This is a genomic window from Streptomyces sp. NPDC091377, assembly GCF_044757045.1.
Classification (GTDB): domain Bacteria; phylum Actinomycetota; class Actinomycetes; order Streptomycetales; family Streptomycetaceae; genus Streptomyces.
The window spans coordinates 169,770-280,185 of sequence record NZ_JBIVUE010000012.1; the positions used below are offsets into that span (position 1 = coordinate 169,770).

Here is a 110,416-nt window from a genome sequence, read left to right on the forward strand (position 1 = left end):
AGATGCCCCGCGTACTGGCGGATGGACACCGCCCGCCGGGACTCCGCGATGAACTTCTGTGACCAGTCGGGAAACGCCTCCCGGTACACGTACGGCCACAAGTCCACCAGCAGGTCATCGGCGTCCAAGGCCACGTCCAGAGCACGCGCCAACTCCAGGGTGGGCTTGGCCCCGGACGCGCGCTCGATCTGGGTGATGCGCGTGCCGACTACATGGACGAGGGAGCCGAGTTGGGCCTGAGTCAGCCCGGCCGCCGTGCGGAGCCTGCGCACCCGCACGCCGAACAGGGCGGCCATCGAGACGGTGGGGTCGATTTCGTTGGCCAAAGGGTCACGTCCGTTCTTTACGGGCGAAAGGGTAAGGCGGTGACACCTGTTGAGGGTAGGGCGATCCGACGAGTCTTGAGCACGGAACGTGACGATGCGGATGCGTCACGGGACGTATCGACTCGAAGGAAACGGACGGACAAGCCGTGCTGACAGATGCGACGCCCCAGGGAGACGAGCGGCCGACCGCGGAAGCCGAGAAGCCCGCGGAGGCGGAGTGCGCACCGCAGACGCTGGCGGCACGGTTCGTCGCGTCACCGCGGGGCGCGCGGCGGGCGCGACGGCTGGCGGTCACGTGGTTGGAGGAGCGGAGCTACCCGCCGTCGTCGGAGGTGTCCTGCGCGGTCGCGCTGGTCGTCGGCGAACTGGCGGCCAACGCCGTGCAGCACGGCAGGGTGCCTGGCCGTGAGTTCGCCCTGCGCCTCACCCTGGACACGGCCGGGGGCTCGGTGCGGGTGGAGGTCGCGGACGCGGCCTCGGCGAAACGACTGCCGACGGCGGCGCCGACGTCGTACCCCGAAGGCGAGTCCGGCCGGGGACTGCTCCTGGTGGACGCCCTGGCCGCCCACTGGGGCTCGACCCCTCGCCACCCCCTGGGCAAGACGGTCTGGGCGGAGCTGAGCCTCACCGCCGGGGAGGGCACGAGGTGACGAAGCGGGGGCGACGGCTTTGACCAAGCCCCTACTCGCGAAGGACCGGGATGAGTGGGGCACCGTGAGGATCCCCGGCACGTCAGGCCGGTGATTTCCGCACCGCCTCGGCCAGGGCTGTGGCTCGCGTGTCGTCGGGACCTCCGATGATGTGGTTCATGACATAGCCGAAGCTGATGCCGCGCTCCGGATCGGTGAAGCCGAGTGAGCCTCCGCGGCCCGTGTGACCGAAGGCGGCCGGGCCGGTCATGGGGATGGCCTCCGTGGGCAGCATGTATCCGGAACTGAACCGGCTCGGCACCACCATGACCTGGTCCTGCCCGCTGGCCTGCTCCTCCGTCGCCGAGGCCAGCGTCTCCGGGGTGAGCAGGCGTACCCCGTCCACCTCGCCGATCAGCGCGGCGTACATCCGAGCCAGTGCGTGCGCGGTGCCGACGCCGTTGGATGAGGGGAGTTCCGCAGCCTGGACCTCGGGGGAGCCGAAGTCGATGTCCGCCGGGTCGGTGACCGCGAAGGCTCTGTTGCTGAGTGAGTTCGGGTCCCGCCAGGCCGCGACGAGGTTGCGCAGGTTCTCGGGGATCGCATCCTTGGGCACGGCGGTGAGGTCCACGTCTGGCTTCCGATAGACCATGCGGCTGACCCGGTCGCGTTCGCCGGGCGGCAACCCGATGAAGAAGTCCAGCCCTAGCGGAGCGGCGATCTCCTCGGCGAAGAAGCGGCCCGGGGAGCGCCCCGACACTCGGCGGATCACCTCGCGACCAGCCAGCCCCAGGTCCGGCCGTGGTACCCGTGTGCCGTTCCCGGAGTCCACTGAGGGCGCTGAGCAGCCAGGGCCGCCGCCATCGGGTGCCATGCCAGGGCTTCCGCCAGCGGAACCGACTGATCGAGGGCAACCAGGCCGGCCTGGTGCGACAGCAGCCGGCGCACCGGGATCTCCGACTTGCCGTTCGTGGCGAACTCCGGCCAGTACTCGGCCACCGGGGCGTCCAGGTCCAACTCCCCCCGCTGGGCCAGCAGATGCGCCGCCGTGGCGGTCGCCTCCTTGGTCGCCGAGTAGACGAGCTGAAGTGTGTCCCGTTCCCACGGGCGCCCTGTGTCCGGATCGGCGACGCCGGCCCACAGGTCCACCACCGCTCGGCCGTCCTGGTAGACGCAGACCGCCGCGCCGATCTCCTCGCGTTCGGCGAAGTTCGCCGCGAACGCTTCCCGCACCGGTTCGAACCCCGCCGCGACCTCACCGTTGATCACCGTCATATCGCCCATCCTGGCATTCCCGGATCCTCGTTCCGAGGGGTGAGCCTGAACCGAGGCTGTGACGATCAGGCCGCCACGGGCACCGCTTGAAGACGCTCGCGGAACTCCCGGACAGCCGGGACGGCCGTATGGGGTTCGAGTTGGGAGGAGAACTCCTTCAACCGGTCCAGTGCCCTCACGGAACTGACCTTGTCCTGGTGAAGGAGGAACTGTGCGCGGTGCTCACCCCCGAGTTGTCCTCGGGCTACACCGGTCTCGTCACGAACGCCGCCTCCTGACCGGGGCGATGGATCTCGGGGTCACTTCGATCGACACGAGCACCAATTACCTCGGCTTCCACTCGCACTCGGTCCTGGCGCGGATGGCCGACGACCTTCTGCCCAGGCTCACGGTGTCCACGAAGGTGGGCTACTTCCCTGGACGGGAACGGACGGAGCATTGTCTGGACCCCGTTCGGCTGTACAAGGCCGTGGAACACGTTGCCCTGGATCTTGGACGGGAGCCTGACCTGGTATTTATGCACAACCTGGAACACTCCCTCGGTGACGCCGTTGACCACGGTCGGGACACGCTGGCACAGGCGTGCGCCGCGCTGGACGACGCCACATCGAAGGGACTGTGCGGCGCCTGGGGAGTTGCTTCCTGGAACCTCGACCGCGGTCGGGCGTGGGGCATGAGCCCCTTCGGCGGTAGCACGGGGGACCCGCTATGGGATCGAATCGACCCTGGGGTCTGCCTTCGGGGCGGTGAGGGATTCTCCCGTGTCCAGGCGGCCTTTCGGGCCTCGTACTGCCTTTCCGATGTCGGGACCCTGGCCGTGGGCACAGACGATCCGGCCCATCTGGGTGAACTGCTCGACGCCCTGGCCGCCGAGCCCGATGAGCGGACGATCCACGAGTACCGCACCCTCCTGCGCCCGACCCCGGGCGCTCCGTTGTCCGGATCAGCGGAGAACCGTGGGCGCCGCCGCCGGGGGATTGTGGGCGACCTGCCAGTTGCGGATCTTCTCGTCAAGCTGGGCCGCCGCGCGGACGCCCCGGCTCTCGAAGGCGGCGAGCTGGTGGCGGATGCCGGCAACCCGCTTGAAGGCCCGGTCGGAGTAGACGCCGTCGAAGTGCCCCATCGCGCGGTCCCAGGTACCGCACGCCTGTTCCAGGTGGCCCTGTGCGGCCTGCTGGGTCCCCTGATCGGCGAGGGACAGGCCGACGACTCGGTTCAGGCCGGGGGCGCAGGCGCCGTAGACCTGGGCGGCCCTGCCGTAGTGCTGCTCGGCGTTGCGGTGGTCTCGGAGAACCTGGAGGGTCTTCCCGGCGTGGCTGCCGACTTGGGCTGTGGCGGTGCTGTTGAGGACCATCCAGTAAGGAGGCGGCTGGTCTTCCGCGCGCGCCGCGAGGTCCTGGGCCCGGCGGATCTCGGCGGCGGCCTCGGCGCCGCGCCCGGCGTGGCCGAGTGCGCGGGCGCGGCAGATGACGAATGTCGAGAGAATGCCGGGTTCGGCCTTGCCGGTGGCCAGGGAGAGAGCGGTATCGGCCAGGTCAAGGGTGTGCTCGGGCCGCTTGATGTCCATGCCCTTGTGCGCCATGAGGCGGAGAATCCAGGCGGCGTGCAGTGGGTTGTCCACCTCGCGGGCGATGGCGAGCGACTGGAGATGGTAGCGCTGGGCGAGCCCGTGCTCATCGGCGTCGTACGCCTTCCACCCTGCGAGGAACGCCAGGGCTGCGGCGGCAGTCAGGGCCTCGCCGCGCACCTCCTCGGAGGCGAAACGGCCGCGGGTGATTTCGGCAACGTCGGATCGTAGGTACTGGACGACGGCGGTTCGGCCGTGCTGGCCGCCTTGGCGCTCGTCGATCGCGGCAAAGGCCGTGATCATCTGCTGGACGGTCCTGATGTCGGCTTGGCCGACGTGGCGTCCTGAGGAGCCTGCGGTGCGCCGCTGGAACTCGGCGGCTTGCGCGGTGCCGAGTGGTAGGGCGGCGGCGGCAACGCTGTAGGCGGCAGTCGTGAGAATCTGGCGGCGATTGATGTCGGCCTCCCCGAGTCGCCGTAGGATGTCAACTGGATCGGGCCCGACGCCCAACCCAAGCCGGGCGTCGGGCCCGTTTTCCTGTTTGGGAAGCTCCCAGCCGAAGTTGGCTGCTGTGAGGTCCCGTCCGAGGCGTCGGGAGAGGGCTTCGGCGACGTAGCCGGCAGTCGCGGGTGCGGGCGGTCGGCCATTGATCCAGTGCGCGACGGCGGACGGGTTGGTCCGCAGGATTTCCCCATTCTCAGCCGCGACGAGCCTTACGTCGGCGGCGAACTGAGCGTAAGTCAGCCGGGTCTCTTCGAGAGCCTGACGGAACCCCTCATTGCGCGGGCGTGTGCGAGTCACTGTGCGTGCACCCTCCTAAGCAGGGCGTTAAAACCGGTAAACGCATCGTCGCTGGACCGATGCTGTCTTTCCACCGTAGCGCCGTGTTGGGTGACGTAACGCACACTGAACATGCCGCTTGGGGGCATCGGGATGATGAACGACGGGTCGGAGGCGTATCCGCCTCCTGGCAGGGTCGCAACGAGTGCTGAGCGTCGGGCCGCCGGCGGGGAATGGCTGCTCGCCGCAGCCCCCGCCATACCGCAGGCGAAGACCGAGTGGCAGGACTCCGGCGCCGCGTGGCTGCGGCCGGGACGGCTGTTTGCCGCGGTCGCCGTGAACACTGGCCTCGTTCACACGGTCCTCGGCGTCCCGGGCCCGGAAAAAGCCGTGAAGTACCTCGGCGAGACCCTCGACGGACCGGTCTTCTACCGGGAGCAGGTGGTCCGGTACGAGTCGGGGTACACCGCGCTGCTGCCGTCGAGCGTCGCGCAGAACTGGCGGGTGCCGTCCACAGTGGTACACCCGTCACGGGCCCTGCTGCTCGTGCCCGCGCCGGACCGATGCGAGCCGGTCGACGGCGAGCCGTGGTGGGCGGTGCCGCTGGACGGCCCCGGCCAGCTGTGTACCCCGAGGCTTCTCGCCTTACTGGTTGCAGCCGGGTGGTCCCGGTTGACCTCGATGGGGGGCGAGCCAGATGCCTGACCGTCAGAATCCCCTGAAACTGGGCCGGACAAGGTTGCCCGGCATCCCCTGTCCCCGTGACACCAGCGCTGTTCCCCAGCCCGGGGAGGTCAGCCCGGACATCCAGGCGGCTTCGATCGGCAGGCCGGCGTACAGCCGAAACCTGCCGAGAATCCCGGAGTCCGCGAGCAAGGCTCGTTCCATGGTCACCACAGCGGTCCTCACTTGGGGACTGAAAGAACTCGTGGATCCGGCCCGCCTGGTCGTCACCGAACTGGTGGCGAACGCGGCGAATCACGCCCGGATGGACACGATCCTCGTGACGGCGACGCTGCGGGCACCGGACGCGGTGCGGATCTCGGTGGTCGACCGCTCACGGACAATGCCGCAGCGGCGGAACGCGGCCGACGACGATGAGCAGGGCCGCGGCCTCGAACTCATCGACGCGCTGAGCGGCGGCCTATGGGGTGTCGACGCATTGTTGTGGGGCAAGCGGGTGTGGGCCGATTTGGAAGCCCCCCGGGGGCATCGTGAGTGACGGCACCCGCCAGGGCTTGTATGTCATCACGGTGCTTGCCCTTCTTACCGCCATCAGCCCCGGAGTCATCCGGTGACTACCGTGAGCCGAAGGCCCTGGATCATCAGCTACTGCTGGCGCTGCGAGACGGAGGGCGTGCCGGTCATGTGGCTTGGCCCCGTCCAGACCGCACGGAACGGGAGCGGCCCATTCCATGCCTGCGAGCTATGCATCCAGCGCCTGGAGGCGCTGGTTCTCCTCCACCACCATCAAGCCGACCGTACGGCTTCTTGACCAAGCTCCCGCCCCGGCCGGGCTGCTGTCGCGCAGTACGCCCGGGGCGGGCCACCATCCCGACTACCTGTGAGGCTCTGATGCCCGCACGCCCGATCCATACGGGAGAGAAAGCCGCGTCCTGCTACTTCCGGACGACGGTGGACAGCACCCAGCGCAAGGCGCTCATCCAGATTTGCGAGCCGTGCAATGAGACCTGCAAGCACTGCTTCGTCTCGGCGACGAGGCGCGGGGGGTACATGAGGCTGGACGCTGTCCGCGAGCGGCTGATCCCTCAGCTCGCCGCGGCCCGGGTCGGTCGCGTGACGCTCACGGGCGGGGAACCCTTCATGCACGCGGACCTCATCCAGATCGTCTCGGAGTTCCGGGCGGCCGGAATGGACGTCGGCGTGTGCACCAACGCCACGATGGCCACGCCCCACCAGATCCAGCGGCTGGCCGAGCTGGGGGCCCACATGAACGTGTCGTTGGACGGGTTCTCGGCGGACTCCCATGGGGTGTTCCGGGGGCGTCGCGAGGGGTTCCAGGAGACCATCGACAACGTTGCGGAGTTCGCCAAGGCGGGCATCCTGCAAGGGCTCCTGTGCACTCCGAACAACCTCGCCGAGGACGAGGAGTACGCGCAGCTCTGCCAGTTCGCCAAGGAGCAGGGGGCGAAGTACGTGCTGATGAACCCGCTCGGGCAGATGGGACGAGGGGCGTCCCGGGCGTCACAGAAGCTCCGCCGTTCGGACGACCACATGCGGCACATCCGAGACTTGGCGATTCCGTTCGCCGACGACGACCTGGACGTCACCCTCATCCGCTTCCCGAACGAGGACAAGCCGCTCGCGGGCTGCGAGGCCGGCGTCATCTTCTACGTCTTCACCGACGGCGGCGTGGCGGTCTGCCCCTACTTGGTCTTCGCGGCCCGGACGCGGGTCTCACAGCACCCGGACACGGATTTCCTGGTCGGGAACGTCTGGCTGCACGACGACTTAGCGGACCGGCTGGACGCGTACGGCCGGTTCTCGGACCGGTGGGACCTCGGCGCGAACCCGACGTGCGGCGCCTGCTCGATGTCCGCTGACTGCGGGAAGGGCTGCCCGGCCGCCGTGGTGGAGTCCGGTCAGCGGATCGGCGCGGTTGATACCGAGCAGTGCCCGGTCGTACCCCGCCAGTCCCGGATGCTCCCACTGGTGGGCACCTCATGACCAGGGGACTGTTCGTCACGATCGACGGCCCGGGAGGCGTAGGGAAGTCGACGGTCACCGCCGCCGTCGCCGAGTTGCTCCGCGACGCCGGCGTCCCGGTCTACCGGACCAGGGAGCCGAGCGACACACCGTTGGGTCAGATGGCTCGGCAGGGAACCGAGTTCTACCGGGGTATGTCGATGGCCTGCCTGATTGCCGCAGACCGGTACTCACACCTGGACGAGGAGATCCGACCAGCTCTTGCTCGGGGGGAGACGGTGGTCTGTGACCGGTACCTCGCCTCCTCCCTCGTCCTCCAGGTCCTCGACGGGGTCGACCGCGACGTGGTGTGGGAGCTGAACCGCTATACCGACATGCCGGACCTTGCGGTCATCGTCAACGCGCGCCCGGAGGTGGTCGAGGAGCGGCTGACCAGCCGGGGAGCGCACAGCCGGTACGAGCGCGAACCGGGCAGCAGCCAGCGGGAATGCGCTGCCTTCCACGAGGCCGCTAAGTTCCTCATGTCCGTCGGCGTCCGGGTGCTTCAGCTCGACGCGAGCGCTGACGGGCCGGACGAGATCGCCCGCGCGATCGTGACGGCGATCAGCGACTCGTGGATGAGGGGCAGTTCATGACCAGCCAGGGCACGGTCGACGTGCTGACGTTTAACCTCAACAACCCGGGTCTGGAGCGGGCCGAGCGGCAGCTCGCCTACCTCGCGGCGCGGCCGGAGCCGGTACTCGTCCTCACCGAGACGGCGGACAGCGCCGGATGCGCGCTGCTGGAGGGCCGGTTCGGGGAGGCCGGGTACTCAGTGACGTTCCCGAAGCCGGAACGCGGTGAGCGCGGCGTGATGATCGTGAGCCGTCTGGCGACGCGGCCGGGACCGGCCGCGGTCGGCTACCTGCCGCACCGGGCGGTCTCCGTCACGGTGGACACCGCGAAGGGTCCGCTCGACGTGATCGGCCTCTACGTGCCGTCGCGCGATGCGACGGAGGTGAAGAAGGAGCGGAAGCGGCGGTTCCTGGAGGAGTGCCGGTACGCACTGCCGTCCGGCCTCGCGTCGTCGCGGATCGTCCTGGGCGACTTCAACGTGCTAGAGCCCGGCCACAAGCCCAAGTACAAGTTCTTCCAGCGGTTCGAGTACGACTTCTACGACTGGTTCGCGAAGGCCGGCTACGTGGACGCTTTCCGCTCCCTACACCCTGAAGCGCTCGAATACTCGTGGGTAGGGAGGACCGGCGATGGATACCGCTACGACCACGCGCACGTCTCCGCCTCGCTGGCCGCGCTGATGCGCGGCTGCTTGTACGTGCACGGCCCCAGGACGATGTCCGACCGGCTGACCGACCACTCGGCCCTGGCGGTACAGCTTGCCGTCGCTCCGACCGGGCTGCTGCCGGTCACTGACCCGACCGGCGCCGATGACTCTGCACCGGCGCTGTTCTGACCACCCGTACGACAAGTAGGAGAAGCGATGGACACGACCACCTGGGATCAGATCTGCCGTATCCGGGAGTGGCTGGACGACGAGACGCCTCAGACCGGTGATGAGGACCGGAGGTTGCTGCGGATTCTGAAGATCAGCGAGGAGGTCGGCGAGGTGGCCGAGGCACTCCACGGGGCGCTGGCCGCGAACCCGCGCAAGGGCGCCTCGCACACCTGGGACGACGTCCGGAAGGAGCTGTGCGACGTCGCGGTGACCACGCTCGTCGCGCTGGCGACCCTGACCGAGAAGCCGGATGCGGAGTTCGAGGGTCGGCTGAAGCAGCTCGTCGACCGCATCTCGCCGGCCTCCGGCCCGGACCGGGAAGCGGTCGAGACCGGGGTGTAGCCGCCTCCGTCCGCCCCAGGGGCGCCGCTACGGCACAGGGCGCCACCTGGGGATACGTCTGACGTACTTCTCCCGAATCTGGGTGTGAACTGGGTGTGATCTTGAAGAAGTGAGAGGTATCCGAGAGGTGTCTCACGGGTTAGCCCCCTGGTGATCCAGCGGGCAACAAGCCTCACAGGACACGGCCCAAGCCGAGGGCGCTCGGAGCTAAGAAGCAGGTCAGGCCCCTGATTCCTAAATGGAATCAGGGGCCTGACTACTGTCTTCGAAGTCGGGGTGGCGGGATTTGAACCCACGACCTCTTCGTCCCGAATGAGGTTCGGTCAAGATCGACACCGGGTGGTTTGGTGTTTTGCCTGGTCAGGGTGGTGGGGTGGGGCGGTCTCGGGTGGTGTGGAAGAGGCTCGGGGAGCGGGTCGGCTCCCAGATGGCTCCCAGAGCCCGTCACGGAGGCGTCGGCGTCCCTACGCCCGGCGGGACAGGTCGGCCACCAGGAGGTCGAGGGTCGCCTCCTCATGGAGCGCGACGCCGAGGGCGGTCATGGCAGGGGTGAGATCCGCGTCCCAGTCCGCGTCGACCGGTCGGCCGTCGAGCGCCAGTTGAGGGATGCCCTCGGCCTGACTGCGAGCGGCCAGATGCTCGTAATCCGCGGTTCCCATGCGCCACGGCCGGGCTTCGTAACGGCGGATGACCCGGTTGGCCAGAGCGATCCCCGGCCAGTCGAAGTCGCCGTGGTACGCGAAGCGGCAACCCGTGGCGGCGAGGGCGTCGAGAAGCGTGAAGACCACGGTGGCGGCGCTGCCGGACGTGCACACGAGGGGCTGGACGCAGGCCGCGTCCGCCGCGGCTTCCACCACGCGCGGATTCTCACAGATGTGGATCAGCGTTCCGCCGGGCAGTTGCAGCCGAAGGTCACGCAGGTCGCGCGGTGTGACGTGAACCTCGGCGTGATGGTCGGCCCGCTCCCGTAGGGCGCGCTCCCGCCAGCCCTCGCCGTCGGGCCGCAGCCCGTACGTCAGGACCGTGCTGGAAACCTCGTCCGGCGTGACGGACACCAGCCGCCACAGCGCGCGTCGACCGGCCGCGTCGTCGGGGAACTCGGTGCCATGGGCGAGGGCGACCCCGCGTTGGACGAGGCGTGCGAGCCAGGTGCCGTCGTCCAGGCCGTGCGCGGAGCCGGTCGCCATGGCGGCGAGTTCTCCTCGGCCGAGTGTGCCGTTGCGTTCAGGTCCTTCGGGTCCGAGGAGAGCGGTGAGGACTTGGACGGCCTGCTGGAGTGTCCATATCGCCGCTTCGGGCGTCACTCCTCTCGGAACACCGGCACGGCGCAGCAGGTCGTACCACTGCCGGGGCCATTCCTGGTCGGCGAGTGGGGAGGCGTCCAGTGACGAGGCGAGGGATGACCACACCTGTTCCCGCCGTGTCGTTACGTCCGCGCGGGCGGCACGGCGGTCGGTGAGTGGCGGGCCGAGTTCCTCCAGGGTCTGTCTGAGGCCGAGTCCGGCGGCCGAAGCGCGTAGCCGTGCGTCGAGCGTGTCAAGCCGTACGGTCACGGCGGCACCTGTGAGGGGTTTGCCCAGCAGGAGAGACAGGTCGTTGCGTTCCTGGGCGTTCATTGCGGTCAGCCGGAGCGAACCCGTGGCCTGTACGCCGTTGCTCTCCAGGCGTTTACGTGCCCCCTGCCAGAGCCGGGTGAGTCCAGGTCCGTTCAGCCAGTCGCGCGTCGCGGCGGGCAGCCCGCTCATACGGACACCAGACGCCGGTGCCGACCGTTCCAGGTGTAGTGCAGGGTGGCCACCCCGCGCACATGGGGATCACGGAGGCACTCGTAGATGTGCAGGGACGGAACCTCGGGCCAGTTGCCCATGAGCCGCTCGCTGGTGAGGACGAAGTCGAGATCGAGGTCGACGAGGATACGGCCCAGCCGGCCGTGGGTGGGTTCGTCGACCTTGGCGAAGGCGTCGTCCAGGAGGATCAGGCGTGGCGCGTGCGGTGCCGACTCGGCGAGGCTGGTGAAGTGGGCGGCTGCCGCGGCGAAGAGCACGAGGTAGGAGAGGACCCGTTGTTCGCCCTGGCTGAGACCGGTCCGTCCGGTCAGTTTCCGACGGCGGCCCGGAGCCGCGTCCTCGACCACGAAGGTGTGGAAGCGGAACCAGTCACGGTAGTCCAGCGCGGTCCGCAGATGGGCGGCGTAACCGGCTGACGGGTCGGCGAGTCGGGCGTCCTCGATCCGGCGTTGCAGGACTTCGCGGAGCTGCTCGGTCTGGTCGCGCGTTCTGAGACTCGACGGACTGCGCAGCAACTCGACGGCCGCGCGCACATCCGCGTCCACGTCCTCGTCCAGCTTCCACAGCAGCTCGACGCCGAGGCCGTGGGAGGTGCGTACGGTCTTCAGGGTGTCGTTGAGAGCCGCGACCAGGTTCGCCGCGGTGATGACCTGCGCCGAGAGGTGGTCGCCGAGCTCACCGGTCAGGAACCGCTGGAACACTTCGCGTTCGCGCTCGGTGAGCCGTCCCCGGGCCTCCGCCGCCTGGACCGCAATCCGCTCGCCCACGGCCGCGACGTCATGGGATCCGTGGTCGTCGACCAGGCGGCACACCTTGATCCCGGCGTGCTCCTCCAGCTGCGCGTCGAACCCGCCGGCCAATTGGTCGCGCAGATCGGTGTGGCGGTTGAGCAGGGTGCTGTCCGACACCTCGCCCTTGGGGCGGCCGAGGGCCTGTTCCACGGCTTCGGCGAGGCCCCGCAGCGCGCGCAGACGGCTGCGGACGTCCGCGCCGGGATCGTCGGACATGTACTCGGGCAGCGAAGACCGGTCAAGCCCGGCACCGAGCACCACCTCCGGTCGGCCGAGAGCACCGCGAAGAGCGCTGCCGGTGTCGATGACCGCCGTCTCCTGGTCCGCCAGGCCCCCGCGCAGGCGCTTCTCGTCCTCTTCCGCGCGCACGCGCAGGTCGTGGAAATCGTCGCGGGCCCGTTGCACCGCGGGGAGCGCTTGGACGGCGTTCGAGATGCGCTGCTTGGCCTCCTGCTCACGGGAGAGGATCTCCTCCTCGGACGACCCGATGGCCTCCTCGCGGGTGCGCAGGTCCTGCTCAGCGGTGCGCAGTCCGGCGAGGTGGAGCCGGTAGTCCTCGTCCGCGGCCAGGCGATCTTCTCGGGCGCGTCCGTGCCGGTCGGCGTCGGCCTGGTTCGTACCGAGCCGCTCCGCCGTGCCGCTGACGGCCCTGCGCAGATGTCCGACACCGCTGAGCAGGCCGGCCAGTGCGGTGCGCACACGGTCCAGGGCGGCGGGGTCGCCGGGCAGGTCGTGGGCGGTGGCGGTGGCCTCTGCCTCGGTCCGCGCCGATACCGCGAGAGCGCGTGCCTCCTCGGCCAGCCGCGCCGCCCGGGTCGCCTTGGCGGTCAGGTCGCGCAGCGTCCGCTCGGCTGATTCAGTCCTGCTCCAGGCGTCCGCGAGACTCCGTGCCCCGGGGAAGTCCCGTTCCGCGAGCGTGAGAGCCCGACGCATGGCATCGGCTACGGCGAGCCTTTCGCGGACATCGGCCAGCTGCTGTCCCGTATGCGCGATCCGCTCCTCCAACTCGGCGAGAATGCGTCGCCGAGTCTCGGCGCGTACGGCGGCCCCCACATACTCGGTGTTGCCCTTGTTATGACGACCGCTGATCACGCCCAGACGCCAACTACCGTCGTAGAAGACCGCGTTGTGCGCGGAGGTCTCCTGTGCCGATGTGAGTGCGATGGTCGCCAGGAGACCCCCCACCTGCTCGGAGGTGACGCCGCAACCCGGTTCAGGGGCTGGGCGCAGGGCCGAGGCGAGAGTCGGCCCGTCGGGCAGCGTGGGACCCGGCTGGAGAAGGGTGTCCCGGGTGCGCGGATCGAGAAGGACGCCGTCCGCACTCACCCACGCGTCCAGGATTCCGCTCGCCTCCAGCGCCCCTTCCAGACCGGCTCGGTCGGCCGGAGCCACGCCGTCCACGAAGTCCACGAGCCGATAGAAAGGGGCTCCACTGCCCGGCGTCCTCGCGGCGGCACGATGGTGCGGGGCCGGTGGCTCGGGGTCGGAGCGTTGCTCCCAGTCCCGCTTCTGCTCCGCCAGGTGGCCGAGTTCCTCGCCGAGCCGGTTCACGCCGAGTGCCAGGGCGTCCCGGCGTCCGGTGAGTTCCTCGCCGTACGGCTCCAACGCGGCCTGCGCTGTCCGCCACGCCTGGCTGTCGATGTCGGGCGGCAGTGTGCGGTCCGCGAACGGCGCGTCGGTAGAGGTCTCGTGGCCGACGGTGGCGTGGACGGCGTCGAGTGACGGGCAGTCGATACCCAGCGCAGTCCGCGTGCGCGCCGCCCAGTCGGCGACTTGGCGGGTGTAGGCGCCGCTCTCCTCGGCGACCTTCTGACGGCTGCCCTCCAGATGGCCGACGGCGTCTTCCGCCTCGCCCTCCAGCCGTTCCCGCTCGCCATCGGCCTGAGCCGCCGCGGCCCGGGCCTCGTCCGCCCGTGAGATGAGGCGGGTCACCTCCTGAACCATCCGGGCCCGGTTTCTCGCGACCGCCTCAGCGTCCTCCAGCTGGTTCTGCCAGGACCGCAGCCCCTCCTGCGCCGTGACGGTGTCCACACGGGCCACCGATCGGTGCCGTACGGTGTGCATCTTCCCGTCCGGAGTCGTCAGTTCGGTCTCGGCGGCCTGGGCCAGAACCGTGCGCGGCAGGGCTACCGCCTCGCCGAGATGGCCGGTGGGAAGCCCCGCGTTCTCCGCCTGCTTCAGCAGCTCCCGGTGTTCGGTTCCCAGCTCGGCCAGCCGGCTTCCGAGGTGTTCGACACCTTCGGCCAGCCGCTCCGCCGAGCCCTCCTCCGCGTCGTGTGCGTTCCGCAGGGTGGTGAACACGGCCGCGGCGGCGGTGTGCAGCGCCTCCACCGTGCCGCGGCGTTCCGACAGTTCGCGCAGGCTGCGGTAGGCGTGACTGGCGTGCAGGGCGGCCAGATCGGTCCGGGCGGCCTGTTCCTCCTCACGCAGGGTCTCCAGCCGGCCCTCCGACTCCTCCTCCTGCGTCCTCAGGTCGCTCGTCCGCTGTGCGGCGTCTCCGGCCGCCCGGCGCCGCTGTGCGAGGACGCCCAGCTCGTGGCCCACTCTCTGGGCGGAGGTGCGCAGGACCCCGGCCAGATAGCTGCGGTAACTGGTGAGGAACGTGCGCAAGGCCGCGTCGGTGCGTTCCAGGCGGCCGAGTTCGTCCCGTACGGCGTCGAGGTCATGGAGGTTGCGCGCCACCTTCTCGACCACGTCCTCGTCGAGCCCCGGCAGGGTCTCGCTCAGCAGGGAGACCAGACCCCCGTGTTCGATCCGGTCGCCGACCGTCGGGCGCCGCAACCGGTGGAGGAGCTGGGTGAGGTTGCGGTAGCGCGTCGCGTCGGTGATGCCGAACAGTTCCCGGGCCACGCGTGAGCGGTGCTGGACCGCACGGTCGGTCGTGTTGTCGGAGCCGACGATCTCCTTGAGCCGGTCGACCGGCAGCGGCTTGCCGGCCTCGACCAGGTGCAGGTCCTCACCGATTCGCAGCGGGGTGACGAAGAACGTCGGCAGCGCCTTCTGCGTCGACTTCGAGGCACGGATGGCGGCACCGAGCGTCAGGTGGCGCTGACCGTCGTCGTCGGCCATGCCCCGGAACTCCACCCACAGGTAGCCGAGACGGTTGGTTTGCTCGAACCCGTCCAGCATCAGCCAGGCGAGCGTCGTGCGGCCGGTGCCGGTCGCGTCCAGGGCCCGGGAGTCGCCGTCCAGAAGATACGGGAGCAGCATCTCCAGGGCCTTCGACTTGCCCGCGCCGTTCTTGCCGCGCAGCAGTAGCCGTCCGTCGCCGAAGGAGAACTCCTGCTCGTCGTACTGCCAGACGTTCTGGATGCCCGCCCGGTGCAGCCGGAAGCGGGTGCCGCTGGTCGTTGCGGGGCCGGCGGTTGTCGCAGCGCCGGAACGCGGCAGCGGAACGAGGCCACGCGCGTCGGTGGTCATAGCGGCAACTCCTCTTGAACGTCGGTGCCTTGGCCGGCTGCGGTGGCCGGGCGCACCGAGACTCGGGTGGCGTAGCGAGCCGCTGCGGCCAGCAGCACCCAGCCGTCGCCGCCGGGCCGTGCGCCATGGACATCGGTCACCGTGCGTCCTTCCGGCGCCTCTTCGACGTACCCCTCCGGCAGCCCTTCGCCCTCGGCGCGCAGCGGGCCCGTGCGGGCCATCAGCCGCATGCGGACCAGCAGGTCCAGTACGGCCTCTCGCAGGGTGGGAAGGTCCTCCAGGTAGCCGCGTTGCCAGTTGCTGCGCTGCCCGTACTCGGCGATCAGCCCGGCCAGCACCTCATCCACCAGGCCGTCCGGGACGGCCACCCCGATCACGAGCGTGCCGCCGGTCGCCGGGTGCCCCGGTTCCTGCGGCCGAAGCCGTTCCACGAGCCGTTCCGCCAGCAGCAGCGCGGCCTGTGCGACGGTCCCGGTGCCCGGCAGGTGCAGATCCGTGAGCTCTTCCTCGGGGTCCACCAGCGCCACGCCCTCGGCACGGATCTCCATCTCCAGGCCCAGGAGTTCGGAGAAAGCCTGGGCTTCCCGGCGCTGCCGGGTGCGCAGCCAGTCCCGCTCGGCGTCGGTCAGCTCGTCGAGGTGGACGACGGGTGTCTCCACGAGCATCCGGCGCACGTAGGTGCGTGGTCCGCCGAAGCCCGGGTCCGCTGCCCGCCGGACCAGGTCGGCGCCGTCCCGTGCCTGGGAGAGCGGGCCGGCGGCGACCACGCGTGCCAGCTCCCGGTCTATCGTGATCAGGGCTTCCCCGCCCGCCTCCTGCGCAAGCGCGGCCACATGGCCCTCGGTCTCGATGAGCACGCCCCAGTCGATGAGCTGGCGCAGAGCCGCGACCAGGGTCCGCTTCCCGGCCGCCCGGCCCGTTTCCTCCAGCTCGATCCCGGCGTCGGCTGCGGCAGCCCTGATATCGGCGACCAGGTGTGACAGCAGCATCTGCTCGGGCGCGGTCACCAGCACGGACAGGGCCAGCGCGAGGCAGGCGTACGTGTGTGGGGTGAACGGGGTTCCGGTGGAGCGCTCCAGCCGATGACCCGAACCAGCCCCCAGCCCCGCCTTGAACAGCCGGGCGTACGAGCTGTCGACCAGCAGGCGGTAGCCGAGCACCTGCTGGAACCGTTTGCCCAGCCAGTCGGCGTGCCTGCGGATCAGCGGGAAGACGTCGGCGTGGGGGCCGTCCGACGCGATCAGCGGGTGGGCGAGCAGCAAACGGGCTGCGGTGCGGCGCTCGGCTGCCAGGGCTACGTCGTGAGTCGAGGGGAGGGTCATGACACGCTCGCCTCCGCTTCGCCGTCGCCCGTGGCGGAGGTGCGACCGATGTCCAGCTCCAGGTCGTCCAGCAGCAGGTCGCCGTCGGCCGAGTACAGCACCGTTCGCGTGCCCGCCATCCGGCGCACGGTGAGGCGGATACGCAGTTCGGCGTCTTCACCGCTGGCCGAGTCGAGGTCGAACCCTGCCGTCCTCTCCCCGTCCGTGCCGACGGGTCTGCTGAGCTGTGCGTTTCCGAGAGCTGTGGCCAGCAGCTCCAGGAGCAGGCCGAGCGCCGCTGACGTGAGGCGTACCTCGGCGAACCGGCCGGACGCGCTGCGCAGTTCGTCGGCCGCCGCTGCTCTGGCCGCTGCCCGCTGACGGGCTGCCTCCCTCAGCAGCTGCTTCTGCGCGGAGTGGTCCTCCACCGCTGAGGCCCGGCCCCGCTGGGCTCGGCTGCCTCTTTCACGCAGAGCCACCGGCACCTCGACCACCGGACCGGTCCACCAGCTCGTGTAGGCGGGCACCACCTCGTCGGTGGCCGGAGGTATGCCCAGATGGCGGGCGCCGTACAGCCCGAAGGCGGCGACGGCGATGTCGTGTGCGTCCCGCGGCGCCGCTTCGTCGAACCAGCGGGCCAGCCGCAGCAGATCCTTGCGCCGGGACATCTCCCCGGTGGCCGACCGCAGCATCCGCTTGGCGTTGGCGAGCAGCGACTGCAACGCGCGCAGGGTGGCGTCGCGTAGCTGGTCGACCTGGCTGCCCTGGCCGTCGGTGTTGCTGAACCAGCCGCGCAGGCCCTCCCAGTCCGCGAGTTCGCGGCCCCGACTGCGCTGGATCCGGACCTCCGGGCGGCTTTCGCCCTGCGCCTGCGCCTGCGCCGAGAGCCCGGTGAGCCCCTGGGCGTGGGAGTCCAGCCGGTCCAGCAGAGCCGGGATGTGTGGCCACAGGGTGTCCAACGCCGCCGAGATCCGGGGCGCGCGGAACGCCACATCCTCCGTGATCGCCTCGACGTAGTCCAGGAGCAGCTCCTTGAAGCCCTGGTACTCGGCGCTGTCCAGGTCGTAGCGGGACAGCACCTGACCCAGGTAGGCGTAGAAGTCGCGTATGGAGTCCGCGAACTCGCTGAACTGCACGAACAGCGTGCTGATCCGCTCCAGTCCGTCCTGCGGCTCGACGCCGCCCGGCGCGGTCACGAGGTCGGCCAGCTCCCGTAGCCCGCGCTCGACCAGTGCCAGCAGTTCGTTGCTCACCTCGCGGGCGGCGTCGGCTTCGGCCAGGACCCCGTCGGCGTCCCGCTGGATACGTTCGCCCAGTTTCGACAGCTGGTAGCGCGAGCGGGAACGCTGGTACTCGCTGATGCTGGACGCGTTCACCGTGTGGCTGCTGCGGAGCAGGTTTCCCCACTGGACCAGCTGTTCCAGTCGGACCGTGAGGGTGTCGGCGTCGAGCCCCGCAGCGGAACCACCGCTCTGACGCAGTTTCGCCATGAGGTCCGGGACGGCGAGATCCGCCAACAGCGTTCCGCAGAAGACCCGCATGATCGCGATGTGCTCCAGCCGCTCGGGCGCGCTGAGGTACGTGTACGCGTTCAGCCGCCGCCGCGCCTCCTCGTCGGCGTCCTGACCTGCACCGGATGCTGATGCCCCCATGCCCGTGAGGTTACGCGGAGCATACGGGCGCCGCCGGTGGGTGGCCGAAAATGCCACGGACGTGTGCCGGCCTGTGTGGCCAGCTCCCCAGCTCATCCGTCACGGGCAGTCCGCAACCGCGGCAGGGCTCACCAGCCACGTACTCCGCCCGGCTGAGGCGTGTACCTTCTCGCTCCCACTGCTCATCCCGCTCGCGGCGCCGATGGTCATCCGCTTCGGCGTCGAGGGCTGAGCGCAGAGCACGCTTGACGGCTCGTTGCCGCTTCTGCTCCTCCGTGAGCTGGCCGAGGGCATATGACGCAAGGGTCAATCTTGCCAGCCCGTCTCCTGCCCTGAACGGGGACTTGCGTGATGCCTGTAACTCAGCGTTACAGCTGGTCGCGCTTCTAGGTGTAGGCGTCACGGGAAGTGATACCCCTGGCTGTTTTGGCACCCGCCTGGTCCGTGGGGTCCTGGCCGAGTCCCGCCCTACCTGGGGATCGTCCGGTCTGATGCCATGGACGAAGTGCAGGTTGGGGCACCATCGTTGGGGGCGATGTGGGGACATCCACGCGATGGAAGGGACCGAACGGCGATCGGTGGAGCTCCGCCGGGAGGCGGCTGGCACGCTGGCGGGAGGACTCGCGCAATGCGGATCAGCGGCTGGAGGAGATCGCGGCGGACCACCTGAGCGCCCTGCATGAGACGCTCCGTGCCGATCGATCGGCTTTCGGGCTGTACGACACGGCCTGCGCGGCCGGCGAACGGCTTGCCGGGGCCTTGGGGGCGCTGGCCGCCGAAGGCGCGGAGTCGGAGGACGCGCTCGTCGCACGCCTCGTCTCGGAAGTCGGTGGGGACGGCGGCACACTCGCCGACGCCGCGGTGCGCAGGGGAATCGCCGCGGCGGTCCGTGATGTCCGGAGCCGGCATCCCGAACTGGACGACGCCCTGAGCGGAGGTAGCGCCGTCGGCGGCGGCTTCACCTGGGACATCCTGTGCGACCTCTACCAGGTGTTCTTCGCCGACATGGTGGGGGAGTTCCTCAAGTCCGTTGTCGCCGAGCACGTCAAGCTGACGGTCCCGGTGCTCATCGCGGCTGATCCGGAAGGCAGGATCGCCGACTGGGTCGCGGAGAAGGTGGTGGACCTGGTGCCGAATCCCTGCGAGGAGTCTGCCGAAGCGACGGATCTCACACAGGCTGTGGATACCGCGCAGTCGGTGGTGGGCGCTGTGCAGGATCCGTCAGCCCCACTGCCCAAGATCGCCGAGTTGCTGGTACCGCGGGCGGTCGGAAAGGTGCTTGGCCTGATCACGGAGGAGACCACCGGAGAAGAGGGGACCGCGGCGTGACCGATTCCGACCACCTCCTGTGGTGGCGCGGCTCCCGGCGCGACCGACCTGATGGCGACCGCTGGACGGAGATCGGCGTGGAAGCCTTCCAGGAGAAGGAGCGCCGCATCACCGGCCGGCACCGTCTGCCCGGTCCCGTCCCCGACTGGGCCGAGGATCTGCTCCGCGTCGCCAGGGCTGCGTTCATCGCCGACAAGTACGTACGCCGGACCGGAGTACGGGACCGGTGGACCCGCCGCATCAACCTCGCCGTGCCCGTCACGGAACACGAGCGGTGGACAGACGTGGTGGTCCGTACCCACCTCACCGCACTCCTCCAGATCCTCACCGGGGACCTCTGGAAGGTGGAATTCCGGCCCCTCACCGGTCACTACGTCCAGGAGGCGATGGTCTCTCCCGACGACCCGTGTGCCTCGGAGGTCGCGTTGTTCTCCGGCGGGCTGGATTCCCTCAGCTGGGCCGCCACCCGTTCGCACGCCGACGACTCCCGACCGCTGCTGCTCGTGATGTTCCGCGAGATCGGCCTGCTGCGTCTCCAGCAACAGGTGTACAAGGCCGTCGAGCGACTGGGCGGAGCACGGCCGGTGCTGCTGTTACCGATGAGCCAGACGCCGGCGGGCGATGGCTCGGGGGCACGGCTGGAGACTTCTTCCCGCACACGTGGTCTGCTGTATGTGGCAGGCGCGATCCGCGCCGCCACCGCGCACGGGGTGAGTACCGTCCACATCCCCGAGAACGGCCAGCTCGCCCTCAATCCGCCCCTGACAGCAGCGCGTTCGGCTGCTTGCTCCACGCGCTCCGTGCACCCGCGGACGCTTGGCAGCCTGAACGCCTTGGTGACTGCCGTGAGTGACACGGAGAGCGCGGTGCAGGTGGTCAACCCCCTGGCCCAGCTCACGAAAGGCGAGGTGTGCAAGGCCGGACTGGACGCGGGGCTCACCCCGTCCGACCTGGAATCCACTCTGAGCTGCGGCAAGCCTCCAGCCCGCCGAAGCGGCGGCCCTCCCATCGCCAACTGTGGCGTCTGCTTCCCCTGTCTCGTGCGCCGCTCCGGACTACTCCACGCCAACGGCACCGACGGCACCCGGTACGAGGCATTGCCGTGGGCGGACGACCTACCGCTTGACCGGAGGGCCGACTGGCGTGCAGTGCAGCGATGGCTGCTGGGCCGGTACGTCCTTACGGATGTCCTGACCGACACCCCGCTGCCGCCGGGCATGGACCCGGTGGTCGCCTTCGAATTGATCAGGCGCGGGAGGAAGGAGTTGGAGCGCCTACTTCGGATCGCGGCTGTCGCCGGGGCTGCTGACGCGGCGTAGGCGGCAACATGGAGTAGGAGCCAACGGCGCTTTGGCGAAGGCCAGTTGGGGCGTATTCTTCTCTCTGAGCCGAGAGCTGTGGCAGGAGTGGCGGTGCGGTATTCATTCCTTGCCGTGAGCGCCGGGCAGCAGAGGCAACAGGGTGGGGCTCGGGAGCCAACAGCAGCGCGACTCGGCGCAAGGTCTCGTCCGACGGAATCCGGGACCCACTGGTCTGGGACAGCCGTCCGCTACGTCGGTTTCAGGGAATCAGTGATGGGGCTGCCCGACCCTGAGGAAACGCGTGTGGTGCTGATCGGTGCGGACGAGTACCAGAACTTTCCGGACCTGCCGGCGGTGAGCGTGACGGTGTGTAATCCTGCCGACTGCGATGAGGTACTCGACGTCGTCCACCGGGCCGCGAGCGAGGCGACGGACACGCTGGTGGTGTACGTCGCCGGCCACGGTATGCGGTCGCTGGATGGCGTCAGCATGCGGGTGTGGTGGAGCACGGCGCGTACGTGTGTACGCGCCGTCTCCAGCGGATCGTGCTCCAGCTCTTCCTGCACCCCCTGCCATTCATCGGCCATGAGGTCTTCCGTCCCGTTCGGTCGGGTGGGCTGCACTTGGTGACCCCTTCTCGTGCTTCGGTTCAGACGGGTTGCATGCGCGGGTTCCGGGCGAGTGGACCGCCTATGAGGCCACGCCGGGATCCAGACCGTACACATTTTCGAGTTTCATGGCATTGCGAAGTCTGTTGACAGCGCCAACGCGTGTCCTGGAGGATCGGGGCGGGAACGGCGCGGCGGTCCCGTCGTGCTCTCCGTCTGATCGTGCAAGGAGCACCGACATGACCGACGACACCCCTCTGCCTCAGCTGCTCGACGACCGCCTCACCGCGGGCCTCGCCGCGTCCGAACTGGCCCCGGAGGCGGCCGAGCTGCTGCGCGGGATGCTTCCCGAGCCGACGCCGGAGAGGACCGGACGCGCCGGCCCTGTGTACCTGCGCTCCATCACGGCGGCGGGCTGGCGGGGCGTCGGCCCCGAGACCACGCTCGACCTTCCGCCCGGCCCCGGGCTGACCGTCGTCGCGGGTCGCAACGGCACCGGCAAGTCGAGCTTCGCCGAAGCCGCCGAGATGGCGCTGACGGGCCTCAACGCCCGCTGGGACGGGAGCAACGGCAAGGCCCGTACGGCGGTGTGGAAGGAAGGGTGGCGCAACCTGCACGACTCCACGGTCCCGACCGTCTCCGTACGGCTCACCCTGGACGACACCCGCGACCCGGTCACCGTGCGCCGCACGTGGTACGGGGCGAAGGTGGACGAGGCGCGCACGACGGTGGAGCGGGCGGACGGCACGCAGCAGAAGCTGGAGGAGAGCATCGACGCCTCGACGCTCTCCCTCTACCGCCCGTTCCTGCCGTACAGCGAACTGGGCTCGATGGTCGACGGGACGCTCAGCGCCCTGCACAACACCCTGGCCCGGTTCATCGGGCTCGGGCAGCTCGGCGACATCGACGACCGGCTCGCGGCCCGCATCAAGGAGTGCAAGGACGTCGAGAAGCGGCCCGGCGCCCTCAAGGCCGCGGCCGTCGACGCTCTGACCGGACTCGACGACCAGCGTGCCGTCGAGGCTGCTCGGGCACTCGGCGGACGTACCCCCGATGCGGACGCCGTCCGCGCCCTGCTCGACCGGGACGCGGTCACCGACTCGGGTGCGGACGTCCGCCTCCGGGTACTCGCCACCCTGACCGGCCCCGACCAGCAGGAGGTCGCCGGGGCGCTGGCCCGGCTGCGGGAGGCGGCTGCCGCAGCCGAGGACGTACGGCACTCCGACGCCGAGGACGCGCAGCGGCTCGCCGGGCTGCTGGAGAGTGCCCTCGAACACCGTCGCCGCTCCCAGAACGCCGACTGCCCGGTCTGTGGCACCGCGGACCGTCTGGACCGGGCCTGGGCGGACGGCGCGCGGGCGGAGATCGAGCGGCTCCAGTCCGAGGCGGCCGGGGCGGAAGCGGCATGTCGGACGCTCAGCGCCGCGCAGCGTGCCGTCCACGACCTGGTGCAGCCGGTCCCTGACCTGCTGCGGGCGGAGGAGTCGGAACTGGCGGGCCTCTGGCGCGAATGGGCCCTGTGCCGGAGCCTGACCGACCCGGCCGAGCTGGCGAACCGCGTCGAACGCGTCGCCCCGACGCTGGGCGCGGCATGTCGGCAGGTCAGCGAGGAGGCCGCGCGCAGGCTCACCGACCGCAACACCGCCTGGCGGCCCGCGGTCGTGCGGCTCGCAGAGTGGCTTGGTGCGACGGAGAAGGCCGCGGAGGCGAAGGACCAGCGCAAGGAGGCCGAAGCGGCCCGCTCCTGGTTCAGGAAGCTGACGAACGAGCTGAGGGACGAGCGGATGGCGAAGTTCGTCAAGCAGTCGCAGGGCGTGTGGAAGAAGCTCTGCGAGAGCAGCAGCGTGTCGCTCGGGAACATCGAGCTGAAGGGCACGGCCCGGCAGGGGAGTGTGCAGCTCGACGTCTCCGTGGACGCCCACGAGGCGCCCGCGTACAGCGTGATGAGCCAGGGTGAACTGCACTCGCTCGCCCTGTCGCTGTTCATTCCGCGCGCGACGCACGACGACAGCCCGTTCGGCTTCCTCGTCATCGACGATCCGGTGCAGTCGATGGACACGCAGAAGGTGGAAGGGCTGGCCACCGTCCTGAGCGAGTGCGCCCGCCACCGGCAGGTGGTCGTCTTCACCCACGACACCCGGCTGGAGCAGGCCATCTCCCACCTCGGCATCGAGGCGACGATCCTCCGCATCTCCCGCGAGAGCGACTCCGTCGTCACCGTCGAGAAGAGGAGCGATCCCGTCAAGCAGGCGTTCCAGGAGGCCCGTGACCTCTCCTACGATCAGTATCTGCCTCAGAGCGTCGCCGACCGGGTGATTCCGGCGATGTGCCGGCACGCACTGGAAGTCGCCTGCATGGAGACCGCGCGCCGTACGCTGCGGGACGACCAGGGCCTTGGCCTCGCGGAGATCGAGGAGCGTATCTCCCCGCTGGTGCGCACCAAGGAGCATGTGGCCCTCGCCCTGCTCGGTGACTCTTCCGGGAGGCCGCAGGTGGTGGTCGAGAACCTGTACGCCGGGGGATGGGCGCTGATCAGCGAGCTCAACGAGGGCTCTCACCCGGGGCTGCCGACCCTGGACGACCGCAAGCAGCTCGTGACGCGTACGGAGCGGCTGGCCAGGGCGATCCGGCGGGGCCGGGGAACGGTCGTGTCGCAGGGCGGTGCCCGATGACGGACAACGCCCGCGAACTCGTCTCCGCCGCCGAGGTCCTCCTGCGGCCTCCGGCGGGCACGCCGGGACCGCTCAGCCCCGGCGTACGGGCCCGCGCCGCCGCCGTACTGCTGCGCCTCGCCCTCGACCAGCGGCTGGACGACTTCTGGCACAGGGTGGCCCCTGCCATGACGCGCAACGCCAAGCACCGCATGCTGTGCCTGGAGGCGTACACGGACCGGGGGACCGCCCGGCGCTGGCGCCTCACATGGTCCGCGCTCAGCGGTGTCTGCCACCACCGCGTGCCCGAACTGCCTCCCATGCCCGCCGAGATCCAGGCGCGTCTGCTGGAGGTGAACGCCCTGCTCGACGCACTCGACAGGGCGCCCACCGCCACACCCGCCGTAGTCATCCCGGATCCGGTCCCCCGACCGGCCGGACCACGACACTGACCGCGACTCCCGCCGTGCCCCCGGCGGGGGACCTGCGGGCGGGCCACTCCGTACCGAACCCCTGCCCGCCGCCGGGACGGCGGGTCGCACCTCCGGTCGCTCGAAGGCCACGTCGAGCACCACCCCGGGGCGATCGGTCAGCTCACGCAGATCGTCGAGACCGCACAGGTCGGCGAAGTCAGCTGTGGTGAACGTCTTCTTGAAGCGTGGGCGGTCGCCGGGGACGGCGACCCAGCCCATGATCCGCAGTTCCCCGTCGTATGGCTCCAGCGGGAGATTATGCGCTTAACCACGCCAAAAAATAGGGTTGTTGGGAAGGCGGCCATGCCTGAGCCGCCCGGAGCGGGGGAGCGGACATGACCGAGACCGAAGACGGGATTCCCGGCTCGGGGGAGCCGCCGCAGTTCCTGCTGCGACTGCCGGGGGCGAGCGGGGTCGATCGAGCGCGCGGGGTGCTGCTGGACGAGGTGGGGACCAACGGAAGCCGGAAGTTCCGCATCCTGGCGGGCTCGCCCGCCCGGGACCGCGAGATGCCGTCCTTCTCCAAGCACTTCTCCGGCACGGCCGTCGCGCGGGAGACGATGAGGAACACGGGAGTGCTGCGCCCGTCCACCCGCTGGCCCGGGTGGCTGGAGCTGGCCCAGGACGTCGACTGCGGGTCCCCGTCCTTCGCCGCGGGCGTGCTGGTCGGGGCGCCGCGCAACGGCTGGGTGGACTGGAAGACGGAAGCGGGGGCGCCGCTCTCGGACTTCATGGAGGGGGTCTGGCCGGGTCCCGCCAGGGCCTGGCTCGTCCGGGGTTCCAACGTGGCCGGGGCCGATCTCGTCCAGAAGCTGTGGCTTCCCGAGGAGCGGGTCTCGCTCGCCGCCCCTCGCCTGCGCCAGGGGATCGACCAGGGAACCAGCAAGGAGCGCCTGCGCACGGTCGTCGAGGAGGACTGGGGCACCACGGCCACGTACAACCAGAAGCTGGAACTCGTCGAGGAACTCCATGCGTTCCTGTCCCGGATGAAGCCCGGCGACACCGTGTGCACACTCTCCGGCGGCCGGTTCTACGTCGGTGAGATCACCGGCCCCGCCGAGCAGACCGCCTCCGACGGCAGGTCCAATCTGCGGCGGCCCGTCGAGTGGCGGAGCACCGGCCACCCGTACGACGTGCTGCCGGAGGAGATCCAGCGGAGACTGTCCGTCCAGCACGATGTCGTGGACCTCACCGCGGTCCAGCCGCTCATCGAGGGGCTCGGCCTCTCCGACGAGGAACTGGCCGACGAGGCCGAGGCGATAGAGCACGACCCCAGCGGAACGACACCTGCCCTCGCCGCCCGCCGAGAGCTGGAACTCCCCGTGCCGGAACAGCACCTTGCCGACAAACTGCTGGTGCACGACGTGGCCTGGCTGCGGGACATCCGCGACCTGTTGTGGGACGAACGGCAGCTGATCCTCTATGGCCCGCCCGGAACCGGCAAGACGTACACGGCCCTCGAACTGGCTGAATACCTAGGCGGCGGGCCCGAGCAGGTGAAGCTCGTGCAGTTCCACCCCTCTTACGCCTACGAGGACTTCTTCGAGGGGTTCCGCCCTCGTGAGGACCCGGATACCAGGGAAGTCGCCTTCCGCCTCACCGCCGGCCCCCTGCGCGAGCTCGCCGACCTGGCGTCCCGCGAGGGCAACCGGCACATCCCGTACTTCCTGATCATCGACGAGATCAACCGGGCCAACCTGGCCAAGGTCTTCGGCGAGCTGTACTTCCTCCTGGAGTACCGCAACAAGTCGGTACGTCTCACCTACTCCGGCGACGACTTCGCGCTCCCGCCGAACCTCTTCGTCATCGGCACGATGAACACCGCCGACCGGTCGATCGCCCTGGTGGACGCGGCGATGCGCAGGCGCTTCGCCTTCGTCGAGCTGTCACCCCGCACCGAGCCCACCAGCGGCCTGCTACGGCGCTGGCTCGACCGGGAGGGGCTCGGCACCCGGGCCGCGGACCTTCTGGACGCCCTCAACTCCCGCATCGAAGAAGCGGACTTCCGTATCGGTCCCTCCTACCTGATGAAGAAGGGGGCACACCGGCAGGGCGGTCTGGAGCGCACCTGGCGGACCAAGATTCTGCCGCTGCTGGAGGAGCATCACTACGGGGAGTCCTTCGACATCGAGAAGCGCTACGGACTCGAAGCCCTGGCCCGGTCCATCAGCGACGGCGACGGCGAATCGTACGAGCCTTCGCCGTGACGACTGTTGAGTTGGCCGAGTACGGGCCGCCCGTCACGGTGCCTCTCCCGGACGAAGTCGGGCGCTCGCTCGCTGCCTCCAGGATCGTCGAGGCCGCACCTGATCCCTACCGGTCGGGCTGCTGGCGGCTGCGCGCCGGCGGCAAGGTCGGCGCGGTGGCCCTGAGGCCACCGGGGCACAGCGCCGTCACCCTCCGCATCGCCCCCAAGGTGCCGGTGGCGCGGCTGTTCTTCCTCATCGGTTACGCATCGAACCCCCACGTCCACCGGGACGGGGAGGTGAGTGTTGCCGAGCAGGACGAGTTGCTTCCCGCGCTGGCGCAGGGATTCGAGAGATCCCTCGAACGTGCCCTGCGGCAGGGAGTGCTCCAGGGATACCGGCACACGGAAGAGGCCGCACCTGTCGTCCGAGGACGTATCAGAGAAGCGGACCAGGTCCGGCGGCACCATGGGCGGGCGTTCCCGGTCGAGGTCTCCTACGACGATTACGGGACCGACATCGCGGAGAACCGGCTGCTGCGCACTGCCACGGAGCGGCTGCTGACCCTGCCCAGGGTGCCCGACCGCGTACGCCGTCGGCTGCGCCACCACCGTGGCCGGTTGCTGGACGCACAGCCGCTGATCCCCGGCAGCCGTGATCTGCCGCAGTGGAGGGCGAGTCGGCTCAACCTCCGCTACCAGCCCGCGCTACGGCTGGCCGAGACGGTGCTGCGCGGCTTGTCCGTCGAGCACATGAGCGGCAGGATCACCATCGACGGATACCTCTTCGACACGCACAAGATCTTCGAGGAATTCGTCTGCACCGCACTGCGCGAGGCGCTGGCGCAATATGGGGGGCGCAGCGCACTTCAGGCGCAGGGCGTGCACTTGGATGAGGCCGAGGCTGTTCGGATGCGTCCGGACCTGGTCTGGTACGGCAACCATGGCCTCCCCCGAGCTGTCGCGGACGCCAAATACAAGGCGGAGAAGCCGGAAGGATTTCCGGACGCCGACCTCTATCAGATGCTCGCCTACTGCACGGCGCTCGGACTCTCCGACGGTCATCTCGTCTATGCGAGGGGCTACGAGCTGAGCGCGACTCATCGGGTGCGGCACGCGGGAATCCGCATCCACCAGCACGCCTTGGCCCTGGAACAGTCGCCCGACGAGCTGCTGGCCGCGATCACGTCCATCGCCCGCTTGATGGTCGAAGGCGCGGTCGCGCCGCGACCTCCTCAGGAATCCGTCAGGCACCTTCCTCGGGAGGCAGAAGCGCCCCGTTGGTGAGGCCGTCACGGGCGAGAGCGCTGACTTGTTCCGCCAGCCGGGTCACTTCGCCGATGTGCTCCTCGAATTCCTTGAGCGCGCGGAAGGCAGCACCGTAACGGCGTTGCTCCTGCACGGCCATCTGCGGGATGCGCACTCCCTTGACGTCGAGGCGATAGGAGCCGCTGCCACTCGTCGAACGACGATTGTTGGAAGCGCTGCGCAGGAACCCGCGGAGATACTCGGTGTCCAACTGCTCACTGGTAGAGGTTGGTTCAGCATCGGCGAGGTCGACGAGCCCAGCACGGGAGAGATCGGCCAGACTGATCGTCGCGCTGTCCAGTGTTCCCGGTCCTTCGCCCGCTGTGAGGGCGGGCAGCAATGCGGCCAATCGGTTGAGCCGCTCCTCGATGCCCCGTTGCAAGGCGCGGTACTCGGCGGGGAAGTCCTGCCGGGAAGCGTTCACGTGCACGCTCGGCGTGAGGTCGACAGAGTCGTTCAGGAGATCGATGAGCGGTACGTCGGCGATTTGCTCGGCTGTCGGCTCCATGGGGCCGTCGGGTGCATTGGCGGTGAGATCCACCATCCGCACTGAGGCCGCGCTGTCAGAGGGGCCGCTTGGGCGGTGCAGCATCCACAGATGCACCGGTTGAGCGTGTGATGCCACCATGCCGGGCGGCAATGCGACGATCTCAGTAAGGAGGCCGCGCCGGACGATTTCGGCCCGGATGCGCCTGCCTGCCTTGCGATAGGCCACGGAAGCAGGCATGACGACGATAGCCCGACCGCCTGGAGCGGTATGGGCGTAGCAGTGCTGGAGCCAGGCCAGATCCCCCTCCGCTTTGGAAGGCGTGCCCAGTTCCCAACGGGCATCGAGGAGCAGCTCCTCTCGGCCCCATTCCGGGCCGGCGGCCGGGGGATCGCACAGGACAAGATCGGCGCGCAGATCGGGCCAGCGGTCCTCGCGGAGAGAGTCCCCTGCCTTGATGACGGTGTCCTGTGGCCCTGCGAGCTCGGCTCGCGCCTGTGCCAGTTCCCCGGCCGCTGGATCGATCTCCTGCCCCCGGCGTACCGGGCCCTCGGTGAGGCCGACGGAGAGGAGAAGCGTGCCGATACCGCAGGCCGGATCGAGGATGACGGAGTCGTCGGGTACTGGTCCCACGAAATGAGTCACGGCCCTGACCAGCCGCGACGACGTGACCTGGTCGGAGCCAGCACGTCGCGAGGAGTCCAGAAAGCGTTCGACCAGCTGGTCGATGACTTGGACTGCTGATTCCTTCGCCGCCGACCTCGCAGCCAGATCGGCCAGGTTGTCGTCCAGCCTGGAAACGTCATCGTGGGTGAGGAACCGGGCAACGCCCGCGATGCCTGCGACTATGTCGTCGCCGAAGGCGCCCCGCAGTGCTTGCCACAGGCGGACGTCGTCTGAAAAGTCGACGCCCTTCTGCTGCTTGGCCAGCCAGGAACGGACCTCGGTCAGCGAAAAGAGGGGCGTGCTCGCTCCCCCGTCGGCAGGTGCTGGGAAGTCGCTGTACCGCCGCCTCCAGTTGGAGACAGCAGCACGTGTCACTCCCGCCAGCCTGGCAATCTCTGCACCAGTGATCAGTGAGTCGGAAGCCGGGGGAGTCGAATCCTTCATAGCTCCACCGTACACGCAATCGGGATAGAGCCCGATAGCGTATGTGTTGGCGATGTCAACAACTCCATGGGGTGGCTGGAGAGGCGAGCGCTCGGCTCCCTGGCCCGACTTGCGGCCCGCGTGCCCCCCTCTTCGGCAGTTCCACCGGGTCTCTTCGGTTATCCGCCGTTGAATGGATTGCCCTCCACCGACCTGGCAATCGAGCATCCGAAGAAGGCACCGCAGGAAGCCTGCCCCGTACCGCTCCTCGGCGAGCCGTGGCCCGGCGTCCCAGCCCGAGGGTGTGGCGCCAGAGACCGGGCCGACGCCTGCCGGCTCCCGATCGCCAAGGGCCTCACACCCCAGGGGCTCCGTCACACCCACCGCACTGTGATGGAGGATCTGGGCACCGAGAAGGTCCTCATGGACGACCGCACGGGCCACATCGACGGCTCGGTCTCGGCGCGCTACGCCCACGTCACCCCTGGCATGCGCAAGCGCCTCATGACTGGCCTGACCGAGCAGTGGGAGGCAGCGCTCGATGCCCGCTTGCCAATGAGCGCACGCTCGCCGGTGTCCTCGAAACGTTGGTGCGAGCGCGCCGTGAAGCGGTGGAGTAGCCGAAGACGAGATGGAACACAGGTCAGGCGGCGGGCGCGCGTGGGTTGCCGTGGAAGACCTGGCTGGTGTGCCAGGAGCGGTGGGCTGCCGAGATGGGCGGCAGGCCGGGTTGAGGGCCTATGAGCGGACGGCCCGCGAGTGCGGTGACATGCTCGCGGGCAGCCTGACTGCGGCCGATGAATTGCTGCGAGACCAGGATGCGGTGCCCGTCGCCTATGCCGAGGACGCCCTTGTCGAAGAGTTTGTGGTGCAGCGAGCACAGGCACAGCCCGTTGTCGACGCCGTCCGGGCCATCGAACGCCCACCAGCGCACGTGCGCGGCCTCCAGCCCGACGGGCGCCGAGCCGATCATGCCGTCGTAGCCGCAGAAGGCGCACTGGTACTCGTACGCGGTCAGCACCATCTCCCGCATCCGGCGGTCCCGCTGCCGCCTCTCGGGCGCTGCCAGAGCGCCGGTCTCCGCCAGTTCCAGTTCCAGGCCCACAGCGTTGCACAGGTCCTGGTGCAGTGACGCCGGGAAGTGCAGATCCAGCAGCACCCTGGCCATGCGGCCCAGCAGCGACGGTTCCCGCCGGAGCGCCACCTGAAGGTCCGGGGCCAGCCGCCCGGTGGCCCGGCTGGCCCGCAGTTCCCGCACCCCGGTGCCTGGGCTGCCGACGCCGTGCTCGGTCCGCACTTCCCACACCCCGTCGCTGACCAGATGGTGGAAGGGATAGGCGGGTGTGGTCCCGCGCGACGGACCGTATTCCACCAGCAGTTGCTTCAGATCCGCCTCCACCGCGCTGTACGGCAATTCGTCCGCGGCCTCCGCCTGAAAACGGCCCAGCGCGTACAGCAGCAGCAACGGCTTGTGCGGCGCCCGCACACCGTCCCGACTCCACTGCCTCAGGTTCGCGGCACGCTCCAGCCAATCCATGACAGTGATCGTAGTGATGCTTCGACGCACATCACGTTGTCCGGGCGGAAACTCCTCCTGCGCCTGCGGCAGGCACGTCGGCTTCACCCATGCGCCTGCCGGCCCGCCATTCCAGCGCCTGGGTTCCTCGGTGAACGCGATCAGATGTTGTCCGGCGAACCGTTGCAGAGCGTTGCGCACCTCGGCCGGGGTGGCGTAGGGGAACTCCTTTCGACGGTTGACCTGGCTGACCCGCTGTGAGGCGAACTGTCGGTGGAGTTCCGTCTCCAGGCCGACCGCGTCTCGAAACGGAAGGGCACAGCCGCGCCACTCAACTCGTGGATGTGCTCCAGAGGTTCGAGCCAGAGCGTCATGCCGATCTTCACCATACGATCGCCGAAGGCGCCGCGTCACCGCGCTCGCGCAGGCGGTCAAGTGCTGACTGATAGTGTCCGAGTTCCTTGTTCAGCTTCTCGCGCTGCCGGTCGAGTTCCCCCCTGGACCGCCGCCTCCTCACGCTCCCGGGTTCAGCGGAGACCAAGGGTGCATGGCGATCGTCGTACCGTCTCAGGTCTGCTCGGCACAAGCCGTGCAGTGACTCATTCGGGGCGCGATGCGTACACCCGCGCCGAGAGGAGGCAGAAGGCTGCTCCTCGGGGTGCCGCCGGGAGCCGGATCTCGAAGATCACACCCAGTTGGCTCCCAAATGGCTCCCAAAACAGGGTCGCAAAGCAAATCAGGCCCGGTTCTGATCTCTCAGAACCGGGCCTGACCTGCTGTTTCAGCTGTCGGGGTGGCGGGATTTGAACCCACGACCTCTTCGTCCCGAAGGAAGATCGGCGGGCCAGAAGGCGATCTTGCCTGGGTGAAGAAGTCCCTGATCGGGCGAGTGTATCGAGCGCCTCGGACGGTGGCCAGCCCGCGATCTGGGGCAGATCTGGGGCAGTATCGCGATCATGCGCCGACCGCACGGAGTTGGGGCACAGCTACAACTCCCTCTCTCCGCTCCACTAGGAGCCGGTCCAGTATGGCCACGGGCGAGCGGGTGTGCATCGCAAGGCGGGCATCGAGAGCCTGCTCCCACACCTCGGTCAGGCCCTCCAGCAGGCGCCGTCGCATTCCCTGTGTGATGTGGGAGTAGCGCGCCTGGACGGATCCGTCAAGATGCCCCATACGCTCGTCCATCAGCTTCGGGGGAGTTCCGAGATCCTCCATCAGCGTCTTGTGCAGGTGCCTCAGACCGTGCGGAGTCAGCCCTTTCGCTACGGGCACCCAGCTCACCTCAGCGCGGGAAAAGGCACCCCGGCCACGCGCTGGCACACCAGGCCAGGGCTCGGCGAGAACCGGCACCGGGCGCCGAGGCTGGGGCGCCTTTGCCGGGTACCAGCCCGTTGCCGCAGGGTGGAAAAGCCACGTGGCGAACCCGCTGCGCCGATGATGCGCAGCAACTTCCCCAGAAGCTGAGCCCCGTTGGTACCCAAGCTCGGTCATGGCCTCAATCACCCGGTGGCGGGTGGTCTCGGCAACGCGTTCGGGTCTGTTGAGGACGTTGGACACGGTGCCGGAGGAGACCCCGGCCCGGCTGGCGACGTCCTTCACCGTGGCCCCGGCGCTCCGTCCGTTGGGCATGCCGTACCCGGTGAAGAAGTACTTCCGCCCGTGGCAATCGCAGGCTTTCACCGTGCGGCCCTGCCGGAACTCAGTCAGCATCCGAGAGTGCCACGCGGGTATGTCGAGTGTCCGATAGGAGTCGTCCTTGGGCGGACACCGGTCCAACTCGCCAGAGTCCAGCTCGTACAGCTGGTGTTCTATGCGAATGGTGCTCTCGCGCACATACTCGGGCTCCAGGCCGACGATCTCCCCCCAGCGCATTCCTGTGTACGCATCGTTCACGATGAGTACGAATTCGTCGTCCCTGCCCGACAGCAGGCTTGCCCGTTCGGCCACGAGGAGAGCGCCGAGAGCACTCGTGATCGTCTTCTCGGGCGCACGCTGCGTCGACCGGCCGGCGCGGCGCCCGCGCCCCCGCTTCTGCTCGACAGGGTTGGACAGGATGATTTCCTCGTCCACTGCATCGGCCAGCATGACGTGCAGGGTGCTGCGCCACGTCTTGATGCTGGAGACCGCGTAGCCAGCCGCCCTCTCCGTGGAGGCCCACTTCTGCACTTCGCTTCTATCGATCTGTTTGAGCGTCAAGTCACCAAAATGCGGCAGGAGGTGTTCCTCGATGTGGTGCTTGTAGTTCTGCATGGTCGAGGGAGCAAGTTCGATTTGCTCGTACCATCGATTGGCGTACTCGGCGAATGTCTCCAGTCCAAGTTTCGGATCGCGATGGCGCCCATTACGGACATCCGACTCTGCGTCGCGGGCCGCCTTTAGGGCCGCCGACTTGGTACGGAACAGTCGCGGGTCACCGGCCGCATCTAGTACGGAGCACTTCTTGCCGGATGCGTCGCGGTACCGCCCTCGGAATCCATTTACCAGCTCCTCGGTCCACGCCATGTTAAGTCTCCCTGGAGGCCCACCTATTGAGCAGGCTCTCGTGCCTTAAGCTCAGGCTCCGGCCCGACCTCGCGGAGATCAACTATCTCGCCGTGCCAGAGCTGCCACGCGTCAGATTCATCGAGCCACGCATCAGTTCCGGCGTTCAGGATGGCCACTTGCTCTTCGCTGAAGAGCCCTTCATGGAGGATGAGATGCACCCCGTAGCGATGCGCCTTCACTATGACGGGTGCATCGCTCTCGAAACGTCCGAGCCTGAATGTGATCACGCGTCCCCCCGGATCATCGACTTCGGCGGCATATGCCAGCCATCGATTCGCGGTCACCATACATATACAGAACGTCTACACACCAGAGGGGAGCGAGGGTGTCACTCTGCGTCAGGAGATTCCTCCTGGTGCGACCGGGTACGCTCATCCGCCTCGATCATGGCCCGCCACCGCCGTTGACTATCAGGTGGCATACCGGCCAGGTGTGCGACGATGATGCGCACATCCTCGCCGTATCCCGAGAGTCCCGTTGCCTCGTAGCGGAGGTACTGGCGGGCTGCTGCGCGCGCGACGATGACGAAGGGCTTTGTGATTCCGGCCGCGATCGCCGCGAGCGCTTCGTCGGTGGGGGATGTCTTCACCGTATTCAGCGCCAGCTTGTTGAACTGGGAGCGACTCAGCGGGTGGCCGGCGGCGCCAGCCCGCGCTTCCATCGTCGCGAAGGAGACGCCGGCGGCGTTGGCCTCGCGGATGAGCCGGGATAGGTCGTCCCTGTCCAGGTCCCGGGCTAGGTGCTCAGGGACGCCCACTCCATCACCTGGCGTGGTGCGGTCGTCTGCCTTCATCGCGCCTCTCTCTTTCACGGGTGCCTGCGCCTCGTGTAGGGGGCCGGGGCGCGCGCCCCTGTGGTTCTTCGGACGTCCCGCCACGTCTCGCTCTGTAGACGAGTCGTCTACGGAAATCAAGTAAATCGTCACGAGGCCATGGCGGCAAGCGCGCCCCAGAAGCCGTGTGTGCCGATCCGTAGACGTTTCATCCATGACTGTGCTCTACTATCTACAGCGATAGACGCGTTGTGCCGCTGGAGAGACATTGTGAGAGTGCGCTACAGCCTGAGAGACCCCGACATGCTCCGCCGGATCATGGACACGCCTGGGCGGGGGGCCCCTTTCACGGTGCGCACCCTCGCGAGCGCAACTGGGCTGGGGGCTGGACTCATCGGCCACCTGCTCAGCGGACGCAGTCATTCCTGCGACATGGAAGCTGCCCATCTGATCGCGGACGCCCTGGGGGTTGCTGTGCTGGTGCTTTTTGCGCCGCCTGCATCTCCAGATCCGCGTGATTCGGTCCGGATGGGAAGCGGGATGGAGGATGAATGCCGTCACGATCGAGCCCACCATCTGGCCTGATCTACCTACACGACAGTGAGACCGGCCCAGGTATCGCGTCTCGATTGGGCGTCCGCCCGAACACAGTACGCACCTGGCGCAGCCAGGGGCGCGGACCACGTACCTGGCTGTGGAACGGGCGGATTGTCTCCAGCATTGAGGACGTCGAGAAATACCTTGCCGACCGGCTGATGGCCACGACTAGAGGTGCGGCGTGAGCTTGCCTCGCCTGCTGTACCCCGCGAGCGAAGTCGCGGACGCCATAGGGGTCTCGAAGTACTGGCTGTGCGAGCGAGCCCGGAGCGGCGAAATCAAGGCCGTGAAGGTCGCTGGCGCCTGGCGCTTCACCCCTGGACAGGTAAATGACCTGATCAGACAGCTTGACCGGAGCGAAACCAGCCCGACCGCTCCACCGCAGTCGGTTCCCCCGACGAGACGCCCCAAGAACGCCCGCGCGGAGTCGACAACCGTTCTTCGCCTCGTGGCAAAGCCGCCGCGCCGCAAGACCGGCTGAACCTGCCATGTCGGGGCCGCGCCCGGCTCCACCCAGGCAACGGCCCCTCGGCATCCACACCCAAACGATTCCCAGGAGTGGACACCTTGTCAGCATCATCCCAGACCCCCGAGACACCACCCCCGGCCCCCGGCGGCTCGGACGCGCCCTCCTCGCCCGTCGCTGCGGCTGCCGCGGTGATCGACGCGACGATGGACCGGCACACCGCCGCCACCTCCACGCAGCTGGCGGAGGCTGAGCACACGGCCGGGCTGCTGTTCGACCCCAAGCGGGTCCAGGCCATCGCCCGGTCCGCGATCGAGCAGGCCCGCGCCGAGTACGAGGCCAAGCTGGACGACCTCCGTGACAGGGAGGTCGGCGCCTACTTCAAGCTGCGCTACGACCGCCTTCAGCGCCTGCTCCTCGGGCACCCCGACACCGACCTGATGAGCGTCGCGGAGATCCTCGCCGCCGTCGACGGCCGCGACACCCGCGCGGGCGCCCCCCTCGCCCTGGACTGGGGTGGCCTGGTCATGGGCCCCTCGGGCGACACCGACGACGAGAACACTCTCGTGCCCTGCACCACCACGCTCGGCGCCCCCGCTGCCCTGGTCCTCACGGACAGCCACCGGGCCGAACTCGCCCGGCTGCTGGCCCTGACCGGCCCCTGCGCGGTGGGCGAGTGCGGGACCCTGACCGACTACGACGCCTCCGACCCGGCGTTGTGGGGCTGGATCCGTGTGGAGGTCGCCGGCCTTGAGGGCGGCCCGCGCTGGTACTGCTCGCCGCCCTGCGTGGCCGCCGCCCTGACCCGGGCCGCAGCCGAACTGGCGGCCGACGACCAGGCCGCCGCCGTCGACCCTCACCAGCAGGCGCCCGACCCGCTGGCGTACGGGCCGACGGGGTACCGCTGCGGCTGCGGCAAGAACGCCCACTCCAACCTCGTCCCCTGCCGCACCGAACCGGCCGAGGCGAACGGCGACGGGGGTGATTCCTGGTGACTTCTGTACTGGAGACGTACCTGGGGTGGGAGCAGCCCGGTCATCTGGCGGGCTGCAAGCGGCCGTCGTGGCTGGTCGACATCCGTACGGATCGCGACGAGTTCCGTGGCCGTGACGGCGGGGATGCGCACAAGTGCGCCAACGAGGAGTGCGGCCATGGGGACCGGTACGAGCGAAGCACGGTGCGGATCGTGTGCCCGTCGTGCCAGGCCGCTGTGGTCGTCCGTGGCGAGGACGCGTCGGTGCGCCGGGGCACGGTCGCGAACCTGACGCACGGCTACGGGCTGCCCGCCCGCACGGTGGCGGGGCTGCTGCTGTGGCCGGGTGAGCCCTGGCTGCGGCTGGGCCGGTACGACTCCGCCGAGCCGTACGACTTCCTCGTGACCGGCAAAGGTGTGACGAGGCCGGCGGAAGCGGATGTCGTGGGTGTGATCACCCGCCGCAGCGGCAAGCGCGGCGGGGTCGTGTGGTCGGCGGCCGCGCGGCCCTCGCCGGGCAGATACAGCCGATTCAACTGGGGTGTGTCGAACGAGGACTGCCCGGCCCGCACCATCGCCGCAGCCGCCAAGTGGATCGCCGACCGCCTCTCAGAGCCCCAGGGAGCCGCAGTATGAGCGCCATCGGGGACACCACGGCCGGGTCCGGGAAGAGCACCCACGGCGACCAGCCGGTGGGCGATGCCACCCGGACCCTGACTCCGCCCCATCTGCCGGACGCCGACGCCGACGCCGCGCACGAGGAGCGGGGTGAGGGCCGGTGAGCGCCGTCGCGTGGGTGATCGTGCTCGGGCTCGCCCTGGTCGCCGTCCTGGTGGCCGCCTGTGCCGCCGACACCCAGCCCGGCATGCGGCTGTCCCGCCTGGCCCGACGGGCGGGCCGTGTGGTCCGCCCCGGGGCCGGTAGCCACCGGAGCGCGCGGTGACCCGCCCCTGGGCGCAGTCCCGCCCGCCTGCCGAGGCGGCGGCCGCCGCCCGGTGCACCGTGGACGGCTGCGGCAGCGAGGCCACCGGCCCGGCCCCCTCCGCCGGGATGGTCCCGGTCACCGGGGCCGGGGACGGGGCCGGCGCGCACTGGTGGTGCGCGGGCCGGTGCGCGGTCCTCGCCCGCACGCGGGCCGAGCTGCGTGCGGTCCCGATGCGGTCGGGCGGTGGCCGGTGACGTCGCGGATACGGACCATCGCCGACGTGCTGCGCCACCCTCAGCCCGTCCGGCGGCTGGCCGCGCACGAGTTGCGCGGCACGGTCGTGCAGCTCCTCGCGCCCGGCACCACCGACCCGAGCTGGACGGCGACCGTGCGGCTGCTGGCCGAGGCGATCGACGTGGCGCTCACCCGCGCGGAACGCGCGGAGACGGGGGGCGGCCGGCCGGTGACCCGGCGCGGCCGGATCGCCGAGGCGGTGGTCCCGGTGCTGTCAGACCGGCTGCTGCGGGAGATACCGGGCCTGGACGAGACCGAGGCCCGCCGCATCGCCGCCGCCCAGGCCGCCGACCTCAGCGGCGACGGCTACCACGTCACCGCGGCCGTCACCACCCACGGCCGCGGCGCACGCCCCACCACCCCTACTACCTCCAGCACTCCCTGATCCCCCTGATCCCCCCGGGCGGCCGTGCCCTGTCCGGCCGCCCGGGGCACCAACCGAAGGACACAGCCATGCCCCACAGCAGTGTGGAACTGGAGATCGCGACCGAGGCGGTCGAGGCGCTGATCCCCGGTGCCGCCCCCGCCCACCTGACCGTCCAGGTGACGGAGATGCTCCCCGGTGGCACCGGGCCCCGGCACACCTGGTCCGGCCGCGCCGAGGCCGTCGCGGAGACCGTGCTCACCGCCCTGTACGGGCGTCGCCGGGACGACGACACGGCGAGCCCCCTGGCGCGGGCCGAGGACGCCAAGCGCCGCCGTGACCTGGCCGGTGAGATCGACGCGCTGACCGCCGGGCACGAGCAGCTCACCAGCGCGCCCTGGTACCCGCTCCGGCCGGGCGACGTGGTCCACCTGCATGTACCGGCCGCCGCTGATTTCCTGCCCTTCGGCGAGACCTACCTCGTCAGCAGTGGAGCCGGGCCTCACGATCCGGCGCCGCATCTGCTGAGCATGACCCTGCTCGCCCACACCAGCGTCGCCGAGGACCAGGCGGGCATGGTCGGCTGCTACGCGACCGAGGCACACGACGACCCCCTGTACGACGCCTGGTTCGAGGCCGGCCCGCATCTGCTGACGGTCGTCCGGGACGGCCTGGTCGTGCACAACGGTGGTGGCCGGGGTGGTGGCCGGTGACCCCGTCCTCGGCCCGCGCGCTGCGCCGCCGCCGGGTGGCCGACCTGCGGGCGGCCGAACCGGATCTGAGTTTTCGGCAGATGGCCGCGCGGCTGGAGATCTCGCGCGACACCGTGCGCCGGGATCTGGCCGCTCTCGGGCTGGCGGCCGAATCTGCGCCACCGGCCGGAGCGGCCGATCGGCCGGTGGCGCACACTGCGCCACCGGCGGCCGGGACGGACCTGGCCCAGCGGGGCCTGCGCCGTGATCTGGCCGTCCTCGCCCAGACCGGCCTGCCCCCCGGGACGATCACCTACCGGGCGGTTCGCGCCATGGCGCAGCACTACACCCACGCCCTCGCCACCGGCGACCTTTTGCCCGGGATGCCGTTCGTCGTGACCGGGATGACCCTGCGCCCGGCGCCGGATCCGGGCCGCGGCCCCGCCCCGCCCTCGACCACTGCCGCTTCCCGCCCGTGACCCGCCGCCGCAGGCCGGGAGCGTGCGACGCACGCAGCGCACCGCACGCGCTGACCTACGCACGGCTGTACCCGGGCGGCTGGTGGTGCGCCCTGCACACCCCGGCCGCGCGGCAGGGCCGCCCCGAGACCCCGCCCGGTCCGGGCTGGCCCGCCCACCGCACACCCCCGCACGCACCCGATCCCGGAGAGGAAGCGCCGTGACCCCATCTGCCGCCCGCACACCCACCCCGGGCGACATCGCCCGCCGCCCCCGCCCCCCCGGCCGCCCCGGTCCCGGCACCCGCCGCACCGCCCCAACCGCCGGCGGCCACGGGCTCCGCCGGGGCCGCCCTCGCCCCCGGCGCCCTCACCAAGCGCGAGCACTTCCGCAAGTTCTTCCTGTTCGGGCTGCGGATGAGCCGCATGCACCCGCACGCCCGGCTGGTGGGCCACGACCTGATGTGGAGGGCCAGCCACGCCACCGGCCGCATCAACGCGGAGACCGAGCCCAGCGTGCACGATCTCGCCCTCGCGACCGGCCTGTCGGCCGGGCAGGTCGAGGTGGCGCTCCAGGTGCTGCGCACCCGGGGCTGGCTCGGCTCCCGCCGCCTGAAGGAGGGCCCGCGCGAGGGCCAGGCCGTGATGGTCCTCACCATCCCTGCCCTCGCCCTGGACCAGATCCGGGAGCACACGGCGCAGCACCACAGCGCCTACGTCCGCTGACCACCTGACCGGCGGCCGAACCCCCACGGCCGCCACCGGGTCCCGCCCCCCCCTGTTCCCCCCCGGGGCGGGCGGGACCCGCCCTCCGCCCCTGCACCCGGAAAGGGCCGTCGTGCACGCCACCGTCCGCACCGCTGAGCCCCGCCACGATCGTGGCGGGGCCGGTGGCGCGGGGCGCGGGCAGTGGACCACCGTCCCCATGCGGATCGTGTGGGCCGACGCATACGCGGACTCCGATGCCCGTGTCTACGTCAAGTACAAGGCGCTCTCCAGGGGCCGGCCGTCGACCGCCGCGGTGGAGAAGGTCGCCGGGTACCTCGGGGTGTCGAAGTCGACCGTGGAGCGTGCCACGCGCCGTCTGGGCACCGAGGCCGCGGACGGGGTGGCGGAGCTGTTCACCAAGCGGCACACGCACCGGGTCACCGGGACCGGGCAGACAGCCGAGCGATGGACCCGCGCGCTGCGCCCCGGTGAGCGGTACGTGTCCGCGCCCGTGCTCGCCGCCGACACCCTGCGCGGCATCCTCCACCGCCTCTACCTCCTGCTGCGCTACACCGACGCCGTCGAGAAACGCCAGCTCACCCTCGCCGAGATGGCGTGGGTGCTGCGCCACCGCACCGGCAGGAAGGAGGGCCAGGCCCTCGCCGAGGCATCGGTGACGCGCCTCCTGGCCGACCTCGACGCGCTGGGCTGGATCACCCTGGACAAGCGCGCCGGGTACCGGGGCCGCCACCTGATCACCGTGCACGACCACCCCGTCCACCCGGCCGGCCCCCCCGAGGCGACTCCTGACCCTGATGACGGATCGGGACCCGATCTTGATGCCGGATCCCTCGCGTCTAAGGAAGACCACCAGCCACTGAACGACCGTGGAAGCACGGGCCGTGGTTCCTTCCGCCGTAGGCGAAGTGACCGTAAGTGGGGTGCTGCGCCTGTGGATACCGGCGGTAGCAGCACTGCGGGCGGGGACGTCCCGGCCGCGCTGCGGGCCCGGACAGCCGCCCCGGTGCCCCCGGCCTACGAGGGCCCGCTGACCCTCAGCCCGCGTGTCTGGCACGTCCTGGAGCCCGTGCACGACCTGCTGCCCGGCGTCCGGCAGTTCGTGATGCGGCGCATCGGGCGCGAGATCGGCCGCCAGCTGGACGCAGGGATCTGGCCGGACGACATCCGCGACCAGATCACCCGCATGCGCGCCTGGACCCCCACCGAAGCGATCCGCGACCCAGGCCGCTGGCTCCTCGGCGCAGTCCTCCCCGCCCGCAGCAGATGCGGCAGCCCCGGCTGCCACTGGGGCTACCTCGCCTTCACCGGCCAGCCCTGCAAAGCCTGCGAAGAACTCGCCCACCCACCACCGGACACCACCCCGGCCTGGCACGAATGCGGCACCTGCCAACGCCCCAGCCGCACCCCCCTGCCCGCCGGAACCTGCGCCGCCTGCCCACCCACCGGCACCTGACCCACCCGGAAGGACCCACCCTGCGATGTACCAGCCGACACCGCGCCCGCCCACCCCCAACGGCTACGCCCCCTGCCCCCGGTGCCTCGCCACCGTGATCTGGTGCGTCACCGCCAAGAACCGGGTTCCGCTCGCCGTCGACCCCGACCGCGACCCCGCAGGCAACCAGGCCGTACGGCAGGACCACACCGGCCGCTGGCTCACCCGGCAGCTCACCCGCGAACGCCCCACCCCCGAAGCCGGCGAAAACCTCCACCCCCTCCACCGCCTCACCTGTCCCACACCCGCACCCCGCACCACACGGCCCACCACCACCCGCACCCGCCACGGCGTACGCCCCGTCAGGTGGCAGCGATGACCGGCCGCCCCGTGCCCACCGGCCCCCGGCAGATCATCGCCGCCGCCCTGGACGACTGGTGGCTCACCGCCGACCCGTCCCGGCCGCCCGACACCACCACCGCCGCCGACCAGGTGGAGATGTACCTGCTGAGCAGCGGCTACCAGATCACCCCACCAGGAGCAGCCACGGTGACCACCACGCCCGCCGGGGATCAGCAGCAGCCCGACGCCAAGACGCTGGCCGCCGCCCTCGACGGACTGCACACCCTCATCGCGACCAGCAGCCGCGACTGGGGCACCTATCGGGTCGATGCGTGGCTCTGGGCCGTCCTCTGCGGCTGGGACTGCGAGCAGGCGGAGCACGACGACACCTGCACGCACGGCGCCATGGAGGAGATGGCCGACCGGCACGGCTGGGACGCCGCCACGGTGGCGAAGGCCCGCCGCTACCGGGCCGCCGTCCGGGCGCTCACCGAGCCTGCCGTCCCGGCCACACCCGTGAAGGGGGCCTGACGTGCTGATCGGCGAAGCCCTCGACACGATCTGGACTCTCGGATGGGCCTTCCTCGCCTGGCTCGCCCTGGTCTCCCTCGCCGCCACCCTCGCCCTCCACGCCGCCCTCGCCCTCACCCGGGCCGTCGTCCATGCGGCGCGCGGCACAGCCAGACCAAGGAGAAGCGCCGTGCCCGAGTACACCGACCCCACCGCCCAGACGGCTAAGGAGGCCCGGCCGTGAGCCTTGCCGATCGCCGCGCCGCAGCCCTCACCGCACTCGCCCACCAGACACCACCCGCACCCGCCCAGCAGCGCTACCCCGGAGAAACCCGACCCTCCGGCGACCTCCCCGAAGACCCGTGGCGGGCAGCGGCCCACCTCGCCACCACCCGCTGGCTGCAAGACGAGGGCGCCCGAGACCAGGACCAGGGAACAGCGCACCCACGCCTGACCTGGAGGACCCCATGAACCAGCACGAGCGCCGGGCCCGAGCGATCACCATGCGCAAAGGGCAACCCCTCCGGCGCACCCGTACTGTCCCCGTGCCCAACACCGTCGTCGCCGACCTCGACGCCATCGACACAGCCACCGAAGACCCCGCCATCCACGCCGCGACTGCCCGAATCCGCGCGGCCCTCACCGACACCGAGACACCCGCCCGGCCGACCCCGCCCGCGAAGGAGGCATGACCATGGCCGACTGCGCCGTCTGCCACCGCGACACCACCCCGGGCACCCACATCTGCCCCGGACACGGCGCCGACCTGCGCGCCTGGCTCGCCGAACTCCCCGCCCTGGCGCAGCTCCTCGCCGAGGAGTTCGTGGCCCCCGCCGGCGGCCGGGACGCCGGCCGCCCCGGCGGCGCCGGCCGCGCCACCGTACCGGCCGACCTCCGCGTGCTCAACCTGCTCGGCCCCGGCCGGGCCGACCCCACCGGCCCCGACGACGACGGCGAGGCGCCGCTCCTCGCCCTGCTCTCCGCCTGGGCCGGATACATCGCATACACCTACCCCACCGTCACCCGCGACCGGCACGGCACCGTCCACAGCGGCCGATGCGCGCAGGCCGTGCCGCGCGCAGGCCGCGCCGTGCCCGGCTGGTGCGCCTGGCTCACCGCCTACCTCCCCTACGCCGCCGCCCACCCCTGGATCGGCGACCTCCACCACCAGCTCGGCCGCCTGACCACCCGGATACGCGACCTCACCCACGCCGTCCCCCACAAGCACCCGCAGAGCGCACCCTGCCCCGAGTGCGACGCATACGCCCTGGCCGCGGTGGACGGACGGTGGGGCATCACCTGTGAGGCGTGCGGCCACCACCTCGACCCCGACGCGTACGCCGCGCACGCCCGCACGGTCCTGAACGCCGCCTGACAGAAACCGGTCATTGTGGCCACCGAGCGTGCAGCGGCCCGTACGGGCCAGCACACTCAGCCCTACATGTCACGAGAGGACCCCATGGACCAGCCGCCCCCGCCGCCTCAGCAGCTGCCAGCCAGCACACGCGGAAACAGCCTCCTCGATCTCTGCGCCTACCACACCAGCGGCTACACCGAGGACGAGGCCGAGGCGCTGCTCACGTACTACGAAGCCAGCCACCTGCCCGGATACTTCGATCTGGCCGACCTCCTTGCGGCGCACCCCGGCCTCGGCACGGCAGGCGCTCTGCGCAGGCGGGCCGGGGAGCTGCACGCCTGGCACCAGGCCCTCCGCACGCTCATGGCCGACCCCCGCCTGGAGAACACCCGCCGCCGCACCGCGGCTTGCCCGGACGGCCCCCCGCCCGACCCGACCCACAGCCCCTACGCCCAGGCCGTCGCGAACTGCCTGACCAGCCTGGTGGGCAACTACCACCGCCACCGCCACGGCTTCGAGTACGCCGTCACCGCCTGGGCCCTCGGACTCCGCACCCCGGACGCCTACCCGCCCGACACCCGCCACCCCGACCTCGACGCGAAGTCCCTGAAACTGTGGGACTGACGCGCGGCAAGCGCCCGGTACACCCGACCGAGAGGAAGTTCCCCATGTCCACCGAGCGAATTCCCGTCCGCGTGGTGCTGCTGTTCGGCGACCAGGCCGAGATCACGACCCCTCACCGTGACCACTCCGACCCCGAGCGGGTGCCAGTGGATCGGCTGGTGAGGGAGACCGGAATGGCCCGTGCCGATCTGCCGGGCGCCGAGCTGGTCGCCGTGGTCGACGGTGGCGACCTGGTGCGTTTCGAGCGGGCCTGATCCAGGGGTGAGGGGCGGTCGGGTGGCCGCCCCTTTCCCACACCCCGGGGTGTTGCAATTCTAGATGCGAATGCTGTAAAGTTAGTCATGTCGGAAGGGGGGGTGAGAGCCCCCGGCCGACACCAGTTGAAAACTCCAAAGAGAGAGGACAGTCATGGCTGACCATGACGACGACCAGGCCGAGATGATGGAGGCCCTGGCCCACGGGATCTCGCTGGCGTACACCATTCTGGTCGACGTCTGCGCGAACCTGCCCGTACCGATCGGCATGCCGACCGAGAGGCAGGTCACGGCCGTCGAGGCGCTCCCCGCGATCCGGCGGGCGGCCGAACTCGCGTCGGACCAACCCATGAGCGAGCTTCAGGAGGCCCGGCTGTTCACCGGGTGCATCCACCTCCTGGCCGCCGTTGACCTCTACCGGCTGTGCCTGGGGCAGTACGAGGAGACCAGGGCCCACGGGGTGGGCATCAATCTCACTCACGCCGAAGAAGCACTCAAGGATCTCGCCCGCTGGCTGATGACCATCCAGCCCGACTAGTCCGACCGAGCGCCCCCCGGCAGCCAGCCGGGGGGCGCTCCTCTTTTCCCGCACACAGGGTATTGCAATTCTAGTGATGAATGCTGTAAAGTTAGAGATGTCAGGGCGGGGGGTGAGAGCCCCGGAACTGACACCAGTTGAAAATTCCAGAGAGGAGAAGCGTCGTGGCAGATCACGACAGCAGGGAGCGATTCCTCATGCTCGCCGAGGCGACCACGGGGGCGTACGCGTACATCGCAAGCCTCCTTCAGGAACTCCCGGTCCCCGTCATCATCCCGGACCTGCTCCAGGTCGTGGACGACGAAGGGGACACCGGGGAGATCCTGCTGGCACTCAACCGGGTGCGAACGGTGATCTCGGACGAGCCGATCTCCGAGAGCCGCAAGAGGGCCTTCGAGCACCTGGTGCTCGACTGGTTCGTGGCATACGAGATGGTGAGCATCACAAAGCTCGCCGGACCCGCCCCCTGGAGGCTCGACTGCATCGAATTCGCCCTCGTGCGGATCACTACGTGGATCGAGACGATCGAGGACGACGAAGAGGAGCCGGACGGCAGCCAGCCGTAACAGCCCCTCCCGCCCCCGGCAGCCAGCCGGGGGCGGCCCCTCTCCTCCCGGAACCCAACACGCCCCGCCCGCTCTCACGCAGCAAGAAGGGGCCGACACCGTCCCCGGTCACCCGGGGGTGAGAGAGCGTCGGCCCCACCAGTTGAAAACTCCGCAAAGGAGAATCACCACCATGGTAGACCGACCCGGCCTGATCAATCCCGAGATCGCCGCCAAGTACGGCGTGAGCCTCCACACCGTGACCAAAAGCTGGGGCCAGCACCCGCACTGGCCCGCCCCGGTCGGCAAACGCGGCCGGTACAAGGAGTACTTGGCCCGGGACGTCGCCCGCTTCGTCCGTGACCACATCGAGCGCGAGACCGTCGACCTGGAGCCGCACCGGCTCTACACCGCCCAGCAGCTGGAAGCCGCCGGCATCGGCATCAAGGCCGGGACCATCCGGGCGGACCTCACGCGGGACCGCTGGCCTGAACCCGACGACACAGCAGACGGCGTAAAGCGCTGGGCGGGCGCGACCGCCATGCGCGCACTCGCGAGCCGCCGCGGCTACCGCCGCAGCACATCCTGACCGAACGCGCTGGACAAGATCGGCACTTAGCGTGAACATAGAGCCAGCACCACACGTGTGCCCAACCACCACAGCCCCCGCCACGCCGGGGGCTGAAGCACGTCACCGGGGGAGACACACATGCCCCACGGGCTCTACACCGGCGCCGAGGCCGCCGAACTGGCCACCCGCTGGCGCCGCAGCCGCAGCGCGCACGCCGCCGCCGTCACCCGCTCCGCCATCTGCAACTGGGTGGCCCGCGGCCACCTCGCACCCGCCGGCCTGGACGAGCACAACCGGCCCCTCTACGCCCTCGCCGACCTCGCCCGCGCCGAGAAAGCCACCCGGGCCCGCGCCCTGCGCCTCGCCGGCATCCCCACACCCTGACCCCGCGCGGCTCCGGTCAGTCACAGACCCGTCACATCCGTCACAGACGCGTCACACTGCCCTCGCAGCCCCCCAGCGCTCCGGATGATGCTCCTCACCTACGGATCCCTGGGGGGACACCATGCGCACACGTACCGCAGCAGCAGCCGCGACGGCCTTACTGGCACTCGCACTCACCGGATGCGGCACCGGCACCGACAGCGGCACCTCCTCCGACAAGGCGGCCGGGAAGGGCGAGAAGGGCGAGAGGGGCACGCTGCCCGACATGACCGGCAAGGGCCTCCAGTCCGCCCAGGACGACGCGCAAGAGGCCGGCTTCTACAGCCTCACCTCTCACGACGCCCTCGGCCGCGACCGCATGCAGGCCCTGGACCGCAACTGGAAGGTCTGCTCCCAGACCCCCGAGGCCGGTGAGCACTCCACCGACACCGAAGTCGACTTCGGCACGGTGAAACTCGAAGAGGAATGCCCGAAGGAAGACGTCGAAGCACCGGAAGCCGCCGGCGCCTCGATGCCGGACTTCAAGGGCAAGGCCGTGTCCGTCGCCCGCGACGCCCTGGACAGCAGCACCAGCCTCACCGTCAACGACATCTCCGGCGAGGACCGCATGGTTCTGGTCGAGTCCAACTGGCAGGTGTGCGACCAGGAACCCGCCGCGGGCGAGGATCTGGACGGCCAGCCCGTCACCCTCGGCGCGGTGAAGTTCGAAGAGTCCTGCTGACGAACGGCACGCGCGGGCTGCTCCGGCGGTGACCACACCCCGGACAGCCCGCCGCGCATTCCGTCACTGCGGTGCGGTGCGGCTCAGGACCGCCTCCAGGTCATCGGACAGGTGCATCAACTGCTCGGCGGCCATTGGATCGTCGGCCGCTTGCTGCCCGGCCGAGTAGGCGATCCACCGGACCGCGAGGGCCAGCGCGTCCCGCAGGTCGGCAATCTGCTGGTCACGGACATCGGCGCGGTCTGACTGCATGGTCATGGACTCCTGTGCTCAGGGCGCGGGTTCGTCACGCGGACGCTCGTACAAGGCGTTCAGCAGTACATTCAGCTCCGCCAGATCCGGGTGCCCAGCAATCTCCCGGGCCTCCGCCTCCGTCAGCAGATCAAGGAACCGCCGCACCGACGTACCCAGACGAAGTGCAGCTGCCTCCGCCTCCAGGACGGAGGCCCTGGCCCGGTAGTGCGCCGCCAAGAGGCGAAGTGCACGGACCGTCAACTCGTCATCCATGCCCCCATGGTCGCGACCACCCCGGCCGGCCGTCGGCACTCCGGCGACACTCCACCCGTGTCCTGCGTCACACACCCGGAGGAGGAGGCCCCATGCCACGTAGAGCGCTCCAGGTCTGCCCCACCCCCGGCTGCCCCCGCCTCACTCCCCAGGGACGCTGCGAGCCCTGCCAGCGCGCTGCCGCACGGCAGCGCCCCAGCCCGGCCTCCAGGGGCTACGACGCGCGATGGGGCCGCACCAGGGCCGCCTACCTCCGCGACCATCCGTACTGCGAGTGTGACGAGTGCGAGGCCCTTCCCGCCCTGGTGAGGCCGAGGGCGACCGAGGTCAACCACCGCGACGGCCTCGGGCCCCAGGGTCCGCGTGGTCACGACCCGGCGAACCTTCAGGCGATGACGAAGGCTCACCACTCGCGTGAGACCGCGAGGCACCAGCCCGGAGGCTGGAACGACCGCGCACAGTGACCAGGGGTGGGGGGTGACCCCCGGCATGCAGGGGGTCCGGAACGCCGGGGAGGGCTCCGGGGGGCCGGTCAGGTTCAAAGGGTCAAGATCGTTACGCAAGGTGACGGTCGTCTGATGCTGCGCAACGCGGTACGGAGGAGGGATCGCCATGCCCCGTGGGGGAGCCCGTACGGTCTCGGGACCGCCGCCGGACCCGGCCGCGCTGCGCCGCAACCGGCCCTCCGACAAGGCCGGATGGACGCTCCTGCCCTACGAGGGCCGCCCCGGGCTGCCGCCCGGCTGGCCGCTGACCGAGGCCACCGACCGGGAGTGGGACCTGTGGTGCGGGCTGTGGGAGCGCCCGCAGGCGGTCATGTGGGAGGAGCTGGGCCAGGAGTTCGAGGTGGCGCTTTTCGTGCGCTGCCTCGCCGAGGCCGAGCAGCCCGGCGCGAAGGTGGACGTGCGCAAGCTCGCCCGGCAGTACCTCGACAGCCTCGGTCTGTCCGTGCAGGGCATGCTCCGTAACCGGTGGAAGGTCTCCCCGGGTGAGCCCGGCACCGCAGCGGCCGGACCGGCGGACGAGAGCGGGCCGCCGGCGCCTCGGCGGCCGTCCGCCCGCGACCGCATGAAGGTCGTGCCGCTCCGTGCCCCCGGGGCGTGAGCCCGAAGCGGCCGAGTTCGTTGTCGACTTCCCCACGCTGTGGGTCGTGCCGGACTGGATAGAGCGTCACTGCCCGGTCCCGGACGGGTTCCGGGCAGGTGAGGATCTCCAGCTCTACCCGTGGCAGCTGTGGTGCACCGTCAACCACTACCGGGTGAAGCCGGCGGCAAGGGTGGGGCAACTGGCGCCGGCGTTCCACAACCGGCGCTCGCAGGTGGTCGCACCGCAGAAGACGGGCAAGGGCCCGTGGTCGGCGACGGTCGTGCTGGCCGAAGCGTGCGGGCCCGTCGTCTTCGGCGGGTGGGCACGTGGGGGTGAGCGGTTCATCTGCGCGGACCACGGCTGCGGGTGCGGCTGGTGGTACCAGTACCAGGCGGGCGAACCGATGGGGACGCCCTGGCCAACCCCGCTGATCCAGTTGACCGCGACGTCCGAGGACCAGGTGGCCAACGTCTACCGGCCGCTCAAGAGCATGGTGAAGAAGGGCCCGTTGTCCGAGCGGATCCGGGCGGGCGAGGAGTTCGCGCGGATCGGGGAGGACGGGCAGATTGACGTCGTCACCTCGTCCGCGCTGTCCCGGCTGGGCAATCCGATCATCTTCGCGTTGCAGGACGAGTCCGGCCTGTACACCGCGGCGAACAAACTGCGGAAGGTCGCCGAGACCCAGCGGCGCGGCGCGGCCGGCATGGGCGGCCGAAGCATGGAGACCACGAACGCCTGGGACCCGTCCGAGGAGTCGGTGGCACAGACGACGTCCCAGGCGAAGGCCCGGGACGTCTTCAAGTACCACCCCAAGGCCCCGAAGTCCCTGAGCTTCGGGGACAAGCGGCAGCGCCGCCGCATCTTCCGGACCGTGTACGCAGGCTCGTCGCACGTCGACCTGGACGCGATCGAGGCGGAGTGCGCCGAGATCATGGAGAAGGACCCGGCGCAGGCCGAGCGGTTCTTCGGGAACCGGTGCGTGGCCGGTACGGCATCGTGGCTGGACGGTACGAAGTGGGCGGCGAAGGCCCGCAAACGGCGGGTCCGCGCGGGAGCACGGATCGTCCTCGGGTTCGACGGCTCCGACATGGACGACTGGACCGCGATTCGCGCCCAGACCATGGACGGCTACCAGTTCACCCCGCTGTACGGGGCGGACGACCAGCCGACGATCTGGAACCCGGCGGACTACGGCGGGCAGGTGCCGCGCGCCGAGGTGCGGGCGGCGATGGACCAGCTCATGCGCCGCTACGACGTCGTACGCCTGTACATCGACCCGCCGTACTGGGACACCGAGTGTGACGACTGGGTGGACCAGTACGGCGAGGAGCGGGTGATCCGCTGGTACACCCGACGCCTGGTGCAGATGCATGCGGCGGCCGAGCGGCTGCGCACGGACGTCCTGAAGCGGAACACGCAGGACGGGGCGCGTGCTGCGGCGTTCACGCACGACGGGTGCGAGTGGACGCAATCGCACATCGAGAACACCCGCAAGGCCGAACGCCCGTCCGGCCTGTACGTGCTGCGCAAGGCGTCCCCTGCTCAGAAGATCGACGTCTCGGTGGCGTCGGTGCTGGCGCATGAGGCGTGGGGCGATGTGATCGCGGCCGGGCTGGCGGAGCCGGACGTGTCCTACTACTACGGATCGTGAAGGGGGGCGTATGGCCACCCTGGCGCAGGCGCTGGAGCTGGTGTCGCTGCTGGAGTCGGAGCTGATCCGGCGTCGGCCGGAGATCGACCGGAACGACCGCTACTACCGGGGTGAGCAGCCGCTGCGCTTTGCCAGCGCGGAGTTCGCGAAGTTCCACGGCGACCGGTACAGGGAGTTTGCTGACAACTGGGTGCAAGTCGTGGCGGACAGCCCCGTGGAGCGGCTGGCCGTGACCGGTTTCCAGGCGGCCGGGGAGGAGCGGGCCGACCGGGACCTGTGGCGGGTGTGGCAGGTCAACGGGTGCGATGGTGAAAGCCAGTTGGGGTTCACCGGCTCGGTCAACAGCGCCCGGTCGTTCGTGCTGGTGTGGGGTGACCCGGACGACGAGGACCATCCGGTCGTGACGTTCGAGGACGCTTCGCAGTGCATCGTGGCCTACGAGCCCGGCTCGCGGGTGCGGCGGCGGGCGGGGCTGAAGCGGTGGCAGGACGGCAACAAGGACTTCGCCACCCTGTATCTGCCGCACGAGCTGTGGAAGTTCGAGCGGCCCTTGATGCGGCAGGACAAGTCCCCGCAGATGGCGGGGGTGGATGAGGCGTCGCTGTGGCTGCCGCCCGGTGAGCGGGAGCGCCGGCGGACGTGGGAGCCGCGCGACGAGACGGCGCTCGGTGAGCCGAACCCTCAGGTGAACCCGATGGGCTTGGTCCCGTTGGTGGAACTGCCCAACAAGCCGGTGCTCGTCGGGGAGCCGATCTCTGACGTCTCCGGTGTGGTGGCGATGCAGGACGCAATTAACCTGATTTGGGCCCAATTGTTCACGGCGTCGGACGCCGCGTCGTTCCCGCAGCGGGTGATCATGGGCGCCGAGCGTCCGATGATCCCCAAGCTGAACAGCGCGGGCGAGATCGTCGGGAAGCAGCCCGTCGATCTCGACAAGTTCCAGATCGACCGGGTTGCGTGGATCACCGGCAAGGACACACGGATCGATTCCTGGCCGGCCGCGAACCTGTCCTGGTGGACCGGCATTATCGAGGTCGCTGTCGGGCACGTCGCAGCCCAGACCCGTACCCCCCAGCACTACCTGGTCGGGAAGATGGCCAACCTGTCCGGAGACGCGCTGCTGGCTGCTGAGACCGGTCTGGTGAAGCGGACCGACCAGAAGAAACTGTGGACCGGGCAGGGCCTGCGCGAGGTGGCCCGGCTGATCCTCCTCGCGCGCGGCGAGGACGCCAAGGCGGCCGCGATGCGGGCGGGCAGCGTGCTGTGGGCGGACTCAGAATCCCGCTCCCAGGCGCAACTGGCTGACGCGCTGCTGAAGCTGAAGGAGATCGGGTTCCCCTTCGAGTGGCTCGCCCTGCGCTACGGGCTCACCCCGACCGAGGTGGCGGACGTGGTGGCGATGCGGGAGCGGGAGGCGGAGATGGATCCGATCGGCGCCGCGACCCGCATCCTCGCCCAGAACCAAGGCCCCGACGACGGGGACGAGGACGCGGGTCCGGGTCCGGGTCCGGCCGAGGATGAGGGCGAGGCCGCGGCGTGACGGTGCCGGCGGTGGCGCAGCGCCACCAGGCCGAGCGCGCCGCGCAGGCCGCGGCGACGGCCGCGGCTGTGCGCGCCGTGTGGGGTGAGGTCGAGGCGCGGGACCTGGAGGCGTCGTGGCTGGCCCGCGCGCCGGTGGCCGCCGGGCTGATCCGCGCCGGGCAGCTGACCGCCGCCCAGGGCTCGGCGCCCTGGCTGGAGCTGGAGGCCGGCCCCGCCGAGGGCCTGGTCCGGGCCGAGGCCGCGGTGGCTGCCACCGGCGACCTGACCGGGCCGCTGCTGTATCCGCTGCTGATCGCGTTCAACAGGTTGCGCCGCGGCCTGTCCGGGGCCCTGTCCATCCTGTCCGGGGCCGCGTTCCTGGAGATGGTGACCCGCTCCCTGGTGGCGGACGCCGGGCGGATCGCGGACATGGCCGGGATGATCGCCCGTCCCCGCGTGGTCACCTACGTGCGGGTGGTGCACCTGCCCGCCTGCGCGCGCTGCATCATCCTCGCGGCCCGCGAGTACTCGCTGTCCGAGGGGTTCCTGCGGCATCCTCGCTGCGACTGCACCATGGCCCCCCGCAGGCCGGGAGACAGCTGGGACCTGCCCTCCCCGCAGTCGCTGTACGAGGAGATGACGACCGCGCAGCGGCTGCGATCGTTCGGCCGGGCCGGGGCCGCGGCGATCGCCGACGGCGCCGACCCCACCCAGGTCGTCAACGCCCGCCGGGGCATGACCACGGTCACCCGTTACGGACGTCAGGTGCAGGCGACCCGCGAGGGCACCACCCGCCGCGGCCTGTACGGGGCCCGGCGGGCGAAGTTCGCGAAGGTCCCCGGCGCGAAGTACGCACGCGCGGGCGCTCCGCGGCTCATGCCGGAGGAGATCTACCGCCTGGCCGACGGCGACCGCGAGCACGCCGTACGGCTGCTCAGGCGCAATGGATACATCGTCTGACCGTGTGGCTGCTGCCCGTGATGCCGCGGCGCCGCGAAGGCCGCACGGCCCCTGCCCGACCGCGCGCAACGCGCGGCCCACATACACCCGCAACGGGGAGACACCCATGCACGCACCCCTGCCTGTTCACCCGCTCACCGGCGCCCGCGCGCTGGGCTGGCGCAAGGCCCGCCCCGGCGAGGACGAGGACGCCCTGCACCCGGTGTGGCCGGTCCTCGGCGCCGCCGGGGACGACGACCAGGACGACGAGGGCACCGGCCCCGGCGAGGAGCAGGACTCCGACGACGAGGAGGACCAGGACGACGGCGGCCAGGACGGCGGCCGGGACGACGGCGGGCAGGACGACGGCGGGCAGGACGGCGGCGAGGATCCCGAGGGCGCCGACCAGCTCGGCGACAAGGGCAAGCGGGCGCTCGACGCGATGAAGGGCAAGCTGAAGTCAGAGCGCGCAAGGCGCCGCGACCTCGAACAGCGGCTCGCCGCCGCCGCCCCTGCCGGCGGCGACGATGCCGTGGCGAAGGCGACCGCAGCCGCAACGGCCGCGGCGAACGCCCGGATCCTGAGAGCCGAAGTCCGCGCGGCGGCGACCAGGCTTGCCGACCCGCGCGACGCCCTGCGCTTCCTCGACCTCAGCAAGTTCGAGGTCGATGAGGACGGCGAAGTGGACGCCGAGGAGATCGCTGACGCGATCGAGGATCTGCTCAAGAACAAGCCCTACCTCGCCGCGCAAAGCGGCCGGAGGTTCCAGGGCACCGGCGACGGAGGGGCAGCGCGCAAGGCGGGCCGTCCGAAGCAGCTCACCGAGCGCGACCTGAAGAACATGAGCGCCGAACAGATCGTCAAGGCCCAGGAAGACGGGCGCCTGGACGATCTCCTCGGCGCGGGATGACCCCTGGAGGACCCCCGTGGCAATCACCCGATTCCGGCCTGAGATCTGGTCGGCCCGACTCCTCGTCGGCTGGCGCAAGGCGCTGATCTACGCAGGACCCACCGTCGTGAACCGCGACTACGAAGGCGACATCGCCGAGGCCGGCGATGTCGTCCGCATTACCTCGATCTCGGACCCCACGATCGGCACCTACGTGCCCAACCAGACCGAGATCAACGCCGAGGAACTCACGGACGCGCAGCGCTCGCTGGTCGTGGATCAGGCCAAGTTCTGGGCTTTCAAGGTCGATGACGTCGACAAGCGGCAGGCCAAGGGCAACGTCATGCCGGAGGCGATGTCCCGCGCGGCCTACCGGCTGGCCGACCAGACCGACCAGTACGTGGCAAGCTTCTACACCGGCGCCGTCCCCGCCAACACCGTCGGTTCCACCGGGGCGCCGGTCAACGTGTACACGGACCCGCGTGACTTCTACGCGAAGATCCTTGTACCGCTGCGTACCCGGCTGACGCGGGCGGACGTGCCGAGGGCCGGCCGGTACTGCATCGTCCCGCCCGAGGGGTACGCGTCGCTGCTGCTGGACGACCGTTTCACCGACTACGCCAAGAGCGGGCAGACCGAAGCCCTGCGCAACGGTGCCGTGGGCCGCGCGGCCGGGTTCGAGATCTTCGAGTCCAACAACGCGCCGGAGCCGACGGCCGGTGTGCAGGTCGTGCAGGCCGGTGTACAGGCCGCGATCTCCTTCGCGGAGCAGATCAACCGAACCGAGGCGTACCGGCCGGAGAAGTCGTTCGGGGACGCTGTGAAGGGCCTGGCCCTGTACGGGGCGAAGCTCGTGCGCCCGGACGGCATCGCCATCGCCTACATCGACGCCACCCCCTGACAGGAAGGGCTCTGACTCATGGCACGCACCGCTGTCGCGTACAGCAATCTCCTTCCCAATGCCGACATCGCCGACCCGGCCGGGACGCCGACCAACGCCGGCGCCGGGAACGGGCACGTCATCCCCGCCGCAGGACCCGGCCGGGCTGTCCCGGAGCTGACCCTGCTGCGGGTGGTCGCCGGGGCGACCGGCGGGGCCGTGACTGTCCTCGCCGGGGACAACCCGCCCGCCATCGCGGCCGGCATGGGCAACCTCGTCGTCGCCGTCGGCAGCAGCGCCACCCGCTGGATCGGCCCGTTCGAGTCCGGCCGGTTCCTCCAGAACGACGGCACGATGCTCGTGGACATCGCCACGGGTTTCGTCGCCGGGTCCATCACCGCCTTCCGAGTCCCGAGGAACACCTGACATGCCCGAGAGCATCCATGTCCGTGGTGAAGCCGGACAGATCATCGAGATGTCGCTGCCGCTGCCCGCGCCGGTCGCGGACCGGCTCACCAAGGGCCTGCTGCGCCGTGTCCACGCGGACGGCACCCCCTACGCCGGCGGCCAGGGCCCCGGGTCCGGCGCGTCCGACGTCGCCCAGGGCGCCGGGAGCGCGCTGACCGAGGGCCGCACGCCCCGCCCGGCGCCCGGCGCGCGGAAGGCGGAGTGGGTGGGATGGGCCGTCGGCGTCCACGGCATGGACCCCGAGGCCGCCGACGCGATGACCAAGGCCGACTTGCAGGAGCTGCCCGAGCAGCCCGGCCCCAATCAGCCGGGCACCGCCGGGCCCGCGGGCGGCGGGCGGCCGGCGGACGACGCCCCCAAGGACGAGTGGATCACCTACACCGTGCAGCGGGGTCTTTTGTCCGCCGAGGACGCCGCCGTCTACACCCGTGACGACCTGATCGACCTGGCGCGCTGAGGCCCGCCTCTACCGGAAGGGGGCGTGTATGGCTCTGGCTCCGCTGGCGACGCCCGCCGACCTGACCGCGCGTGGCTTCACCCTCGCCCCGGGCGAGGCGGATCTGGCCGCCGTGTACCTTTCCGTCGCCTCGGCCGCGATCAGGGAGGCGGCCGGGGTACCGATCACCCAGACCACCTCGACCGTCTCCCTGACCGGCCCTGACGATTCGCTGTGGCTGACCCTGCCGGGTCCGCCCGTCACCGCAGTCACCGCTGTCGCCATCGATGGGCAGCCTGTCACCGGTTGGCGGCTGCGGTCGTCCCGGCTGTGGCGGGCGGCCGGCTGGCAGCCCGGTCACGAGCCTGCCGAGGTCGAGGTGGTGCAGACCCACGGCCTTCCCGCCGTTCCGGCGGACATCGTGGACCTGGGGTGCCGGATCGCCGCCGCCACCCTGATCGCCTACCGGTCCCGGCCCGACGGCGAGGGCCTCGCCGCAGCGGACATCCGCTCCGAGCGGATCGGGGACTACGCCGTCACCTACGGCGACGCCGGGCGCATCACCGAGATGGAGCTGCCCGCGCACCTGCGTGAGCAGCTCGCCGCGCGCTTCGGCGGCGGCGCCGCCGTCGTGAGGTTCCGGTGAGCCGGGCCGGCCGGCTCCTCAACACGAGCGTGCCGGTGTGGCGGGAAGTCCTCACCGACGACGGCGGCGGCGGCCAGGGATCCGCCTGGATACTCACCGCCACGGTGCGCGCCCGCCGGTCGCAGCCGACCGCACGCGAGCGGCAGGCCGCCGACCAGGCCCAGGCCCGCCTGGACGAGACCTGGTACTTCCACCCCGGCACCGACGTACGCCGCGGCGACGAACTGCGCCCCGAGGGGCGGGTCGTGAAGGTGTTCGCGACCTTCGAGCCGTCGGAGCCCGGCACCTATCTGCGGGCCGACTGCACCGCCCGCCAGCCCACCACCGGAAGCTGAGGAAGAGCATGGCCATCCTGTCCGCGCAGCAGCTGCCCCTTTCAGGGCTCCAGCCCGCCTACGCCAACGCCGCCTCGGGCGGCGACCAGGCCCCGACCGGGGAGAAACTGGCGCTGCACGTCCGCAACGGGGACGCCGCCGCCAAGACCGTCACGATCACCACACCGGGCACCGTCGGCGACCTCGCGGTGGCCGACGCCCAGCAGGTCATCCCCGCGTCCGGGAACGCGTTCATCCCGCTGAAGGGTGTGTTCCGGGACCCCATGACGGGGCGGGCGGCGATCACCTACAGCGCCGTCACCTCCGTGACCGTCGCCGTCCTCCAGCTCCCGTAGCCGTGGCCCGCCGCGCCCGGCTGGACGGGCTGAGCAACGCACTGCGGGCGGTCGCCCGGATCCCCGGGGCCATGAGCGAGGCCCGCTCGGACACGCTCCACGAGTGGGCCGACGACGTCGAGGCGACGGCCGAGGACCGTGTCCCGGTCCGCACCGGCGACCTCAAAGAGAAGATCGAGCAGCAGGTGAGCGAGCAGTACGGGCGGGCCGAGGTAGGCGTGTGGGACCCCGACGCCCTGGAGTACGCCCAGCACGTGGAGCAGGGCACATCGAGCATGCCCGACCAGCCCTACCTCCGCCCCGCGTTCGACCAGCACCGCAGGCAAGTGCCCCGTATCTACCGGGCGGCGTTCCGCCGGCACATGGGAGGAGCGGCTGAGTGAGCCTCGCCGACACCTGGCGGCGCCGCCTCGCACGCGAACGCGCGCGCCTGGCCGAAGCCGAGCAGCAGCGGGCCGACGCCCTGAGGCAGATCGACCGGCTGCAACGCAAGATCGCACGCGCAGAAAGGAAGGGCTGACATGGTCAAGCGGGTTCTGTCCCTGCCCCTGTACATGCGGCTGGGGGACCGCGGTGCCGAGCAGCTGGTCGGCCGGGTGACCTGGGACCCGGCCGACGGCGAGTCGGAGGTGGACCTGGAGCACATGGAGGGCGGCTACGTGCGGATGCTCCGGGCCAGCCCCGAACTGCGGGAGGCGGGCATCGAGATCGAGGACGGCGCGGGGTGACGGTCGCGCTGTGGCCGATCCAGGAGGCCGTCATCACCCGGCTTCGGGCCCACGCCCCGCTCACCGCGCTGGTGAGCGGGGTGTACGACCGGGTCCCCGAACCGGTCGTACACCCCTACGTGAGTCTCGGGTCGATCACCGAGACCGCCGCGGACGCCCACAACCAGCGGGGCCTGGACGCGGTGGTGGTGCTGCACGTGTGGTCCCAGTACCACGGCTACAAAGAAGCGGCAGCGATCTGCGCCGCCCTTGATGACGCCCTGGACCGGCAGCCCCTCACGGTCGCGGGCTTCAGGGACGTGTCTGTGGCGCACGAGCGGCACACCGAGGCACGCGACCCGGACCCCGCCATCAGGCACATCCACATCAGCTACCGCGTGTGGCTGACCCGAACGTGAAGGAGTCATCATGGCTGGTCTGGACGCTTTCGGAACCCAGCTGCAACGCGGTGACGGTGCCAGTCCCGGTGAGACGTTCACGCCGATCGCGTCCGTCTCGGACATCACCCCGCCGTCGCTGGAACGCGAGACGTACGACGTCAGCGCGCACGACTCTCCCGACGGCTGGCGGGAGTTCGTCGGCGGCCTCAAGGACGGCGGCGAAGTCGAGATCGAGATCAACTACGACCCGCGCGAACACGATTCGCTGGTGGACGACTTCAAAGACAGGTCGCCCCGCAGCTACAAGATCGTGTGGCCGGACGCCCTGGGCGACTGGGCTTTCAAGGCGATCCTCACCAACTTTGAGCCGGAGGCCCCCCACGACGACAAGCTCGCCGCCAGCCTCACCTTCAAGGTGTCGGGCAAGCCCGTCATTACCACCGGCGCATGAGCCCGCCCCCGGCACCGCACCGACCAGAAAGAGACCAGCCCATGACGCAGTACCTGTCTGCCGAGCAGATCCTGGACGCCGACGATCTCAGGTACGAGGACGTGCCCGTACCCGAGTGGGGCGGCACCGTGCGGGTGCGGGAGCTGTCCGGCACCGAGCGCGACAAGTTCGAGGCCGAGTTCCTGGGCAAGGACGGCAGGTCCGTGCGCACCGAGGGCCTGGAGGGGTTCAGGGCCCGGCTGGCTGCCGCGTCCATCGTGGACGAGAAGGGCCGGCGCCTGTTCCGGTCGGTGGCCGAGGCGAAGCGGCTGGGCGAGAAGTCGGCGGCCGCGCTTCAGCGGGTGTGTGACGTGGCCACCCGCCTGTCGGCGATGACCGAGGAGGACGTCCAGGACCTGACGGGAAACTGAGGGCGCGGCCGGGAAGGCAGTTCTACTTCCGGCTGGCCGCGCACCTCAGGATGCCCGTGCGTGATCTGCTCGCCCGCACCACGTCCAGGGAACTGGCGGAGTGGCAGGCGTACGAGACGCTGACGGGGCCGCTGGGCCCGGTACGGGGCGACATCCAGGCCGCGCTGATCGCGAGCGTCATCGCGGGTGTCAACCGCGGCCGGGGCCGCGCCCCGAAGATCGAAGACTTCGTGATCCGCTGGGACCGCACCAAGGTCAAGAAGTCTCCGGCGGAGCTGTTCCAGATGGCGCGGATGGCGAACGCCGCGCTCGGCGGGCGGTTCAACAGCACAACTCCATAGCGACTCCGTAGCGACGCCCCGGCCAGGGGCCGATGTTCGAGGGGGTGATGGCCTGTGGCCACCCTCGCGAGCATGACGGTCCGCCTGGGCATCGACACCGACGCCGTACGGGCCGGAGCCACCCGGGCCAAGAAGATCCTCGGGGGTCTCGGGAAGACCGTCGCCGCCCTGGGGGTCGGGCTTCCTGCGGTCGCCGCGCTGGGCGCCGGTGTCGGCGGCCTGGCCGCCATGTTCGCGTCGGCCGGTGCGGCGGCGCTCGCCTTCAAACTGGCCGTCGGGCCGCAGATGCAGGAGGTGGCCTCCGTCGCCGACCTGGCGGCCGAGGCCCAGAAGGCCGCCGCCGAGGGGGCCGAGGACGCCGCCGAGAAGCAGAAGGCGTACACCGACGCTCTCGCCCAGCTGCCCCCCGCGACGCAGGAGACAGCGCGGGCGTTCATCGGCCTCAAGAAGGACTACGGCCAGTGGTCCGACAGCCTGTCCGGCAGCACGATGCCCGTCTTCACCCGGGCGTTGCAGCTGCTGCGGCGGCTGCTGCCGCTGCTCACCCCGTTCGTGAAGGCCGCAGCAGCAGCGTTCGGCGCATTCGTTGACGAGATCGACCGCAGCACCCGCGGCAAGGGCCTGGAGAAGTTCGCCGACTCCATGGCGAAGGTGGCCGGCCGCAACCTGCAGAGCTTCCTGTTCGGGCTGAAGAACATCGCCGTCGGTATCGGCGGGATCATCAAGGCGTTCATGCCGCTGTCCGACGAGATGTCGGGCGGGTTCGAGGAGTCGACGGCCGCGTTCGCCGCCTGGGGACAGGGCCTCAGCGACAGCAAGGGGTTCGCCGAGTTCATCGCCCTCGCCAAGCAGGGCGCCACCACCCTGGGCACCCTCGCCACGACCGCGCTCGTGCTGCTCCAGGCATTCGCGCCACTGATCGGGCTGGCGTCCCTGGTCGCCCTGCACCTGTCGCAGGCCATCAACGCCATGCCGCCCAGCGCGGTACAGGCCCTCGCCTACGCCGTCCTCGCCGCCGTCGTCGCCTACAAGTCCTTCGCGCTCGCCTCCAGGGCGGTCGATACGGCGTCCGACCTGATGTCGTCGCGACTGGGCACGGTCGCCCGCCGCTGGGTGTCCACCGCCGCGACCGCCGTCAAGGCCCAGCTGCGGATAGCGGCCGGCGCGGCACGGGCCGGACTGCGCACCGCCGCGGTGTGGGCGGCGACGGCCGCCAGGGCGACAGCGACATGGCTGGCGGCCATCCTGCGGATCGCCGCGGCCACCGTCGCCCGCTACGCACTCATGGCCGGGCGTGCCCTGTGGTGGGCGGCGCGCATGGCCGCGTCGTGGTTCATCGCGATGGGCCCGATCGGCTGGGTCATCGCGGTGGTGATCGGCCTGGTCGCGCTGATCATCGCGAACTGGGACACCGTCAAGGCGTGGACCGGGGCGGCCTGGGACTGGATCTGGCAGAAGATCCAGTCCGCGGTCAAATTCGCGCTCGCCGCGGTCGGCTGGCTCGGCCGGATACCCGGCTGGATCGGCACGTGGTTCACCCAGGCGAAAGACTGGGCCATCGCACGCGCGCTCGCCCTGGTGGCGTGGCTGCTCGGACTGCCGGGCCGGGTCCGCTCCGCCCTCGCCGGGCTGCTGGGCGTCCTGCGCCAGCGGGCGGTCAGCGCATTCACGGCGTTCAAGGACGCCGCCGTAGCGCGGGCGCTCGCCCTGCTGGCCTGGATGGCCGGCCTGCCCGGCCGGGCCCTGCGCGCCCTCGGTGACCTCGGCCGGCTCCTGTTCGGCGCCGGGAAAGCGCTGATCCAGGGCTTCATCAACGGGATCAAGAACATGCTCGGCAACGTGCGGGACGCCGCGTCCGACGTGGTGTCCGCCGCCCGGGACTTCTTCCCTTTCTCCCCCGCGAAGGAAGGCCCTTTCTCCGGGCGCGGCTACACCCTGTACTCCGGCCGGGCGCTCGCCGCCGGGTTCGGGCAGGGCATCCAGGACGGCCTGCCGGGCGTGCAGTCCGCCCTGGACGGCCTGGGCACCGTGCCCGGCCTCGCGGCCGTCAACCGCACCCGTGGCGGCCAGATCGCCGCCACGGGCGCGCCGCAGGCGCTGACCGTGCGCCTCGACGGGGCCGACCCCTTCCTGACCTGGCTGAAGGAACGGATCCGTATCGAGTACGGCGGCGACGTGACCAACCTCAACACCGGAAGGTGAGCATGCCGAGTCTGCCGCCGCCCATGTGGGCGGAACTCCACTACGGCGGCACCTGGAACCCGCTGAGCATGCAAGCCGACGCCGGCTTTACCGCCACCCGCGGGCGGGGCGCGGAGCGGGACTCGGCGGGCCCCAGCACCGGGGCCATGACCCTCGTCAACACGGGCGGGCGCTACTCCCGCCGCAGCCCGACCAGCCCGCTGTGGGGGCAGGCCGGGCTGAACACCCCGGTCCGGTACGGGTACCGGGCCGGGTCGGTGTGGGCCGAGAGCGCCGGCACCCTGACCTCCTACCTGTCCACCCCCACCTCGCCCGCCTACGACCTGACCGGCGACCTAGACGTGCGGGCCGAGATCGCCGCCGACTCCTGGACCCGCGACATCGCCCACATCGCCAACCGCTGGGGCGCGGGCGCGGGCGCGGCCGGGTGGGCGCTGCGGGCGTCCTCGACCGGGGTACCGCAGATGTTCTGGTCCCCGGACGGCACCGCCTCTGTGTCCGTCCCGGCCCGCGCCTACCTGCCCGCGCACGCCGGGCAACGCATCGTCCTGCGGGTCACGGTGGACATCGCGAATGCCGACGGCCGCTGGGAGGTGAGGTTCTACACGGGCCTCGACGCCGGCGCCACCGACCCCTCGGCCTGGCGGCTGCTCGGCACACCCGTCACCGGCACCGCCCCCACCAGCATCAACAACCCGCCGGAGCCGCTCTGCTTCGGCGCCCTGCGGCCCTCGGTCACCCCCGGCATGCCCGGATGCCTGTACCGGCTCCAGCTGCGGCAGGGCATCAACGGGCCGGTACTCGCCGACACCGACACGTCCCGCGCGAGCGTCGGCGCCACCTCCTACACGGATCCCGGCGGCGCGGTCTGGACCCTCAACGGGGACATGATGTTCACCGACCGGCATGTCCGCCTGCACGGCGAGGTGCCGGACTGGACACCACAGCGTGACAAGTCCGGCGCCTCCCAGACGGTGGAGATCAGCCCGGCCGGGATCACACGCCGCCTCTCCGCCGGACAGCAGGTCCTGCGCTCGCCGCTGTTCCGGGAGTTCTCCCACCCGTCCCGCACGGCCATCGTCGGCTACTGGCCGTGCGAGGACTCCTCGGCCGCCCTGAGTATCGCGAGCGGTCTGCCGGGCGGACCGGCCGGGCAGGTACGGGGCTCCGTGTCGCTGGCTGCCGACTCCCAGGCGTGGCTCGCGTCCGATCCGCTGCCCACGTTCGCGAAGGGCCGCCTCGACTTCACCGTCACGAAGTACGCCGACACCGGGCAGGTGTCGTTCCGGTGGCTGCTCGCCGTGCCTGCCGCCGGTGTCAGCGCCACCGTGCACCTCATGCGCGCGTCCATGACCGGCACGGCCGCACAGCTCGACGTGTGGGTGACTCCGGCCGGATCGCTGCGGGTGGCTGCGTTCGACGCGGACGGGACCGCTCTGAGCGATACCACGACGGCTTTCGCCGTCAACGGGATCACGGTGGCGATCACTCTGGAACTGTCCCTGAGCGGGACGACGGCCACGTACACGTGCATCACCACGCGATTCGTTCCCGGGCTGACCGTGGACGACCCCCTCGCCACCAGCTCGGGCGGCGGCACCTTCACGGCCGCCGCGGTGGGCAGGTGCACCAGGATCAGCCTCGGATCCGTCGTCGGCGATCTCGGCGGGACGATCATGGGACACCTGGCCATATCGAACGATCTCGCCGGGTACGCGGGGACCGCGGACGCCAACCTCGGCTGGAACGGGGAACTGGCCCGCACGAGGCTGCTGCGCCTGGCAGCAGAGGAACAGGTTCCGCTCTCGGTCGCGATGGACGGCACCCGCCAGCCCCGCCTCGGCGTCCAGAAATCGGGCGCGTTCCTCGAACTCCTCGGTGAGGTCGAACGCACCGACATGGGCGTCCTGTTCGAGCGGCGGGACGCGCCCGAGCTGGCCTACCGGTCGTCGTCCTCCCTGACCAACCAGGAACCCGGCCTGGTCCTGGACTTCACGGCCGGCCTGTTCGATGACATCGCACCCAAGGACGACGACCGTGCCGAGTACAACGCCCTGACCGCAAAGCGCATCGACGGCAGCGAGTACACGTACGAACTCCTCGACGGCCCCCAGTCCGTGCTACCGCCCCCGGACGGCATCGGCCGCTACAGCACCTCCGTCGACCTGTCCTTGTCGAGTGACCAGGACTTGCCCAGCCAAGCCGGATGGCGGGTCCACGTCGCCACCGTGGACGCCATGCGCTACCCCGCCATCACCCTCAACCTCGCCAACCCGCGGGTCTACGCGTTGGCGGATGCGATCCTCCGCACCGACATCGGCGACAAGATCCGCATCACGCACCTGCCCGACGACTACGGCCCGGACGACATCGACCTCCTCGTGTGGGGCATGACGGACGCCCCGTCCGCCAGCGGCTGGAAGGTGACGTTCATCTGCGTCCCCGCCAGCCCGTGGGAGGTGTTCGTGCTGGGGGATCCGGTCCGGGGACGGCTCGACACCAGCGGCTCCGAGCTCGCCACCCCCGCGGCCGCCGATGACACCGAGCTGCTCGTGGCGACGGACTCCGGCCGCCAGGTCTGGATCACCAGCAGCGAGTTCCCCGGCATGTTCCCGCTTGCGGTGAGGATGGGAGGCGAACTGGTGACCGTCACCGGTATCACCCGGGCCACGTCGCCGCAGACATTCACCGTCCAGCGCTCCCGCAACGGCGTGGTGAAGGCCCACCAGGCCGGGACCCGGGTGAGGGTCGCGCGGATGGCGGCCTCATGACCATGCTCTGGATGAGCGTCGGCGCCGTCACCTCGACGTCTGCCCGCTTCGCGGTGCGGGTCACCACCGGGCCGGTGCGCGTCGCTGTGTCCACCAGCCCCGCCATGACCAGCCCCCTCTACTCCGCGGCCACGGCCGTCACCGCAACCGGGACCGCCATCGTCCCCGTCACCGGTCTGGCCGCGGACACCCGCTACTGGTGGCGGGTCGAAGACGCCGGCGTCCTCGACCCGGCCGCCACGGGGCAGCTGATCACCGACCCGCCGCTCGGAGCCCCCGCGAGTTTCACCGTCGGGGTCGGCGGTGACGCAGGGCTGACGCCACTGGTCCCGGGGGTGTCCGGCAGCGCACCCTCCCGGCTGTCGAACCACCCGATCCACGACCACATCCGGGTGCGTGCACTCGCCGAGGGCTGGCGCCGGTTCTGCCACATCGGGGACATCACCTACTACGACCTCGGATCCGGCAACTGGGGACTGGCCGCCACCGCGTCCGCGACGCAGTACCGGACGATGTGGGACGACGTCTACGCCCAGCCCCTCCAGCACCGCCTGTACCGGGAGGTGCCGTGGGTGTACGTCTGGGACGACCACGACTACGGACCCAACAACGCCGACAGCACCTCACCCGGCCGCACGAACGCGCGGACCGTGTACCGGGAGCGGGTCCCCTCGTACCCGCTCCCGGCCGGGACGGGAGCAGGGCCGATCTACCACTCCTTCCAGATCGGTAGGACGCTTTTTGTCGCCTCGGACTCCCGGTCCGACCGGGTCCCCGGCACGACCCTGCTCGGCGCCGCACAACTGGCCTGGCTCGACGGGCTGCTCGCCTCCTCGACCGCGGCTGCGCTCGTGTGGCTCATGCCGAACCCCTGGCTCGGCCCGTCCGCCGACACCTGGGGCGGATTCCCCGACGAACAGGCCGCGATCATCTCCATGCTGCGCGGTCGCGGCTGGCTGGACCGGATGGTCATGGTCTCCGCCGACAAACACGTCTGCGCCATCGACTCCGGCCAGGCATCGTACGGAGGGTTCCCCAACATGGTGTGCGCCTCGCTGGACGCCTCGCCTGGCAGCTACACCACCCAGTACCAGGAGGGGATGTGGCCCGGCCGGGGGCAGTACGGCACCATCACCGTCGCCGACCGCGGCGGCCCCATCACGATCACCATGACGGCCTGGCGCGGCACGCGCCCGCTCGGCTGGACCTACACGGTCACCGGCGGTACCACCCCGGCCCCGGCCGGCCCCGCCTCCCACGTCCTCGGCCTCTAGAGAAAGGGAGGTGCGCTGTGGCGCTGCCGTTCTACGCCGGGCAGGTTCTCTACCCGGATGACCTCATGGCGATCCAGTGGCACCGCGTGTCCCAAGGTGTCGCCCAGTCCGTCACCGCCTCGACCACGCTGGCGGAGTCCGCCATCGTGATCCCCATCGAGGGCCTCACCGTCGTGAAGACATTCCTTCAGTACACGTCGCTCGGCGGGGGGATCACCTGGGACTGGGATGTCACCGCCGGAACGGTCGCGGACGCCGACGGCCGATGGGTCTGGGGCCACGGACAGGCCACCACCGGTGACGTCCTGACCTCCACCGCCATCCAGATGCACCGGTCCGCCCTCTCCACCGACCGAAGCGTGCAGCACTTCACCACCCAGGCCCCGAACGCCATGAGAGAGGAGATGACCGTCAGCGGTTCGGGGGAGATCACGATGCGGTTCGCGCAGCAGACCAGCAACGCCGCGGCGACCACCCTCGCCGCCACAAGCTACGCCCGGTACCTGCGCCTCGAACCCTGACCCACCCCCGTACACACCGTGCCCCGCGCCACCCCGGCCGGGGCATTCCTCATGCCCTGGAGGGCTCATGGACACCGCAGGACGCCACCCCAGCACCGTCCAGGCCGTGCGCGGCCTGGCCTACGACCACCTCCCGCAGCGACTCCAGACCATCAGCCGGCCATTCCACGACCTGGTCGCAGAGATGCTGCGCATCCTCCCCGACGACCCCGAATTGATAGCTGCGATCGGCAAGATCCGGGAGGCCAAGGACTGCTGCGTGCTCCTCGCCGCCCTGGACGACGCCGCCGCAGCCGAGGGGAAGAAGCTCCATGGCTGACCCCATGTCCGCCGCCCGTCTCCTCTCCGCGCTCCGCAGCGAGGGCCTGGAGGTCGTGGAGGTCGGCGACTGGCGCGACCACAACCGCAACCGCAAGGGCCCGTGGGGTCCGGTGCACGGTGTGATGATCCACCACACCGTGACCAAGGGCAGCGCGAAGACCGTCCAGATCTGCCGGAACGGGTACGCCTCGCTGCCAGGCCCGCTGTGCCACGGTGTGATCACCAAGGACGGCCGGGTGCATCTCGTGGGCTACGGCCGCGCCAACCACGCGGGCCTCGGCGACGACGACGTGCTGCGCGCCGTCATCGCCGAGAAGCAGCTGCCTGCCGACAACGAGTCGAACACCGACGGCAACGCCCACTTCTACGGCTTCGAGTGCGAGAACCTCGGCGACGGCAAGGATCCCTGGTCCGCCGCCCAGCTCGACGCCATCGCCCGCGCCGCGGCGGCGATCTGCCGCGTCCACGGCTGGAGCGAGCGCTCGGTCATCGGCCATCTGGAGTGGCAGCCGGGCAAGATCGACCCGCGCGGATTCCCGATGTCCTCGATGCGCGCCCGGGTCGCCACCCGGCTGCGGCCGGCCTCGTACACCGTCCGCGCGGGGGACACCCTCTGGGGCATCGCGGCGGACCGGCTCGGCGCCGGCGGACGGTGGCGCGAGATCGCCACCCTCAACAACCTCACCGACGGCGCCGAGATCACGCCCGGTCAGACGCTCAAGCTCCCCAAGAGATGAGGAAGATCATGTTCACTGCTGCATTCTGGCGGGCGACAAGCGAGCGCACCGTGCGCACCGTCGCCCAGACCCTCGTGGCCACCCTCGGCCTCGACACGACTGGCGTCCTGGACGTCGACTGGGGCCAGGGCCTCGCGCTCGGCGCGTCCGCCGGCGTCCTCACGATCCTCACCGCACTCGCGGTCGGCACCGTGGACGGGCCCGGCCGGACGGAGAGCACGCGGGGGAGCTGATGACGCCGCCGGAGTTGACCGTTGCGCACGAGCTGGCCGAGATCCGGCGCACCGTGGAGGTGGGTTTCACGAGGGTGGACGGTCAGTTGGCGCTTCTGGTGCAGCGTGGAGAGCAGACTGACAAGATGCTCGATGACCATGAGCAGCGGCTCGATGCGCTGGAGCGGAGCCGGTGGCCGGTGCAGGCTGTCACCGCGCTCACGGCTGTGGGTGCACTGGGTCTGGCTGTGTGGCAGGCACTCGGCCGGTGAGCGGCCAGCCGGGTCGGCGTTCGGTAAAGTGGGTATAGTCAGGTTCGGGTGCCGACGAAATCTCAGGTGGGCTCCTGTAGACCCCGCACGAGCGGGGGTGGTCCCACACACCGGTGCGGCTCCGTGGTCGCTCAACCGCCGTCCCCGCACGAGCGGGGGTCACGCCGATGATCGGCGTAGTTGAACCACATCGCCCCCTGCGCAGCCCGCCTGTGAGCGGGCTGCGCAGGGGGCGATTCGTCACGCGGATCGTCACACCTGCCGGAACGGGTCCCTGGGCGGGGCGAACTCGGTGCGAAGGCGCTTCACCTGGGATCTGGGTACCTCGGTCGCGGAGGCGATGTCGCCGAGCGTCGTCCGCCGCAGAGCCAGCGACTTCACTGCGGCGCTGAGGGCCGCAGCGTATGCCTCGCGGGCGGAGCGCAGGGCTTCCAGTTCGGGGCTGTCCGCGAAGAGCGTGACATCCGCCGTCACGCCGACGAGCGCCAGGCCGGTGATCACGTTGGTGCGGGTGGCGGCCAGGGTGCGCCCGTGCCCGTACACCCCGTGCTCGGGCAGGTGAACCGTCCACTCCCGTCCGCGCCTGCTCGCCCGGCCCACGATGGGCTCGTTCCCGCTCTCGGTCACGATGCCCCCGCTGTGATGCTGTCAATGATCTGCTGCACGAGCACTGGGGGGATGGGGGTGGGCAGTACGACTTGACGGCCACCGATCCGGTAGGCGGCGTGGGTGGCGCTGCTGGAAATCTGGGTGACGGTGAGACCCATCTGATGGGCAGCGGTGCGGATACGCGTCAGGGGCCCGCCCTCGGCCGCGCCTGCCCGTAGTGCTGCGGTGACCTGCTGGGCCTGCTTCCACTCCTCCAGGCTCACAACCGGCTCATGCACGACGGTCGGGGACCACACCCACTCCGAGATCGGATTGAGCCTGGCGAATCCCGGCCGCCCGGTCCGGGCCGCCTTGCGGTTGTAGACCTGGTGACCTGAGAGCTTAGGATTGGCGATCAGCCCGTTGACCAGGCGGTGGGTCCACTGGCCTGGATACCGGTCGGGGTCGGCGGCCAGAATGGCGATGATGTCCTTGGTCTCCATGTGTTCCTCGCGTCGCAGTCGGCACAGCTCCCGGGCGGCGCCGAACCGCCGCGGGTCTTGGTGCGGCACGAGCTTCCTCTTGGGGCGCTGCTCACCGAATCGTGTCCCGCCGCGGGCGGGGGCGGTCTCGTCTATCACCGTCGTGTACGGGTATGGCGGGTAGCCGTGGTTCCAGCCGGAGATGGCGTGCTGGATTTGCCCGCCCATGGACATCTCCACCAGGACAGCACGGTAGACCTCCGCTTCGACCTGGCCGGACCTGCGGGTGCGGAGCCGGCCGGACGCGGTGCCGTCCGTCGGCTCGTTGGCGTACACCACCTCCACCCCGATCTGCTCCAGTTCGTGCTCCACGGTGAGGCTGGTCAACATGGCACGGGCCACCCTGTCAGAGCGCTCGGCGAACACGTGCGTGACGCCGTCCCGCTCGGCAAGCGCCATCAGATCCTGGAGGCCGCCGTCACGCTGTACCGGCACGGCGAGCGCGTCATACATCTCGCGCGTCCCCCGGCCTCGCAGTTCAGGAGGGAGCATCCCGGACTCGACGTCCCAATAGAACGCCGTGAACTCCTCGCCCGGCTCCAGCCGTTCCGAGGCGAGCGCCACCTGCCGCGGGATGGAGGAGGCGGGATTTTGCTGGTCTTTGGTGGAGACTCTGCCCACGAACACGGGGTGGCGCGTGGGCTCGGTCGCCCGCGTGTAGCCGTGCAGGTCGGTGAGATCGATGGGGGGTCCGAAGCTGGTCATGGCCCTTCCTGGTGGTCTGTGGTCCCGGCGGTATCGGGCAGGGTCGAGCGGAATGGGGGGGGGTGGATCAGTCGTCGCAGTCGTCGGCGTCGCACTGCTCCTTGCGGAGGTCGCGCAGATAGACGTCAAGGCCGGGGCACACCACCACGGTGCTGGGGCTGCTCTCTGCGAGGTTGGCAATGATTTGTTGTGCGACCTCCGCAAGGCGCTCGTCGGTCGTGGCGGCGGTGATGTCGTACTCGTCGGCTTCCAGGCCGTTGACTGCGACGTCGATGTCGCAGACGGTGATCAGGTCGGCGTCATCGAAGGCGTTGTGGGTGCGGAGAATCCGGCGGATTTCGGCCTCGGCTTCCCGCGCGGTCGGTCCGAGGGCGGCGACCCAGTTGTGCCCGTCCCAGTGCCGGCACCAGTCGGCGTGCATGCGTACGGCGTGCGGCAGGAGTCGCCGGAGGAGGCGGTTGGCCGCGTCGGCGGTGAGGGCCGGAATGGGATAGCGGCGCTCGATGCCGTGCCGGACCGCGTGCGGCACGGCGGAGCCGACCTCACTGTCGTAGTCGGCGAGGAGAGTCCCCGCCGCGAGGTCCAGCTCGATAAAGACGCGCTGGTCCGATGACTGCCCCTGGAAGCGGCAGTGCAGGGCCGCAGGGGCGGTACAGCTGATGATCCGCACGGTCATGGTGATCTCCGGTGGTCTGGGATGGGCCGGACTCCGATGCAGAGGCGCTACGGGAGAAAGAGCGACTCGACCCCCAGAACCTTACGCACCTTACACATCTAGCGCAATGGTGGAGGTCGGTAAGGTGTGCATGTGGAGAGCAACCCGGGCCAGCAGCCCGCGTACGAGTACGACACGACCGTGACCGTCGAGACCCTGCGCGGCGGCTGGCGCGAAGTCGTCCTCACCGCACGGCAAGGGCGCAGGCAGCTCGTCACCCGGTACCAGAAGCCCGTGGCCGTGCTCCTGCCCGCCGCCGACTACGCAGCGATGATCGCCACCGGAGAGCACCCGACCGCCCAGGCGTACCCGGCCCGTCAGGCCAGGGCCGAGATCAGCGGCATCCTGGACCGGGCAGAAATCAGCCAGGAGCACACGCTGGTGACGAGCCACACCACGCCAGTCCTCGCGGTCGTCCCCGTCGCCTGGTACGAACAGACCGCGGCGAGACCCTCGTAGGGTCCTCGCCCGCTGAACCGTCACGCCCCCTGCGCAGCCCCGCCGTGAGCGGGCTGTGCAGGGGGCGATTCGTCATGTCCGGCGGGCTGCACTAGACACCCCTTAGCGCGGTAGGGCGTTTACGCAGGTCAGACGCTTATCATGTGCTCAAGCGGTTGCAGTGTTCACCCAAGAGCGCGCGCACTTCGGGCACGTCGCCGTGGTCGAGTGGTCGGCGCGGGAGTGTTCGGCGGTCCGCTCGCTGGTTATGCCCAGGGTGGGGTGTCGGCCCCCATCCAGTGATGGAGGGGAGCCGACACCCGTTCCCCCAGCTCGCATCGGGGGTACCGTTCTGAGTGTCACAGCAGAACGGAGCACAGTATGCCCGACAGCACCGACAGAGGATACGACGCTTCGATTGGTCGCCGTATCCAGGCCATCCGAAACCAGAGGAAATTAACTCAGCTGGGCCTTGCCCGGCGTGCTCATATTTCCTATAGCTGCCTCACGAAAGTTGAGTCGGGGCATTTGGCCGCTTCACCAACGGTCACAGCAGCCTGCGCCCGCGCACTCAATGTGCCCGTCACTGATCTGACGGGACAACCGTTCTTCGACTCCCTGAAAAAGGATCAGCTCGAACAGCTCATTCAGCCGCTACGTCACGCAGTGGCTAACCCCATGCTTCCCGGCATGGACAACACGACACGCTCCAGAATCGAGATTGAGGCCGATATTCAAGCGCTCGACGGTAGTCGTCTGCGCGGAGAATATATGGCCATGGGTGCGCAAGTCCCCGCACTCATTGATGAACTCCTGGAACTAGTGCACGCAACTGGTCCAGGAGGGGAGCGCGAGAAGATCTACACCCTATTGGCCAGAACCTATCGGCTCGCGAACAACTTCGCGCACAAGCTCGGATTTCTGGATCTGGCGCTACTTGCTCTGGACCGAATGGAACAGGCATCGGCCAGAGCAGACGACCCGTACTTGCCCGCAGTGATCTGCCACTACCGCTCAAACTACTTCCTGCATCACGGAGCCTACGACATCGGTCTACGGGAATTGGCAACCGTGGAGAGAATGTTGGAAGACCCCGTTCGAAGGGGGGATAAGCGGGCGTTGTCCACGCTGGGCACAATGCATCTGAAGGCGGCTGTACTCCATTCACGACGACGCAAACTGACGTCAGAGACAGACGTCCGGGACCGGATCAGTGAGGCGCGGAAAGTAGCCGATCACACAGCGAATCACCCTGACCCATACGGTTTGATCTTCGACCGATTCAACGTGGAAGTGCACGCAACGTCAACGCAACTCGACCTTGGCGCTATGGGTAAGGCAGTCGAACACGGCGAAAGCTTCCGGCTGCCTGTCACTTGGGCCATGAATCGTGCGGGTCACCATCACATGGATATGGCACGCGGGTACGAAAAGCTCGGCCGAAATGAAGATGCGCTGAAGCATCTAGTCGATGCTCGTGCCGCAACACCGGCGCAGACTCGCTATCACCCGACAACTCGGGAAACGGTACTAGCCCTTCTACGGGGGCGGGGCGCGCCTTCACCTGAATTACAAAGCTACGCCCGATGGGTAGGCGTGTAGGGCCTACCAAGAGCGTCAAGGCCCCGACTTTCAAGTTTGAATGAAAGTCGGGGCCTCTCTGTGTCGGCACTCTGGGTGAGCACGCAAAGACCCCCGCGACGGGCGAACGTCCGGGGGCGTGGCCAACCTGGAGAGCAGGTCAACATGGTGAAGCTTATCCACACGTTCGTACGGCTGCTGCTGGACCTCTTAGCGCCTGGTCCAGGAAAGCGCCGGGCTGGCTCCCGTCCGGCTCCCGTCCCTTCCCCGCAATGCGCGGGCGCTGCCCGCCCGGCCGCCGCACGGGTTCGGGTGCCCCGTTCCCCCTACGGTCTGCACGAGCCGCTCGACGGCGCGGGTACGGCCCTCATCCGCCCCTACGTGATCGCTGCCGAGCGGGAGCGTGAGAGGGCACGTCAGGCCCAACGGCGCACAATCCTGGTTCTCGCCGCTGACTTCGGCATCGACCTGGACCGGCACGTGGTCGGTGCGAGGGGGGCCGTGCGATGAGCGGGCCCGCCGTAGAGGGGCACCGGTCGGCGGAGTGCGCTCTGGCCGCGCGGCAGGGGTACGAGCTGCTGCATGACGACTGCCGACAGACGAAAGACGTGCCGTTGCCCCACGGCGGGGGTGCGGTGCTCGTCCCGCGCTGCGCCTGCCCCTGCCACAGGCAGGGTGCGGAGGGGGAGCGGTGAACGCGGGTACCAAGCCCGCTCCGGGCAGGTCTCGGATGACGATCGAGACGTACCGGGTCGGTGCGGACCGCAAGCCGAAGGGCCCGGTCGTGCGACGCACGTACCGGCCGGTTCCGGGTCCGCTCGCGACGGTGTCTCAGGCGTGGCCGCCGTGCCGGTGTGCGCGCTGCCGTGACGCGGGCGTGCTGTCGTGGCGCGGGCGGGGGGTGTGACATGCCGACGGACCCTGAAGCGCAGGAGCGGCGGATATGCGGGGCGGGCGCGGTCATGCCGGTGGACCTGGTGGCGCTGATGCTCGCTCACGTCGAGGACGACAGCGACCCGGGCGGTTCGGTCCAGTACATGCTGCGCTGTCCGCTGGAAGGGCACGGGTCCGGTCCGCACCATGCCCTGACGTGGGTTCTGGACGACCCGCGCGAGGGTGAGGTGTGGGCGCAGTGGGACGACGGGCGCGACCCGCACGGGTTCCTCGTGCTGCCCGACTGCAACGTGATCGGCCGCGCGCAGCGCGGTGGGGGGGAAGAGGCGTGCGGGCTGTTCGCCGTGCATCCGGGCGGCCACAGCTTCGAGTTCGCCGATCCGGTGCGGGAGGCGTTCGAGCGGTCGCCGCAGTACCGGCGGGTGATGGCTGCCGTGGAGGAGAGGACGCGCCGTCCGGAGCCGGATCCCCCGGACCATGCCACGGGCAGACAAGGCCCCCCGCAGGGGTGGGCACCGCCCGCATGAACGCCCCTCCGCCCGCCAGGCAGCAAGGCCCCGGGCGGAGGGAGCACCAACCGCCCGCCCCGCATCCACCCCATGCGGGGCGTGCACCCCTCCCCACACCTGTCGACCCGAGCACCCCCCTCGCCAAGGGGAGAGGAGACCCGAACGTGGACACCCCACATAGTCCGCCCCCAGGACCCGCAGAGAGCACGGATCCGCTCTCCGCCGCGTTCACCGCGCTCAGGGTCGCCGAGGCCGCACTGGCCGCCGTCCGCGACCGCCTGGAGGAAATCCAGCAGTCCCAGACCCAGCAGCGCCGGGCCCACTGCTCCCGCACCGGCAGACACAGCGCCCACGACCCGCGCCGCCGATGAACCCCGCCGAATTCCTCCCCGTCCCCCGCACCACAGAGCTGACCACCGAACAGCTCACCGGGCAGCACTGCGTGTGGTGCGGCCAGCCGACCGTCGTGGACCTCGGGCCCCGGACGAGCGCCATCGATGGCCGCATGCAGGAGTGGCGGCCCCGCGGCTGCCACACCTGCACGACGCGAGAGGCGACCCGGGTGCACCACATCCACAAGAGCATCTGCCCCCGCTGCACCAGCCGCCGCTACTGCCCCGACGCCCACGCCCTCCACACCCTCGCCGTTCTGGCACCGATCCGCGGGCCCGGCCGGTGACACCAGCACCGGCCGGGGCCGAAGTCCACACGAGAGAACTGATCACACAGACTTCCGCCGGCGCCATCTGCGTACGACACCGGTGGAGGCGGGCCACCCGAATGGAACACTGAGCCCGTGAGCGAGACCATGAATCCTCCGGTGCAGTGCATCCAGTGCATGGACACGCACGTCATCACGTCCCAGGAACGCGATCCCCAGACCGGCTTGCCGCGCTGGCGATACACGTGCCTGGACTGCATGGTGGCGTGGTGGGTCGACCAGCACGGGGGCCACGCCTGCGACTACGAGCGAAGGGACCCAACGCTATGAACAACGAGGCCACCAGGGCCGTGCGCCGGATGGCGACCCTCTGCAACTGCGTGCAGTGCGGTGGCGCGTCCGTCATCACACTGCCCAACGGCAGGCAGAAGTGCCTGGACTGCGGACGGGAAGGATGACACCGGACGCCCGGGTCATCCCGGGGCCGGTATCTGAGCAGATGGCCTGGGGAGAGCTGTACGACCTCGCGCTGCGGATCGCTGAGGAGCACGGGGCAACCATTCCGGGCTCGGCCCGCGACGTCGGCCGCTACGACTTCCTGGCCCGGGTCGACCGATCCGCCGACGAGATCACTCTCCACTGGAACGGCAAGATGTCGTGACCGGAGCCGCTGGCCCCGGCTTCGCGATCCCGCCCAAGCCGTAGCCCAGCACTGCCCGACTCCGGGTCGCAGCACGGGGCCTTACCAGCGGGATTGGGTGCCTTTCTGGTCCGCCGCCATGAGGACCAAGTGGGCATTGAGCGCTGTCTCGATTCGTAGCAGGGTGGACAGCCGTACATCCCGCTGCCCTCGTTCCAGTTCGGAGTAGGCCGCGCGATCTATTCCGGCGCGCTCCACGAGTTCTTCCTGTGTAAGGCCGGCCGCGAGACGAACAGCGCGGAGCCGATCGCCGAAGGCGATACGCAATGCGAGGAGCTGAGCGGAGTCGGGTGGCGGGTCAGGCAGTGGCACCCTGCAACGCTTGCGATCGCATGATCAAAAGTCTGTAGGCGATGTCGCCTACAGATCCTGCATGATTGATTAATAGTCGAACTAGTTTAAGTTTCGACTGGCAACGTTCTGGGGGGCTGACGAAGAAGCGAGTGCATGGTGAGTGACGGCAAGTCGGAATCTTCTGGGACCACCCCCGACCGTCCGGCTTGGTTGCCCGAGACCGGCGCAGCGCGCGCTGAGAGTTACCGTCTCGCCCCGCCCACGATCCTTGCTCGCTACGAGTGGGAAACCGGTGACTGCTTCATGTGCAAGGCGCTGAATCGTTTCGTCACGACTGTCAGTACGCGGGGTGGCGATCCGGGCCGGAAGGAAGTGCCCCTCACCATGTGCGGCAGTTGCGTACTGACCCAGGAGGAAGAACGCCGGGCTCGCATGATTCGCCGGGGGCTGCGGTACGTCCCGGGGCGGATCGGCCGACCGGAGTGAGGCGGGGCCCTGGGTGGGGCACTCCTGGGGCAGGTCTGGGGCAGAACCCCCCACGCTGCCCCATGAAGAGCCACGAGGAGCCACGACTGATGAGGTTGAGGAAAACGCAGGAGCCGCCTCCCACCTGGGGAAACGGCTCCTGTGATCCTGCTCAGCTGTCGGGGTGGCGGGATTTGAACCCACGACCTCTTCGTCCCGAACGAAGCGCGCTGCCAAGCTGCGCTACACCCCGATGTCCCCGCTTGTCGCGGTGACGACGATTACTTTAGCCCACCGGTGGCTGGAGACGAAATCCGGTTTTGGGGCGGTGGCGGACGGGGTTCGGGCGGGTGTGATCGATGGCGATCAGGAGGAGGGCGGCGGCGTAGAGGGCCAGGCCCAGGAGGAGGGCGTTGCCCAGGACGCCGCGGTAGCCGTGCTGGACGATGTCGAGGAAGGGGTAGGGGTAGCGGGCCGGGGCTCCGGGGAGGAGCAGCTCACCGCGGGCCAGGGTGAAGGCCAGGTAGGCCAAGGGGTACAGCATCCAGGGCGCCGCTTGGCGGAGGCGGAGGCGGCTCGGGGGTGTCAGGAGGAGCCAGTCCAGGATCGCCGCCGCAGGAGTGATCGTATGGAGGAGGACGGTCGCCGCTGTCGCCCCACCCGACGGTGCCGTCCGCAGCGGGCTCGCCCCGTCCGCCAGGAGGAAGTGGTGGACCGAGGCCGCCGCCACCACGTAGAGGAGCGCCGCGCCCGACACCGCGCCCGGCAGGGGGCCGCGGGTCGTCCACGCCCTGCGTGCCGAGGCCAGCATGGTGGCCGCCAGCAGGATGTTCGCCTGGACCGTGAAAGAGCTGAGGGACTTCGCCGGGCCGGCCAGGAGCAGGCAGATCGTGATGCCGGTCGCCGCGGCGAGGGCGGTCAGTACGCGGAACGCCGCGGTCGGTGAGCGTCGGGCCGGTGCGCACACGGCCGCCGCGGGGACGGGGGGAAGCGCGAGCGAGGGTATGCCCGGGACCGCGGGGAGGTCCGGTATGTCCCTGGGTATCGGGGCGGTCATGCCCTCACGCTAGGCAAAACCGGCATATCGGGCGCGGTGGGCGGGCCGTGTGAGGGACCCCCGGGCGGCTTGGCCGCTACCAGTGCCCCTCGTCCCTCGCCCCTCGGCCTCTCGTCCCTCGCCCTCAGTCCTCCGCCACCAGCGTCAACAGCGTCGCCTCCGGTGGGCAAGCGAACCGTACCGGTGTGTAACGGTTCGTCCCGCAGCCCGCCGATACGTGCATGTACGCCGTCCGCCCCTCCGCCGTGTGCGTGGACAGGCCCTTCACCCGCTCCGTGTCCAGGTCGCAGTTGGTGACGAACGCGCCGTAGAAGGGCAGGCACAGCTGACCGCCATGGGTGTGGCCGGCCAGGACCAGGGGGTAACCGTCCGCCGTGAAGGCGTCCAGGCTGCGGATGTACGGCGCGTGCACCACGCCCAGCGCCACATCGCCCGCGCCCGAGGGGCCCCCGGCCACCTCCTCGTACCGGTCGCGCCTGATGTGCGGGTCGTCCACACCGGTCAGCTCCACCGACACCCCCGCGGCCTTCAGCACACCCCGCGTGTTCGTCAGATTCAGCCAGCCCGCCTCGTCGAAGCCGTCCCGCAGATCCTGCCAGGGGTTGTGGATCGCCCCTACGGCCGGCGCGTTGCCGTTCAGGCCGTGCTTGCCCTGCGCCTTCTCGAAGAGATAGCGCGCGGGGTTGCGCAGCTTGGGGCCGTAGTAGTCGTTCGAGCCGAAGACGTACGCCCCCGGGAACTCCATCAGCGGACCCAGCGCGTCCAGCACCTCCGGCACGCCCTCCGGGTCGGACAGATTGTCCCCCGTGTTGATCACGAAGTCAGGGCGCAGCCCTGCCAGCGTGCGCAGCCAGCGCTGCTTCTTGCGCTGACCGCGGACCATGTGGATGTCCGAGACGTGCAGTACGCGCAGTGGAGGCATCCCGGCGGGCAGCACCGGGACCGTCACCCGTCGAAGACGGAAGGAGCGGACCTCGAATCCCGCCGAGTAGACCAGTCCGGCGGCGCCGGCCGCCACGATTCCCAGGGGTACTCCATATCGAGCGCGCATACGACCATCGTGTCAGAAGCCCGCACCATCGCCGAACCCTGCCGGCGGCCCCCTGGCCGAACCTCACCGCCAGCCCCCCTCCGGACCTCCGGTGCCTCTTCCGCCCGCCCGGTCGGCCATCCCGGTGCCTCCGCCAGCCCGCCCGGTCGGCCATCCCGGCGCCTCCGCCAGCCCGCCCGGTCGGCCATCCCGGCGCCCCCTGCGCCCTCGCCCCGCCGGAATTCCCCGCGCCTCCTCCGCCGCACCTGCGACAATCGACCCCATGACCACGCTCAAGTCGAAGCTGCAGGACGACCTCAATGCCGCGATCAGGGAGCGCGACGAGCTGCGCTCCTCGACGCTCCGGCTGACGCTCACCGCGATCACCAAGGAGGAGGTCGCGGGCAAGGAGAAGCGGGTGCTCTCCGACGACGAGGTCCTCAAGGTGATCACCCGTGAGGCCAAGAAGCGCCGCGAGGCCGCCGAAGCCTTCGCCCAGGGGGGCCGGGCCGAGCAGGCCGCGCGCGAGAAGGCCGAGGGCGAACTCCTCGCCGACTACCTGCCCAAGCAGCTCTCCGACGAGGAGCTGGAGGGGATCGTCGCCGAAGCCGTCGAGGAGGCCAGGAGCGCCGGGGCCGAGGGGCCGCGCGCGATGGGCGCGATCATGAAGATCGTGAATCCCAAAGTCGCCGGCCGGGCCGAGGGCGGCCGGGTCGCCGCCGCGGTGAAGAAGCACCTCGCGGGCTGACTCCGCCACACCACCGGGAACAGCAGGGCCGTACCACCGGGACAGCAGGGCCACGACGGATCGGGGGCACCCTCCCAAGAGGGTGCCCCCGATCCGTCGTATGCACGGCCAGTGGACCAGCCAGCAGATCAACCGGTCAGCCGGTTAGCCGACCGGTCAACCAGTCAGTCCGTCAACCAGTCAGTCCGTCAGCCGGTCACGGCCGGTTCTGCTGTCACGGCCGTTTCCTGCCCTCACGGCCAGTTCCCGCCGTCGCCGCCACTGCCCTCGTTCCCCGGGATCCATCCCTCGGGGATCGAGTACGTGGGGTCGGGGACGGGGTTGCCGTCGTTGCCGCCGTTCGGGCCGCCGAGGAAGCCGCCGTTGTCGTTGCCCCAGCCGCCGTCGCCGTCGCCGTTGTCACCGTCCTCGGTGCCGCCGTTGTCGCCGCCGTCATTGCCGCCGTTGTCACCGCCGTCCGTATCGCCGTCCTCCTCGTCGCCCTCCCGGTCGCGCTCGTTGCTGTCCGGGATGTTGATGACGTTGAAGTCGGGGGCGGGCTTGTCGGTGAGGGCGCCGGACATCATGTCGCGCCAGATGGGACCGGGGACCTGGCCACCGAACACCTTGTCGTGCCAGACACCGCCGATGGTGATGTCGGACATCTGGCGGTCGTGCGCCGGGTCGCCGACCCAGACGGCACCGGCCATGTTCGGCGTGTAGCCCACGAACCAGGCGGCGTACCGCTCGTCCGTCGTACCAGTCTTGCCCGCGCTCGGCCGGCCGCCGAGCCCCGCCTGGGTGCCCGTACCGTCCTCGACCACACCGCGCAGCAGCGTGTTGATGGTGTCGGCGGTGGTCTCGGACATCGCGCGCGAGCAGGTCGACTTCGGGACCGGCAGCGACTTGCTCTGCTCGCCGACGCGCTGGCTGATGGACTCGATGGCGACCGGCGTGCAGTACATGCCGCGCGAGGCGAAGGCGGCGTAGCCGGACGCCATGGTCAGCGGGGACATCTCCTGGGTGCCGAGGGCGATCGACGGACTCTGCTCCATCGGCTTGCCGTCGGCCCGCTGGACGCCCATCTTCTTGGACAGCTCGACCACCGGGCAGGTGCCGATCTCGCTGATCATCTGCACGAAGTAGGTGTTGACGGACTTCGCCGTCGCCTCCTTCATGGCGTACGGGCCTACCTCCGACTCGTTCTCGTTCTCAAGCGGGACACCCTTCTCGCTCCAGGTCTTGCCGTCACACTGCGCGACCGGGCTCGGGTAGTCCATCTCGTACGGCGACGAGTACGACTTCGTCGCGGGCATGCCGCCCTCTATGGCCGCCGCGGCGACGATCGGCTTGAACGTCGAGCCCGACTGGTAGCCCGCGCCGCCGCCCATCGCCTGGTCGACCGAGAGGTTGATCTGCGTCTCGTTCTTCCCGAAGCCGTACGGCCGGGACTGGCCCATCGCCAGGATCTTGCCGGTGCCCGGTTCGACGATGGTCGCGGCGGTGGCCACCTCGTCGCTCTGGTACACATGCTTCTTGATCGACTCCTGCGCCGACTCCTGGGCCGTCGGGTCGAGCGTCGTACGGATGGTCAGACCGCCCTGGTTCCAGACCTTCGCCCGCTGCTCCTTCGTCTTGCCGAAGGTCGGATCGCTCAGGAACACCGCGCGGACGTAGTCGCAGAAGAAGCCGGCGCCGTTGACCGCGGTGATGCAGCCGTTCTTCGGCCTGCTCACCTTGAGGCCCAGCGGCTCCCGCATCGCCATGTCGGCCTCGGCCTGGGAGACGTCACCGGTCTCGGCCATCCGCTGGAGCACGGTGTTACGGCGCTTGGTGGCCTCCGCCTCGTCGTTGACCGGGTCGTACCGGCTCGGCGACTGGACGATGCCGGCGAGCAGCGCCGACTCCTGGAGGTTCAGGTCCTTCGCCGACTTGGAGAAGTAGCGCTGGGCCGCGGCCTCGACGCCGTACGCCTGCTGGCCGAAGAACGTGATGTTCAGGTAGTTCTCAAGGATCTTCTTCTTGCCCAGCTCCTCCTCGACCTGGATCGCGTACTTCAGCTCCTTGATCTTGCGGCCGAGGGTCTGCTGGATGGCCTGCGCGACCTTCGTCGGGTCGTCGCCCGCCTCCTCCACGAAGACGTTCTTCACATACTGCTGGGTGAGCGTGGACGCGCCCTCGGCGACACCGCCGCTCTGCGCGTTCTTGTTCAGGGCGCGCAGCACGCCCTTGAGGTCCACCGCGCCGTGCTGGTAGAAGCGGGCGTCCTCGATCGCGACGATCGCCTTCTGCATGTACGGCGAGATGCTCTTGAGGTCGACCACCGTGCGGTCGCGTGAGTAGACCGTGGCGATCTGGTCGCCGTCGGCGTCGAGGATGGTGGTGCGCTGGCTCAGCGGCGGGGTCTTCAGGTTGGCGGGAAGCTCGTCGAAGCTCTCCACCGAGCCCTTCGCCGCGAGTCCGAGAGCGCCGACGGCGGGCAGCGCGATCCCGGCCATGACGGCACCTGCGAGCACACTGACACCGAGGAACTTGGCGGCCTGCTGGGTCGGCGACAGACCACCGCCCGAGCGGTTCTTTGGCATGAGGGCAGCCTACGTTCTCATTCGCCGGACACGCGTATATGCCTTGGCCTAAGCTGCTCTCAACTGTCACAGCAGTAGGGCTACGTATCAATACGTCCGGCGACCCCGAATCGTTCCGGAGGTTTCCCGACCATGTGAGAGGGGCGTGTCCGAAACCGCCTTGTGTGTCATATGGCGTCCGTTGTGACTCAGTGGAACTGCCCCGGTTTGCCGGGATGATCACGCATGTCGCCAGCTCACTCCCCCGGGTGATCTGCCGCTTACGCATAGTCCGTTCGGGCCATTCAAGATTGGGCCCGAAGGGGGTGTTGCGCTGTGCCCACCTTCCGTAACGTCCTCAACTGGCGGCGGTGAATATGCCGCTGCCGCCGTGGGGGAGCCTCGATTCGGGAGAGGACGGCGCCGGTATGGGCTGGGTAACCGACTGGAGTGCGCAGGCGGCCTGCCGCACTACCGATCCGGATGAACTGTTCGTTCAGGGAGCAGCGCAGAACAGGGCCAAGGCGGTGTGCACCGGATGTCCGGTACGCACGGAATGCCTGGCTGATGCGCTGGACAACCGCGTCGAGTTCGGCGTGTGGGGAGGGATGACGGAGCGGGAGCGCCGCGCCTTGCTGCGCAGGCGGCCCACCGTGACCTCATGGCGCCGGCTCTTGGAGACCGCGCGCACGGAGTACGAGCGGGGGGTCGGGCTGGTGCCCCTCGACGACGACGAGGTGTACGAGAACTACGCCGCGGTGGGGTGACCTCCGCAGCGACACGCGCTACTTCTTCGACGCCCTCGGTGCCCCGCACCTCCGGTGTCCGAGAACCCTGGCGCTCGTCGCCCCGGGTGGCCATCGACCCAGGTGCTTGACGCCGTGGCCGTGCATCGCCGGTTTCGTGTGCCGCCGTGGTGGTCGTGCATTGCCGGTTTCGTGCATCGCCGTGGTGGTCGTGCATTGCCGGGTTCGTGTGCCGCCGGTGTCACGCATCGGTGCGGTCGCGGTCGCGGTCGTAGTCATGGTCGTGGTCGTGGTCGTGGTCGGTCGAGCGACGCTGGACCAAGAGCGCTGGTCCAGCCGAGCGAAGCCGCTTCTACGCCGGTCAGCCCCACCCGTGTGTCGGCCTTACGCGTGTCAGTCCTACGGGCATCAGCTCCAAGGCATATCGGTCCTACGGGCTTCAGCCCCGCGCGTGTCAGGAGCCCTCGGCCGTACCTGCCGTACCCGCCCCACCGGGCGTGTCAGGAGCCTCGGCCGTCCGCCCATTCCGCCCCGTCCTCCCGGACAACCGGTCCCCGATGTCCCGTAGACCCGCGAGGTCATGGACGTCACCGGGCAGCGCGGCCACTTCGGCCACGGCCACCTCGGGGTGCAGCGCGGTGAAACGGTCGCGGGTGCGCTGCTCGCGGGAGAGCAGATGCATCCGCTCGGCGTGCAGCCGCAACAGACCGGCGGTCAGCAGATCGACCGCCCGGTCCTGGGCCGTCTGGTCGTCCGCAGCCCGGTCGTCCGCAGCCCGGTCCTCCGCAGCCAGGCCCTCGGCCGCCAGGTCCTCGGCAGCCCGGTCGTCCTCGGCCTGCTCCCCGGCCGTCTGTTCATCGACCGCCCGGTGGTCGACCGCCCGATGGTCCACCGTCAGGTCGTTGACGCCGCCGTCGGAGACCGGCTCGGCCTTCCTCTTCGCGTCCGGCGGGTCGGCGGGGGAGCCTGCGTCGGGCGAGGTGGCCTCGGGGTCGGGCGGTGCTGAACTGCCGTAGGAGTCGGGAGAGTTACGAAGTCCAGCTTTCCCGCCCCCCTGATCCACAATGCGGGGTTCCTCAAGATTTTCCGCGGCGGCGAGCGCCCGCTCGGCCGGCAGCCGGTCGGCGCCGCTGCCGTGGACCCGGTTGAGCACCAGACCGGCCAGCGGCATGGCCTCCGCGGCGAGCCGCTCCACGAAGTACGCCGCTTCCCGCAGCGCGTCCCGCTCCGGCGCCGCGACCACCAAAAACGCCGTGCCGGGCGCCTGGAGGAGTTTGTACGTGGCGTCCGCGCGCGTGCGGAAGCCGCCGAACATGGAGTCCATCGCCGCCACGAACGTCTGGACGTCCCGCAGCAGCTGACCCCCCAGCACCTTCCCCAGCGCGCCGGTCATCATCGACATCCCCACGTTGAGGAACTTCATCCCCGCCCGGCCGCCGACCTTCGCCGGGGCCAGCAGGACGCGGATCAGCTTGCCGTCGAGGAACGAGCCCAGCCGCTTCGGCGCGTCCAGGAAGTCCAGCGCGGAGCGCGACGGCGGCGTGTCGACCACGATCAGGTCCCACTCGTCCCGCGCGCGGAGCTGGCCCAGCTTCTCCATCGCCATGTACTCCTGCGTGCCGGCGAAGCCCGCGGAGAGCGACTGGTAGAAGGGGTTCGACAGGATCGCGGAGGCCCGGTCGGGATCCGCGTGCGCCTCGACGATCTCGTCGAACGTGCGCTTCATGTCCAGCATCATGGCGTGCAGCTCACCGCTGCCCTCCACGCCCTTGACCCGGCGCGGGGTGTTGTCCAGCGAGTCGATGCCCATCGACTGGGCGAGCCTGCGGGCCGGGTCGATGGTGAGCACGACCACCTTCCGGCCGCGCTCGGCCGCCCGCAGGCCCAGCGCCGCCGCCGTGGTGGTCTTGCCGACCCCGCCCGAACCGCAGCACACCACGATCCGTGTCCCCGGGTCGTCCAGCAGCGGATCGACGTCGAGCACGCGCGCGGGCGCCAGCCGACGGGCCCCGTCCGGGGCCGACACAGCCGATGCGCCCGAGGCGGCCGAGGCGGCCGAGGCGGCCGAGGCGGCCGAGGCGCCCGGGGTGGCCGAGGCGGCCGGGTCCGAAGTCACGAGATCCCCTGCTTCCGCAGCTCGGAGGCGAGCCCGTACAGGCCCGCCAGGTCCATTCCCTCGGCGAGCAACGGCAGCTCGTGGGACGGAAGGTCCAGCTCACCCAGAGTCGCCCGCTGCTCCTGCTCCAGCGCGTGCCGCTCGGCGTACTCCTCGGCCTGCTCCAGCAGCGGCCCCACCAGCCGCTCGGCGCGCTGCCCGCGCCGCGCCCCGCCGAGTCCCGCCGCCGACAGCGACCGCGCCAGCGCCGAGCGCTCGGTGGTCCGTACGAGGTCCAGGTCGGCGGCGTCCAGCAGTTCCGGGCGGACCATGTTGACGATGATCCGGCCCACCGGCAGCCGCGCGGCGCGCAGCTCCGAGATGCCGTCGGCGGTCTCCTGGACCGGCATCTCCTCCAGCAGCGTCACCAGGTGCACCGCGGTCTGCGGCGACTTCAGCACCCGCATCACGGCCTGCGCCTGATGGTGTATCGGGCCGATCTTGGCGAGACCGGCCACCTCGTCGTTCACGTTCAGGAAGCGGGTGATGCGGCCCGTGGGCGGGGCGTCCATCACGACGTGGTCGTAGACGAACCGGCCGCTACGGTCCTTGCGGCGGACCGCCTCGCACGCCTTGCCGGTCAGCAGGACGTCCCGGACGCCGGGGGCGATGGTGGTGGCGAAGTCGATCGCGCCGAGCTTCTTCAGGGCGCGACCGGCGCCGCCCATCTTGTAGAACATCTGGAGGTACTCCAGAAGGGCCAGTTCGGGGTCGATGGCCAGCGCGTGGACCTCACCGCCGCCCGACGCGACCGCGATCTTCCGCTCCTCGTAGGGCAATGCCTGTGTCTCGAACAGCTGGGCGATGCCCTGCCGGCCCTCGACCTCGACGAGGAGGGTGCGCTTGCCCTCCGTCGCGAGGGCGAGCGCGAGTGCGGCGGCGACCGTCGTCTTTCCGGTCCCGCCCTTGCCGCTGACGACCTGGAGCCTGCTCACGTCTTCGAGCGTAACCAGTCCGCGCCCGGAGCAATCGGGAGCCTGTGGATAACTCCGGCCCGGCCCGGGGGTGCGCTCCCGTTCCCGGCGCCGGGACACGGCCGCTGAAACGCCTCCGTCCCGGGCGGATACAGTCGCCCCATGACCAAGTGGGAATACGCAACCGTGCCGCTGCTCGTCCATGCCACGAAGCAGATCCTGGACACCTGGGGCGAGGACGGCTGGGAGCTGGTGCAGGTCGTGCCCGGCCCCAACCCGGAGCAGCTCGTGGCCTACCTGAAGCGCGAGAAGCAGGCGTGAGCGCGGTCGAGGCCCGCCTCGCCGAGCTGGGCCTGACCCTGCCGCAGGTGGTGCCGCCGCTGGCCGCCTACCAGCCGGCCGTGCGCACCGGACCGTACGTCTACACCTCGGGCCAGCTGCCCATGGTGGACGGCAAGCTTCCGGTCACCGGCAAGGTGGGCGCGGAGGTCACCCCCGAGGAGGCCAAGGACCTGGCCCGCATCTGCGCGCTCAACGCGCTGGCGGCGGTCAAGTCCGTCGCCAGTGATCTGGACCGCGTCGCGCGCGTGGTGAAGGTCGTCGGGTTCGTCGCCTCGGCGTCCGACTTCACCGGGCAGCCCGCCGTCCTCAACGGGGCCAGTGAGCTGCTCGGCGAGGTCCTGGGCGAGCGGGGCGTGCACGCGCGCAGCGCCGTCGGTGTGGCCGTGCTGCCGCTGGACGCGCCGGTCGAGGTCGAGGTCCAGGTCGAGCTGACCGAGGTCTGAACGCCGGGCCGACCCCTGTCACCTGCGCGAACCGTGCGCGGGTGATCGACGCCCCTCGAACATCCGCCCCCTACGGGATAGCCTCCGGCCATGGCTAACGGGCAGTGGTATCCACCGGAGTGGCCGGACCGCATCCGCGCCCTCACGGACGGCCGGCTCACCCCGGTCGTCCCCAGGTCGGCCGCCACGGTGATGCTCCTGAAGGACACCGCCGACGGCCCCGTCGTCCACATGCTGCGCAGACGCGCCTCCATGGCCTTCGCCGGGGGCGCGTACGCGTATCCCGGCGGCGGCGTCGACCCGCGCGACGACGACCTCCGGCTCGGCTGGGCGGGCCCTACGCGCGCGGAGTGGGCCGAGCGGCTCGGCGTGGACGAGCGGCGCGCCCAGGCGATCGTGTGCGCCGCCGTGCGCGAGACGTACGAGGAGGCGGGCGTCCTGCTGGCCGGGCCGGACCCGGAGTCGGTCGTCGGGGACACCACCGGCGAGGACTGGGAGACCGATCGCGCGGCCGTCCTCGCGCGCGAGACGTCCTTCGCCGAGTTCCTGGAGCGGCGCGGCCTGGTGCTGCGCTCCGACCTGCTCGCCGCGTGGGCGCGCTGGATCACGCCCGAGTTCGAGTCCCGCCGCTACGACACCTGGTTCTTCGTCGCCGCCCTGCCCGCCGGACAGCGCACCCGCAACGCCTCCACCGAGGCCGACCGCACGGTGTGGATCCGGCCCGAGGAGGCCGCCGCCGGGTACGACAAGGGCGACCTGCTGATGATGCCGCCCACGATCGCGACACTGCGCGGGCTCACGGCGTACGACTCGGCCGCGCGGGCACTCGCGGCGGCGCCGGGCCAGGACCTCACGCCCGTCCTCGCCCAGGGCCGTCTGGAGGGCACGAGCATCGTGCTGTCCTGGCCCGGGCACGAGGAGTTCACCCTGCACGTGCCGAGCGCCGGGGCTCCCGCTCCCGCCGCCGCAGACGCAGACGCCGTGGCCGAGTGTCCTGCCGCCGCCGACGCCACCGACGCCGTTGCCGGGCGTCCCGCCGCCTCAGACCCCGCCGCCCCAGACCTCACCGCCGCAGACCCCACCGCCGACAACCCCGCCGCCGGAGGCCCCGCATGACGGATGCCAGCGCCCTGCCCGGCCAGCCGCGCGGAGGAGCCCTCTCCGGGCCCGCGACCGCGCGCGCGGTCAACATCCTCGCGCCCAACCCGTCCGCGATGACCCTGGACGGCACCAACACCTGGATCGTTGCCGAGCCCGATTCCGACCTGGCCGTGGTGATCGACCCCGGCCCGCTGGACGACGGCCACCTGCGCCAGGTGGTCGCCACCGCCGAGCGGGCCGGGCGGCGGGTCGCGCTGACCCTGCTCACCCACGGCCACCCCGACCACGCCGAGGGCGCCGCCCGCTTCGCCGAGCTGACCGGAACCCACGTACGCGCGCTGGACCCGGCCCTGCGGCTCGGTGACGAGGGGCTGGGCGCGGGGGACGTGGTGCGGGTCGGAGGGCTGGAGCTGAGGGTCGTACCGACACCGGGGCACACGGCCGACTCGCTGTGCTTCCACATCCCGGCCGACCGGGCCGTCCTCACGGGCGACACCGTCCTGGGACGCGGTACGACGGTCGTGGCGCACCCTGACGGCCGCCTGGGCGACTATCTGGACTCCCTGCGGCGGCTGAGGTCCCTCACGGTCGACGACGGCGTCCACACCGTCCTGCCGGGCCACGGGCCGGTCCTGGAGGACGCGCAGGGGGCCGTGGAGTTCTATCTGGCCCACCGGGCCCACCGGCTGGCCCAGATCGAGACGGCCGTCGAGAACGGCCACCGCACGGCCCCCGAGATCGTGGCGCACGTCTACGCCGACGTGGACCGCTCCCTGTGGCCCGCGGCCGAACTGTCGGTACGGGCACAACTGGAGTACCTGCGGGAGCGCGGACTGATCCCGGACTGATCCTGTGCCGATCCCGGACTGATCCCGGACTGATCCTGTGCCGATCCCGGACTGATCCCGGACTGATCCGAGCGCCGCCGTACAGCGCCGCGGCCCTCCCCGCAGCCGGGGGCCCTCTCCAGGGCCTCCGGCGGGTGTCGGTGCCGGGTGTCAGCGCGAGCGCTTCGCCAGGCGCTCCACGTCCAGCAGGATCACCGCGCGGGCCTCCAGGCGCAGCCAGCCGCGCTGGGCGAAGTCGGCGAGGGCCTTGTTGACCGTCTCGCGGGACGCGCCGACCAGCTGGGCCAGCTCCTCCTGCGTGAGGTCGTGGACGACGTGGATGCCCTCCTCGGACTGCACGCCGAAGCGGCGGGACAGATCCAGCAGGGCGCGCGCGACCCGGCCCGGGACGTCCGAGAAGACCAGGTCGGACATGGCGTCGTTGGTCTTGCGCAGCCGGCGCGCGACGGCCCGCAGCAGCGCGGCGGCGACCTCGGGACGCGCGTTCAGCCAGGGCTGGAGGTCCCCGTGGCCGAGGCCGAGCAGCTTGACCTCGGTCAGTGCGGTGGCGGTCGCCGTGCGCGGGCCCGGGTCGAACAGCGACAGCTCGCCGATCAGCTCACCGGGGCCGACCACGGCCAGCATGTTCTCGCGGCCGTCGGGGGAGGTGCGGTGCAGCTTCACCTTGCCCTCGGTGACCACGTACAGCCGGTCTCCCGGGTCTCCCTCGTGGAACAGTGAGTCACCCCGCGCGAGGGTCACCTCACTCATGGAGGCACGCAGCTCAGCGGCCTGCTCGTCGTCAAGAGCCGCGAAGAGCGGATTGCGCCGCAGAACGTCGTCCACGAGTTCTCTCCTTGTCGACCTGCTCAGGGAAGCTTTCCTCCCCCGTCTATCAGGGGTCCGTGGTCCCCATCTTGCCGGACGGTCCAAACAGTGTGATCTGTCACAAGGATGCCGCACTGGTGTCCCGTGGTAAGCGGCAGGGGTCCAATTGGGGGCCGATCTTCCAGGTCCGGGGCGGATGTCAGTGCCGGGTCGTAGGGTGGCCGGGTGTCCAAATCGCCGGTGAGAGCGCAGGCCGAGGGGGCTGGACGAGTGGCAGCACAGCATGATTCCGCTGTGGGCGAACAGGGGTCCGAGAGTGGAGCGCCCGCACGGAAGAAAGCAGACAAAGCGGAGAAAGTGGTGGAGCGGACTGCCGGGAAATCGGCGACATCTGTGAAGAAGGCCACGAAGAAGGCCACAACGGCAGCAGCGAAGAAGACCACAACGGCAGCGTCGAAGGCGACCGCCGGAAAGGCCGCTGGAAAGCCCGCCGCGAAGGCCGCCGGAAAGCCCGCCGTGAAGGCCGCCGCGAAGGCCAACGGCAGGCCCGCCGCGAAGCCCGCCGCCAAGCCCAGGAAGCCCGAGTCCCGCACGGCCCTCGTCCGCCGTGCCCGCCGCATCGACCGCGAACTCGCCGAGGTCTACCCCTACGCCCACCCCGAGCTGGACTTCGAGAACCCCTTCCAGCTCGTCGTGGCCACGGTCCTGTCCGCCCAGACGACCGACCTGCGGGTCAATCAGACGACCCCCGCGCTCTTCGCCCGGTACCCGACCCCCGAGGACCTCGCCGCGGCCAACCCGGAGGAGGTCGAGGAGATCCTGCGCCCGACCGGCTTCTTCCGGGCCAAGACCAAGTCGGTGATAGGGCTGTCGAAGGCCCTCGTGGAGCGGTTCGACGGCGAGGTGCCGGGGCGGCTCGAAGACCTCGTCAAACTGCCCGGCGTGGGCCGCAAGACCGCCTTCGTCGTTCTCGGCAACGCGTTCGGCCGCCCCGGCATCACCGTGGACACCCACTTCCAGCGGCTGGTCCGGCGCTGGCAGTGGACCGACGCGACCGACCCCGACAAGATCGAGGCGGCCGTCGGCGCGCTCTTCCCCAAGAGCGAGTGGACGATGCTCTCGCACCACGTGATCTTCCACGGCCGCCGTATCTGCCACGCCCGCAAGCCCGCCTGCGGCGCCTGTCCCATCGCCCCGCTCTGCCCGGCGTACGGCGAGGGCGAGACGGACCCCGAGAAGGCCCGGAAGCTGCTGAAGTACGAGAAGGGCGGCTTCCCCGGCCAGCGGCTCAACCCGCCGCAGTCCTACCTCGACGCGGGCGGCAGGCCGGCGCCTCCCCTGGGGGCGGGATGACCGGTCACCGCTCCGGCCGCCGCCGGAACGATCTGGCGCGGTTCGCGCGTTGGACACGGCAGGACGAAGGGGGTGGCGATGACGCGGACGAGTGACACGCAGGGCGGGCCGGTGGCGGTCAGCACGGAGGGGCTGCCCGGCTGGCTGGACCCGGTGGTGCACGCCGTGGAGACGGTCCGGCCACCGCAGCTGAGCCGCTTCCTGCCCCCGGCCGACGGCAAGGGACGCCAGTCGGCCGTGCTGGTCCTGTTCGGCGACGGCCCGAGCGGCCCCGAACTGCTGCTGATGGAGCGGGCCACCTCGCTGCGCGAGCACGCCGGACAGCCCGCGTTCCCCGGCGGCTCCCTCGACCCGGAGGACGGCGACCCGCAGGGCGACGGCCCGCTGCGCGCGGCGCTGCGCGAGGCCGAGGAGGAGACCGGCCTCGACCCCTCCGGCGTCCAGCTCTTCGGCGTACTGCCCAAGCTCTACATCCCGGTGAGCGGCTTCGTCGTCAGCCCGGTCCTCGGCTGGTGGCGCGAGCCGACCCCGGTCGGCGTGGTCGATCCGAACGAGACGGCCCGGGTCTTCACCGTGCCCGTGGCGGATCTCACGGACCCCGCGAACCGGGCCATGGCCATCCACCCCATGGGCCACACAGGTCCGGCATTTCTGGTCAACTCGGCCCTCGTCTGGGGCTTCACGGCCGGTCTCATCGACCGACTGCTCCACTACTCGGGCTGGGAGCGGCCGTGGGACCAGGACAAGCAGGTCCCGCTCGACTGGCGGTCATGACAGGGTGGTCGCCGAGCTGTGTTCCGTCGGGGGGAGCCGTGACCGTGTACCGCTGGGTGCCGTCGGTCCCGGTCACCCGCGGCGGGGTCCCGGTGGCCCGTGACGGGGTCCCCGTGACCGGACGTCGTGACCGGAGAATGACGAGGCGAGGCCCCAAACGGTGAACGTGCTGGACATCCTGTTGCTGGTCGCTGCCGTGTGGTTCGCGATCGTCGGCTTCCGCCAGGGGTTCGTCGTCGGCATCCTGTCGGTGATCGGCTTCCTGGGGGGCGGTCTCGTCGCCGTCTACGCGCTGCCCGTCCTGTGGGACGTACTCACCGAGAACTCGGAGGTGAGCACCACGGCGGCCGTCGTCGCCGTGGTCGTCGTCATCGTCTGCGCGTCGATCGGCCAGGCTCTGACCACCCATCTCGGCAACAAGCTGCGCCGGTACATCACCTGGTCCCCGGCCCGCGCGCTGGACGCGACCGGCGGCGCGCTCGTCAATGTCGTCGCGATGCTGCTGGTGGCCTGGCTGATCGGCTCCGCGCTCGCCGGGACCACCCTGCCCACCCTCGGCAAGGAGGTGCGCGGCTCCAAGGTGCTGCTCGGGGTCTCCCGCGCGCTGCCCGGACAGGCCGACACCTGGTTCGCCGATTTCTCCTCCGTCCTCGCGCAGAACGGCTTCCCGCAGGTCTTCAGCCCGTTCTCGGACGAGCCGATCACCGATGTCCAGCCGCCCGACCCGGCGCTCGCCGGCAGCGAGGTCGCCGCGCGCGCGAAGCGCTCCATCGTCAAGGTGATGGGTACGGCGCCGAGCTGCGGCAAGGTGCTGGAGGGCACCGGGTTCGTGTTCGCCGACCGCCGGGTCATGACCAACGCGCATGTCGTGGGCGGGGTGGACGAACCCACCGTCCAGATAGGCGGCCTGGGCAAGCGCTACGACGCCACCGTCGTGCTCTACGACTGGAAGCGCGACATCGCCGTCCTCGACGTCCCCGACCTCGAAGCGCCCGCCCTGAAGTTCACGTCCACCGACGCCGCCAGCGGGGACGACGCGATCGTCGCCGGGTTCCCGGAGAACGGGGCGTACGACGTGCGCGCGGCCCGGGTGCGCGGGCGGATCCCGGCCAACGGCCCGGACATCTACCACCGCGGCACGGTCCACCGCGATGTGTACTCGCTCTACGCGACCGTCCGCCAGGGCAACTCCGGCGGCCCGCTCCTCACCCCCACGGGTGAGGTCTACGGCGTGGTCTTCGCCAAGTCCCTGGACGACGCCGAGACCGGCTACGCGCTCACCGTGGACGAGATCCGCGAGGACATCACCAAGGGACGTGCGGCGACCCAGCAGGTGGGCAGCGACAGCTGCGCCCTGTGAGGGCGGTGTCAGCCACGCGGGTGGCGCAGGCGTACGGAGACCCAGCGGGCCCGGCGCCGCAGAATGCGCGGAATGCCCACCCTCGGGTCCGTGCCCTGGAGTTGCGGCGCACTCCGGGGGTGGGAACTCGGGCCGCCCGACGAGCGGCGGTCACGTGCGGCGTCACTGTAATCGTGCGTCCAGCCCATACCGGGACGTCTGCCCCCGGCCCAAGGTCGATAACCTCGCCCGGGCCTCTCAATTGGCCTATGCGCCGGGCAAGTGGCGGTTCGTAGTACAGGTGTTCAGCTCCGGATACCGGGCGCACCGGCACGCTCACCGAGCGGGGTCACCGGTCATTCGGCCAGACGGCCGAACCGCACACGCGGGACCTCAGGGGCCTCGGGTGACCCGCCGTCAGCGATCGGGCTCGGGGTCCCGCAGCCAGTTCACCAGCTCGCCCGAGAACGCCGCCGGATCCTCCTCGTGCGGGAAGTGCCCGAGCCCGTCGAACAGCCGCCAGCGGTACGGCGCTTCGACGTACTCCCCGGACCCCGCCGCGCTGCGGGTCCGCATCACCGGGTCCAGCGAGCCGTGCAGATGCAGCGTCGGCACCCGCACCGGCCGCTTCATCCGCCGGTAGAACTGGATGCCGTCGGGCCGGGCCAGCGACCGCACCAGCCAGCGGTACGGCTCGACCGAGCAGTGCGCGGTCGACGGGATGCACATCGCGCGCCGGTACGTCTCCACCGTCTCGTCGTCCGGCAGCCGCGGCCCGGACCAGTCCCGGATCAGCCGGCCCACCAGCGCGCCCTCGTCGGCGACGAGCCGGCGTTCGGGGATCCAGGGCCGCTGGAACCCCCAGATGTAGGAGCCCGCGGCGGACTGTCTGACGTCGGAAAGCATCGCCGAGCGCCAGCGCCGGGGGTGCGGCATCGAGGAGACCACCAGCCGTCGTACCAGCTTGGGGCGCATCACCGCGGCGGTCCACGCCAGATAGCCGCCCAGGTCATGGCCGACCAGCGCGGCGTCGGGCTCACCGAGCGAGCGGATCACCCCGGTGATGTCGAGGGCGAGGTTCGCGGGGTCGTAGCCGCGCGGGGTGCGGTCGCTGCCGCCGACGCCGCGCAGGTCCATGGCGACGGCCCGGAACCCGGCGTCGGCCAGGTCGGCGAGCTGATGGCGCCAGGCCCACCAGAACTCGGGGAAGCCGTGCACGAGCATGACCAGCGGCCCCTCGCCCACCTCGGCGATGTGGAAGCGCGCGCCGTTGGCGGCGACATCGCGGTGGGTCACCGCCCGGCCGCCGGGCAGATCGACGCGTACGGCCGAGGCGGGATGCGCCGAAGGAGTGGCGGGGTCGGTCATGACGACGTGCGCGCCCCGACCTCGATGGCCTCGGGCACCCGGTCCTGCGGCAGCTCGGGCCGCGGGTGCGGCTTGGCGTTCTGGAGCACGCCCGCGGTCTCCTTCACCGACGCGGCGACCTTCTGCGGGCCCTTGCCCTTCTTGGCCTTCTTCGCGAAGTACAGGCCGATCAGCGCGAGGAGCGCGGCGACGAGCACGTTCGCGGCGAAGGACAGCACGAAGCAGATCGCGAGGTTCCAGCGGCTCCAGGTGTGGATGCCGTACGCCAGGGCGAAGTTCAGCATGGGCAGCGAGAAGAGCAGCAGCACCCCGGCCGCGCTGAACGCGCCACCACTGAGCGCACCGCGCTTCACATCCTGCTTGAGCTGCGCCTTCGCCAGCGCGATCTCGTCGTGCACCAGCGCCGACATATCGGTGGTCGCCGAGGCGAACAGCTGGCCGATGCTGCGTTCCGCGCCGACCGGGCTGCCGTCGGGTGCGCTCATCGCGGTGTCTCCCTCGTGTGCGTACGGGCCGTTCTGCGGGTGCCGAGATCTGCTGATACGGCCGCATACGGTCCCGCTCTTTTGTACCGTCTCGTCAGATCATGCCGGACCGTCGTTCTTCTCGCCTGCCCCGCCCGGCACTTCCGCAACCGCGTGGCGCGCGGCGGCGGCACGTTCCTCGGCGATCCGGCGGTGCTCGGCGGCCTTGCGCTCGTAGATCTCGGCCATCCGCAGGTGGTACGCCGGGTCGTGCTCCTCGTAGATGTCGGGGATGCCGTCGAGGTCGTCGTCGCGCTCCTCGTCCTCCCACATCCGACGGTACTTGGCGTTCCGTATCTTCAGCAGGATCGTGGCGAGGACGGCGGCTATGAGCGAGCCGGTCAGGACCGCGGCCTTGATCTCGCCGGTCATGGCGGCGTCGCCCTCGAAGGCGAGTTCGCCGATCAGCAGTGAGACGGTGAAGCCGATCCCGGCGAGGGAGGCGACCGCGAAGACGTCCCCCCAGGCGAGGTCGTCGCTGAGGGAGGCGCGGGTGAAGCGGGCGGTGAGCCAGGTGCCGCCGAAGATGCCGATCGTCTTGCCGACCACCAGACCGAGGACGACACCGAGTGTCTCGGGCTGGGTGAAGACCTCGCGCAGGGCGCCGCCGGACACCGCCACACCCGCGCTGAACAGGGCGAACAGCGGTACGGCGAAGCCCGCCGAGAGCGGTCGTACGAGGTGCTCGATATGTTCGCCGGGGGAGTGCTCCTCGTCGTCGCGGGTGGTGCAGCGCAGCATCAGCCCCATGGCGACGCCCGCGATGGTGGCGTGGATGCCGCTGTTGTACATCAGCCCCCAGATCACCAGGGCGAGCGGGACGTAGAGGTACCAGCCGCGTACGCCCTTGCGCAGCAGCAGCCAGAAGACGACCAGGCCGATGACGGCGCCGGCGAGGGCCGCGAAGTTCAGCCGGTCGGTGAAGAAGACCGCGATGATCAGGATGGCGAACAGGTCGTCGACGACGGCGAGGGTCAGCAGGAACGCGCGCAGGGCGCTGGGCAGCGATGTCCCGATGACGGCGAGCACGGCCAGTGCGAAGGCGATGTCGGTGGCGGTGGGCACGGCCCAGCCGGAGAGCGAACCGTCGCCCGCGAGGTTGGTGAAGAAGTAGACGAGGGCGGGTACGGCCATTCCGCACAGGGCGGCGACCACGGGCAGGACGGCGGCCTTCGGGTCGCGCAGATCACCGGCGACCAGTTCGCGCTTCAGTTCGATCCCGGCCACGAAGAAGAAGATCGCGAGGAGGCCGTCGGCGGCCCAGTGGGCGAGGGAGAGGTCCAGGCCGAGGGCCGAGGGGCCGATGTGGAAGTCGGAGACCGAGGTGTAGCTGTTCTGGAGTGCCGGTACGTTCGCCCAGATCAGGGCCGTGATCGCGGCGATCAGAAGGAGGACGCCGCCGACGGTCTCGGTGCGCAGGGCGTCCGCGACGAAGGTCCGCTCGGGCAGCGACAGCCGACCCAGCACCTTGCGGGTGCCGGCGTTCCCCGTGTTCTCGGGGTTCCCCGAGCCTCCGGGGTTCTCCGGGGGGTTTTCGTTGCGGCGATCGGGCGCGGACACGGTGAGACCTCCGGTCGGTGGACAGCACGGGACCTATGCCGACCAGACTTCCCGGCGCACCTTTGTCGATCTCTGCACGTGCTCTTGTACGTGCTCTGTACGTGTTCTGTACGTGATCTTGTCGCGTTGTTGACGCGGTTCTTATTTTAACCGTACGCGATCACCGGGCCGAAGGGAAAAGGGGCACCCCGGGTGGGGTGCCCCTTACGGTGACCGGCGAGTTTCGCCGCGGTCGGGTCTGTCCTCGCTCAGTCCTCGCTCAGTCCTCGCTCGGTGCCGCGGGGAGCTGTGCCTGGATGAGGTTCATGACCGTGGAGTCGGCGAGGGTGGTGACATCGCCGATCTGCCGGTTCTCCGCCACATCGCGCAGCAGCCGGCGCATGATCTTGCCGGAGCGGGTCTTGGGCAGTTCGGCCACCGGCAGGATCCGCTTGGGCTTGGCGATCGGGCCGAGCGTGGTCCCGACGTGGTTGCGCAGTTCGTTGACCAGCCCCTCGTCCTCGGAGGCCGAGCCGCGCAGGATGACGAAGGCGACGATCGCCTGACCCGTCGTCTCGTCCTTGGCGCCGACGACCGCCGCCTCGGCGACCGAGGGGTGCGAGACGAGCGCCGACTCCACCTCGGTGGTGGAGATGTTGTGCCCGGACACCAGCATCACGTCGTCCACCCGGCCCAGCAGCCAGATGTCGCCGTCGTCGTCCTTCTTGGCGCCGTCACCGGCGAAGTACTTGCCCTCGAAACGCGACCAGTAGGTGTCGAGGAACCGCTGGTCGTCGCCCCAGATGGTGCGCAGCATCGACGGCCACGGCTCGGTCAGCACCAGATAGCCGCCCCCGCCGTCGGGCACCTCCCGCGCCTCGTCGTCCACGACGGTCGCCGAGATGCCCGGCAGCGGACGCTGCGCGGAGCCCGGCTTGGCGTCGGTGACGCCCGGCAGCGGGGAGATCATCATGGCGCCGGTCTCGGTCTGCCACCAGGTGTCCACGACCGGCGTCCGGTCGGCGCCGATGTGCTTGCGGTACCAGATCCACGCCTCGGGGTTGATCGGCTCACCGACCGACCCGAGCACCCGCAGGCTGCTGAGGTCGAACTTCGCGGGGATGTCGTCGCCCCACTTCATGAACGTACGGATCGCCGTCGGCGCGGTGTAGAGGATCGAGACCCGGTACTTCTGCACGATCTCCCAGAACCGCCCCTGGTGCGGGGTGTCCGGCGTGCCCTCGTACATCACCTGGGTCGCGCCGTTGGCGAGCGGCCCGTAGACGATGTAGGAGTGCCCGGTGACCCAGCCGACGTCCGCCGTGCACCAGTAGACATCGGTCTCCGGCTTGAGGTCGAAGACCGCGTGGTGGGTGTACGACGTCTGCGTCAGGTAGCCGCCGGAGGTGTGCAGGATGCCCTTGGGCTTCCCCGTCGTACCGGAGGTGTAGAGGATGAACAGCGGGTGCTCGGCCTCGAACGCCTCGGGGGTGTGCTCGGTCGGCTGACGGTCCACCAGGTCCTGCCACCACACGTCCCGCTCGTCGAACCAGTCGACGTCCTGCCCGGTACGGCGGACCACCAGCACGTGCTCGACATTGCCCGCCTTGACCACGGCCTCGTCGACGGCCGGCTTGAGCGCGGAGGGCTTGCCCCGGCGGTAGCCGCCGTCGGCGGTGATGACGACCTTGGCGTCCGCGTCCTGGATACGGGTCGCGAGCGCGTCCGACGAGAAACCGCCGAAGACCACGGAGTGCGCGGCGCCGACCCGGGCGCACGCGAGCATTGCGACGGCCGTCTCGGGGATCATCGGCATGTAGATCGCGACCCGGTCGCCCTTGGCGACTCCGAGTTCCAGCAGCGCGTTGGCCGCCTTCGACACCTCGTCCTTGAGCTGGGCGTAGGTGATCGCCCGGCTGTCGCCCGGCTCGCCCTCGAAGTGGATGGCGACCCGGTCGCCCAGCCCCGCCTCGACATGCCGGTCCACGCAGTTGTACGCCACGTTGAGCGTGCCGTCCTTGAACCACTTGGCGAACGGCGGATTCGACCAGTCCAGCGTCTCGGTCGGCTCTTCGGCCCAGGTCAGCCGACGGGCCTGCTCGGCCCAGAAGCCGAGCCTGTCAGCCTTGGCCTGTTCATACGCCTCCGCCGTGACGTTGGCGTTCGCGGCCAGGTCGGCGGGGGGTGCGAACCTGCGTTCTTCCTTGAGCAGGTTGGCCAGGCTTTCGTTGCTCACGACATCTCCCTTTCCAAGGGTGTCCGTTGTGTCCCAAGCCACAGCTCACCAGACCCGGGGGGCCGATGACAAGGGTCGACGGCCAATTGGTTTAGACCTGTGAGCCACTGCGGGCCCGGCTCGGTCGAGGCTCCACACCTTCCCACGGACCCGCGCTCCAGCCGGTTCATGCCGTGTCCTCCCCGTCACACCCTCCGGGCCACCCCTCTCACCTCACCCGACCGGCAGCCCGCCCGCCCCCGCCACGTCGTCGAAGACCCGGTCGTCACCCTGCTCCGTGAGCAGATACGCCTGTGCCTCACCCACATGGAAGTACATTCCGTGCAGCTCCAGCCGCCCCGACCGCAGCGCCTGACCCACGGCCTCGTGCGCCCGCAGATGCTCCAGTTGCTGCACCACGTTGGTCAGGCTCAACTGCTCCAACGCGTCCGCGGGCGGGCGCCCGGCCAGCCGGGGCGAGGGACGGTTCTCGTCGGCCATCCGCTCCATGCTGGGCCGGCCGTGCCGCAGCCAGCGCCCCAGCGGGGAGCGCGCCCCGCCCGGCTCGGCGTGGAACAGCGCCTGCATCGCGCCGCACCCCGAGTGTCCGCACACCGTGATGGACCGCACCTTCAGCACGTCCACCGCGTACTCGATCGCCGCGGCCACCGAGTCATCGCCGTTCTCCGCGCCGGGCAGCGGGACGAGGTTGCCCAGGTTGCGCACCACGAACAGATCGCCCGGACCACTGGAGGTGATCATCGAGGTGACCAGCCTTGAGTCGGTGCAGGTCAGGAACAGCTGCACCGGTCGCTGCCCCTCCCGCGCCAGCCGGGCCAGCTCGCCCCGCACCAGCGGTGCCGTGTTGCGCTGGAACGCGCTGATCCCACGGGCCAGTTGACGCCCACTCGCCCCATCGGTGGAGGGGGAGAGGGTGGGGGTGGGGGTGGGGTCGGGGGTGGGCGTGGTCGTGGGGGTGGCGAGGCGGGGGGTGACGGGTGTGGTGGGTGCGGCCCGTCCGGGGGTGGTGGGCGGGGTGGGGCCGGGTGTGGGGCCGGGTGTGGTGGTGGATGTGATGGGCGGCGGGGTGCCGGTCGACGGGGTGGTGGCGGACCCGTCTTGCTCCGGTCCCGTGCCCGGTGCCGTTTCCGGTCCTGTTCCCGGTCCCCTTCCTGTTCCTGTTCCTGTTCCTGTTCCTGCTCCCGGTCCTGTTCCCGGTCCCCTTTCTGTTCCTGTTCCCGGTCCCGCGTCGGGGGCGGGGGTGGTGGTGCCTTCCCGTCCAGGGGTGGAGCCTTCCCGTCCGGGGCCGGGTGGGTCCTGGCCGGGTTCCGGCGGGGGCGCCGGTGCCTCGGACGGGCGTGGAGTCTCCGGCGGCTCGCACTGGTGGTTGCGCCAGGGGGTCCAGGGACGGCAGCGGCAGTCGGCGAGGGGTGCGCCTGCCGTGCCTGTCGTGCCCGCCGTTCCGCCCGGGCACGCGTTGTCCGCCTTGTCCGTCCGGTCCGTGTGCGTCCCGGCCGTCCAGTTGGCGCTGTTCACCCAGTACGAGCCGTTCGCCGGGCCCAGGGTGTCCAGGAAGCCCGGGGTGTCCGGGGTGTCCGGTGTTCCGGGCGGTCGGTCCAGGTCGAGCAGATGGGAGACCGTGGGTTCGGTGATCCGGACGGCTCCCCGACGGCCGGTCAGTTCGACCGTGCCGCCCTGTGCGGTGTGGGTGTTGCGCCAGTCCTGGAGCGTCTCGTAGGCCGCGTGGTCCATGAACGACCCGTCCAGCTCCACGACCGCGTGGGACCCGTGCGGCACCTGGTGCAGAGCGCGGCTGAGCCGGGGCACCGCGAGGAATGTCAACTGGCCTCTGACGCGGACGTGATGGGCTCCTTCCTGCTCGTCGTGGGTGATCCGGGTGCGGGCCAGGCGGTGGAGGGCGACGGCCACGGCGACGGCGATCCCCAGCGACACGCCCTCCAGGACGCCGAGGAGCACCACGCCGAGGGTGGTGACCGCGTAGACCAGCACTTCTCGATGGCGGGTCACCGTGCGGATGTGGTTGAGGGACACCATCTGGATGCCGACGGCCATCACCAGGGCGGCGAGTGAGGCCAGCGGGATCAGCTCCAGGAGCGGAACCATCAACAGCGCGGCGACTACTACGAGAACGCCGTGCAGCATCGTGGAGTTCCGGCTGACGGCACCCGCGTTCACATTCGCCGAACTGCGTACGGCGACCCCCGCGACGGGCAGCCCGCCGAGCGCTCCGGAGGCGATGTTGGCGGCGCCCTGGCCGAGCAGCTCGCGGTCCAGGTCGGAGCGGCCGACCTTGGCGGTGAGGCCGGGGCGGGAGGCGGCCAGCTTGTCCACGGCGACCGCGCCCAGCAGGGACTGCACACTGCACACCAGGGTGGTGGTGAGCACCGCGGCGGCGATCCCGAGCGCCGGGCCCTCGGGCAGTCCGGCCAGCGCGTGGCTCTGCCAGGACGGCAGTGCCACCTTGGGCAGGGTGAGTCCGGCGAGCGAGGCGGTGGCGGTGGCCCCGGTGACGGCGACGAGCGGCGCCGGGACCGTGCGCAGCAGCTCTCCCGAGCGGCCCGGGATCCGGGGCCAGAGCAGCAGCAGGCTGAGGGTGAGCGCGCTCATCGAGACGGCGGCGGGGTGGAGCTGCGCGAGCTGGTCGGGCAGGGCGCGCAGATTGTCCAGGACGGCGCTCTGCGGATTGCCGCCGAGGACGATGTGGAGTTGGGCGACCGCGATGGTGATGCCGATCCCGGCGAGCATCCCGTGGACGATCGCCGGGCTGACGGCGAGCGCGGAGCGGGCCACGCGCAGACAGCCGAGGCCCAGTTGGGCGAGGCCGGCGAGGACGGTGATGGCGCAGGTCGTACGCCATCCGTAGCGGTGGATCAGATCGGCGGTGACCACGGTGAGCCCGGCGGCGGGGCCGCTGACCTGGAGCGCGGAGCCGCCGAGCCGACCGGCGACCAGTCCGCCGACGGCGGCGGCGACCAGCCCCGCCTGGAGCGGGGCGTCGGTCGCGAGGGCGATGCCGAGGGAGAGCGGCAGGGCGATGAGGAAGACCGCGAGGGAGGCCGAGACGTCGGCGCCCGCGAGGTGAAACCCGCCGCGGCGGACGGGGGGCGGGTTGTGCGGTGGGTGGGCAGGACGCCTGCGGCGGGCGTCGACCAGACGGGTTCCCGTGGCCCGTGCGGTCTCAAGGGCCTGGGGAAGCGTGCGGAAGGCTGACATGGGTCCCGTCTCCTCCGGGGCGGCGCGGTCGCGGAACAGGTGGTCCCCGCTCGTCGGCGGGGGTCGGGTCGCGGCCGTGGGTCACGGCGTGCAGCGGCGGGATGAAAGCGGCGCGATGCCCTCGACGGCTTTGGGCGCCGGCGACGCCTGCCGTCGGTACCCGCCGTCGAGGAAATCGACGCTCAGTAAACGGATCGTAATGCGGAGTAAAGGTCAAGCATGGATATATGTGTCGAATGGCCTAATGGATCACCTTCATGAGCGAATCAGTAATTTAGTCGGCTTGTCGTACTAATTCCTTCTCCGTGCCGTGCGACGTTGGCGGCGCTGCCGGTGCACCGGCAGGTCATCCCAAGACGCCCTCATCAGCGTCGGCCCGAGAGAAGGAAGAAGGTGGGCGGACATGGCCGCCACCCAGAGGATCGCCGCGGGCGCCGTGGTCGCCGCGGTCTGTGCCGCCTCGCTCGCCGGGTGCGCGAGCGACTCCACCGGCCGCAAGGAGGGGGCGACCGGCACGGAGCAGGGGCAGCCCGCCGCGGCGCCGAAGAACGCGGTCCGGCTCATCGGCGACGGCTCCACGGCGTTCACCGGAGCCCAGCCGCACCTGCCCCGGCCCGAACGGCTGAAGCCCGGTCAGAAGCCGCCGCAGTTCGTGGTGTTCTCCTGGGACGGCGCGGGAGAGGACAGCCAGAAACTGTTCTCGCACTTCCGCGAGGTCTCCAAGAAGAACAACGCCACGATGACCTACTTCCTCAGCGGGGTGTATCTGCTGCCTGAGGAGAAACGTGACCTCTACCGGCCCCCGCAGCACTCCCCGGGCCGCTCCGACATCGGCTTCAACGACAACGAGGGCATCGCCGAGACCGTCAAGCAGCTCAGGCTGGCCTGGCAGGAGGGCAACGAGGTCGGCACCCACTTCAACGGCCACTTCTGCGGCGAGGGCGGCGGCGTCGGCGAGTGGTCGGTCGCGGAGTGGAAGGACGAGATCGCCCAGGCCAAGCAGTTCGTGAAGACCTGGAAGACCAACACCGGCCTGAGCAAGGCGGCTCCGCTCCCCTTCGACTACGACAAGGAGCTGATCGGCGCCCGCACCCCCTGCCTGGAGGGCCAGAAGAACTTCACCCAGGCCGCCCGCGAGCTGGGCTTCCGCTATGACACCAGCGGCGTCAACAACCAGGTGTGGCCCGGCAAGAAGGAGGGCCTGTGGGATCTGTCGATGCAGCTCGTGCCGTTCCCCGGACACACCTTTGAGCAGCTGACCATGGACTACAACTTCATGGTCAACCAGTCCGGCACCACCACCCAGGGCGACCCGACGAAGCACGAGTTCTGGGGCGACCAGATGCGCGACGGACTGCTCCAGGGCTTCGACCGGGCCTACGACGGCAACCGCGCGCCGCTGATCATCGGCAACCACTTCGAGTCCTGGAACGGCGGCACGTACATGCGGGCCATCGAAGAGGTGGTGGAGCAGGTGTGCACCAAGTCGGAGGTGCGCTGCGTCTCCTTCCGCCAGCTCGCCGACTGGCTGGACGCCCAGGACCCCAAGACCCTGGAGAAGTTGCGCACGCTGAAGGTGGGCGAGGCCCCGAAGCAGGGCTGGAAGCCCTTCCTGTCGGCGAGCGCGGCCCCGGCGCCGAAGGGCGTGCCGGGGGCGCCGCCGGCCGACCGGGGATGACACCCGCCCGGCCGGGGATGACACCCGGCCGACCGGGGACGACACCCGCCCGGCCGGGGTAGACACCGGCGGGACAGCAGCCGCGTGACAGGGTCAGGCGGGCGTGGGTGAGGTCACCCGCCCGTTGTCGCTCTCGCTCTCACTGTCCCTCTGCCTCTCCCTCTCCGTCTCCCTCTCACCGAGTACGAAGCCGGGGTCGACCTGCGCCGCCAGGTCGGCTCCGGTGCGCTCGTTCCCCCACGACCGGGCGTTGCGGAGATGGAAGTGCACCATCTGCCGGGTGTAGTTCTCCCAGTCGCGCAGCTCGTACGTCGTGTCGGCGGCCGTCCGCAGCAGTTCCAGGGCGTGCCGGTTGGTGTCCTCCAGCCGGTCGAACCGGGGCGGGCGGCCCTTCTCCATGGCGCGTACCCAGTCCGAGTGCCCGACGGTGACGAGCAGGTCGTCCCCGACCTCGGAGCGGAGGAAGTCGAGGTCGTCCTCGCCCTGCACCTTGTTGCCGACGACCTTCAGGGTGACGCCGAAATCGCGGGCGTACTCCTTGTACTGGCGATAGACGGAGACCCCCTTCCGGGTCGGCTCGGCGACGAGGAACGTGATGTCGAAGCGGGTGAACATGCCGGAGGCGAAGGAGTCCGAGCCCGCCGTCATGTCGACCACGACATACTCGTCACGGCCGTCCACCAGATGGTTCAGACACAGCTCCACCGCTCCCGTCTTGGAGTGGTAGCAGGAGACCCCCAGATCAGCTTCGGTGAAGGGGCCCGTGACCATCAAACGGACCGCGCCGCCGTCGAGTTCCACCGGCCGGGCGCAGGCGTCGTAGACCGGGTTGTTCTCCCGCACCCGCAGCAGCCGTGAGCCCTCGCCCGGCGGGGTCGTCTTGATCATCGTCTGGGCCGAGGCGATCCGCGGGTTGGTGCCGCGCAGATAGTCCTTGATCAGCGGCAGCCGGTCGCCCATGGCGGGCAGCGCGGCGGCCTCCGCGTCGTCCAGGCCGAGGGCCGCGCCCAGGTGCTGGTTGATGTCGGCGTCCACGGCGACGACCGGCGCCCCGGTGGTGGCCAGATGGCGGATGAAGAGCGACGACAGGGTCGTCTTGCCGCTGCCGCCCTTCCCAACGAAAGCAATTTTCATGTTCAGTAAGCGTAGTGGGGTGCGGGGGGCGCGGGCCGCCCGGACGTGAAGAAGACCACTCCTTCGTGGTGCCACCGGGTGCGTAGGGTCGTACCCATGAGTACGACTGGCGCGACCGACGACCCGCTCGCGGCCCTGGGCGCCCTGCCCGGTGTGGCCGACTCCGTCGAGGCCGTGCGCAAGGCCGTCGACCGGGTGTACCGGCACCGGGTCATGCGGCGGCGCAGCAACGCGGTCACCTCCGAGGCCGCGCTGCGCGGTGCGCGGGGCTCGGCCTCCCTGTCCGGTGCCGACTGGGCGCTCGAAGAGGTCCGCCGGCGCAGTGACTTCGGGGTGGACGGCGACGCGCGCGTCATGGGCGCGGCGCTGCGGCTGACCGCGGAGGCGGGCCAACTGCTCTCCATCTGGCGGCAGTCCCCGCTGCGGGTGCTGGCCCGGCTGCACCTGGTCGCCGCCGCGGAGTCGGACGACACGGTCGGGCGTCCCCGGCAGCCGGGCGAACCGGTGGACGAGCCGCTGATCGGGCTCGCCCTGCCCGGCGCCGACGAGGTTTCCGCGCGGCTGGAGGGGCTGAGCGGGCTGATCATCGCGGGCGGCGCCGCCCCCGCGCCGGTCACGGCGGCGATCGTGCACGGTGAGCTGTTGGCGCTGCGGCCCTTCACCTCGTACAACGGGCTGATCGCGCGGGCGGCCGAGCGGATCGTGCTGGTCGGCAGCGGTCTCGACCCGAAGTCGGTGTGCCCGGCGGAGGTCGGCCACGCCGAGTTGGGCCGGGTGGCGTATCTGGCCGCGCTGGACGGCTACGCCTCCGGTACGCCGGAGGGTGTGGCGGCGTGGATCGCGCACTGCGCGCGGGCCGTCGAACTGGGGGCGCGGGAGTCGACGGCGGTGTGCGAGGCGTTGCAGCGGGGGGCGGCGTAGGACCGTGGGTGCAGGGGCGTAGGGTGGTGGGTCCGGTGGTGTGAGCCGGTGGGTGCGGCGGCGGCGTAGGACGGTGTCTATAAGGCGTGGCCGATGAAAAGAGGCCCCTGTAGGGGGCCGGACAAGGGTTGCGGCGGTACGAGGTCTCGTACCGCCGCCGGCATGCGCACCTGGTTACCAGGCGTCCTCGATATATGGCCCATCAGGTCGGGAACTTCGCCCGTCCCTGGTGCGGCTGGCCCGTATTCGACGGGTCGACGTCGCGTGGGTGCCCTGTGCTCATGCTTCGGTCCGTGGGGCCGTATGCGTAGGAAAAGGGGATCCTCTCGGATGTCCTTGGTCTCGCGGGCCGTTGAGTCCTTTGTACTCCCGCTCCACGGGGAGCGGAAGGGTCGGGCACGCTTCTTTACTTTTAGGTTCAAAGACGGTCAAAGGGACGGTAAAGGCGTTGTCGGGGTGAAACGGCAGGTCGGGCCGGTTCGTGAGAGGCGGGGAGGGGCCGCTCAGGCGACGGGGCGGACCGTCGCCGCGCGGCGACGGCTGGCGTACCAGACCAGGCCCGCGGTGGCCGCGGCGGCACCTATGGCGGCTGCGGCGACGAGGGCGGGGCGCGGCGGTACGGAGAACGAGGGGAGCCGCTGCTTGAGCCGGACCGGGCGGTGGAAGTCGAGGATCGGCCACCCGCGCGCGAGGGCCTCGCGGCGCAGCGCGCGGTCCGGGTTGACGGCGTGCGGATGGCCCACGGACTCCAGCATCGGCAGGTCCGTCGCCGAGTCGCTGTAGGCGAAGCAGCGGGCGAGGTCGTAGCCCTCGGAGGCGGCGAGCTGCTTGACCGCCTCGGCCTTGGTGGGGCCGTAGGCGTAGTACTCCACGTCGCCGGTGAAGCGGCCGTCGTCGCCGATGACCATGCGGGTGGCCACCACGCGGTCCGCGCCGAGCAGTTCGCCGATCGGCTCGACCACCTCGGTGCCCGACGTGGACACGATCACCACATCGCGGCCGGCCAGGTGATGGTCCTCGATGAGGGAGGCGGCCTCGTCGTAGATGAGCGGGTCGATGATGTCGTGCAGCGTCTCGGCGACGATCTCCCTGACCTGCTGGACGTCCCAGCCGCGGACCAACTGCGACAGGTACGCGCGGGTGCGTTCCATCTGGTCGTGGTCCATGCCGCCGACGAGCAACACGAACTGGGCATATGCGGTACGCAAGACAGCCCTGCGGTTCAGCAGCCCGCCTTGGTAGAACGACTTGCTGAAGGAGAGCGTGCTCGACTTCGCAATGACCGTCTTGTCCAGATCAAAGAAGGCCGCTGTGCGGGGCAAGGAGTGGTTTTCCACGCCCTTGAGCATAGGCGCAGCCCATTCGGCGTAAGGTGGGGCGTGTGGGTTTGCCTGAGAAGGCTCTCGGGTACACCATGGAAGTCACGGATCGTTCGCGACCGTGCTAACCCGGTCCGGCTCCTCCCCCCCCGAGTCGGCCGTGGGGACGACCCCCGCTCTCCCCCCCGGCGGGGGTCGTCGCATGTCCAGATGGGGTTTTGCCCCTCTCTCCACACTCCTGGCGGCTGTGGTGCCGCGTCGGGGCGGCCCGGGCCGCCCCCTTTTTCATGCCCATGATTCATCACTCTGTGTAGTTCCCGGGCTGCTCTGCGGACGTCGCGCGGGGGCGGGTGCCGGACCGCCCCGCCGTCACCGGTTCGGGTGACGGAGATATTCACAGGCGCGTAGTTGTCCACAGATTTCGACCAAGATCCACATGATTTTCCGGATCGTTGCACGGTGATTCCGACGCACCGCGATCGCGCCGAGTTCACACCCGGAACCGATTGCCGGACGCGTTTGGCCGGTTTCCTACGGCCGCCCATATACGGAAGCCCGTTCCCCGGTTCTTCCCGCGTATGGGAATCGCGGGCCGCACGAGCCGCGCGAGTCGAGCAGCGAAGGGGGAGTCCCACCATGTCCAGGACCGTCACTCACGATCCACCCTCACCCGTGCCGGGCAGCCGCGGCGGCCCGCTGATCGTCACCGAGGACGCCCGGCTCCTGGACGATCTGCTGCGCCTGTGCGCCGCCGCTGGCGCCACCCCCGAGGTCCACCCCGGGATGCCCGCGCACCGGGGCGGCTGGGAGGCGGCACCGCTGATCCTGGTCGGTGACGACGCCGTCCGCCGGGTCCGCGGGGCCGCGCGGCGACGCGGGGTGGTGCTCGTCGGTCACGACCACGACGACGCCGGGGTGTGGCAGCGGGCCGTCGAGATCGGCGCCGACCACGTCCTGATGCTGCCCGACGGCGAGCAATGGCTGATCGACCGGATCGCGGACGTCGTCGAGGGCGTCGGACGCCCCGCGCTCACCGTCGGCGTCATGGGCGGCCGGGGCGGGGCCGGCGCGTCCACCCTGGCCTGCGCCCTCGCCGTCACCTCCGCGCACGAGGGGCTGCGCACCCTGCTCGTGGACGCCGATCCCCTCGGCGGCGGCCTGGACGTCCTGCTCGGCGGCGAGACCACCGAAGGACTGCGCTGGCCCGCCTTCGCCGCCTCGCGCGGACGGCTCGGCGCCGGGGCCCTGGAGGAGTCCCTGCCCGAACTGCACGCGCTGCGGGTGCTCAGCTGGGACCGCGGCGACCGGGTGTCCGTCCCGCCCCAGGCCGTCCGGGCGGTCCTCGCGGCGGCCCGCCGCCGGGGTGGCACCGTCGTGGTCGATCTGCCCCGGCGGGTCGACGGCGGTGTCGCCGAGGTCCTCGCCCAGGTCGACATCGGCCTCCTCGTCGTCCCCGGCGAACTGCGCGCCGTCGCCGCCGCCCAGCGCATGGCGTCCGCCGCGGGCATGGTGCTGCGGGACCTGCGGGTGGCGGTGCGCGGACCCTACGCTCCCGGTCTCGACGACCGTGAGGTGGCCCGGCTGCTCGGGCTGCCGCTGGCCGGGGCGGTGCCGGTCGAGGCGGGCCTGCTGCGGCCCGACGGCGGCAAGGCACCGCCGGGCGCGGGCGGACGCGGACCGCTCGCCCGGTTCTGCACCGGCTTCTGGGAGCGGGCGCTGATCGAGGCGGGCGCCGCGTGAGCGCCCGGCCGGGGGTGACCCTGCTGGACGGGGTCCGGCGGTGGCTGGCCGAGAGCGGCGCCGAACCCACCCCCGCCCACCTGGCGCGCGCCCTGCGGGAGCAGGGGCGGATGCTGGGCGACGCCGAAGTGCTGGGCGCGGCCGAGGAGATGCGGTCCGAGCTGATCGGCAGCGGCCCGCTGGAACCCCTGCTCGCCGACCCGGCCGTCACCGACGTTCTGGTGTCGGCGCCGGACCGGGTGTGGGTGGACCGGGGCGGCGGCCTGGAGCTGACCCCGGTGTCCTTCCCCGACGAGGGGGCCGTACGACGGCTCGCGCAGCGGCTGGCCACGGTCGCCGGACGGCGCCTGGACGACGCCCGGCCCTGGGCGGACGCCCGGCTGCCCGACGGCACCCGGCTGCACGCGGTGCTGCCCCCGGTCGCCGTCGGCGGTACGTGCCTGTCGCTGCGGGTCGTACGGCCGCGCGCGTTCACCCTCGACGAACTGGTGGCGGCGGGCACGGTGCCCCCGGGCGGCGACCGGATCCTGCGGGCGCTGCTCTCGGCCCGGCTGTCCTTCCTCATCAGCGGCGGCACGGGCAGCGGGAAGACCACCCTGCTCAGCGCCCTGCTGGGCCTGGCCGGACCGGGCGAGCGGATCGTGCTGGCGGAGGACTCCGCGGAACTGGGCCCGGACCATCCCCATGTCGTACGGCTGGAGAGCCGTCCCGCCAACCAGGAGGGCGCGGGCCTGGTGACGCTGGAGGACCTGGTCCGCCAGGCCCTGCGGATACGGCCGGACCGGCTGGTCGTCGGCGAGGTGCGCGGCCCCGAGGTGGTGCATCTGCTGGCGGCGCTCAACACCGGCCACGAGGGCGGCTGCGGGACGGTGCACGCCAATGCCGCCGCCGACGTCCCCGCCCGGCTGGAGGCGCTCGGCACGGCGGCGGGGCTCGACCGCGCGGCGCTGCACAGCCAGCTCGCGGCGGCGGTCTCGGTCGTCCTGCATCTGGTCCGGGAACCCGGCGGGCGGCGGCGGATCGCCGAGGTGCGGGTGCTGGAACGGGACCCGTCGGGGCTGGTGCGGACGGTACCGGCGCTGCGGTGGGGCGAGCGGGGGTTCGCGCGGGAGCGCGGGTGGGAGCGGCTGGACGGGCTGTTGCGGGGGCGAGGTGGGGGTTCGGAGGGCTTCTGGGGTTGACGGAGCTGGCGGAGCTGGTGGAGCTGACAGGGATGACGGGGTTTCTGATGACGGGAGTGGTGAGTGGGATGGGTGAGGTGTGGATGGCCGCGGTGCTCGGGTGTGCGGGGATCGCGATCTGGCTGACGGGCGGGTGGCAGTCCGGGGCGCGGCGGACACAGCTGCTGTTCGCGGGTGGGGGAGCCGTGGGACACGGGCCGCCGCCTCCCTGGCCGCGGACGAGCGAACGGCTCAGGAGCTGGCGCGGGGGACTGCGGCCCGAATGGTGGTCGCTGGTGGCCGGACTGGCGCTGGGGCTGCTCGGGGCGTCCGTACTGCCGGTCGTCGCGGGGGCGGCCGGGGTGCCGGTGCTGCGGCGGGCGCGACGCGCCCGGGAGGAACGGCGGGACCGGGAGAGCCGGGGCGACGAGGTGATCACGCTGTGCGGGGCCCTCGCGGGCGAGGTGCGCGCGGGACGGCATCCGGGCGAGGCGTTGCAGCGGTCCGCCCGTGACTGCGACGGGCTCGGTGAGGCGCGCGCCGCGGTGCTGGCGGCGGCCCGCTTCGGCGGGGACGTGCCCGACGCCCTGGTCAAGGCGGCACGGCAGCCCGGCGCCGAGGGGCTGCTGGGGCTGTCCGCGTGCTGGCAGGTCTCCGTGGACCAGGGCGCGGAACTGGCGGCCGGGCTCGACCGGCTCGACGCCGCCCTGCGCGCCCACCGGGACCGACGGGCCGACCTGCGCGCCCAGTTGGCGGGTGCCCGTCTGACGGCACTCATGCTCGCAGGGCTCCCGGCCGCGGGCCTGCTGCTCGGCACGGCCCTCGGCGCCGACCCGCTGCGGGTGCTGCTGCACACGGGACCGGGCCTCGCCTGTCTGGCGGTCGGTGCGGTGCTGGAGGGCATGGGGCTCTGGTGGGTGCTGCGGATCGTACGACGGGCGGAGGCGGCGTGAGCGCGGACGTTGTCCACAGGCTGGGGGGCGTGGTGGGGACGGCGCTGGCGCTCGCGTGGCTGGCGCGGCACGTGGAGGCCACACGGCGGGAGCGGAGAGTACGGCGCCGGATCGCCGAACTGCTCGCCCTGGAGGCGGCGTCGTCCCGGCCGCGGATCGAGCTGGGCGCGATGGCGCGGCGCTGGCTGCCCTGGGCCGGGGTGGTGTGCGCCGGATGGGTGCTGATCGGGGGAGTCGCCGGAGCGGCGGTGGGTGTGGCGGGCGCGGTCGCCCTGTGGCGGTGGCGTCGGCGGCAGACCGCCGGCCGGGCCGAGGCGGAGACCGACACGGCGGAAGCGGTACGGCAACTCCCCCTCGCCGCCGATCTGCTGGCGGCCTGCGTCGCGGCCGGGGCCGCCCCGGTGACGGCCGCGCGGGCGGTCGGGGAGGCCCTCGGCGGCCCCGTGGGCGGCGCGCTCGCCCGGGGCGCGGCGGAGGTGCGGCTCGGGGGCGAACCGGGCGATGCGTGGCGGGGATTGGCGGAGCTTCCGGGAGCGGGCGGGTTGGCGCGGCTGCTGGAACGGGCCGATGTCTCCGGACTCCCGGCCGCCGGACCCGCCGCCCGGCTCGCGGCGGACGCCCGCGCGGAATGGGCCCGCGAGGCCACGGCCCGCGCGCGTAGAGCGGGCGTTCTGGTCAGCGCGCCGGTGGGGCTGTGCTTCTTGCCCGCGTTCATCGCCGTGGGGGTGGTGCCGGTGGTGATCGGGCTGGCGGGGGAGGTGCTGGGCGGCCGATGAGCGGAGGGGCGGGTGTGAGCGGGGCTGACCTGGCTGCCGGCCGGTGGTCGGCGGGGGCGCCGGAGATCAAGGGAACCAAGAACCTACGGGGGTTGAGGATGTGCGGAATGATGCGGACACGCGTGCGTGTCCTGGTGTGTCGGGCGCGGGCGGCGCTGCGCGGGGAGCGGAGGGACGCCGGGA

120 protein-coding genes, 1 tRNA gene and 3 pseudogenes (2 of these 124 only partly in view) are annotated in these 110,416 nt (G+C 70.5%); 90 read left to right on the forward strand and 34 right to left on the reverse strand.

The features are described 5' to 3' along the window. Positions 1-296, reverse strand: the start of a protein-coding gene (locus ACIQNG_RS25320) for a Scr1 family TA system antitoxin-like transcriptional regulator (RefSeq protein ID WP_401488227.1). It extends 619 nt beyond the left edge of the window; the window shows 296 of its 915 coding nt (coding positions 1-296); the start codon lies at positions 294-296; its stop codon lies off the left edge, out of view. A 263-nt stretch (positions 297-559) separates the two neighbouring features. Between ACIQNG_RS25320 and ACIQNG_RS25325 the strand changes: the two genes are divergently transcribed. Beyond that, positions 560-976, forward strand: a complete 417-nt coding sequence (locus tag ACIQNG_RS25325; RefSeq protein ID WP_401488228.1) for an ATP-binding protein — start codon at positions 560-562, stop codon at positions 974-976. 82 nt (positions 977-1,058) lie between these two features. Here the strand turns inward: ACIQNG_RS25325 and ACIQNG_RS25330 are convergent. Continuing rightward, positions 1,059-2,230: pseudogene (locus ACIQNG_RS25330) on the reverse strand (serine hydrolase domain-containing protein). Positions 2,231-2,316: 86 nt separating this feature from the next. On the opposite strand from ACIQNG_RS25330, the gene ACIQNG_RS25335 reads away from it, so the two are divergent. Both ACIQNG_RS25335 and ACIQNG_RS25340 read left to right on the forward strand, forming a co-directional pair. Then, on the forward strand, positions 2,317-2,508 hold the full coding sequence (locus ACIQNG_RS25335; protein ID WP_401488239.1) for a hypothetical protein: 192 nt from the start codon (positions 2,317-2,319) through the stop codon (positions 2,506-2,508). Next, positions 2,505-3,146 (forward strand): annotated as a pseudogene (locus ACIQNG_RS25340) (aldo/keto reductase); the annotation flags it as partial. The gene ACIQNG_RS25335 and the pseudogene ACIQNG_RS25340, both read left to right, overlap by 4 nt. A gap of 27 nt (positions 3,147-3,173) precedes the next feature. On the opposite strand, the gene ACIQNG_RS25345 reads toward ACIQNG_RS25340, so the two are convergent. Next, the gene (locus tag ACIQNG_RS25345; RefSeq protein ID WP_401488241.1) at positions 3,174-4,598 is read right to left on the reverse strand and encodes a hypothetical protein; all 1,425 of its coding nucleotides are present in this window, start codon (positions 4,596-4,598) and stop codon (positions 3,174-3,176) included. 132 nt (positions 4,599-4,730) lie between these two features. Here ACIQNG_RS25345 and ACIQNG_RS25350 point away from each other — a divergent pair, with 132 nt between their 5' ends. The 7 genes from ACIQNG_RS25350 (at position 4,731) to ACIQNG_RS25380 (ending at position 9,078) form a co-directional block, all read left to right on the forward strand. Then, a complete protein-coding gene (locus ACIQNG_RS25350) occupies positions 4,731-5,282 on the forward strand; it encodes a hypothetical protein (RefSeq protein WP_401487999.1) in 552 nt (183 codons plus the stop codon). After that, positions 5,275-5,799: an ATP-binding protein gene (locus ACIQNG_RS25355; protein WP_401488000.1), complete on the forward strand. Its 525-nt coding sequence runs from the start codon at positions 5,275-5,277 to the stop codon at positions 5,797-5,799. Before ACIQNG_RS25350 ends, ACIQNG_RS25355 begins: the two co-directional genes overlap by 8 nt. Positions 5,800-5,992: 193 nt before the next feature. Continuing rightward, positions 5,993-6,145, forward strand: coding sequence for a hypothetical protein (locus ACIQNG_RS25360; RefSeq protein ID WP_401488002.1), 153 nt, complete (start codon positions 5,993-5,995; stop codon positions 6,143-6,145). Between the two features lie 166 nt (positions 6,146-6,311). Next, a complete protein-coding gene (locus ACIQNG_RS25365; RefSeq protein ID WP_401488004.1) occupies positions 6,312-7,265 on the forward strand; it encodes a radical SAM protein in 954 nt (317 codons plus the stop codon). Beyond that, positions 7,262-7,879 carry a dTMP kinase gene (tmk, locus tag ACIQNG_RS25370; RefSeq protein ID WP_401488007.1) on the forward strand — a complete coding sequence of 206 codons (618 nt, stop codon included), beginning with the start codon at positions 7,262-7,264 and terminating at the stop codon, positions 7,877-7,879. Before ACIQNG_RS25365 ends, tmk begins: the two co-directional genes overlap by 4 nt. Further along, positions 7,876-8,694 carry an endonuclease/exonuclease/phosphatase gene (locus ACIQNG_RS25375; RefSeq protein WP_401488009.1) on the forward strand — a complete coding sequence of 273 codons (819 nt, stop codon included), beginning with the start codon at positions 7,876-7,878 and terminating at the stop codon, positions 8,692-8,694. The genes tmk and ACIQNG_RS25375 overlap by 4 nt, the downstream gene beginning before the upstream one ends. 27 nt (positions 8,695-8,721) lie before the next feature. Further along, on the forward strand, positions 8,722-9,078 hold the full coding sequence (locus ACIQNG_RS25380) for a MazG-like family protein (protein ID WP_401488010.1): 357 nt from the start codon (positions 8,722-8,724) through the stop codon (positions 9,076-9,078). A gap of 464 nt (positions 9,079-9,542) precedes the next feature. Here the strand turns inward: ACIQNG_RS25380 and ACIQNG_RS25385 are convergent, their stop codons facing one another. From ACIQNG_RS25385 to ACIQNG_RS25400, 4 genes are read right to left on the reverse strand one after another with little or no spacing between them, the layout of a single operon-like run. Further along, the gene (locus ACIQNG_RS25385; RefSeq protein ID WP_401488012.1) at positions 9,543-10,823 is read right to left on the reverse strand and encodes a TIGR02679 family protein; all 1,281 of its coding nucleotides are present in this window, start codon (positions 10,821-10,823) and stop codon (positions 9,543-9,545) included. After that, positions 10,820-15,076, reverse strand: coding sequence for a TIGR02680 family protein (locus ACIQNG_RS25390; protein WP_401488014.1), 4,257 nt, complete (start codon positions 15,074-15,076; stop codon positions 10,820-10,822). Before ACIQNG_RS25390 ends, ACIQNG_RS25385 begins: the two co-directional genes overlap by 4 nt. Then, positions 15,073-16,398 carry a TIGR02678 family protein gene (locus tag ACIQNG_RS25395; RefSeq protein WP_401488016.1) on the reverse strand — a complete coding sequence of 442 codons (1,326 nt, stop codon included), beginning with the start codon at positions 16,396-16,398 and terminating at the stop codon, positions 15,073-15,075. The genes ACIQNG_RS25390 and ACIQNG_RS25395 overlap by 4 nt, the downstream gene beginning before the upstream one ends. Further along, the gene (locus ACIQNG_RS25400; protein ID WP_401488018.1) at positions 16,395-18,029 is read right to left on the reverse strand and encodes a TIGR02677 family protein; all 1,635 of its coding nucleotides are present in this window, start codon (positions 18,027-18,029) and stop codon (positions 16,395-16,397) included. The genes ACIQNG_RS25395 and ACIQNG_RS25400 overlap by 4 nt, the downstream gene beginning before the upstream one ends. 537 nt (positions 18,030-18,566) lie before the next feature. On the opposite strand from ACIQNG_RS25400, the gene ACIQNG_RS25405 reads away from it, so the two are divergent. Together ACIQNG_RS25405 and ACIQNG_RS25410 are read left to right on the forward strand one after the other, a co-directional pair. Further along, complete coding sequence (locus tag ACIQNG_RS25405; protein WP_401488020.1) at positions 18,567-19,358, forward strand: hypothetical protein; 792 nt, start codon at positions 18,567-18,569, stop codon at positions 19,356-19,358. Next, complete coding sequence (locus ACIQNG_RS25410; protein WP_401436052.1) at positions 19,355-20,677, forward strand: 7-cyano-7-deazaguanine synthase; 1,323 nt, start codon at positions 19,355-19,357, stop codon at positions 20,675-20,677. Before ACIQNG_RS25405 ends, ACIQNG_RS25410 begins: the two co-directional genes overlap by 4 nt. A gap of 230 nt (positions 20,678-20,907) precedes the next feature. Here the strand turns inward: ACIQNG_RS25410 and ACIQNG_RS25415 are convergent, their stop codons facing one another. Continuing rightward, the gene (locus tag ACIQNG_RS25415; protein ID WP_401488022.1) at positions 20,908-21,246 is read right to left on the reverse strand and encodes a hypothetical protein; all 339 of its coding nucleotides are present in this window, start codon (positions 21,244-21,246) and stop codon (positions 20,908-20,910) included. 260 nt (positions 21,247-21,506) lie between these two features. Between ACIQNG_RS25415 and ACIQNG_RS25420 the strand changes: the two genes are divergently transcribed. The 4 genes from ACIQNG_RS25420 (at position 21,507) to ACIQNG_RS25435 (ending at position 27,863) form a co-directional block, all read left to right on the forward strand. Continuing rightward, positions 21,507-23,939: an AAA family ATPase gene (locus tag ACIQNG_RS25420; RefSeq protein WP_401488024.1), complete on the forward strand. Its 2,433-nt coding sequence runs from the start codon at positions 21,507-21,509 to the stop codon at positions 23,937-23,939. Continuing rightward, a complete protein-coding gene (locus ACIQNG_RS25425) occupies positions 23,936-24,370 on the forward strand; it encodes a hypothetical protein (protein WP_401436044.1) in 435 nt (144 codons plus the stop codon). Before ACIQNG_RS25420 ends, ACIQNG_RS25425 begins: the two co-directional genes overlap by 4 nt. A gap of 356 nt (positions 24,371-24,726) precedes the next feature. Then, positions 24,727-26,598 (forward strand): DUF4357 domain-containing protein, encoded by a 1,872-nt coding sequence (locus ACIQNG_RS25430; RefSeq protein ID WP_401488026.1) that lies wholly within the window; start codon positions 24,727-24,729, stop codon positions 26,596-26,598. Continuing rightward, positions 26,595-27,863 (forward strand): McrC family protein, encoded by a 1,269-nt coding sequence (locus ACIQNG_RS25435; protein WP_401488028.1) that lies wholly within the window; start codon positions 26,595-26,597, stop codon positions 27,861-27,863. Before ACIQNG_RS25430 ends, ACIQNG_RS25435 begins: the two co-directional genes overlap by 4 nt. Here the strand turns inward: ACIQNG_RS25435 and ACIQNG_RS25440 are convergent. Further along, positions 27,823-29,481, reverse strand: a complete 1,659-nt coding sequence (locus ACIQNG_RS25440; protein ID WP_401488030.1) for an N-6 DNA methylase — start codon at positions 29,479-29,481, stop codon at positions 27,823-27,825. The two genes, ACIQNG_RS25435 and ACIQNG_RS25440, sit on opposite strands and share 41 nt — an antisense overlap. 204 nt (positions 29,482-29,685) lie before the next feature. Here ACIQNG_RS25440 and ACIQNG_RS25445 point away from each other — a divergent pair. Beyond that, positions 29,686-30,204, forward strand: a pseudogene (locus ACIQNG_RS25445) (hypothetical protein); the annotation flags it as partial. Here the strand turns inward: ACIQNG_RS25445 and ACIQNG_RS25450 are convergent. From ACIQNG_RS25450 to ACIQNG_RS25465, 4 genes are all read right to left on the reverse strand, one after another. Next, on the reverse strand, positions 30,104-30,997 hold the full coding sequence (locus ACIQNG_RS25450; RefSeq protein WP_401488032.1) for a phosphorothioated DNA-binding restriction endonuclease: 894 nt from the start codon (positions 30,995-30,997) through the stop codon (positions 30,104-30,106). The pseudogene ACIQNG_RS25445 and the gene ACIQNG_RS25450 sit on opposite strands and share 101 nt — an antisense overlap. 933 nt (positions 30,998-31,930) lie before the next feature. Beyond that, positions 31,931-33,478, reverse strand: a complete 1,548-nt coding sequence (locus tag ACIQNG_RS25455) for a LacI family DNA-binding transcriptional regulator (protein WP_401488034.1) — start codon at positions 33,476-33,478, stop codon at positions 31,931-31,933. A gap of 23 nt (positions 33,479-33,501) precedes the next feature. Continuing rightward, complete coding sequence (locus tag ACIQNG_RS25460) at positions 33,502-33,807, reverse strand: hypothetical protein (RefSeq protein WP_401488036.1); 306 nt, start codon at positions 33,805-33,807, stop codon at positions 33,502-33,504. Positions 33,808-33,848: 41 nt separating this feature from the next. Continuing rightward, positions 33,849-34,445 (reverse strand): hypothetical protein, encoded by a 597-nt coding sequence (locus ACIQNG_RS25465; protein ID WP_401488038.1) that lies wholly within the window; start codon positions 34,443-34,445, stop codon positions 33,849-33,851. A gap of 1,011 nt (positions 34,446-35,456) precedes the next feature. On the opposite strand from ACIQNG_RS25465, the gene ACIQNG_RS25470 reads away from it, so the two are divergent. From ACIQNG_RS25470 to ACIQNG_RS25580, 23 genes are all read left to right on the forward strand, one after another. Beyond that, positions 35,457-36,350: a hypothetical protein gene (locus ACIQNG_RS25470; RefSeq protein ID WP_401488040.1), complete on the forward strand. Its 894-nt coding sequence runs from the start codon at positions 35,457-35,459 to the stop codon at positions 36,348-36,350. Then, entirely contained in the window at positions 36,347-36,964 is a 618-nt protein-coding gene (locus ACIQNG_RS25475; protein ID WP_401488042.1) for a hypothetical protein, read from the forward strand. Before ACIQNG_RS25470 ends, ACIQNG_RS25475 begins: the two co-directional genes overlap by 4 nt. Then, the gene (locus tag ACIQNG_RS25480; protein WP_401488044.1) at positions 36,961-37,110 is read left to right on the forward strand and encodes a hypothetical protein; all 150 of its coding nucleotides are present in this window, start codon (positions 36,961-36,963) and stop codon (positions 37,108-37,110) included. The genes ACIQNG_RS25475 and ACIQNG_RS25480 overlap by 4 nt, the downstream gene beginning before the upstream one ends. Further along, on the forward strand, positions 37,107-37,271 hold the full coding sequence (locus tag ACIQNG_RS25485; protein WP_401488046.1) for a hypothetical protein: 165 nt from the start codon (positions 37,107-37,109) through the stop codon (positions 37,269-37,271). Before ACIQNG_RS25480 ends, ACIQNG_RS25485 begins: the two co-directional genes overlap by 4 nt. Continuing rightward, on the forward strand, positions 37,268-37,507 hold the full coding sequence (locus ACIQNG_RS25490) for a hypothetical protein (protein WP_401488048.1): 240 nt from the start codon (positions 37,268-37,270) through the stop codon (positions 37,505-37,507). The genes ACIQNG_RS25485 and ACIQNG_RS25490 overlap by 4 nt, the downstream gene beginning before the upstream one ends. A 26-nt stretch (positions 37,508-37,533) precedes the next feature. Continuing rightward, positions 37,534-37,932, forward strand: coding sequence for a hypothetical protein (locus tag ACIQNG_RS25495; protein WP_401488050.1), 399 nt, complete (start codon positions 37,534-37,536; stop codon positions 37,930-37,932). Between the two features lie 68 nt (positions 37,933-38,000). Continuing rightward, positions 38,001-38,624, forward strand: coding sequence for a hypothetical protein (locus ACIQNG_RS25500; RefSeq protein WP_401488052.1), 624 nt, complete (start codon positions 38,001-38,003; stop codon positions 38,622-38,624). Further along, on the forward strand, positions 38,621-39,082 hold the full coding sequence (locus tag ACIQNG_RS25505; RefSeq protein ID WP_401488054.1) for an HTH domain-containing protein: 462 nt from the start codon (positions 38,621-38,623) through the stop codon (positions 39,080-39,082). Before ACIQNG_RS25500 ends, ACIQNG_RS25505 begins: the two co-directional genes overlap by 4 nt. 404 nt (positions 39,083-39,486) lie before the next feature. Beyond that, complete coding sequence (locus tag ACIQNG_RS25510) at positions 39,487-39,786, forward strand: hypothetical protein (protein WP_401488056.1); 300 nt, start codon at positions 39,487-39,489, stop codon at positions 39,784-39,786. A gap of 112 nt (positions 39,787-39,898) precedes the next feature. Beyond that, entirely contained in the window at positions 39,899-41,242 is a 1,344-nt protein-coding gene (locus ACIQNG_RS25515; RefSeq protein WP_401488058.1) for a hypothetical protein, read from the forward strand. 25 nt (positions 41,243-41,267) lie between these two features. Continuing rightward, positions 41,268-41,600, forward strand: a complete 333-nt coding sequence (locus ACIQNG_RS25520) for a hypothetical protein (RefSeq protein ID WP_401488060.1) — start codon at positions 41,268-41,270, stop codon at positions 41,598-41,600. Continuing rightward, on the forward strand, positions 41,597-42,094 hold the full coding sequence (locus ACIQNG_RS25525) for a hypothetical protein (RefSeq protein ID WP_401488062.1): 498 nt from the start codon (positions 41,597-41,599) through the stop codon (positions 42,092-42,094). Before ACIQNG_RS25520 ends, ACIQNG_RS25525 begins: the two co-directional genes overlap by 4 nt. 1 nt (position 42,095) lies before the next feature. Then, a complete protein-coding gene (locus ACIQNG_RS25530) occupies positions 42,096-42,317 on the forward strand; it encodes a hypothetical protein (protein ID WP_401488064.1) in 222 nt (73 codons plus the stop codon). Further along, positions 42,314-42,544, forward strand: coding sequence for a hypothetical protein (locus tag ACIQNG_RS25535; protein WP_401488066.1), 231 nt, complete (start codon positions 42,314-42,316; stop codon positions 42,542-42,544). The genes ACIQNG_RS25530 and ACIQNG_RS25535 overlap by 4 nt, the downstream gene beginning before the upstream one ends. Further along, the gene (locus ACIQNG_RS25540; RefSeq protein ID WP_401488068.1) at positions 42,541-42,765 is read left to right on the forward strand and encodes a hypothetical protein; all 225 of its coding nucleotides are present in this window, start codon (positions 42,541-42,543) and stop codon (positions 42,763-42,765) included. Before ACIQNG_RS25535 ends, ACIQNG_RS25540 begins: the two co-directional genes overlap by 4 nt. Continuing rightward, entirely contained in the window at positions 42,762-43,448 is a 687-nt protein-coding gene (locus tag ACIQNG_RS25545) for a hypothetical protein (protein ID WP_401488070.1), read from the forward strand. The genes ACIQNG_RS25540 and ACIQNG_RS25545 overlap by 4 nt, the downstream gene beginning before the upstream one ends. 66 nt (positions 43,449-43,514) lie before the next feature. Continuing rightward, entirely contained in the window at positions 43,515-44,054 is a 540-nt protein-coding gene (locus tag ACIQNG_RS25550) for a hypothetical protein (RefSeq protein WP_401488073.1), read from the forward strand. A gap of 44 nt (positions 44,055-44,098) precedes the next feature. Further along, the gene (locus ACIQNG_RS25555) at positions 44,099-44,308 is read left to right on the forward strand and encodes a hypothetical protein (protein ID WP_401488076.1); all 210 of its coding nucleotides are present in this window, start codon (positions 44,099-44,101) and stop codon (positions 44,306-44,308) included. Positions 44,309-44,462: 154 nt separating this feature from the next. Then, positions 44,463-44,846: a hypothetical protein gene (locus ACIQNG_RS25560; protein WP_401488077.1), complete on the forward strand. Its 384-nt coding sequence runs from the start codon at positions 44,463-44,465 to the stop codon at positions 44,844-44,846. Between the two features lie 164 nt (positions 44,847-45,010). Further along, the gene (locus ACIQNG_RS25565; protein WP_401488079.1) at positions 45,011-45,412 is read left to right on the forward strand and encodes a hypothetical protein; all 402 of its coding nucleotides are present in this window, start codon (positions 45,011-45,013) and stop codon (positions 45,410-45,412) included. Positions 45,413-45,584: 172 nt separating this feature from the next. Beyond that, positions 45,585-45,980 (forward strand): hypothetical protein, encoded by a 396-nt coding sequence (locus ACIQNG_RS25570; protein ID WP_401488082.1) that lies wholly within the window; start codon positions 45,585-45,587, stop codon positions 45,978-45,980. 120 nt (positions 45,981-46,100) lie between these two features. Continuing rightward, positions 46,101-46,346 (forward strand): MerR family transcriptional regulator, encoded by a 246-nt coding sequence (locus ACIQNG_RS25575; protein WP_401488084.1) that lies wholly within the window; start codon positions 46,101-46,103, stop codon positions 46,344-46,346. A 121-nt stretch (positions 46,347-46,467) separates the two neighbouring features. Beyond that, a complete protein-coding gene (locus ACIQNG_RS25580) occupies positions 46,468-47,067 on the forward strand; it encodes a hypothetical protein (RefSeq protein WP_401488086.1) in 600 nt (199 codons plus the stop codon). Positions 47,068-47,130: 63 nt separating this feature from the next. On the opposite strand, the gene ACIQNG_RS25585 is transcribed toward ACIQNG_RS25580, so the two are convergent. Together ACIQNG_RS25585 and ACIQNG_RS25590 are read right to left on the reverse strand one after the other, a co-directional pair. Continuing rightward, positions 47,131-47,325, reverse strand: a complete 195-nt coding sequence (locus ACIQNG_RS25585; RefSeq protein WP_401488088.1) for a hypothetical protein — start codon at positions 47,323-47,325, stop codon at positions 47,131-47,133. A 12-nt stretch (positions 47,326-47,337) separates the two neighbouring features. Next, positions 47,338-47,574: a hypothetical protein gene (locus ACIQNG_RS25590; protein ID WP_401488089.1), complete on the reverse strand. Its 237-nt coding sequence runs from the start codon at positions 47,572-47,574 to the stop codon at positions 47,338-47,340. A 92-nt stretch (positions 47,575-47,666) separates the two neighbouring features. Between ACIQNG_RS25590 and ACIQNG_RS25595 the strand changes: the two genes are divergently transcribed. The 27 genes from ACIQNG_RS25595 to ACIQNG_RS25725 all read left to right on the forward strand — a co-directional run bounded on the left by ACIQNG_RS25595 (position 47,667) and on the right by ACIQNG_RS25725 (position 67,380). Beyond that, the gene (locus ACIQNG_RS25595; RefSeq protein WP_401488091.1) at positions 47,667-48,038 is read left to right on the forward strand and encodes an HNH endonuclease; all 372 of its coding nucleotides are present in this window, start codon (positions 47,667-47,669) and stop codon (positions 48,036-48,038) included. A gap of 148 nt (positions 48,039-48,186) precedes the next feature. Continuing rightward, positions 48,187-48,678 carry a hypothetical protein gene (locus ACIQNG_RS25600; protein WP_401488092.1) on the forward strand — a complete coding sequence of 164 codons (492 nt, stop codon included), beginning with the start codon at positions 48,187-48,189 and terminating at the stop codon, positions 48,676-48,678. Next, complete coding sequence (locus ACIQNG_RS25605) at positions 48,662-50,311, forward strand: hypothetical protein (RefSeq protein ID WP_401488095.1); 1,650 nt, start codon at positions 48,662-48,664, stop codon at positions 50,309-50,311. Before ACIQNG_RS25600 ends, ACIQNG_RS25605 begins: the two co-directional genes overlap by 17 nt. Positions 50,312-50,321: 10 nt before the next feature. Continuing rightward, positions 50,322-51,851: a phage portal protein gene (locus tag ACIQNG_RS25610; RefSeq protein WP_401488097.1), complete on the forward strand. Its 1,530-nt coding sequence runs from the start codon at positions 50,322-50,324 to the stop codon at positions 51,849-51,851. Between the two features lie 11 nt (positions 51,852-51,862). Further along, the gene (locus ACIQNG_RS25615) at positions 51,863-52,792 is read left to right on the forward strand and encodes a hypothetical protein (RefSeq protein ID WP_401488099.1); all 930 of its coding nucleotides are present in this window, start codon (positions 51,863-51,865) and stop codon (positions 52,790-52,792) included. Between the two features lie 106 nt (positions 52,793-52,898). After that, positions 52,899-53,681 carry a hypothetical protein gene (locus ACIQNG_RS25620; protein ID WP_401488100.1) on the forward strand — a complete coding sequence of 261 codons (783 nt, stop codon included), beginning with the start codon at positions 52,899-52,901 and terminating at the stop codon, positions 53,679-53,681. A 16-nt stretch (positions 53,682-53,697) separates the two neighbouring features. Continuing rightward, complete coding sequence (locus ACIQNG_RS25625) at positions 53,698-54,561, forward strand: P22 phage major capsid protein family protein (RefSeq protein ID WP_401488102.1); 864 nt, start codon at positions 53,698-53,700, stop codon at positions 54,559-54,561. A gap of 18 nt (positions 54,562-54,579) precedes the next feature. Continuing rightward, entirely contained in the window at positions 54,580-54,966 is a 387-nt protein-coding gene (locus tag ACIQNG_RS25630; RefSeq protein ID WP_401488104.1) for a hypothetical protein, read from the forward strand. A gap of 1 nt (position 54,967) precedes the next feature. Next, complete coding sequence (locus ACIQNG_RS25635; protein ID WP_401488106.1) at positions 54,968-55,465, forward strand: hypothetical protein; 498 nt, start codon at positions 54,968-54,970, stop codon at positions 55,463-55,465. A gap of 28 nt (positions 55,466-55,493) precedes the next feature. Beyond that, a complete protein-coding gene (locus tag ACIQNG_RS25640) occupies positions 55,494-56,090 on the forward strand; it encodes a hypothetical protein (protein WP_401488108.1) in 597 nt (198 codons plus the stop codon). After that, entirely contained in the window at positions 56,087-56,425 is a 339-nt protein-coding gene (locus tag ACIQNG_RS25645; protein ID WP_401488110.1) for a head-tail adaptor protein, read from the forward strand. The genes ACIQNG_RS25640 and ACIQNG_RS25645 overlap by 4 nt, the downstream gene beginning before the upstream one ends. Before the next feature lie 8 nt (positions 56,426-56,433). Further along, on the forward strand, positions 56,434-56,760 hold the full coding sequence (locus tag ACIQNG_RS25650) for a hypothetical protein (RefSeq protein ID WP_401488113.1): 327 nt from the start codon (positions 56,434-56,436) through the stop codon (positions 56,758-56,760). 2 nt (positions 56,761-56,762) lie between these two features. Then, a complete protein-coding gene (locus tag ACIQNG_RS25655) occupies positions 56,763-57,143 on the forward strand; it encodes an HK97-gp10 family putative phage morphogenesis protein (protein WP_401488115.1) in 381 nt (126 codons plus the stop codon). Continuing rightward, positions 57,140-57,280: a hypothetical protein gene (locus ACIQNG_RS25660; RefSeq protein ID WP_401488117.1), complete on the forward strand. Its 141-nt coding sequence runs from the start codon at positions 57,140-57,142 to the stop codon at positions 57,278-57,280. The genes ACIQNG_RS25655 and ACIQNG_RS25660 overlap by 4 nt, the downstream gene beginning before the upstream one ends. Position 57,281: 1 nt before the next feature. Beyond that, complete coding sequence (locus ACIQNG_RS25665; RefSeq protein ID WP_401488119.1) at positions 57,282-57,488, forward strand: hypothetical protein; 207 nt, start codon at positions 57,282-57,284, stop codon at positions 57,486-57,488. After that, positions 57,485-57,886: a DUF3168 domain-containing protein gene (locus ACIQNG_RS25670; RefSeq protein WP_401488121.1), complete on the forward strand. Its 402-nt coding sequence runs from the start codon at positions 57,485-57,487 to the stop codon at positions 57,884-57,886. Before ACIQNG_RS25665 ends, ACIQNG_RS25670 begins: the two co-directional genes overlap by 4 nt. A gap of 10 nt (positions 57,887-57,896) precedes the next feature. Then, positions 57,897-58,319, forward strand: coding sequence for a phage tail tube protein (locus ACIQNG_RS25675; RefSeq protein WP_401488123.1), 423 nt, complete (start codon positions 57,897-57,899; stop codon positions 58,317-58,319). Between the two features lie 41 nt (positions 58,320-58,360). Beyond that, positions 58,361-58,729 carry a hypothetical protein gene (locus ACIQNG_RS25680; RefSeq protein ID WP_401488125.1) on the forward strand — a complete coding sequence of 123 codons (369 nt, stop codon included), beginning with the start codon at positions 58,361-58,363 and terminating at the stop codon, positions 58,727-58,729. A 56-nt stretch (positions 58,730-58,785) separates the two neighbouring features. Further along, on the forward strand, positions 58,786-59,070 hold the full coding sequence (locus tag ACIQNG_RS25685) for a DUF4035 domain-containing protein (protein ID WP_401488127.1): 285 nt from the start codon (positions 58,786-58,788) through the stop codon (positions 59,068-59,070). 72 nt (positions 59,071-59,142) lie between these two features. Then, positions 59,143-61,272 carry a hypothetical protein gene (locus tag ACIQNG_RS25690; RefSeq protein ID WP_401488129.1) on the forward strand — a complete coding sequence of 710 codons (2,130 nt, stop codon included), beginning with the start codon at positions 59,143-59,145 and terminating at the stop codon, positions 61,270-61,272. Between the two features lie 2 nt (positions 61,273-61,274). Further along, complete coding sequence (locus tag ACIQNG_RS25695; protein ID WP_401488130.1) at positions 61,275-64,043, forward strand: hypothetical protein; 2,769 nt, start codon at positions 61,275-61,277, stop codon at positions 64,041-64,043. Further along, on the forward strand, positions 64,040-65,317 hold the full coding sequence (locus ACIQNG_RS25700; RefSeq protein WP_401488132.1) for an alkaline phosphatase D family protein: 1,278 nt from the start codon (positions 64,040-64,042) through the stop codon (positions 65,315-65,317). Before ACIQNG_RS25695 ends, ACIQNG_RS25700 begins: the two co-directional genes overlap by 4 nt. Before the next feature lie 17 nt (positions 65,318-65,334). Beyond that, positions 65,335-65,838, forward strand: coding sequence for a hypothetical protein (locus ACIQNG_RS25705; RefSeq protein ID WP_401435896.1), 504 nt, complete (start codon positions 65,335-65,337; stop codon positions 65,836-65,838). Positions 65,839-65,905: 67 nt separating this feature from the next. After that, positions 65,906-66,157 carry a hypothetical protein gene (locus tag ACIQNG_RS25710; protein WP_401488134.1) on the forward strand — a complete coding sequence of 84 codons (252 nt, stop codon included), beginning with the start codon at positions 65,906-65,908 and terminating at the stop codon, positions 66,155-66,157. Beyond that, positions 66,150-66,896 carry an N-acetylmuramoyl-L-alanine amidase gene (locus ACIQNG_RS25715; protein ID WP_401488136.1) on the forward strand — a complete coding sequence of 249 codons (747 nt, stop codon included), beginning with the start codon at positions 66,150-66,152 and terminating at the stop codon, positions 66,894-66,896. The genes ACIQNG_RS25710 and ACIQNG_RS25715 overlap by 8 nt, the downstream gene beginning before the upstream one ends. Positions 66,897-66,904: 8 nt before the next feature. Continuing rightward, on the forward strand, positions 66,905-67,129 hold the full coding sequence (locus ACIQNG_RS25720) for a holin (RefSeq protein WP_401488138.1): 225 nt from the start codon (positions 66,905-66,907) through the stop codon (positions 67,127-67,129). Continuing rightward, positions 67,129-67,380, forward strand: a complete 252-nt coding sequence (locus ACIQNG_RS25725) for a hypothetical protein (protein ID WP_401488140.1) — start codon at positions 67,129-67,131, stop codon at positions 67,378-67,380. The genes ACIQNG_RS25720 and ACIQNG_RS25725 overlap by 1 nt, the downstream gene beginning before the upstream one ends. Positions 67,381-67,632: 252 nt before the next feature. Here the strand turns inward: ACIQNG_RS25725 and ACIQNG_RS25730 are convergent, their stop codons facing one another. The 3 genes from ACIQNG_RS25730 to ACIQNG_RS25740 form a co-directional block, all read right to left on the reverse strand. After that, the gene (locus ACIQNG_RS25730) at positions 67,633-68,007 is read right to left on the reverse strand and encodes a hypothetical protein (RefSeq protein WP_401488143.1); all 375 of its coding nucleotides are present in this window, start codon (positions 68,005-68,007) and stop codon (positions 67,633-67,635) included. Further along, positions 68,004-69,215, reverse strand: coding sequence for a recombinase family protein (locus ACIQNG_RS25735; protein WP_401488145.1), 1,212 nt, complete (start codon positions 69,213-69,215; stop codon positions 68,004-68,006). The genes ACIQNG_RS25730 and ACIQNG_RS25735 overlap by 4 nt, the downstream gene beginning before the upstream one ends. Before the next feature lie 67 nt (positions 69,216-69,282). Continuing rightward, the gene (locus ACIQNG_RS25740; protein WP_401488146.1) at positions 69,283-69,891 is read right to left on the reverse strand and encodes a hypothetical protein; all 609 of its coding nucleotides are present in this window, start codon (positions 69,889-69,891) and stop codon (positions 69,283-69,285) included. 132 nt (positions 69,892-70,023) lie between these two features. On the opposite strand from ACIQNG_RS25740, the gene ACIQNG_RS25745 reads away from it, so the two are divergent. The 7 genes from ACIQNG_RS25745 (at position 70,024) to ACIQNG_RS25775 (ending at position 74,674) form a co-directional block, all read left to right on the forward strand. After that, entirely contained in the window at positions 70,024-70,389 is a 366-nt protein-coding gene (locus ACIQNG_RS25745) for a type II toxin-antitoxin system prevent-host-death family antitoxin (RefSeq protein ID WP_401488148.1), read from the forward strand. Between the two features lie 360 nt (positions 70,390-70,749). Then, positions 70,750-71,970 carry a helix-turn-helix domain-containing protein gene (locus ACIQNG_RS25750; protein WP_401488151.1) on the forward strand — a complete coding sequence of 407 codons (1,221 nt, stop codon included), beginning with the start codon at positions 70,750-70,752 and terminating at the stop codon, positions 71,968-71,970. An 887-nt stretch (positions 71,971-72,857) separates the two neighbouring features. Continuing rightward, positions 72,858-73,370 (forward strand): hypothetical protein, encoded by a 513-nt coding sequence (locus ACIQNG_RS25755; protein WP_401488153.1) that lies wholly within the window; start codon positions 72,858-72,860, stop codon positions 73,368-73,370. 146 nt (positions 73,371-73,516) lie between these two features. Beyond that, a complete protein-coding gene (locus ACIQNG_RS25760; protein ID WP_401488155.1) occupies positions 73,517-73,723 on the forward strand; it encodes a hypothetical protein in 207 nt (68 codons plus the stop codon). Next, a complete protein-coding gene (locus ACIQNG_RS25765; protein WP_401488157.1) occupies positions 73,720-74,031 on the forward strand; it encodes a hypothetical protein in 312 nt (103 codons plus the stop codon). Before ACIQNG_RS25760 ends, ACIQNG_RS25765 begins: the two co-directional genes overlap by 4 nt. Positions 74,032-74,339: 308 nt before the next feature. Further along, positions 74,340-74,471, forward strand: a complete 132-nt coding sequence (locus ACIQNG_RS25770) for a hypothetical protein (RefSeq protein ID WP_401488159.1) — start codon at positions 74,340-74,342, stop codon at positions 74,469-74,471. Then, the gene (locus ACIQNG_RS25775; protein WP_401488161.1) at positions 74,468-74,674 is read left to right on the forward strand and encodes a hypothetical protein; all 207 of its coding nucleotides are present in this window, start codon (positions 74,468-74,470) and stop codon (positions 74,672-74,674) included. The genes ACIQNG_RS25770 and ACIQNG_RS25775 overlap by 4 nt, the downstream gene beginning before the upstream one ends. 81 nt (positions 74,675-74,755) lie before the next feature. Here ACIQNG_RS25775 and ACIQNG_RS25780 read toward each other — a convergent pair whose 3' ends face one another. The 4 genes from ACIQNG_RS25780 to ACIQNG_RS25795 all read right to left on the reverse strand — a co-directional run bounded on the left by ACIQNG_RS25780 (position 74,756) and on the right by ACIQNG_RS25795 (position 77,580). Next, a complete protein-coding gene (locus ACIQNG_RS25780; RefSeq protein ID WP_401488163.1) occupies positions 74,756-75,025 on the reverse strand; it encodes a helix-turn-helix domain-containing protein in 270 nt (89 codons plus the stop codon). Between the two features lie 626 nt (positions 75,026-75,651). Then, positions 75,652-75,725 (reverse strand) — tRNA-Pro (locus tag ACIQNG_RS25785). Positions 75,726-75,758: 33 nt separating this feature from the next. After that, entirely contained in the window at positions 75,759-76,529 is a 771-nt protein-coding gene (locus ACIQNG_RS25790) for a Pr6Pr family membrane protein (protein WP_401488165.1), read from the reverse strand. A gap of 124 nt (positions 76,530-76,653) precedes the next feature. Further along, positions 76,654-77,580, reverse strand: coding sequence for a metallophosphoesterase (locus tag ACIQNG_RS25795; RefSeq protein WP_401488168.1), 927 nt, complete (start codon positions 77,578-77,580; stop codon positions 76,654-76,656). Positions 77,581-77,842: 262 nt separating this feature from the next. On the opposite strand from ACIQNG_RS25795, the gene ACIQNG_RS25800 reads away from it, so the two are divergent. Further along, a complete protein-coding gene (locus ACIQNG_RS25800) occupies positions 77,843-78,307 on the forward strand; it encodes a GatB/YqeY domain-containing protein (RefSeq protein WP_401433947.1) in 465 nt (154 codons plus the stop codon). A 233-nt stretch (positions 78,308-78,540) separates the two neighbouring features. Here ACIQNG_RS25800 and ACIQNG_RS25805 read toward each other — a convergent pair whose 3' ends face one another. Continuing rightward, positions 78,541-80,871, reverse strand: coding sequence for a transglycosylase domain-containing protein (locus ACIQNG_RS25805; protein WP_401488170.1), 2,331 nt, complete (start codon positions 80,869-80,871; stop codon positions 78,541-78,543). A 407-nt stretch (positions 80,872-81,278) separates the two neighbouring features. On the opposite strand from ACIQNG_RS25805, the gene wblA reads away from it, so the two are divergent. After that, complete coding sequence (gene wblA, locus ACIQNG_RS25810) at positions 81,279-81,617, forward strand: transcriptional regulator WblA (RefSeq protein ID WP_365315478.1); 339 nt, start codon at positions 81,279-81,281, stop codon at positions 81,615-81,617. Between the two features lie 433 nt (positions 81,618-82,050). Here the strand turns inward: wblA and ACIQNG_RS25815 are convergent, their stop codons facing one another. Together ACIQNG_RS25815 and ACIQNG_RS25820 are read right to left on the reverse strand one after the other, a co-directional pair. Further along, entirely contained in the window at positions 82,051-83,622 is a 1,572-nt protein-coding gene (locus tag ACIQNG_RS25815; protein ID WP_401488231.1) for an ArsA family ATPase, read from the reverse strand. Positions 83,623-83,708: 86 nt separating this feature from the next. Continuing rightward, on the reverse strand, positions 83,709-84,686 hold the full coding sequence (locus ACIQNG_RS25820) for an ArsA family ATPase (RefSeq protein WP_401488172.1): 978 nt from the start codon (positions 84,684-84,686) through the stop codon (positions 83,709-83,711). Between the two features lie 141 nt (positions 84,687-84,827). Between ACIQNG_RS25820 and ACIQNG_RS25825 the strand changes: the two genes are divergently transcribed. From ACIQNG_RS25825 to ACIQNG_RS25840, 4 genes are all read left to right on the forward strand, one after another. Continuing rightward, positions 84,828-84,986 carry a DUF4177 domain-containing protein gene (locus ACIQNG_RS25825; RefSeq protein WP_009189813.1) on the forward strand — a complete coding sequence of 53 codons (159 nt, stop codon included), beginning with the start codon at positions 84,828-84,830 and terminating at the stop codon, positions 84,984-84,986. Then, the gene (locus ACIQNG_RS25830) at positions 84,983-85,450 is read left to right on the forward strand and encodes a RidA family protein (RefSeq protein WP_401488174.1); all 468 of its coding nucleotides are present in this window, start codon (positions 84,983-84,985) and stop codon (positions 85,448-85,450) included. Before ACIQNG_RS25825 ends, ACIQNG_RS25830 begins: the two co-directional genes overlap by 4 nt. Before the next feature lie 90 nt (positions 85,451-85,540). Then, positions 85,541-86,566 (forward strand): NUDIX hydrolase, encoded by a 1,026-nt coding sequence (locus ACIQNG_RS25835; RefSeq protein WP_401488176.1) that lies wholly within the window; start codon positions 85,541-85,543, stop codon positions 86,564-86,566. Beyond that, on the forward strand, positions 86,563-87,399 hold the full coding sequence (locus ACIQNG_RS25840) for an MBL fold metallo-hydrolase (protein ID WP_401488178.1): 837 nt from the start codon (positions 86,563-86,565) through the stop codon (positions 87,397-87,399). Before ACIQNG_RS25835 ends, ACIQNG_RS25840 begins: the two co-directional genes overlap by 4 nt. A 150-nt stretch (positions 87,400-87,549) precedes the next feature. On the opposite strand, the gene ACIQNG_RS25845 is transcribed toward ACIQNG_RS25840, so the two are convergent. Continuing rightward, positions 87,550-88,224, reverse strand: coding sequence for a Crp/Fnr family transcriptional regulator (locus ACIQNG_RS25845; RefSeq protein WP_029382547.1), 675 nt, complete (start codon positions 88,222-88,224; stop codon positions 87,550-87,552). A 342-nt stretch (positions 88,225-88,566) separates the two neighbouring features. Here ACIQNG_RS25845 and nth point away from each other — a divergent pair, with 342 nt between their 5' ends. The 3 genes from nth to ACIQNG_RS25860 all read left to right on the forward strand — a co-directional run bounded on the left by nth (position 88,567) and on the right by ACIQNG_RS25860 (position 91,693). Further along, positions 88,567-89,559, forward strand: a complete 993-nt coding sequence (gene nth / locus ACIQNG_RS25850) for an endonuclease III (protein ID WP_401488180.1) — start codon at positions 88,567-88,569, stop codon at positions 89,557-89,559. 78 nt (positions 89,560-89,637) lie between these two features. Next, the gene (locus ACIQNG_RS25855; protein ID WP_401433929.1) at positions 89,638-90,333 is read left to right on the forward strand and encodes an NUDIX hydrolase; all 696 of its coding nucleotides are present in this window, start codon (positions 89,638-89,640) and stop codon (positions 90,331-90,333) included. Between the two features lie 160 nt (positions 90,334-90,493). Continuing rightward, entirely contained in the window at positions 90,494-91,693 is a 1,200-nt protein-coding gene (locus ACIQNG_RS25860; protein WP_401433926.1) for a MarP family serine protease, read from the forward strand. Positions 91,694-91,701: 8 nt separating this feature from the next. Here ACIQNG_RS25860 and ACIQNG_RS25865 read toward each other — a convergent pair whose 3' ends face one another. The 6 genes from ACIQNG_RS25865 to ACIQNG_RS25890 all read right to left on the reverse strand — a co-directional run bounded on the left by ACIQNG_RS25865 (position 91,702) and on the right by ACIQNG_RS25890 (position 100,552). Continuing rightward, a complete protein-coding gene (locus ACIQNG_RS25865) occupies positions 91,702-91,881 on the reverse strand; it encodes a hypothetical protein (RefSeq protein WP_401433923.1) in 180 nt (59 codons plus the stop codon). Between the two features lie 208 nt (positions 91,882-92,089). Further along, positions 92,090-93,040, reverse strand: coding sequence for an alpha/beta fold hydrolase (locus ACIQNG_RS25870; protein WP_401433920.1), 951 nt, complete (start codon positions 93,038-93,040; stop codon positions 92,090-92,092). Beyond that, positions 93,037-93,525, reverse strand: a complete 489-nt coding sequence (locus ACIQNG_RS25875) for a phage holin family protein (RefSeq protein ID WP_401488184.1) — start codon at positions 93,523-93,525, stop codon at positions 93,037-93,039. The genes ACIQNG_RS25870 and ACIQNG_RS25875 overlap by 4 nt, the downstream gene beginning before the upstream one ends. Before the next feature lie 99 nt (positions 93,526-93,624). Continuing rightward, entirely contained in the window at positions 93,625-95,031 is a 1,407-nt protein-coding gene (gene nhaA / locus ACIQNG_RS25880; protein WP_401434090.1) for a Na+/H+ antiporter NhaA, read from the reverse strand. A gap of 352 nt (positions 95,032-95,383) precedes the next feature. Beyond that, positions 95,384-97,339 carry an acetate--CoA ligase gene (gene acs, locus ACIQNG_RS25885; RefSeq protein ID WP_401488187.1) on the reverse strand — a complete coding sequence of 652 codons (1,956 nt, stop codon included), beginning with the start codon at positions 97,337-97,339 and terminating at the stop codon, positions 95,384-95,386. Between the two features lie 213 nt (positions 97,340-97,552). Next, entirely contained in the window at positions 97,553-100,552 is a 3,000-nt protein-coding gene (locus ACIQNG_RS25890) for a SulP family inorganic anion transporter (RefSeq protein WP_401488189.1), read from the reverse strand. Positions 100,553-100,955: 403 nt separating this feature from the next. Here ACIQNG_RS25890 and ACIQNG_RS25895 point away from each other — a divergent pair, with 403 nt between their 5' ends. Then, positions 100,956-102,230 carry a hypothetical protein gene (locus ACIQNG_RS25895; RefSeq protein ID WP_401433910.1) on the forward strand — a complete coding sequence of 425 codons (1,275 nt, stop codon included), beginning with the start codon at positions 100,956-100,958 and terminating at the stop codon, positions 102,228-102,230. 93 nt (positions 102,231-102,323) lie between these two features. On the opposite strand, the gene ACIQNG_RS25900 is transcribed toward ACIQNG_RS25895, so the two are convergent. Next, complete coding sequence (locus ACIQNG_RS25900; RefSeq protein ID WP_401488192.1) at positions 102,324-103,364, reverse strand: ATP-binding protein; 1,041 nt, start codon at positions 103,362-103,364, stop codon at positions 102,324-102,326. A gap of 96 nt (positions 103,365-103,460) precedes the next feature. Between ACIQNG_RS25900 and ACIQNG_RS25905 the strand changes: the two genes are divergently transcribed. Then, on the forward strand, positions 103,461-104,285 hold the full coding sequence (locus ACIQNG_RS25905) for an oxidoreductase (RefSeq protein ID WP_401433904.1): 825 nt from the start codon (positions 103,461-103,463) through the stop codon (positions 104,283-104,285). Positions 104,286-104,788: 503 nt separating this feature from the next. Here ACIQNG_RS25905 and ACIQNG_RS25910 read toward each other — a convergent pair. Further along, a complete protein-coding gene (locus ACIQNG_RS25910) occupies positions 104,789-105,634 on the reverse strand; it encodes an HAD family hydrolase (protein ID WP_401488195.1) in 846 nt (281 codons plus the stop codon). Between the two features lie 606 nt (positions 105,635-106,240). On the opposite strand from ACIQNG_RS25910, the gene ssd reads away from it, so the two are divergent. From ssd to ACIQNG_RS25935, 5 genes are all read left to right on the forward strand, one after another. Continuing rightward, positions 106,241-107,344 carry a septum site-determining protein Ssd gene (ssd, locus tag ACIQNG_RS25915; RefSeq protein ID WP_401433898.1) on the forward strand — a complete coding sequence of 368 codons (1,104 nt, stop codon included), beginning with the start codon at positions 106,241-106,243 and terminating at the stop codon, positions 107,342-107,344. After that, a complete protein-coding gene (locus ACIQNG_RS25920; protein ID WP_401488232.1) occupies positions 107,308-108,525 on the forward strand; it encodes a TadA family conjugal transfer-associated ATPase in 1,218 nt (405 codons plus the stop codon). The genes ssd and ACIQNG_RS25920 overlap by 37 nt, the downstream gene beginning before the upstream one ends. A 68-nt stretch (positions 108,526-108,593) precedes the next feature. Further along, complete coding sequence (locus ACIQNG_RS25925) at positions 108,594-109,457, forward strand: type II secretion system F family protein (RefSeq protein ID WP_401488234.1); 864 nt, start codon at positions 108,594-108,596, stop codon at positions 109,455-109,457. Next, the gene (locus ACIQNG_RS25930) at positions 109,454-110,233 is read left to right on the forward strand and encodes a type II secretion system F family protein (protein ID WP_401488197.1); all 780 of its coding nucleotides are present in this window, start codon (positions 109,454-109,456) and stop codon (positions 110,231-110,233) included. Before ACIQNG_RS25925 ends, ACIQNG_RS25930 begins: the two co-directional genes overlap by 4 nt. Before the next feature lie 98 nt (positions 110,234-110,331). Next, positions 110,332-110,416: the 5' portion of a DUF4244 domain-containing protein gene (locus ACIQNG_RS25935; RefSeq protein WP_401488236.1), read on the forward strand. The gene runs 137 nt beyond the window's last position; 85 of the gene's 222 nt are visible here — the first part of the coding sequence; its start codon is at positions 110,332-110,334; its stop codon lies off the right edge, out of view.

Coding starts and splice junctions, on each gene's coding strand:
- ACIQNG_RS25855 (WP_401433929.1), top strand. CDS start 89,638: ATGACGCGGACGAGTGACACGCAGGGCGGGCCGGTGGCGGTCAGCACG.
- ACIQNG_RS25510 (WP_401488056.1), top strand. CDS start 39,487: ATGCACCCGCACGCCCGGCTGGTGGGCCACGACCTGATGTGGAGGGCC.
- ACIQNG_RS25805 (WP_401488170.1), bottom strand. CDS start 80,871: ATGCCAAAGAACCGCTCGGGCGGTGGTCTGTCGCCGACCCAGCAGGCC.
- ACIQNG_RS25610 (WP_401488097.1), top strand. CDS start 50,322: ATGGCCACCCTGGCGCAGGCGCTGGAGCTGGTGTCGCTGCTGGAGTCG.
- ACIQNG_RS25635 (WP_401488106.1), top strand. CDS start 54,968: ATGCCCGAGAGCATCCATGTCCGTGGTGAAGCCGGACAGATCATCGAG.
- ACIQNG_RS25570 (WP_401488082.1), top strand. CDS start 45,585: ATGGTAGACCGACCCGGCCTGATCAATCCCGAGATCGCCGCCAAGTAC.
- ACIQNG_RS25450 (WP_401488032.1), bottom strand. CDS start 30,997: ATGGATTGGCTGGAGCGTGCCGCGAACCTGAGGCAGTGGAGTCGGGAC.
- ACIQNG_RS25710 (WP_401488134.1), top strand. CDS start 65,906: ATGGACACCGCAGGACGCCACCCCAGCACCGTCCAGGCCGTGCGCGGC.
- ACIQNG_RS25550 (WP_401488073.1), top strand. CDS start 43,515: ATGTCACGAGAGGACCCCATGGACCAGCCGCCCCCGCCGCCTCAGCAG.
- ACIQNG_RS25910 (WP_401488195.1), bottom strand. CDS start 105,634: ATGCTCAAGGGCGTGGAAAACCACTCCTTGCCCCGCACAGCGGCCTTC.
- wblA (WP_365315478.1), top strand. CDS start 81,279: ATGGGCTGGGTAACCGACTGGAGTGCGCAGGCGGCCTGCCGCACTACC.
- ACIQNG_RS25765 (WP_401488157.1), top strand. CDS start 73,720: ATGAACCCCGCCGAATTCCTCCCCGTCCCCCGCACCACAGAGCTGACC.
- ACIQNG_RS25795 (WP_401488168.1), bottom strand. CDS start 77,580: ATGCGCGCTCGATATGGAGTACCCCTGGGAATCGTGGCGGCCGGCGCC.
- ACIQNG_RS25500 (WP_401488052.1), top strand. CDS start 38,001: ATGCCCCACAGCAGTGTGGAACTGGAGATCGCGACCGAGGCGGTCGAG.
- ACIQNG_RS25630 (WP_401488104.1), top strand. CDS start 54,580: ATGGCACGCACCGCTGTCGCGTACAGCAATCTCCTTCCCAATGCCGAC.
- ACIQNG_RS25585 (WP_401488088.1), bottom strand. CDS start 47,325: ATGACCATGCAGTCAGACCGCGCCGATGTCCGTGACCAGCAGATTGCC.
- ACIQNG_RS25455 (WP_401488034.1), bottom strand. CDS start 33,478: ATGGCGTGGACCGAGGAGCTGGTAAATGGATTCCGAGGGCGGTACCGC.
- ACIQNG_RS25715 (WP_401488136.1), top strand. CDS start 66,150: ATGGCTGACCCCATGTCCGCCGCCCGTCTCCTCTCCGCGCTCCGCAGC.
- ACIQNG_RS25365 (WP_401488004.1), top strand. CDS start 6,312: ATGAGGCTGGACGCTGTCCGCGAGCGGCTGATCCCTCAGCTCGCCGCG.
- ACIQNG_RS25740 (WP_401488146.1), bottom strand. CDS start 69,891: ATGACCGTGCGGATCATCAGCTGTACCGCCCCTGCGGCCCTGCACTGC.
- ACIQNG_RS25825 (WP_009189813.1), top strand. CDS start 84,828: ATGACCAAGTGGGAATACGCAACCGTGCCGCTGCTCGTCCATGCCACG.
- ACIQNG_RS25375 (WP_401488009.1), top strand. CDS start 7,876: ATGACCAGCCAGGGCACGGTCGACGTGCTGACGTTTAACCTCAACAAC.
- ACIQNG_RS25460 (WP_401488036.1), bottom strand. CDS start 33,807: ATGGTGACCGCGAATCGATGGCTGGCATATGCCGCCGAAGTCGATGAT.
- ACIQNG_RS25770 (WP_401488159.1), top strand. CDS start 74,340: ATGAACAACGAGGCCACCAGGGCCGTGCGCCGGATGGCGACCCTCTGC.
- ACIQNG_RS25775 (WP_401488161.1), top strand. CDS start 74,468: ATGACACCGGACGCCCGGGTCATCCCGGGGCCGGTATCTGAGCAGATG.
- tmk (WP_401488007.1), top strand. CDS start 7,262: ATGACCAGGGGACTGTTCGTCACGATCGACGGCCCGGGAGGCGTAGGG.
- ACIQNG_RS25675 (WP_401488123.1), top strand. CDS start 57,897: ATGGCTGGTCTGGACGCTTTCGGAACCCAGCTGCAACGCGGTGACGGT.
- ACIQNG_RS25835 (WP_401488176.1), top strand. CDS start 85,541: ATGGCTAACGGGCAGTGGTATCCACCGGAGTGGCCGGACCGCATCCGC.
- ACIQNG_RS25735 (WP_401488145.1), bottom strand. CDS start 69,215: ATGACCAGCTTCGGACCCCCCATCGATCTCACCGACCTGCACGGCTAC.
- ACIQNG_RS25415 (WP_401488022.1), bottom strand. CDS start 21,246: ATGGCCGATGAATGGCAGGGGGTGCAGGAAGAGCTGGAGCACGATCCG.
- ACIQNG_RS25420 (WP_401488024.1), top strand. CDS start 21,507: ATGACCGACGACACCCCTCTGCCTCAGCTGCTCGACGACCGCCTCACC.
- ACIQNG_RS25905 (WP_401433904.1), top strand. CDS start 103,461: ATGAGTACGACTGGCGCGACCGACGACCCGCTCGCGGCCCTGGGCGCC.
- ACIQNG_RS25560 (WP_401488077.1), top strand. CDS start 44,463: ATGGCTGACCATGACGACGACCAGGCCGAGATGATGGAGGCCCTGGCC.
- ACIQNG_RS25870 (WP_401433920.1), bottom strand. CDS start 93,040: ATGACCGACCCCGCCACTCCTTCGGCGCATCCCGCCTCGGCCGTACGC.
- ssd (WP_401433898.1), top strand. CDS start 106,241: ATGTCCAGGACCGTCACTCACGATCCACCCTCACCCGTGCCGGGCAGC.
- ACIQNG_RS25355 (WP_401488000.1), top strand. CDS start 5,275: ATGCCTGACCGTCAGAATCCCCTGAAACTGGGCCGGACAAGGTTGCCC.
- ACIQNG_RS25665 (WP_401488119.1), top strand. CDS start 57,282: ATGGTCAAGCGGGTTCTGTCCCTGCCCCTGTACATGCGGCTGGGGGAC.
- ACIQNG_RS25650 (WP_401488113.1), top strand. CDS start 56,434: ATGGCCATCCTGTCCGCGCAGCAGCTGCCCCTTTCAGGGCTCCAGCCC.
- ACIQNG_RS25640 (WP_401488108.1), top strand. CDS start 55,494: ATGGCTCTGGCTCCGCTGGCGACGCCCGCCGACCTGACCGCGCGTGGC.
- ACIQNG_RS25575 (WP_401488084.1), top strand. CDS start 46,101: ATGCCCCACGGGCTCTACACCGGCGCCGAGGCCGCCGAACTGGCCACC.
- ACIQNG_RS25430 (WP_401488026.1), top strand. CDS start 24,727: ATGACCGAGACCGAAGACGGGATTCCCGGCTCGGGGGAGCCGCCGCAG.
- ACIQNG_RS25540 (WP_401488068.1), top strand. CDS start 42,541: ATGAACCAGCACGAGCGCCGGGCCCGAGCGATCACCATGCGCAAAGGG.
- ACIQNG_RS25865 (WP_401433923.1), bottom strand. CDS start 91,881: ATGGGCTGGACGCACGATTACAGTGACGCCGCACGTGACCGCCGCTCG.
- ACIQNG_RS25385 (WP_401488012.1), bottom strand. CDS start 10,823: ATGAGCGGGCTGCCCGCCGCGACGCGCGACTGGCTGAACGGACCTGGA.
- ACIQNG_RS25440 (WP_401488030.1), bottom strand. CDS start 29,481: ATGAAGGATTCGACTCCCCCGGCTTCCGACTCACTGATCACTGGTGCA.
- ACIQNG_RS25755 (WP_401488153.1), top strand. CDS start 72,858: ATGCCGACGGACCCTGAAGCGCAGGAGCGGCGGATATGCGGGGCGGGC.
- ACIQNG_RS25400 (WP_401488018.1), bottom strand. CDS start 18,029: ATGGGGGCATCAGCATCCGGTGCAGGTCAGGACGCCGACGAGGAGGCG.
- ACIQNG_RS25695 (WP_401488130.1), top strand. CDS start 61,275: ATGCCGAGTCTGCCGCCGCCCATGTGGGCGGAACTCCACTACGGCGGC.
- ACIQNG_RS25525 (WP_401488062.1), top strand. CDS start 41,597: ATGACCGGCCGCCCCGTGCCCACCGGCCCCCGGCAGATCATCGCCGCC.
- ACIQNG_RS25690 (WP_401488129.1), top strand. CDS start 59,143: ATGACGGTCCGCCTGGGCATCGACACCGACGCCGTACGGGCCGGAGCC.
- ACIQNG_RS25750 (WP_401488151.1), top strand. CDS start 70,750: ATGCCCGACAGCACCGACAGAGGATACGACGCTTCGATTGGTCGCCGT.
- ACIQNG_RS25700 (WP_401488132.1), top strand. CDS start 64,040: ATGACCATGCTCTGGATGAGCGTCGGCGCCGTCACCTCGACGTCTGCC.
- ACIQNG_RS25895 (WP_401433910.1), top strand. CDS start 100,956: ATGGCCGCCACCCAGAGGATCGCCGCGGGCGCCGTGGTCGCCGCGGTC.
- ACIQNG_RS25390 (WP_401488014.1), bottom strand. CDS start 15,076: ATGACCACCGACGCGCGTGGCCTCGTTCCGCTGCCGCGTTCCGGCGCT.
- ACIQNG_RS25555 (WP_401488076.1), top strand. CDS start 44,099: ATGTCCACCGAGCGAATTCCCGTCCGCGTGGTGCTGCTGTTCGGCGAC.
- ACIQNG_RS25875 (WP_401488184.1), bottom strand. CDS start 93,525: ATGAGCGCACCCGACGGCAGCCCGGTCGGCGCGGAACGCAGCATCGGC.
- ACIQNG_RS25890 (WP_401488189.1), bottom strand. CDS start 100,552: ATGTCAGCCTTCCGCACGCTTCCCCAGGCCCTTGAGACCGCACGGGCC.
- ACIQNG_RS25380 (WP_401488010.1), top strand. CDS start 8,722: ATGGACACGACCACCTGGGATCAGATCTGCCGTATCCGGGAGTGGCTG.
- ACIQNG_RS25520 (WP_401488060.1), top strand. CDS start 41,268: ATGTACCAGCCGACACCGCGCCCGCCCACCCCCAACGGCTACGCCCCC.
- ACIQNG_RS25350 (WP_401487999.1), top strand. CDS start 4,731: ATGATGAACGACGGGTCGGAGGCGTATCCGCCTCCTGGCAGGGTCGCA.
- ACIQNG_RS25600 (WP_401488092.1), top strand. CDS start 48,187: ATGCCCCGTGGGGGAGCCCGTACGGTCTCGGGACCGCCGCCGGACCCG.
- ACIQNG_RS25590 (WP_401488089.1), bottom strand. CDS start 47,574: ATGGATGACGAGTTGACGGTCCGTGCACTTCGCCTCTTGGCGGCGCAC.
- ACIQNG_RS25790 (WP_401488165.1), bottom strand. CDS start 76,529: ATGACCGCCCCGATACCCAGGGACATACCGGACCTCCCCGCGGTCCCG.
- ACIQNG_RS25620 (WP_401488100.1), top strand. CDS start 52,899: ATGCACGCACCCCTGCCTGTTCACCCGCTCACCGGCGCCCGCGCGCTG.
- ACIQNG_RS25925 (WP_401488234.1), top strand. CDS start 108,594: ATGGGTGAGGTGTGGATGGCCGCGGTGCTCGGGTGTGCGGGGATCGCG.
- ACIQNG_RS25595 (WP_401488091.1), top strand. CDS start 47,667: ATGCCACGTAGAGCGCTCCAGGTCTGCCCCACCCCCGGCTGCCCCCGC.
- ACIQNG_RS25725 (WP_401488140.1), top strand. CDS start 67,129: ATGACGCCGCCGGAGTTGACCGTTGCGCACGAGCTGGCCGAGATCCGG.
- ACIQNG_RS25545 (WP_401488070.1), top strand. CDS start 42,762: ATGACCATGGCCGACTGCGCCGTCTGCCACCGCGACACCACCCCGGGC.
- ACIQNG_RS25900 (WP_401488192.1), bottom strand. CDS start 103,364: ATGAAAATTGCTTTCGTTGGGAAGGGCGGCAGCGGCAAGACGACCCTG.
- ACIQNG_RS25480 (WP_401488044.1), top strand. CDS start 36,961: ATGAGCGCCATCGGGGACACCACGGCCGGGTCCGGGAAGAGCACCCAC.
- ACIQNG_RS25840 (WP_401488178.1), top strand. CDS start 86,563: ATGACGGATGCCAGCGCCCTGCCCGGCCAGCCGCGCGGAGGAGCCCTC.
- ACIQNG_RS25580 (WP_401488086.1), top strand. CDS start 46,468: ATGCGCACACGTACCGCAGCAGCAGCCGCGACGGCCTTACTGGCACTC.
- ACIQNG_RS25800 (WP_401433947.1), top strand. CDS start 77,843: ATGACCACGCTCAAGTCGAAGCTGCAGGACGACCTCAATGCCGCGATC.
- ACIQNG_RS25360 (WP_401488002.1), top strand. CDS start 5,993: ATGCCTGCGAGCTATGCATCCAGCGCCTGGAGGCGCTGGTTCTCCTCC.
- ACIQNG_RS25680 (WP_401488125.1), top strand. CDS start 58,361: ATGACGCAGTACCTGTCTGCCGAGCAGATCCTGGACGCCGACGATCTC.
- ACIQNG_RS25720 (WP_401488138.1), top strand. CDS start 66,905: ATGTTCACTGCTGCATTCTGGCGGGCGACAAGCGAGCGCACCGTGCGC.
- ACIQNG_RS25425 (WP_401436044.1), top strand. CDS start 23,936: ATGACGGACAACGCCCGCGAACTCGTCTCCGCCGCCGAGGTCCTCCTG.
- ACIQNG_RS25395 (WP_401488016.1), bottom strand. CDS start 16,398: ATGACCCTCCCCTCGACTCACGACGTAGCCCTGGCAGCCGAGCGCCGC.